100 protein-coding genes, 2 tRNA genes, 4 pseudogenes and 1 riboswitch (2 of these 107 cut by a window edge) are annotated in these 115,343 nt (G+C 45.2%); of the genes and pseudogenes, 54 read left to right on the plus strand and 52 right to left on the minus strand.

Features of this window, described 5'->3' with window-relative positions:
* Positions 1-1,758, minus strand: the 5' portion of a protein-coding gene (locus C1S74_RS15615; protein ID WP_045397861.1) for an insulinase family protein. It extends 1,020 nt beyond the left edge of the window; only the first 1,758 of its 2,778 coding nucleotides appear in the window; its start codon is at positions 1,756-1,758; its stop codon lies beyond the left edge, outside the window.
* A gap of 376 nt (positions 1,759-2,134) precedes the next feature.
* Between C1S74_RS15615 and sixA the strand changes: the two genes are divergently transcribed.
* On the plus strand, positions 2,135-2,599 hold the full coding sequence (sixA, locus tag C1S74_RS15620; protein ID WP_045397864.1) for a phosphohistidine phosphatase SixA: 465 nt from the start codon (positions 2,135-2,137) through the stop codon (positions 2,597-2,599).
* Positions 2,600-2,701: 102 nt separating this feature from the next.
* Here sixA and smrB read toward each other — a convergent pair whose 3' ends face one another.
* Positions 2,702-3,232 carry an endonuclease SmrB gene (gene smrB / locus C1S74_RS15625; RefSeq protein ID WP_038871353.1) on the minus strand — a complete coding sequence of 177 codons (531 nt, stop codon included), beginning with the start codon at positions 3,230-3,232 and terminating at the stop codon, positions 2,702-2,704.
* 61 nt (positions 3,233-3,293) lie between these two features.
* Between smrB and prmB the strand changes: the two genes are divergently transcribed.
* Both prmB and aroC read left to right on the plus strand, forming a co-directional pair.
* The gene (gene prmB, locus C1S74_RS15630) at positions 3,294-4,226 is read left to right on the plus strand and encodes a 50S ribosomal protein L3 N(5)-glutamine methyltransferase (RefSeq protein ID WP_045397867.1); all 933 of its coding nucleotides are present in this window, start codon (positions 3,294-3,296) and stop codon (positions 4,224-4,226) included.
* A gap of 224 nt (positions 4,227-4,450) precedes the next feature.
* Positions 4,451-5,536, plus strand: coding sequence for a chorismate synthase (aroC, locus tag C1S74_RS15635; protein WP_045397870.1), 1,086 nt, complete (start codon positions 4,451-4,453; stop codon positions 5,534-5,536).
* A gap of 85 nt (positions 5,537-5,621) precedes the next feature.
* On the opposite strand, the gene C1S74_RS15640 is transcribed toward aroC, so the two are convergent.
* Positions 5,622-6,245, minus strand: a complete 624-nt coding sequence (locus tag C1S74_RS15640) for a trimeric intracellular cation channel family protein (protein ID WP_009707348.1) — start codon at positions 6,243-6,245, stop codon at positions 5,622-5,624.
* Positions 6,246-6,573: 328 nt separating this feature from the next.
* Between C1S74_RS15640 and C1S74_RS15645 the strand changes: the two genes are divergently transcribed.
* The 3 genes from C1S74_RS15645 (at position 6,574) to C1S74_RS15660 (ending at position 8,349) form a co-directional block, all read left to right on the plus strand.
* Positions 6,574-7,104: an elongation factor P hydroxylase gene (locus tag C1S74_RS15645; protein ID WP_045397873.1), complete on the plus strand. Its 531-nt coding sequence runs from the start codon at positions 6,574-6,576 to the stop codon at positions 7,102-7,104.
* A gap of 280 nt (positions 7,105-7,384) precedes the next feature.
* Entirely contained in the window at positions 7,385-7,648 is a 264-nt protein-coding gene (locus C1S74_RS15650; protein WP_005433127.1) for a YfcL family protein, read from the plus strand.
* 176 nt (positions 7,649-7,824) lie between these two features.
* Positions 7,825-8,349 carry an NADPH-dependent FMN reductase gene (locus C1S74_RS15660; protein WP_045397875.1) on the plus strand — a complete coding sequence of 175 codons (525 nt, stop codon included), beginning with the start codon at positions 7,825-7,827 and terminating at the stop codon, positions 8,347-8,349.
* A 185-nt stretch (positions 8,350-8,534) separates the two neighbouring features.
* On the opposite strand, the gene mnmC is transcribed toward C1S74_RS15660, so the two are convergent.
* The gene (gene mnmC / locus C1S74_RS15665; RefSeq protein ID WP_045397877.1) at positions 8,535-10,553 is read right to left on the minus strand and encodes a bifunctional tRNA (5-methylaminomethyl-2-thiouridine)(34)-methyltransferase MnmC2/FAD-dependent 5-carboxymethylaminomethyl-2-thiouridine(34) oxidoreductase MnmC1; all 2,019 of its coding nucleotides are present in this window, start codon (positions 10,551-10,553) and stop codon (positions 8,535-8,537) included.
* A gap of 128 nt (positions 10,554-10,681) precedes the next feature.
* On the opposite strand from mnmC, the gene fabB reads away from it, so the two are divergent.
* From fabB to purF, 10 genes are all read left to right on the plus strand, one after another.
* Entirely contained in the window at positions 10,682-11,893 is a 1,212-nt protein-coding gene (gene fabB, locus C1S74_RS15670; protein WP_038878775.1) for a beta-ketoacyl-ACP synthase I, read from the plus strand.
* A gap of 317 nt (positions 11,894-12,210) precedes the next feature.
* Positions 12,211-13,344, plus strand: coding sequence for a 4-phosphoerythronate dehydrogenase (locus tag C1S74_RS15680; protein ID WP_038878786.1), 1,134 nt, complete (start codon positions 12,211-12,213; stop codon positions 13,342-13,344).
* Positions 13,341-14,354, plus strand: a complete 1,014-nt coding sequence (locus tag C1S74_RS15685) for an aspartate-semialdehyde dehydrogenase (RefSeq protein WP_042606339.1) — start codon at positions 13,341-13,343, stop codon at positions 14,352-14,354. The genes C1S74_RS15680 and C1S74_RS15685 overlap by 4 nt, the downstream gene beginning before the upstream one ends.
* A 199-nt stretch (positions 14,355-14,553) precedes the next feature.
* On the plus strand, positions 14,554-19,047 hold the full coding sequence (locus tag C1S74_RS15690) for a FimV/HubP family polar landmark protein (RefSeq protein ID WP_045397880.1): 4,494 nt from the start codon (positions 14,554-14,556) through the stop codon (positions 19,045-19,047).
* A 90-nt stretch (positions 19,048-19,137) separates the two neighbouring features.
* The gene (gene truA, locus C1S74_RS15695) at positions 19,138-19,932 is read left to right on the plus strand and encodes a tRNA pseudouridine(38-40) synthase TruA (protein ID WP_045397883.1); all 795 of its coding nucleotides are present in this window, start codon (positions 19,138-19,140) and stop codon (positions 19,930-19,932) included.
* Between the two features lie 195 nt (positions 19,933-20,127).
* Positions 20,128-21,054, plus strand: a complete 927-nt coding sequence (accD, locus tag C1S74_RS15700; RefSeq protein WP_045397886.1) for an acetyl-CoA carboxylase, carboxyltransferase subunit beta — start codon at positions 20,128-20,130, stop codon at positions 21,052-21,054.
* A 46-nt stretch (positions 21,055-21,100) separates the two neighbouring features.
* Positions 21,101-22,363 (plus strand): bifunctional tetrahydrofolate synthase/dihydrofolate synthase, encoded by a 1,263-nt coding sequence (gene folC, locus C1S74_RS15705; RefSeq protein ID WP_038871327.1) that lies wholly within the window; start codon positions 21,101-21,103, stop codon positions 22,361-22,363.
* Between the two features lie 14 nt (positions 22,364-22,377).
* Positions 22,378-22,971, plus strand: coding sequence for an SPOR domain-containing protein (locus tag C1S74_RS15710; RefSeq protein WP_038871324.1), 594 nt, complete (start codon positions 22,378-22,380; stop codon positions 22,969-22,971).
* 61 nt (positions 22,972-23,032) lie between these two features.
* Positions 23,033-23,524: a CvpA family protein gene (locus tag C1S74_RS15715; RefSeq protein WP_005432921.1), complete on the plus strand. Its 492-nt coding sequence runs from the start codon at positions 23,033-23,035 to the stop codon at positions 23,522-23,524.
* Positions 23,525-23,560: 36 nt separating this feature from the next.
* Complete coding sequence (purF, locus tag C1S74_RS15720) at positions 23,561-25,075, plus strand: amidophosphoribosyltransferase (RefSeq protein ID WP_038871321.1); 1,515 nt, start codon at positions 23,561-23,563, stop codon at positions 25,073-25,075.
* Between the two features lie 69 nt (positions 25,076-25,144).
* On the opposite strand, the gene C1S74_RS15725 is transcribed toward purF, so the two are convergent.
* Complete coding sequence (locus C1S74_RS15725; protein ID WP_045397888.1) at positions 25,145-26,020, minus strand: LysR family transcriptional regulator; 876 nt, start codon at positions 26,018-26,020, stop codon at positions 25,145-25,147.
* Positions 26,021-26,304: 284 nt separating this feature from the next.
* On the opposite strand from C1S74_RS15725, the gene C1S74_RS15730 reads away from it, so the two are divergent.
* From C1S74_RS15730 to recR, 7 genes are all read left to right on the plus strand, one after another.
* Complete coding sequence (locus tag C1S74_RS15730; RefSeq protein WP_045397891.1) at positions 26,305-27,411, plus strand: response regulator; 1,107 nt, start codon at positions 26,305-26,307, stop codon at positions 27,409-27,411.
* A gap of 253 nt (positions 27,412-27,664) precedes the next feature.
* On the plus strand, positions 27,665-27,796 hold the full coding sequence (locus tag C1S74_RS26980; RefSeq protein WP_005380608.1) for a hypothetical protein: 132 nt from the start codon (positions 27,665-27,667) through the stop codon (positions 27,794-27,796).
* Positions 27,797-27,868: 72 nt separating this feature from the next.
* Positions 27,869-28,216, plus strand: coding sequence for a YbaN family protein (locus tag C1S74_RS15740; protein ID WP_045397894.1), 348 nt, complete (start codon positions 27,869-27,871; stop codon positions 28,214-28,216).
* A gap of 166 nt (positions 28,217-28,382) precedes the next feature.
* Complete coding sequence (gene apt, locus C1S74_RS15745) at positions 28,383-28,928, plus strand: adenine phosphoribosyltransferase (RefSeq protein WP_038871311.1); 546 nt, start codon at positions 28,383-28,385, stop codon at positions 28,926-28,928.
* Positions 28,929-28,936: 8 nt separating this feature from the next.
* Positions 28,937-31,108: a DNA polymerase III subunit gamma/tau gene (dnaX, locus tag C1S74_RS15750; protein WP_045397896.1), complete on the plus strand. Its 2,172-nt coding sequence runs from the start codon at positions 28,937-28,939 to the stop codon at positions 31,106-31,108.
* Positions 31,109-31,190: 82 nt separating this feature from the next.
* A complete protein-coding gene (locus C1S74_RS15755; RefSeq protein WP_005380618.1) occupies positions 31,191-31,520 on the plus strand; it encodes a YbaB/EbfC family nucleoid-associated protein in 330 nt (109 codons plus the stop codon).
* 30 nt (positions 31,521-31,550) lie between these two features.
* The gene (recR, locus tag C1S74_RS15760) at positions 31,551-32,150 is read left to right on the plus strand and encodes a recombination mediator RecR (RefSeq protein WP_038871307.1); all 600 of its coding nucleotides are present in this window, start codon (positions 31,551-31,553) and stop codon (positions 32,148-32,150) included.
* A gap of 53 nt (positions 32,151-32,203) precedes the next feature.
* Here recR and aqpZ read toward each other — a convergent pair whose 3' ends face one another.
* Positions 32,204-32,902: an aquaporin Z gene (gene aqpZ / locus C1S74_RS15765; protein ID WP_045397899.1), complete on the minus strand. Its 699-nt coding sequence runs from the start codon at positions 32,900-32,902 to the stop codon at positions 32,204-32,206.
* A gap of 215 nt (positions 32,903-33,117) precedes the next feature.
* Positions 33,118-34,377: an amino acid permease gene (locus tag C1S74_RS15770; RefSeq protein WP_045398006.1), complete on the minus strand. Its 1,260-nt coding sequence runs from the start codon at positions 34,375-34,377 to the stop codon at positions 33,118-33,120.
* Positions 34,378-34,691: 314 nt separating this feature from the next.
* Here C1S74_RS15770 and C1S74_RS15775 point away from each other — a divergent pair, with 314 nt between their 5' ends.
* Genes C1S74_RS15775 through C1S74_RS15785 form a run of 3 tightly spaced genes read left to right on the plus strand, consistent with a single transcriptional unit; the run spans position 34,692 to position 37,053 of the window.
* Entirely contained in the window at positions 34,692-35,072 is a 381-nt protein-coding gene (locus C1S74_RS15775) for a RidA family protein (protein WP_045397902.1), read from the plus strand.
* A gap of 15 nt (positions 35,073-35,087) precedes the next feature.
* Complete coding sequence (locus C1S74_RS15780) at positions 35,088-36,365, plus strand: L-cysteine desulfidase family protein (RefSeq protein WP_045397905.1); 1,278 nt, start codon at positions 35,088-35,090, stop codon at positions 36,363-36,365.
* Positions 36,366-36,393: 28 nt separating this feature from the next.
* Positions 36,394-37,053 carry a helix-turn-helix transcriptional regulator gene (locus C1S74_RS15785; RefSeq protein WP_045397906.1) on the plus strand — a complete coding sequence of 220 codons (660 nt, stop codon included), beginning with the start codon at positions 36,394-36,396 and terminating at the stop codon, positions 37,051-37,053.
* On the opposite strand, the gene C1S74_RS15790 is transcribed toward C1S74_RS15785, so the two are convergent.
* Both C1S74_RS15790 and C1S74_RS15795 read right to left on the minus strand, forming a co-directional pair.
* A complete protein-coding gene (locus C1S74_RS15790) occupies positions 37,050-37,298 on the minus strand; it encodes a YkgJ family cysteine cluster protein (RefSeq protein WP_038871300.1) in 249 nt (82 codons plus the stop codon). The genes C1S74_RS15785 and C1S74_RS15790 overlap by 4 nt on opposite strands.
* Positions 37,299-37,415: 117 nt before the next feature.
* Positions 37,416-37,673, minus strand: coding sequence for a hypothetical protein (locus tag C1S74_RS15795; RefSeq protein WP_045397907.1), 258 nt, complete (start codon positions 37,671-37,673; stop codon positions 37,416-37,418).
* A 223-nt stretch (positions 37,674-37,896) separates the two neighbouring features.
* Between C1S74_RS15795 and C1S74_RS15800 the strand changes: the two genes are divergently transcribed.
* Positions 37,897-38,334 (plus strand): YcgN family cysteine cluster protein, encoded by a 438-nt coding sequence (locus C1S74_RS15800; RefSeq protein WP_045397909.1) that lies wholly within the window; start codon positions 37,897-37,899, stop codon positions 38,332-38,334.
* Between the two features lie 65 nt (positions 38,335-38,399).
* Here the strand turns inward: C1S74_RS15800 and C1S74_RS15805 are convergent, their stop codons facing one another.
* The 3 genes from C1S74_RS15805 to gad all read right to left on the minus strand — a co-directional run bounded on the left by C1S74_RS15805 (position 38,400) and on the right by gad (position 41,944).
* Positions 38,400-38,651 (minus strand): GlsB/YeaQ/YmgE family stress response membrane protein, encoded by a 252-nt coding sequence (locus C1S74_RS15805; protein WP_045397911.1) that lies wholly within the window; start codon positions 38,649-38,651, stop codon positions 38,400-38,402.
* A gap of 96 nt (positions 38,652-38,747) precedes the next feature.
* The gene (locus tag C1S74_RS15810; protein WP_045398008.1) at positions 38,748-40,475 is read right to left on the minus strand and encodes an aspartate:alanine exchanger family transporter; all 1,728 of its coding nucleotides are present in this window, start codon (positions 40,473-40,475) and stop codon (positions 38,748-38,750) included.
* Positions 40,476-40,549: 74 nt separating this feature from the next.
* On the minus strand, positions 40,550-41,944 hold the full coding sequence (gad, locus tag C1S74_RS15815) for a glutamate decarboxylase (RefSeq protein WP_045397914.1): 1,395 nt from the start codon (positions 41,942-41,944) through the stop codon (positions 40,550-40,552).
* A 360-nt stretch (positions 41,945-42,304) separates the two neighbouring features.
* Between gad and C1S74_RS15820 the strand changes: the two genes are divergently transcribed.
* Positions 42,305-43,984 (plus strand): mechanosensitive ion channel family protein, encoded by a 1,680-nt coding sequence (locus tag C1S74_RS15820; RefSeq protein WP_045397919.1) that lies wholly within the window; start codon positions 42,305-42,307, stop codon positions 43,982-43,984.
* Positions 43,985-44,061: 77 nt separating this feature from the next.
* Here the strand turns inward: C1S74_RS15820 and C1S74_RS15825 are convergent, their stop codons facing one another.
* From C1S74_RS15825 to C1S74_RS15865, 9 genes are all read right to left on the minus strand, one after another.
* Entirely contained in the window at positions 44,062-44,346 is a 285-nt protein-coding gene (locus C1S74_RS15825; RefSeq protein ID WP_020195700.1) for a putative quinol monooxygenase, read from the minus strand.
* 68 nt (positions 44,347-44,414) lie between these two features.
* Positions 44,415-44,810: a VOC family protein gene (locus C1S74_RS15830; protein ID WP_038871282.1), complete on the minus strand. Its 396-nt coding sequence runs from the start codon at positions 44,808-44,810 to the stop codon at positions 44,415-44,417.
* An 82-nt stretch (positions 44,811-44,892) separates the two neighbouring features.
* Complete coding sequence (locus C1S74_RS15835; protein ID WP_045397922.1) at positions 44,893-45,189, minus strand: ribbon-helix-helix domain-containing protein; 297 nt, start codon at positions 45,187-45,189, stop codon at positions 44,893-44,895.
* Positions 45,190-45,336: 147 nt separating this feature from the next.
* A complete protein-coding gene (locus C1S74_RS15840) occupies positions 45,337-46,914 on the minus strand; it encodes an alkaline phosphatase (protein ID WP_045397924.1) in 1,578 nt (525 codons plus the stop codon).
* 172 nt (positions 46,915-47,086) lie between these two features.
* Positions 47,087-48,985: a BCCT family transporter gene (locus tag C1S74_RS15845; protein ID WP_045397926.1), complete on the minus strand. Its 1,899-nt coding sequence runs from the start codon at positions 48,983-48,985 to the stop codon at positions 47,087-47,089.
* A 120-nt stretch (positions 48,986-49,105) separates the two neighbouring features.
* Complete coding sequence (locus tag C1S74_RS15850; protein ID WP_045397928.1) at positions 49,106-49,480, minus strand: hypothetical protein; 375 nt, start codon at positions 49,478-49,480, stop codon at positions 49,106-49,108.
* A gap of 195 nt (positions 49,481-49,675) precedes the next feature.
* The gene (locus tag C1S74_RS15855) at positions 49,676-50,623 is read right to left on the minus strand and encodes a ChaN family lipoprotein (RefSeq protein ID WP_045397931.1); all 948 of its coding nucleotides are present in this window, start codon (positions 50,621-50,623) and stop codon (positions 49,676-49,678) included.
* Positions 50,624-50,710: 87 nt separating this feature from the next.
* The gene (gene rlmA, locus C1S74_RS15860) at positions 50,711-51,550 is read right to left on the minus strand and encodes a 23S rRNA (guanine(745)-N(1))-methyltransferase (RefSeq protein ID WP_045397933.1); all 840 of its coding nucleotides are present in this window, start codon (positions 51,548-51,550) and stop codon (positions 50,711-50,713) included.
* A 109-nt stretch (positions 51,551-51,659) separates the two neighbouring features.
* Positions 51,660-53,696 carry a methyl-accepting chemotaxis protein gene (locus C1S74_RS15865; RefSeq protein ID WP_045397935.1) on the minus strand — a complete coding sequence of 679 codons (2,037 nt, stop codon included), beginning with the start codon at positions 53,694-53,696 and terminating at the stop codon, positions 51,660-51,662.
* A gap of 364 nt (positions 53,697-54,060) precedes the next feature.
* On the opposite strand from C1S74_RS15865, the gene C1S74_RS15870 reads away from it, so the two are divergent.
* On the plus strand, positions 54,061-55,029 hold the full coding sequence (locus tag C1S74_RS15870; RefSeq protein WP_045397938.1) for a nucleoside hydrolase: 969 nt from the start codon (positions 54,061-54,063) through the stop codon (positions 55,027-55,029).
* A gap of 10 nt (positions 55,030-55,039) precedes the next feature.
* On the opposite strand, the gene C1S74_RS15875 is transcribed toward C1S74_RS15870, so the two are convergent.
* The 3 genes from C1S74_RS15875 to gap all read right to left on the minus strand — a co-directional run bounded on the left by C1S74_RS15875 (position 55,040) and on the right by gap (position 57,561).
* Positions 55,040-55,387 carry a hypothetical protein gene (locus C1S74_RS15875; RefSeq protein WP_045397941.1) on the minus strand — a complete coding sequence of 116 codons (348 nt, stop codon included), beginning with the start codon at positions 55,385-55,387 and terminating at the stop codon, positions 55,040-55,042.
* A gap of 113 nt (positions 55,388-55,500) precedes the next feature.
* On the minus strand, positions 55,501-56,385 hold the full coding sequence (locus tag C1S74_RS15880) for a D-hexose-6-phosphate mutarotase (protein WP_045397944.1): 885 nt from the start codon (positions 56,383-56,385) through the stop codon (positions 55,501-55,503).
* Between the two features lie 180 nt (positions 56,386-56,565).
* Positions 56,566-57,561, minus strand: coding sequence for a type I glyceraldehyde-3-phosphate dehydrogenase (gene gap / locus C1S74_RS15885; RefSeq protein WP_038871258.1), 996 nt, complete (start codon positions 57,559-57,561; stop codon positions 56,566-56,568).
* Between the two features lie 334 nt (positions 57,562-57,895).
* On the opposite strand from gap, the gene msrB reads away from it, so the two are divergent.
* Positions 57,896-58,309 carry a peptide-methionine (R)-S-oxide reductase MsrB gene (msrB, locus tag C1S74_RS15890; protein ID WP_082038998.1) on the plus strand — a complete coding sequence of 138 codons (414 nt, stop codon included), beginning with the start codon at positions 57,896-57,898 and terminating at the stop codon, positions 58,307-58,309.
* A 117-nt stretch (positions 58,310-58,426) separates the two neighbouring features.
* On the opposite strand, the gene C1S74_RS15895 is transcribed toward msrB, so the two are convergent.
* Positions 58,427-59,248: a DUF2989 domain-containing protein gene (locus C1S74_RS15895; protein WP_045397949.1), complete on the minus strand. Its 822-nt coding sequence runs from the start codon at positions 59,246-59,248 to the stop codon at positions 58,427-58,429.
* A gap of 101 nt (positions 59,249-59,349) precedes the next feature.
* Between C1S74_RS15895 and C1S74_RS15900 the strand changes: the two genes are divergently transcribed.
* Complete coding sequence (locus tag C1S74_RS15900; protein ID WP_038871251.1) at positions 59,350-59,634, plus strand: YeaC family protein; 285 nt, start codon at positions 59,350-59,352, stop codon at positions 59,632-59,634.
* A 107-nt stretch (positions 59,635-59,741) separates the two neighbouring features.
* On the opposite strand, the gene ansA is transcribed toward C1S74_RS15900, so the two are convergent.
* Together ansA and sppA are read right to left on the minus strand one after the other, a co-directional pair.
* Positions 59,742-60,755, minus strand: a complete 1,014-nt coding sequence (ansA, locus tag C1S74_RS15905) for an asparaginase (RefSeq protein WP_038871249.1) — start codon at positions 60,753-60,755, stop codon at positions 59,742-59,744.
* Positions 60,756-60,868: 113 nt separating this feature from the next.
* Positions 60,869-62,718 (minus strand): annotated as a pseudogene (gene sppA, locus C1S74_RS15910) (signal peptide peptidase SppA).
* A gap of 225 nt (positions 62,719-62,943) precedes the next feature.
* On the opposite strand from sppA, the pseudogene C1S74_RS15915 reads away from it, so the two are divergent.
* The 3 genes and pseudogenes from C1S74_RS15915 (at position 62,944) to C1S74_RS15925 (ending at position 67,755) form a co-directional block, all read left to right on the plus strand.
* Positions 62,944-64,955: pseudogene (locus tag C1S74_RS15915) on the plus strand (FAD-dependent oxidoreductase).
* A 181-nt stretch (positions 64,956-65,136) separates the two neighbouring features.
* Entirely contained in the window at positions 65,137-65,685 is a 549-nt protein-coding gene (locus tag C1S74_RS15920; protein ID WP_038881888.1) for an NAD(P)H nitroreductase, read from the plus strand.
* 102 nt (positions 65,686-65,787) lie between these two features.
* The gene (locus C1S74_RS15925; RefSeq protein ID WP_045397957.1) at positions 65,788-67,755 is read left to right on the plus strand and encodes a DNA topoisomerase III; all 1,968 of its coding nucleotides are present in this window, start codon (positions 65,788-65,790) and stop codon (positions 67,753-67,755) included.
* Between the two features lie 61 nt (positions 67,756-67,816).
* On the opposite strand, the gene C1S74_RS15930 is transcribed toward C1S74_RS15925, so the two are convergent.
* Both C1S74_RS15930 and C1S74_RS15935 read right to left on the minus strand, forming a co-directional pair.
* On the minus strand, positions 67,817-68,023 hold the full coding sequence (locus C1S74_RS15930; RefSeq protein ID WP_045397960.1) for a hypothetical protein: 207 nt from the start codon (positions 68,021-68,023) through the stop codon (positions 67,817-67,819).
* Positions 68,024-68,174: 151 nt separating this feature from the next.
* Complete coding sequence (locus C1S74_RS15935) at positions 68,175-68,864, minus strand: SDR family oxidoreductase (RefSeq protein ID WP_045397962.1); 690 nt, start codon at positions 68,862-68,864, stop codon at positions 68,175-68,177.
* Between the two features lie 282 nt (positions 68,865-69,146).
* Here C1S74_RS15935 and C1S74_RS15940 point away from each other — a divergent pair, with 282 nt between their 5' ends.
* The 3 genes from C1S74_RS15940 (at position 69,147) to C1S74_RS15950 (ending at position 72,769) form a co-directional block, all read left to right on the plus strand.
* On the plus strand, positions 69,147-70,067 hold the full coding sequence (locus C1S74_RS15940) for a histone deacetylase family protein (RefSeq protein ID WP_045397963.1): 921 nt from the start codon (positions 69,147-69,149) through the stop codon (positions 70,065-70,067).
* A gap of 531 nt (positions 70,068-70,598) precedes the next feature.
* Positions 70,599-71,774, plus strand: coding sequence for a YjgN family protein (locus tag C1S74_RS15945; protein ID WP_045397965.1), 1,176 nt, complete (start codon positions 70,599-70,601; stop codon positions 71,772-71,774).
* Complete coding sequence (locus C1S74_RS15950; RefSeq protein ID WP_045397967.1) at positions 71,774-72,769, plus strand: M48 family metallopeptidase; 996 nt, start codon at positions 71,774-71,776, stop codon at positions 72,767-72,769. Before C1S74_RS15945 ends, C1S74_RS15950 begins: the two co-directional genes overlap by 1 nt.
* A gap of 363 nt (positions 72,770-73,132) precedes the next feature.
* Here the strand turns inward: C1S74_RS15950 and C1S74_RS15955 are convergent.
* From C1S74_RS15955 to C1S74_RS15965, 3 genes are all read right to left on the minus strand, one after another.
* Positions 73,133-73,223 (minus strand) — tRNA-Ser (locus C1S74_RS15955).
* Between the two features lie 138 nt (positions 73,224-73,361).
* Positions 73,362-75,170 carry a DUF3413 domain-containing protein gene (locus tag C1S74_RS15960; protein WP_045397969.1) on the minus strand — a complete coding sequence of 603 codons (1,809 nt, stop codon included), beginning with the start codon at positions 75,168-75,170 and terminating at the stop codon, positions 73,362-73,364.
* Between the two features lie 22 nt (positions 75,171-75,192).
* Positions 75,193-75,420 (minus strand): YejL family protein, encoded by a 228-nt coding sequence (locus tag C1S74_RS15965; RefSeq protein ID WP_038869203.1) that lies wholly within the window; start codon positions 75,418-75,420, stop codon positions 75,193-75,195.
* A gap of 85 nt (positions 75,421-75,505) precedes the next feature.
* Here C1S74_RS15965 and yejK point away from each other — a divergent pair, with 85 nt between their 5' ends.
* The 3 genes from yejK (at position 75,506) to C1S74_RS15980 (ending at position 79,212) form a co-directional block, all read left to right on the plus strand.
* On the plus strand, positions 75,506-76,504 hold the full coding sequence (gene yejK, locus C1S74_RS15970; protein WP_045397970.1) for a nucleoid-associated protein YejK: 999 nt from the start codon (positions 75,506-75,508) through the stop codon (positions 76,502-76,504).
* A 110-nt stretch (positions 76,505-76,614) separates the two neighbouring features.
* A complete protein-coding gene (locus tag C1S74_RS15975) occupies positions 76,615-77,937 on the plus strand; it encodes an Hpt domain-containing protein (protein WP_045397973.1) in 1,323 nt (440 codons plus the stop codon).
* Positions 77,938-78,048: 111 nt separating this feature from the next.
* Positions 78,049-79,212 carry a hypothetical protein gene (locus tag C1S74_RS15980; protein ID WP_045397976.1) on the plus strand — a complete coding sequence of 388 codons (1,164 nt, stop codon included), beginning with the start codon at positions 78,049-78,051 and terminating at the stop codon, positions 79,210-79,212.
* Between the two features lie 96 nt (positions 79,213-79,308).
* On the opposite strand, the gene nhaC is transcribed toward C1S74_RS15980, so the two are convergent.
* Complete coding sequence (gene nhaC / locus C1S74_RS15985; RefSeq protein WP_045397979.1) at positions 79,309-80,745, minus strand: Na+/H+ antiporter NhaC; 1,437 nt, start codon at positions 80,743-80,745, stop codon at positions 79,309-79,311.
* A 437-nt stretch (positions 80,746-81,182) separates the two neighbouring features.
* On the opposite strand from nhaC, the gene asd reads away from it, so the two are divergent.
* Together asd and C1S74_RS26985 are read left to right on the plus strand one after the other, a co-directional pair.
* Positions 81,183-82,298: an aspartate-semialdehyde dehydrogenase gene (gene asd, locus C1S74_RS15990; RefSeq protein ID WP_038869210.1), complete on the plus strand. Its 1,116-nt coding sequence runs from the start codon at positions 81,183-81,185 to the stop codon at positions 82,296-82,298.
* A gap of 126 nt (positions 82,299-82,424) precedes the next feature.
* Positions 82,425-82,951, plus strand: a pseudogene (locus C1S74_RS26985) (type II secretion system protein).
* A 255-nt stretch (positions 82,952-83,206) separates the two neighbouring features.
* On the opposite strand, the gene C1S74_RS16000 reads toward C1S74_RS26985, so the two are convergent.
* Both C1S74_RS16000 and C1S74_RS16005 read right to left on the minus strand, forming a co-directional pair.
* The gene (locus C1S74_RS16000) at positions 83,207-84,055 is read right to left on the minus strand and encodes an ion transporter (protein WP_045397985.1); all 849 of its coding nucleotides are present in this window, start codon (positions 84,053-84,055) and stop codon (positions 83,207-83,209) included.
* 62 nt (positions 84,056-84,117) lie between these two features.
* Positions 84,118-84,756, minus strand: a complete 639-nt coding sequence (locus C1S74_RS16005) for a YchE family NAAT transporter (RefSeq protein WP_038869216.1) — start codon at positions 84,754-84,756, stop codon at positions 84,118-84,120.
* A 651-nt stretch (positions 84,757-85,407) separates the two neighbouring features.
* Between C1S74_RS16005 and adhE the strand changes: the two genes are divergently transcribed.
* Positions 85,408-88,110: a bifunctional acetaldehyde-CoA/alcohol dehydrogenase gene (gene adhE / locus C1S74_RS16010; protein WP_045397999.1), complete on the plus strand. Its 2,703-nt coding sequence runs from the start codon at positions 85,408-85,410 to the stop codon at positions 88,108-88,110.
* Positions 88,111-88,260: 150 nt separating this feature from the next.
* Here adhE and C1S74_RS16015 read toward each other — a convergent pair whose 3' ends face one another.
* Both C1S74_RS16015 and C1S74_RS16020 read right to left on the minus strand, forming a co-directional pair.
* Entirely contained in the window at positions 88,261-89,004 is a 744-nt protein-coding gene (locus tag C1S74_RS16015) for an SDR family oxidoreductase (RefSeq protein WP_045398001.1), read from the minus strand.
* A gap of 134 nt (positions 89,005-89,138) precedes the next feature.
* Complete coding sequence (locus tag C1S74_RS16020; protein WP_045398003.1) at positions 89,139-89,642, minus strand: VC2046/SO_2500 family protein; 504 nt, start codon at positions 89,640-89,642, stop codon at positions 89,139-89,141.
* A 220-nt stretch (positions 89,643-89,862) separates the two neighbouring features.
* On the opposite strand from C1S74_RS16020, the gene C1S74_RS16025 reads away from it, so the two are divergent.
* Positions 89,863-91,242 carry an IS4 family transposase gene (locus C1S74_RS16025; RefSeq protein WP_103415246.1) on the plus strand — a complete coding sequence of 460 codons (1,380 nt, stop codon included), beginning with the start codon at positions 89,863-89,865 and terminating at the stop codon, positions 91,240-91,242.
* A gap of 71 nt (positions 91,243-91,313) precedes the next feature.
* Here the strand turns inward: C1S74_RS16025 and sodB are convergent, their stop codons facing one another.
* Positions 91,314-91,898, minus strand: coding sequence for a superoxide dismutase [Fe] (gene sodB / locus C1S74_RS16030; RefSeq protein WP_038881576.1), 585 nt, complete (start codon positions 91,896-91,898; stop codon positions 91,314-91,316).
* Positions 91,899-92,141: 243 nt separating this feature from the next.
* Between sodB and C1S74_RS16035 the strand changes: the two genes are divergently transcribed.
* Positions 92,142-92,477 (plus strand): Grx4 family monothiol glutaredoxin, encoded by a 336-nt coding sequence (locus tag C1S74_RS16035; RefSeq protein ID WP_038869223.1) that lies wholly within the window; start codon positions 92,142-92,144, stop codon positions 92,475-92,477.
* A gap of 75 nt (positions 92,478-92,552) precedes the next feature.
* A complete protein-coding gene (locus tag C1S74_RS16040; protein ID WP_039974569.1) occupies positions 92,553-93,182 on the plus strand; it encodes a DsbA family protein in 630 nt (209 codons plus the stop codon).
* 105 nt (positions 93,183-93,287) lie between these two features.
* Here the strand turns inward: C1S74_RS16040 and C1S74_RS16045 are convergent, their stop codons facing one another.
* Positions 93,288-94,613: a Na+/H+ antiporter family protein gene (locus C1S74_RS16045; protein WP_038869333.1), complete on the minus strand. Its 1,326-nt coding sequence runs from the start codon at positions 94,611-94,613 to the stop codon at positions 93,288-93,290.
* A gap of 28 nt (positions 94,614-94,641) precedes the next feature.
* Positions 94,642-95,286, minus strand: a complete 645-nt coding sequence (gene rnt / locus C1S74_RS16050; RefSeq protein ID WP_045396026.1) for a ribonuclease T — start codon at positions 95,284-95,286, stop codon at positions 94,642-94,644.
* Positions 95,287-95,593: 307 nt separating this feature from the next.
* Here rnt and motY point away from each other — a divergent pair, with 307 nt between their 5' ends.
* Positions 95,594-96,475 (plus strand): flagellar protein MotY, encoded by an 882-nt coding sequence (motY, locus tag C1S74_RS16055; protein ID WP_038881582.1) that lies wholly within the window; start codon positions 95,594-95,596, stop codon positions 96,473-96,475.
* A 112-nt stretch (positions 96,476-96,587) separates the two neighbouring features.
* Here the strand turns inward: motY and C1S74_RS16060 are convergent, their stop codons facing one another.
* The 11 genes from C1S74_RS16060 to C1S74_RS16110 form a co-directional block, all read right to left on the minus strand.
* Entirely contained in the window at positions 96,588-97,022 is a 435-nt protein-coding gene (locus C1S74_RS16060; protein ID WP_005439686.1) for a DUF2753 domain-containing protein, read from the minus strand.
* A 140-nt stretch (positions 97,023-97,162) separates the two neighbouring features.
* Positions 97,163-97,579, minus strand: a complete 417-nt coding sequence (gene gloA / locus C1S74_RS16065; protein WP_020196364.1) for a lactoylglutathione lyase — start codon at positions 97,577-97,579, stop codon at positions 97,163-97,165.
* 31 nt (positions 97,580-97,610) lie between these two features.
* Positions 97,611-98,252: an endonuclease III gene (gene nth / locus C1S74_RS16070; RefSeq protein WP_005439684.1), complete on the minus strand. Its 642-nt coding sequence runs from the start codon at positions 98,250-98,252 to the stop codon at positions 97,611-97,613.
* A 79-nt stretch (positions 98,253-98,331) separates the two neighbouring features.
* Entirely contained in the window at positions 98,332-99,024 is a 693-nt protein-coding gene (locus C1S74_RS16075; protein ID WP_045396029.1) for an electron transport complex subunit E, read from the minus strand.
* Complete coding sequence (gene rsxG, locus C1S74_RS16080) at positions 99,017-99,655, minus strand: electron transport complex subunit RsxG (RefSeq protein ID WP_005536427.1); 639 nt, start codon at positions 99,653-99,655, stop codon at positions 99,017-99,019. Before rsxG ends, C1S74_RS16075 begins: the two co-directional genes overlap by 8 nt.
* A 7-nt stretch (positions 99,656-99,662) precedes the next feature.
* Positions 99,663-100,709, minus strand: coding sequence for an electron transport complex subunit RsxD (rsxD, locus tag C1S74_RS16085; protein ID WP_009707287.1), 1,047 nt, complete (start codon positions 100,707-100,709; stop codon positions 99,663-99,665).
* The gene (rsxC, locus tag C1S74_RS16090; protein WP_045396032.1) at positions 100,709-102,982 is read right to left on the minus strand and encodes an electron transport complex subunit RsxC; all 2,274 of its coding nucleotides are present in this window, start codon (positions 102,980-102,982) and stop codon (positions 100,709-100,711) included. The genes rsxD and rsxC overlap by 1 nt, the downstream gene beginning before the upstream one ends.
* Positions 102,983-102,990: 8 nt before the next feature.
* Positions 102,991-103,584 (minus strand): electron transport complex subunit RsxB, encoded by a 594-nt coding sequence (rsxB, locus tag C1S74_RS16095; protein WP_041058009.1) that lies wholly within the window; start codon positions 103,582-103,584, stop codon positions 102,991-102,993.
* A gap of 3 nt (positions 103,585-103,587) precedes the next feature.
* Positions 103,588-104,166, minus strand: coding sequence for an electron transport complex subunit RsxA (gene rsxA / locus C1S74_RS16100; protein ID WP_005425202.1), 579 nt, complete (start codon positions 104,164-104,166; stop codon positions 103,588-103,590).
* A gap of 312 nt (positions 104,167-104,478) precedes the next feature.
* Complete coding sequence (pflB, locus tag C1S74_RS16105; RefSeq protein ID WP_045396033.1) at positions 104,479-106,776, minus strand: formate C-acetyltransferase; 2,298 nt, start codon at positions 106,774-106,776, stop codon at positions 104,479-104,481.
* Positions 106,777-107,130: 354 nt separating this feature from the next.
* A tRNA-Asn gene (locus tag C1S74_RS16110) sits at positions 107,131-107,206 on the minus strand.
* A gap of 559 nt (positions 107,207-107,765) precedes the next feature.
* Between C1S74_RS16110 and uvrB the strand changes: the two genes are divergently transcribed.
* From uvrB to luxU, 3 genes and pseudogenes are all read left to right on the plus strand, one after another.
* Positions 107,766-109,796, plus strand: a complete 2,031-nt coding sequence (gene uvrB, locus C1S74_RS16115; protein WP_045396035.1) for an excinuclease ABC subunit UvrB — start codon at positions 107,766-107,768, stop codon at positions 109,794-109,796.
* A 313-nt stretch (positions 109,797-110,109) separates the two neighbouring features.
* Positions 110,110-111,513, plus strand: coding sequence for a quorum-sensing sigma-54 dependent transcriptional regulator LuxO (luxO, locus tag C1S74_RS16120; RefSeq protein ID WP_038869346.1), 1,404 nt, complete (start codon positions 110,110-110,112; stop codon positions 111,511-111,513).
* Positions 111,510-111,853 (plus strand): annotated as a pseudogene (gene luxU / locus C1S74_RS16125) (quorum-sensing phosphorelay protein LuxU). The gene luxO and the pseudogene luxU overlap by 4 nt, the downstream one beginning before the upstream one ends.
* Before the next feature lie 98 nt (positions 111,854-111,951).
* Here the strand turns inward: luxU and C1S74_RS16130 are convergent.
* Positions 111,952-112,845 (minus strand): YvcK family protein, encoded by an 894-nt coding sequence (locus C1S74_RS16130; protein ID WP_038869348.1) that lies wholly within the window; start codon positions 112,843-112,845, stop codon positions 111,952-111,954.
* Between the two features lie 172 nt (positions 112,846-113,017).
* Positions 113,018-113,151: riboswitch (molybdenum cofactor riboswitch) on the plus strand.
* On the opposite strand from C1S74_RS16130, the gene moaA reads away from it, so the two are divergent.
* The 4 genes from moaA to moaD all read left to right on the plus strand — a co-directional run.
* Positions 113,140-114,129: a GTP 3',8-cyclase MoaA gene (moaA, locus tag C1S74_RS16135; RefSeq protein WP_038869349.1), complete on the plus strand. Its 990-nt coding sequence runs from the start codon at positions 113,140-113,142 to the stop codon at positions 114,127-114,129. Its footprint overlaps the riboswitch before it by 12 nt.
* Before the next feature lie 96 nt (positions 114,130-114,225).
* Entirely contained in the window at positions 114,226-114,738 is a 513-nt protein-coding gene (gene moaB, locus C1S74_RS16140) for a molybdenum cofactor biosynthesis protein B (RefSeq protein WP_038869350.1), read from the plus strand.
* Between the two features lie 26 nt (positions 114,739-114,764).
* Complete coding sequence (moaC, locus tag C1S74_RS16145) at positions 114,765-115,244, plus strand: cyclic pyranopterin monophosphate synthase MoaC (RefSeq protein WP_045396037.1); 480 nt, start codon at positions 114,765-114,767, stop codon at positions 115,242-115,244.
* Positions 115,241-115,343: the 5' end (the start) of a molybdopterin synthase sulfur carrier subunit gene (gene moaD / locus C1S74_RS16150; RefSeq protein WP_045396039.1), read on the plus strand. Its footprint extends 155 nt past the window's final position; 103 of the gene's 258 nt are visible here — the first part of the coding sequence; it begins with the start codon at positions 115,241-115,243; its stop codon lies off the right edge, out of view. Before moaC ends, moaD begins: the two co-directional genes overlap by 4 nt.

The raw sequence follows: 115,343 nt of genomic DNA on the forward strand, positions 1-115,343 counted from the left end.
AATCATTTCTAGCAGCTGAGGTAATTTCTCGCTAAAACCTGACAGCGTCAGAGTAACACCACCTTGGTGAGCGTACATGTTGTAACCCATACCTGCGATTTCAGCTTGATAGGTCTCTTTCGCTAAAGAATCAAGGAACATCTCAACACATAGGCGTGTTTTCACGATGTTTTTCGGTGAAGCGACGGCGTGCGAGCTGTCGATAGCGACATACACGACGCCTTTTGGCACTCGGAATTCATCATCTTGCAAATGCCACAAACGGAAGCCTTCGACATCTTCCACTAATTCTGGCAATGAGCCACCATTTTCAAACGGTTTTGGATCGAGCTCGTAGCAAATGTATGGGTTCTTTTCTGGGAGAACGAATTGCCAACTAGGGTCGATTTGCTGATATAAACGACGTTGTTCATCGTTGAATGGATGCACTGAGTAGGGCGTGAAATACCATTCTGCGGTTTGGTTGTACTCTAATCCTTTGGCAATCAGAGTCACACGAACATTTTCGATGTTGAGGTAGTGCAATAAAGAGCATTGTAGCTCTTCATCATACCCTGTCATTTTGTAGTCACCGTAAACCGTGTCTTCCGGCTGATAGTGCTGCATGTTGATCACAAGGTGGCTGACCAAATCCATCGGACGAGATGGCTCTTGAAAGCGGAAGGCAGACTCTAGCACTGCTTGTTTTTCAAGGTAACGCCATTCATCCATCCCATCTTGTTTGATCATAGATAGGTACTGGAATACGGCTTGAATGATGTTATCGACATAACCCAAGCCATCTTGGGTCAATGTGCAGCTGACTGTGAAATCTCGGTAATTGCTGCCGCTTGCACCTCCACCGGCAGATAAGGATGTAATCCAACCTTTGTTTTTCAGCTCTAGCATCAAGCTGCCTTCGCCTTCATAACCCAACAAATGCGCAAAGTAGGAGAGGGGTTTCGCGCCGTAATGCACATCCATCCCTGGCATCGGGAAGGTTAAGATCAGTTTACGAAATTCTTTAATCGGTTCGACTTGAACCAAAATGCCGGTGCTGTCTTCGTTGCCTATAGGTACATCAATCGATTTTCCGTGTAATTGATGATTTGGAATGTCAGCAAACATGGTTTCTACCCAAGCTTGCTGTTCATCAAGAGGTTGAGGACCAAACAAGGTCAATGTCATCAAATCAGCGGAATATTGCGAGTGGTGAAACTCAACAATCTCGTCGCGAATCGATCTGCCATCGCGATCGCCGAGGGTTTCCAAGTTGCCGACAGAGAACTTAGAAAACGGATGATCAGGGTTGATGACCTCTTTGTTTACTTGATACAGACGGCGAGAATCGTCGTTCAGTTTGAGCTTGTATTCGGAGTCGACAGCTTGGCGCTCTTTGTCTAACGCTTCTTCATTAAACAACGGTGCGGTGAAGAATTGGCTGAAACGGTCAAGCGCGGTTTCAAACGCTGTGGGGGTGACGTCAAAGAAGAAACAAGTATGCTCTGTTCCCGTCCAAGCGTTATTTGTGCCACCGTGTTGACTAATATAACTTTGAAACTCGCCAACTTTAGGGTATTTTTCCGTTCCCAAAAAAAGCATGTGTTCTAGGTAGTGTGCCAGACCTTGACGACCATTTGGGTCATCAAAGTGTCCAACATTTACTGCCAAGGCTGCTGCCGACTGTTGAGCGGTGTCGGAGTGGATCAGCAACACGCGCAGTGCATTACTCAAGGTAATGTAGCGGTATTGATTTGAATCGTTTGGACTTAAGTGCACGATGCGTCTCCAGATTTCGCATTACAGTAATGATGAACCCCGAATGGGGCGGCGCAAAGTTTGCGCTTCGACAAATACTGCTTGCCGTATTTTTGTTATTCGTAAGAGTACTGCATAAGCCCAATAGCCAATGCTATGGGGTTCGAGCTATTTGAAGGAATGCACTGAGTTCATAACTTCATCGTAGAATGTGATGAACTGAGTCTATTCTTTTTAATAGATTGTTAAGAAAGTCGCTATCTTTAGCAAGCGAATTGGTATAATGAACCGATAATTATATCAGTATTTTTGTTTCGACATTATTAAAGTTAGCCCGCTATCCGTATAAAGATAGCAGTCAACCTTTTGGTAGCGTTAGCTATCCCTAGGAAATAACATGAAAATATTTATCTTGCGTCACGGTGAAGCGGAACATTTCGCGGATACCGATGCAGAAAGACAACTGACCCAAAGAGGCAGAACTGAATCGGAAGCAGTTGCCCGAGCATGTAAAGAGCAAGGTTTTGCTCAATTCGATAAAGTGCTAGTCAGTCCATACATCCGAGCGCAACAAACATGGCAAGAGATCAGCGTCCATTTCTCGGCGAAAAGTATTGAGACTTGTGAAGACATCACGCCATACGGTCAATCGGACCATGTATTTGATTTTGCCAATGCATTGATTGAGGTTGAGAAGTTAGAATCACTTCTGTTTGTGTCGCACTTACCGCTGGTGGGGTATCTCACTTCTGAGTTTGTGAAAGGCATGACACCACCGATGTTCCCAACATCTGGCTTGGTGTGCATTGAATACGATCCGCAAACACAACGCGGTGAAGTGTTGTGGCATATCACGCCATAGAACACTCGCTCTCGGGATAACGACTCGAGAAAAACAAAAAGGCAGGGTTAACCTGCCTTTGTCGTTCTTGTTCGTCAGCGAAACACTTTCGAAGTCGGTGGTTTATTTCTCTGGAATAGACAGTAATACCAGTAGCGCACCGTCTCCGCCAAACTCTAAAGGCGCTTGGTGGAATGCCATCACGTCTGGGTGTTGAGCAAGCCACAGCGGTGCTTTCTGCTTCAAGATGTGCTTACCAATGCCGTGTTGAACACACGCACAGTGGATTTCGTTTTTGACACAGTACGCGATCATCGCGCCGAGCTCTCGCTTAGCTTCCAGTTGGGTCATACCATGCATGTCTAGGAAGACATCAGGTACGTACACACCACGGCGCAGACGTTTTACTTCATAAGTCGAGACATCATCACGCGCGTAGCGAGTTGGTCCATCCGCATTTAAGAGCGGGACAAACTCATCGGAAAAGTAAAACTCAGAATCACTCGCTTCACGGTTTGAGCGTGTGATTTCTTTTTGCTTAGTATTTTTTTTTGGTTGCTGGATTATGGTATCCTGTCGCAACTTTTTTACGCCCTGTACTGCATCCTTAAACAAGGCGAAATCGTCATCGTGTTCGGTGTCTTTTTTGCTCATTAGGTAAACAATTTCATTTTTACAATTTATGGCAGTATTGTAGCGCTTTTCGGAGGCAATTTTGGATAAGATTTTTGTAGAAGAGGCGGTATCGGAACTGCATACCCTTCAAGATATGATTCGTTGGACGGTCAGCCGCTTTAACGCCGCTAACTTGTTTTACGGTCATGGCACTGATAATGCGTGGGATGAAGCGGTTCAGCTTATCCTGCCGACATTATACTTGCCGATTGATGTGCCTCCGCATGTATTGAACTCTCGCCTAACGACAAGCGAGCGTCTACGTATTGTTGAGCGCGTAGTAAAACGCATCAACGAGCGTACACCAACTGCATACCTAACGAACAAAGCATGGTTCTGCAGTCTTGAGTTCTTTGTTGATGAGCGTGTACTTGTGCCACGTTCTCCAATCGGTGAATTGATTCAAGCGGAATTCCAACCTTGGTTGGTGGAAGAGCCAACTCGTATCATGGACCTATGTACGGGTTCTGGCTGTATCGCGATTGCTTGTGCACACGCTTTCCCTGAAGCAGAAGTCGACGCGATCGACATCTCTACAGACGCTCTACAAGTGGCTGAGCAAAACGTACAAGATCACGGTATGGAGCAGCAAGTGTTCCCAATCCGTTCAGATTTGTTCCGTGATCTGCCAAAAGAGAAATACAACCTGATCGTCTCTAACCCACCTTACGTGGACGAAGAAGACATGAACAGCCTACCAGACGAGTTCACGCACGAGCCTGAGCTAGGTCTAGCTGCGGGTACTGACGGTCTAAAACTGGTTCGTCGTATTCTTGCTAACGCTCCAGACTACCTAACAGAAAACGGTATTCTTATTTGTGAAGTCGGTAACTCGATGGTTCACATGATGGAACAGTACCCTCAGATCCCATTTACTTGGGTCGAGTTCGAGAACGGCGGTCACGGCGTATTCATGCTAACACGTGATCAGTTAGTTGAATGTGCAGAAGAGTTCAAACTGTACAAAGACTAAGTCTGTCTAAGCAAACCAGTCGAACAAACAATGAAAACACCGAGCCTAGCGCTCGGTGTTTTTTTATCCGCTTCGCAGTGAGCTTGAAAATTCAGGCTGATTTGTTTTTTCCGCCAAAACGGGCTTTACATCAAAACGTAATACCGCCACTATGAATTCACGAAGAATTGATAAGCAGTTGCGCTCCCACAGTTCGAGCGTGGCGACAATAATTTGAGGAAGTAATGGCAGGAAACAGTATCGGACAACATTTCCGAGTGACGACATTCGGGGAAAGTCACGGTATCGCACTAGGATGTATCGTAGACGGATGCCCTCCAGGTTTGGAAATCACTGAGGCAGATCTGCAAACGGATCTCGACCGTCGCCGTCCTGGCACATCACGTTACACCACACAGCGTCGTGAACCGGACGAAGTAAAAATTCTTTCTGGCGTATTTGAAGGTCAAACTACAGGTACTTCAATTGGTTTGATGATTGAGAACACTGACCAGCGTTCTAAAGACTACTCAGACATTAAAGACAAGTTCCGTCCAGGACACGCTGATTACACTTACCACCAAAAATACGGTGTGCGCGATTATCGAGGTGGCGGCCGTTCGTCTGCTCGTGAAACGGCAATGCGTGTGGCGGCTGGTGCAATCGCTAAGAAATACCTGAAAGACGAGTTCGGTGTAGAAATCCGTGCTTACTTGTCGCAAATGGGTGACGTTTCAATCGATAAAGTGGATTGGAATGAAATCGAAAACAACGCGTTCTTCTGCCCAGATGTAGACAAAGTCGAAGCGTTTGATCAACTTATCCGTGATCTGAAAAAAGAAGGCGACTCCATTGGCGCAAAAATTCAGGTTGTGGCAACCAACGTGCCTGTTGGTCTTGGTGAGCCTGTATTTGATCGTCTGGATGCAGACATCGCACACGCACTAATGAGCATCAATGCGGTGAAAGGCGTGGAAATCGGCGACGGTTTTGACGTGGTAAACCAAAAAGGCAGCGAGCATCGTGATACGCTTTCTCCAGAAGGCTTCGGCAGCAACCACGCAGGCGGCATTCTTGGCGGTATCTCTACTGGTCAAGAGATCGTTGCAAACATCGCGCTTAAACCAACGTCAAGCATTACGGTTCCGGGTGAAACCATCACTAAAGAAGGTGAACCAACTCAGTTGATCACCAAAGGTCGTCATGACCCATGTGTGGGGATTCGCGCCGTGCCTATCGCAGAAGCGATGCTGGCCATTGTCGTGATGGATCACTTGCTACGACACCGTGGTCAAAACCATGGCGTACAAACCGAGACTCCAAAGATTTAAGTTTGAATCTTAACTCGATAGAAACGCAAAAGGCTGCTCACTGAGCAGCCTTTTTTCATGTCTTTTCAATAGCTTTCAATTCGAATCAGTGAATAGAACCTTCGGTTTCCAAGTGGAATGAAGGCAAGCGCCATTTAAAGCGTACTGCCGCCATACGTAGCATGTAACCAGTAATCAGAGTCACAATCGTCGCGGTTACGTCTGGTACGTTGAACTCAAGCAGCGCTAGGTACAAACCTGATGCGATAAGTGCTACCGAGGCATAAAGCTCTTCATGCAACACAAGCGGTGTTTGACGACAAATCAAATCACGTAGCAACCCCCCAAATACACCAGTGACTAGTGCAGACACCATACAAATGCCAGGATGTAAGCCCATGCCAATTGCTACCTTGGTGCCGATGATGCTAAATACGATCAAGCCAAGCGCATCCAAACGGATAAATAGCCCTTTGAATTTAATCACCCATTTCGCTAAGCCAGTCGTCAGAACACCAGCTACACAAGTGATTGCCAAAAATTCTGGATTCTTTACCCAACCTAATGGGTAGTGACCTAAAAGAATGTCGCGCACCGTACCGCCGCCAATAGCCGTTGCACTAGCTACCAACATAACACCAAACCAATCCATTTTTCTTCGGCCGGCACTCAATGCACCAGTCATGGCTTCAGCCGTGATACCAATGATGTACAACACACTTAGCAGCATAAGGGGACACTCAAATAAAAGGGCTCTGTCATGATCCTTGAGATTAAGGAAAACAGCAGCAAAACTTACCAACAAGATTTAAACCTTGGGGAGAGGCTTAAACCCAAAAAGAATCTCGCTTCCAGTGGCGTTGAAGTCGCCATCGTTAAGCGTAAAAATAAGGCGTGAGTGTAGTGGGAAATGTGATCTGTGACGAATGAGAAATTGTATGGAGAAAGCGACTTTCAGATTAATTCAGCTAATAACCAAACATGTTGTGTGGCTTTACCTGTGTAAGAAAAACGGCGACAATGCGCACCGCATATCAATTTGACGTACAGAATCGATGATGAACCACGAATATCAAGACCTTATCGCTATTTTCAATGACACATTTCTTGAGCCTTTTAACACTGAGTTAGAGCTAGGCGGTGATGAGCCAATTTACTTACCAGCTGATGAAGAACATCCGCATCATCGGATTATTTTTGCTCGTGGCTTTTATGCGTCAGCTTTGCACGAGATTGCACATTGGTGCGTAGCAGGACCAGAGCGTCGTTTGCTGGAAGATTTTGGTTACTGGTACGAGCCAGATGGTCGTACAGCAGAGGTTCAAGCTGAGTTCGAAAAAGTTGAAATTCGCCCTCAAGCTTACGAGTGGATTCTAGCGAAAAGTGCTGACTTCCCTTTTAACGTCAGTTGTGACAATCTACACGGCGATTTTGAACCAGATCGTCTTGGTTTTATGCACAAAGTGCACAATGAAGTAATGGGTATTCTAGAAAACGGTCTTCCGCCTCGCGTGAAAATGCTATCGGATGCGTTGCGTGCCTTTTACCAAACCAAGCCGCTGGAAACGTCTGACTTTATACCCAAGTAATTTCAAGTTACGGGTTCAGAGCAATTTCACTGATTCGAGTTCAAGGAAAGCTTTGTCGTGTAATAGAGAGCCTATTACCAAAAAGCTTGACGTAGAAATCGTTTCAGTGAAATGTTCCCGAAGGGCGAGTTATCTTGGCTTGCAGACATTGTTAATGATTTTTGATTTAGAACCACTAGATCTTTAAATCATTGCCGCGCCTGCAAACCAAGTTATTCTCGCTGAACCCAGCCACTTGAAGTTTCTTGGGTATACCATTAAATAACCTCAGAGAAGCTCCATGATTATTGAATTTGAAGAAAAACTACTAGAACTGATTGATGCTCGTATTGAAACAGCATCGGATGACGAACTGTTTGCTGGTGGTTATTTACGTGGTCACATTTCTCTGTCTGCTGCAGCGTGTGAAGAAGAAGGCATTAACGATGTGACTGAGCTGAAATCTCGCATCGAAAACAGTCTTGAAGAAGCACGTTCAGAACTAACGCCAGCTGACCGCGTAATCGTGAGCGACCTATGGCAAGAGCTTCAAGCGCAAGCTTAAGTCTCATTCAGTTATATATGCTTCGATTGGCAGCTCTAAGCTTCTGGTTGAAGCAAAAAGAGTTGAAATAAACTCCTTCGAAATTTTCGAATCTCTCCTTAAAATTTTTGTGGTTGTAGCACATTCGTTCACCTTTTACTCTTGTTAGTACAAAACGTGAACAAAGGATTACAACCATGAAAATTGTCGCATTCGGCGCTTCTACTAGCTCTACCTCTATCAATAAAACCCTTGCAACTTACGCTGCTAACCTTGTCGAAGGTGCAGAAGTTCAAGTGTTAGACCTCAATAGTTACGATGTTCCTCTGTTCAGTGAAGACAAAGAGAAAGAAATCGGTCAGGCGGAAGGCGCAAAAGCGTTTCTTGCTGACATCGCAACGGCGGACGCTTTGGTGATTTCTTTTGCTGAGCACAACGGCTCTTACCCAGCGGCGTATAAGAATCTATTCGATTGGGCGACACGCATCGATCGCAACGTATTCCAAAATAAACCCGCGGTGTACTTAGCAACTTCACCTGGCCCTGGTGGCGCACAAACGGTACTCGCTGCGGCGACAGGCTCTGCGCCTTACTTTGGTGCGGAAGTGAAAGCATCGCAATCTATTCCAAGCTTTTACGATAACTTTGATTTGGAAACGGGCGAATTCCGTAATGCGGAAATTGCAGAACAAGTGAAAGCGGCCGTGGCGGCCTTGAACTAAAAACTTGTAACCCCCTCTAACTCCCCCTTCGAAAAGGGGAGGACGAATGCGGAGCTCATAACTTACTCCTTCTGAAAAGATGGATGGACTAAAGCGGGTTAAGAACTTGTTCCTCCCCTTTTTAAGGGGAGGCTAGGAGGGGTTCTTTGCGCCAATGGTAGGACGGAAAGAGTAATTGAGTCGAGTTACAGCTCAGTAATCGCCTTACCTTTACGTAGCTTTCTTACCCACATACGGCTTGGGTGCAGCTCAGCTAGCACATCAACAGGCAGTGGTAACGGGTCGCCACAGATTTGTGATGCCAACACTTCTGCCATTAGAGGCGCTGAGCTCAAACCACGAGAACCTAGACCAAGGAAGCAGAATAGGTTAGGGAACTGGTGAATCACTTCAACGTCTTGTTCTTGTTGATTTTGCAGATCCGCATATTGCGTTTTGATGGTTTCAAAGTCGCCTACGTTACCTACAAACGGCAGGTGGTCACGGCTAACACAGCGAATACCTTGGCGTGATAAATTACCAGAGGTATCCACTTCTTTCGTCCACGCTTGATTCGGTAGGCACTTCACCAATTTCTCTGCATTATCTTTTTGTGCTTCTTCGTCAAACTCGTAATCGAGGTGGCTGCGGTCGTAGCTTGCACCGATACATAGGTGCTGATTATTCGGGTTAACAGGCGTCATGTAACCGTCATAGCAAAGTACCGTTTTCAGCTTAGACAGTGTTTCTGTCGCTGGGGCGTGGCTAACTTGACCTTTTACCTGACCCATTGGTAGATCAGCGGTTTGGCTTAGTGTTTGGAATTCACTGCCGTTAGCAACCACTACAGTGGAGTGTTCAAAGCTTTGACCGTTTGCTTTCAATGTCCATAGTTGGCGCGCTTCATCCCAAGTTAGCGACTCGACTTGATGCTCGAACTTCACTTCAAAAAGTTCTGTTTTCTCCAGTTGAGCAATCAAACCTCGGGTTAGTTCAGCAGGGCATAACCAACCGCCAAGAGGGTAATGAACCGATGCCATATCAATCGGCACGCCAATCTTCTCTGCCGTCTCTTCAGCAGATAGCTTGTGAATCAACTCTGGCGTGAAATTGCCAGCGAGCATTTTCTCTAACTTGTCTGCGGATTTGTCATCCCACATCAGCTGAGTAATGCCACACCAATCGTGATCAAATTGGATATCTTGTGCTGCTTGGTCAACAAACTGACGGGCAAACAAAAAGCCCGGAGCGAATACACGAGAAACGCCTTTGTGTGGACCATTTAATAATGGGTACACTGCGCCTTGGCGGTTGCCCGACGCGCCTTCTGCAGGTTGATCGTCTTTGCAGTAAAGCGTGACATTTTGACCGCGGCGAGCCAGCGTTTTAGCCAGAGCCGCACTGGCAATGCCGCCACCAATAATCGCAATGGAATCATGATTGGTCGATGTTGTGCGGTTGAACCAAGGTAGGTGGTTTGAATGCGCTTCACGTTGCGCCATTGAACCTGCGATCATTTCACGCTTGGTGCCGAAGCCTTTGACTTTCTTCATTGCAAAGCCCGCTTCGTTTAAGCCGCGACGCACAAAGCCCGCTGCCGTGAAGGTTGCGACCGTACAATCCTGTTTCGCCAATTTTGCCATGCCGTTGAATAGGTTTTGGTTCCACATTTCTGGGTTTTTGCTTGGTGCAAACCCGTCTAAGAACCAAGCATCAATCAAGCCTTGCTCAGCATAAGGAACAAGCGGCATGCAGTCTTTGATATCGCCAAACCAAAGATCGAGTGTGATAGCGCCGTCTTCTAAAACAATGCGATGACACTCAGGCACTGCGGCTGGATAGTGCTGTTGCAGTTTTTCGGCAAACTCTGCCAATTCTGGCCATGATTGATGCGCTTTTTCTAAATCAGCTTTGCATAGTGGGTACTTCTCAAAGCTAACAAAATGCAATTCTTTTAGGGCTGCCTCTGGATATTCGCGACGAAATTCGGTAAACCATTGCCACACGGCTAAGAAGTTCAACCCCGTGCCAAATCCGGTTTCGCCAATAACAAAGCGTCTTTGGTCAAATTCCTGCCATCTTTCTGGTAGATGATTTTGTTTGAGGAACACGTAACGCGTCTCTTCGAGACCGTTTACGTTGGAGAAATAAACATCATCAAATTGGTCAGAAACCGGTGTACCAGCTTCGTTCCAACCAAGTTCTGCGTTTTTAATCGAAGTCATAATGGTGCAAATATGTGATTTGGCGCGGTTAGAATTCGGCAATTGTACGAATTTCTGGGAAAGCTGACCACTTTTGTTGACTATCTTAGTTATTATCTAGCGGATTTTTGAATTATAGGAATGTCATAATGAAACGAGTCGTAATCACCGGTATGGGTATTGTTTCAAGTATCGGTAACAACGTCGAAGAAGTTCTAGCGTCTCTTAAAGCGGGCAAATCTGGCATCACTGCGTCTGAGCAGTTTAAAGAAAACGGTCTGCGTTCGCAGGTATGGGGTGATCTGAAAATCAACCCAGCAGAATTTATTGACCGTAAGCAGATGCGCTTTATGGGTGATGCGGCTGCTTATGCATACCTATCAATGCAGCAGGCGATTGAAGACGCTGGTCTATCTGAAGAACAAGTTTCAAACGATCGTACAGGTATCGTTGCTGGTTCTGGTGGTGCTTCTGCATTAAACCAAACAGTGGCAACTGATACGATGCGTGCAAAAGGCGTAAAACGCGTAGGTCCATACATGGTGCCGCGTACTATGTCTTCAACAGTATCAGCGTGTCTTGCAACACCATTTAAGATTCGTGGTGTGAACTACTCAATGAGCTCAGCTTGTGCAACATCTGCACACTGTATCGGTCACGCGATGGAGCTTATTCAACTTGGCAAACAAGACATCGTATTTGCAGGTGGTGGTGAAGAGCTAGATTGGTCTCAAACGATGATGTTTGATGCAATGGGCGCACTATCTACCAAGTACAACGAAACACCAGAAAAAGCATCTCGTACTTACGATGCTGATCGTGATGGTTTCGTTATCTCTGGTGGCGGCGGCATGCTAGTTATCGAAGAACTAGAGCACGCACTAGCTCGTGGCGCGAAAATCTACGGTGAGATCGTAGGTTACGGTGCGACTTCTGATGGCTACGACATGGTAGCACCATCAGGCGAAGGCGCAATCCGTTGTATGAAGATGGCAATGCAAGACGTTGATAGCATCGATTACATCAACACGCACGGTACTTCTACTCCAGTAGGTGACGTGAAAGAGCTAGGCGCTATCCAAGAGCTATTCGGCAACAACAGCCCAGCAATCTCTGCGACAAAAGCGATGACTGGCCACGCACTAGGTGCAGCTGGTGTTCACGAAGCAATTTACTCAACGCTAATGCTAGACAATGGCTTCATTGCTCCAAGTGTGAATATCTCTAACTTGGATGAAGCAGCACAAGGTCTAGACATCGTGATGGAAGCTCGTGACGCTGAACTGACGACAGTTATGTCAAACAGCTTTGGTTTTGGTGGTACAAACGCGACATTGGTAATCAAAAAGTACCAAGCATAAGCGACCCAAAGCTAACTGAATTTGTTGGGCTGTGATTCTCTTCGTGGAGTGAACCGACCAACAAACCAGTTTCCAGAGCTTGATCAGGTTAACTGATCGAACAGACGCAGACTTTATCCCAAGGAGAGCGGGATAGGATCCTTTTGTTCTGGAACTTTGCCCGGCTAATTTAGCCGGGCTTTTTCTTTTCTGAAACCTGCTTTTGAAAGTCACTTAGGTATAGTTGTTGAGATTTTTCAAGAAAAGGGCACAATCGCTTTAGCTTCGCATCTTGCGAATAAACGAACTCATACAAATGGATGTTAAACGCTGGCGCTATGAAAATTATTGTTGATGAAAATATGCCGTACGCTGAAGAGCTATTCAGCCAACTCGGTGAAGTGATTCTAAAACCCGGTCGTACACTGACAGCCGATGATTTAGTGGATGTAGATGCGCTAATGATTCGCTCAGTCACCAAAGTAAACGCAGAACTGATCAGCAAAGCAAATAAGCTGAAGTTCGTTGGCACGGCGACGGCGGGCATGGATCATGTTGACCAAGCGCTTCTAAAAGAGAAAGGTATTTTCTTCACCGCAGCACCAGGCTGTAACAAAGTCGGCGTTGCTGAGTATGCGTTCAGCGTCATGATGGTACTTTCCCAACAGCAAGGCTTCTCTGTTTTCGATAAAACTGTTGGCATCATCGGTGCGGGTCAAGTGGGTAGCTACCTTGAGAAATGTTTGAAAGGTATGGGCATTAACGTGCTCATCAACGACCCATTCAAGCAAGAAGAGGGAGATTCTCGCAGTTTTACTCCGCTAGCAGAGTTGATCGAACGTTCTGACGTCATCACGCTGCACACACCTATTACCAAAGATGGCCTACACCCAACGCATCATTTGATTGATGATAAGGTGTTAAATGGTCTTCGTTGCGATCAAATTCTTATCAATGCGGCACGCGGTCCTGTTGTGGACAACCAAGCATTGAAGCAACGTTTAATGAAAAACGATGGCTTCACGGCGGCATTAGATGTATTTGAATTTGAACCAGAGGTTGATATGGAGCTTCTGCCTCTGCTAGCATTCGCAACCCCTCACGTTGCAGGCTATGGTCTGGAGGGGAAAGCTCGCGGTACGACGATGATTTTCAACAGCTACTGTGAGTTCTTAAATAACGAATTACGTGCGCATGCCAGCGATTTACTGCCGACCGCGCCTGTTCCTACAATGGTATTGGACAGAGCATGGGATGAAGCAACGCTGCACAACATCACGCAGTTAATCTATGATGTGCGTAAAGATGACGCTCTTTTCCGCCGCGAAATCAGTAAGCCAGGCTCTTTTGACCTGATGCGTAAAAACTACTGGGATCGCCGCGAATACAGCGCTGTCACGCTAGTGGGTAACGAAACATGCAATCTTGCACCATTAGCAGAACTAGGTTTTCAGGTTGAGGTAAGTCAATGAGCCAGCAATACAATGTTGCCGTATTAGGTGCGACCGGCGCGGTCGGTGAAACAATTTTGGAAGTGCTTCAAGAGCGCAAATTCCCAGTAGGCGAAATCTTCCTGTTGGCAAGTGAACGCAGTGAAGGTAAGACTTACCGCTTCAACGGTAAAACAATCCGCGTTCAAAACGTAGAAGAGTTTGATTGGTCTCAAGCGCATATTGCGTTGTTTTCAGCTGGTGGCGAGTTGTCTGCTAAATGGGCGTCAGTTGCCGCAGACGAAGGCGTTATCGTGATCGACAACACGTCTCATTTCCGCTACGAATACGACATTCCTTTGGTGGTGCCAGAAGTTAACCCAGAAGCAATTGCTGAGTTCCGTAACCGTAACATCATTGCGAACCCGAACTGTTCAACCATCCAGATGCTAGTGGCACTAAAGCCTATTCACGATGCTGTTGGTATTGAGCGTATCAACGTTTCAACTTACCAATCAGTGTCTGGTGCAGGTAAAGCTGGTATTGATGAGCTTGCAGGTCAGACTGCGAAACTACTGAATGGTCTTCCTGCGGACAAGAAAGAATTTTCTCAACAGATCGCGTTTAACTGTATTCCACAAATCGACCAGATGATGGAAAACGGCTACACCAAAGAAGAAATGAAAATGGTGTGGGAGACGCAAAAGATCTTTAACGACCCATCAATCACTGTAAACCCAACGTGTGTACGCGTTCCGGTATTTTACGGTCATGCAGAAGCATTACATGTTGAAACTCGTTCACCAATCGATGCACAAGAAGTGGTTAACCTGCTTGAGCAAACGGATGGCATCGAAGTGTTCCACGGTGAAGATTTCCCAACACAAGTGCGTGATGCAGGCGGCAAAGACCACGTAATGGTTGGTCGTATTCGCAATGATATTAGTCATCACAGTGGTGTAAACCTATGGGTAGTTGCTGATAACGTACGCAAAGGTGCAGCGACAAACGCCGTACAAATTGCTGAAGTTTTGATTCGCGATTACTACTAAGCCACGCTGACGAATGAATCCAAAGCCTCGCACACTGCGAGGCTTTTTTGTTCGAACGGCGTAAATTTGTGTGAGATTAGTACGAATATGGTGAGAGCCACACATTTTTTGCCCTCAAAGCTATAGTTTTGCGTGTGTTATCCGATATATTTAACCGATCACCATTTCAAATTGTTTCTAGCACCAAACTGAGCCTTCTATGCGTCAAAATTATAAGCGTTTGTTAGCAGCCCTTGTGTTGATGAGCGCGACTCAGACATCGTCAGTGGTTCAAGCCGAAGGAATTCGACTTGTAGGACCCTCTGGTGAAGTGCAAACGTCTCCTAGCTACGCTGAGGAGATTGAGCGAGCGTTACCTGCTCCGCCTGAAAATAACCAACCGTCGCGCTTTTATGGTCCGACGAATAAAAACGAGACTTTGTGGTCGATTGCTTCTCAATTGCGACCTTCTCGTAATGTTTCTGTTCAACAGACGCTTCTCGCCATTTACCGAATCAACCCTCAAGCGTTTGATAACCAGAATATTCATGAATTGATCCCGGGCAGCCGACTTCGCGTGCCTTCATTAGAGCAAGTTCAGAGTGCTACCACGCCTCAGGCGATTGCCGTGATGAATGCTCATGAAGTTCGATTAGCTCAACAAAAACCAGCAAAAACATCGCCTGTTAAGCCAAAACCGGAAACACCAAAGCCTACGGCTGAAGTTACGAAACCTCAACCTAAGCCAGAAGTTGCTCGAATTGAACCGTCTAAACCGGAATTGGCAAAGCCAGAACCAATCAAGCCGGTTGAGTCTACGACCCCCGTACCTGAAGTCGTGACTTCACCGGAAGGTGAGAAACAAGTAACAGCACTTAAAGATAAACTGCAAGGCTCACAAAGTGAGTTGGACTCTCTCGAAGAGAAGAACCATCGTTTACGTTTGATGCTGTCTGAAGTGCAGAGCGAGGTCGCAACGCTTAAAACTTCGCTCAACGATGAAGAACGAATTCGCTCTGAAGTTGAAAAACTGCTAGCGGAAGAACGTCAGCGTCTTGCAGAGCAGCAACGAATGCAGCCAAGTACGATGGACAAAGTTCTGTCTAACGGTTGGCTAGTAGGCCTTGCAGCACTTATTCCAGGTGCATTGATTGCCATGTTAATCGTCATGTTGCTTGGTCGTCGCTCTAAAGTGAAAGAGGAAGAAGCTGCTGCGCAAGAACAGCAAAGTGTTGATCCACTTGCTGCGCCAATCGGATTGGCAGCGGCAGATGAGTTGGATGAAGAATTAAGTCTAGACGACGATTTGTTTGGTGACGATGACGACACGGAACAACTATTCGGCCAAGAAGAAGCGCAGCCAGAAGAAGAGGATGTCTTTGCTAATCTGGATGACGACGATCTCGACTTCAACCTCGAAGGGGATGATGGCGAAGACCCATTCGCGGGGATTGGGGATGATGGCGATCTCGACGTTGGCTTCGATGAATTTGACTCTTCAAGCAATGGCATAAAAGTAAACGGCGAAGAAAAAGCGCTCGGTCTTGAAGAGATGGAGCGTGCACTTGATGAAGTCTCTCCAGAGCTTGAAGTTTTGGATGATGACGATGAAGTCGGTTTCGATCTTTCTGATGAAGATAACGCTGATGTGATGTCGGATGATGCGTTTGCCGAGTTACTCTCGGCTGACGACCCATCTGAAGAGTTACAAAGTGACGCGGTTGATCAAGCCATGCTTGATGACCTATTTGCTGACTTTGATGGTGACGACCTCAATCTTGATGTTGAGGACGAGAAGCCATCTCAAGTGTCAGAGAGTGCTTTCTCCGCTGGTGAAGCAACCGACGATGACATCGATAAACTGCTTGCTCAGTATGAACAGCCAGCAAGTGCGGATGCCGATGACTCACTACTTGATGAACTAGAATCATTGTCTGGTCTGTCTGATTCAGATTTAGAGCAGGATGATGCATCAGAACTCCTCGATGAGTTGATGGGTGACGACGAAGGTGAATCAATCAATGAGCGAGATCCTCTTGACGATCTAGAAGACATTGCAGGCTTGAGTGAAGAACCTCCCATTGATGAAGACAGCACAGATTTGCTTGACGAGTTGATTGGTTTTGATGATGAGGATGCATCTGACGATGATTTTGATCCACTTGATGAACTAGAGAAACTGTCTGGTTTTGAGGGCGATGACGCATTAGAAGATCTCGATGAAAACAGCGTCGATTTGTTGGATGAGCTACTTGATGACAGCGACGATGAAACAATAGACGAACAAGAGCCTGCGGACGTTGACCCGTTCGATGATTTGATTCGTGAAGATGATGAGCCAGAAATCGCGAGTGCACAGCAGAGTGACGATGACTTATTGGCCTCGTTAGGTTTTGATGATCTTGAGCCAGAAGCGACTCAACCTGCTGAAACTCAACAACAGGTTAAATCTGCTTCTGAATTAGAAGATGAAAAGGCGCTTGGTCTGGATTCAGGCTTAGATATCGATGCATTACTGAATGAGAACCAACCAGAGGTTGAGCCGAAAGTAGATGCGTTGAGCCGCGAATCAGAGGCTGAATCAGCACTAGAACAAACCGTTGAAGATTTTGACAGAGAGGATTTCTTTGGTGATTTAGAAGATTCAATCCCAGAGCATGATCCTTTGATGTCGGAATTGGATGAGTTGTTTGAATCTAATGAAGACGATCTGAAACAAGCAGAGCAAGAGCGCGCCGATTTCGCTGCGGAACTGGATGCGCTTATTAGTGAGCAAGCGACAGAAGAAGATGAGTTAGATTTTGAACCTGAGTTGATTCAAGAACCTTCTATCGAATCAGAACCGCAAGATGCGATCTTAGAAAAAGCGGACTCAGACGTTGAAACACCACTCAGCAAAGCAGAAGAAGAGCCCGCGTTCACTCCGACGCCAAACACCGTCGAAAATGAATTTGGTATTCCGCAAGAAGAAGACTGGCTTGTTGATGACATAGAGCCTGAGACGAAGACGGAACAAGAACCTGTAGCGGCAAGTTCAACTAAGACAGCTACCGAAGACGAAGAGTTCAACTTCGATGATCTGGATCTTCCGGAGTTCAACGAAGAAGATGCACTAACATCAATGGCACAAGAGCCAGAGTTAGCTGAATCTGAAACCGCTGACCCAGAAACTGCGGCGAATGAGCCAACGGCTGAAGAAGAAGAGTTCAATTTTGATGATTTAGAGCTTCCGGAGTTCAGTGAAGAAGATGCACTAACGTCAATGGCGCAAGAGCCAGAGTTAGCTGAATCTGAAACCGCTGAATCAGAAACTGCGGCGATTGAGCCGACGGCCGAAGACGAAGAATTCAACTTCGATGATCTAGACCTTCCGGAGTTCGACGAAGAAGATGCACTAGCGTCAATGGCGCAAGAGCCAGAGTTAGCTGAATCTGAAACTGCTGAACCAGAAACTGCGGCGAATGAGCCAACGGCTAAAGAGGAAGAGTTCAACTTCGATGATCTAGAGCTTCCTGAGTTCAGCGAAGAAGATGCACTAACGTCAATGGCGCAAGAGCCAGAGTTAGCTGAATCTGAAACTACTGACCCAGAAACTGCGGCGAATGAGCCAACGGCTGAAGAGGAAGAGTTCAATTTTGATGATTTAGAGCTTCCGGAGTTCAACGAAGAAGATGCACTAACGTCAATGGTGCAAGAGCCAGAGTTAGCTGAATCTGAAACCGCTGAACCAGAAACTGCGGCGATTGAGCCAGCGGCTGAAGATGAAGAGTTCGACTTTCCGGAGTTCAGCGAAGAAGATGCTCTTGCATCAATGGCTGACGAGCCAAGATTGTCAGAAGCAGAAACTTCACAGCCAGCCGCCGGCATGGCGAGCGATGAGGAGTTCAACTTTGATGATCTGGACTTGCCAGAGTTCAATGAAGAAGATGCATTGGCTTCAATGGGCGATGCAGAACTAGAAACGCCTGTAAAGCACCCTGAAGCGTCTCAAACTGTTATTCAATCAGATAATGACCATGATGCTTTGTTTGATGTATTCGCGCAGCCAGAGGCTTTCAGTGTCGAGCCCGAGCCTGAGCCCGAAGCACAAGCAGACTTAGAGTCTGAACTCAATGATTTTGAAGAATCTGCAATGGCGAACCTGTTGTCAGAAAACGCAGACTCAGAAGTGTTTGATGGAAAATTGGACAATGACACCATCGCAAGTGCGGGTATGGATTTCGAAACCATGCTGGATGTGGGTGATGACTGGGATGGTTTTAAACTGTCACCAGACAGCGCGGCGTCAACAACGGAAGTCCCAGAAGATCAAAGAGACGTTTGGAGCTCGACAGAAGCACTTGCGCAACCAGAAATCGCTCAGGAAAACTGGGGTGAGCAGGATGATCTGACCGATTTCGACCCGAAGAAAAATCAATTCATGACGATTGATGAGTTGATGGCTCAAGTGGATAAAAATGGCGGTGACTTCGAAGAGCAAGAATTAAAGCTCGATGTTGGTTTGAATGAGTTCCCTGATGTGATTGGTGACATCGGTGATGTGGATGTAGATACCAACGCAGAAGCCGCAGGTAAGCTTGATTTAGCAAAAATCTATCTAGAAATGAACGATCCTCAAGGGGCGATCAAATTGCTAGAAGAGGCCATCGTCTACGGTGAAGATGATATTCGCCGTGAAGCGAAAGGGCTTATCGACGCCATTAACGGTCGATAAAGAAAAATGGGTAGCAAATGCTGCCCATTTTTGTATCTGGAAGGACTTACGTATATACTTCCCGCCCCATTTTAGAGTTCGAAGGTTAAAATGAGAATCGCATTAGGTATCGAGTATAACGGTACAAATTACTTTGGTTGGCAACGCCAAAGAGAAGTGAAAAGTGTCCAAGAAGCGCTGGAAAAAGCACTTTCTGTAGTAGCAAATCACCCTGTAGAAGTTCAGTGCGCTGGTCGTACCGATGCTGGTGTACACGGCACAGGACAAGTTGTTCACTTCGACACCAACGTAAATCGAAAAATGGTTGCTTGGACAATGGGCGCAAATGCGAACATGCCAAGTGATATCGCTGTCCGCTGGGCGGTAGAAGTACCTGATGACTTCCATGCACGATTCTCAGCGACGGCGCGTCGTTACCGCTACATTATCTTCAATCACGCATTGCGTCCAGGCATCTTAAATTCCGGTGTGAGCCATTATCACGGTGACTTGGATGAAAAGAAAATGCACGAAGCAGGGCAATACTTGCTTGGTGAGAATGACTTCAGTTCATTTCGTGCAGCACATTGCCAATCGTTGAGCCCATGTCGAAATATGATGCACTTGAACGTGACTCGACATGGTGATTACGTCATTATCGATATTAAAGCGAACGCTTTTGTTCACCACATGGTGCGTAACATTACAGGCAGTTTGATTAAAGTGGGTCGTGGCGAAGAAACGCCTGAATGGATCAAGTCACTTTTAGAAGCAAAAGACCGTAAATTAGCGGGTGCAACGGCCAAGGCTGAAGGTTTGTATTTGGTTGATGTGGACTACCCAGAAGCGTTTGGATTACCACAAGTGCCGATCGGCCCGCTATTTTTACCGGATAATTTGAACTAAATTTGCGAATTTGTTTCAAATTATCGGTAGTTTAGACTGGAAATGCGCAGAAACTATGCGTTATTAATGATATCAAAAATAGGTACAACCAGTTTTTTATCTACAGTCGCGGCAAGATATGTTTTAATCCATCCGCAATATTCCGAATTTATATCTTTCGCAATGAAGCGGAAGAATTGAGAGAAAAGGTCTTCCATGAGTTGGCTTGAAAAGATTTTAGAAAAAAGCAACCTAGTAAGTTCACGCAAAGCTTCTATCCCTGAAGGCGTGTGGACGAAATGTACCTCTTGTGAGCAGGTTCTTTACCATGCTGAACTTGAGCGTAACCTAGAAGTTTGTCCTAAGTGTAATCACCACATGCGCATGAAAGCGCGTCGTCGTCTAGAAACATTCTTAGATGAAGGTGAGCGCGTAGAGCTAGGCACAGAGCTTGAGCCACAGGACAAACTGAAATTTAAAGATTCTAAGCGCTACAAAGAGCGTATCTCTGCTGCTCAAAAGAACAGTGGCGAGAAAGACGCATTGGTGGTTATGCAGGGTGAACTGCTTGGTATGCCATTGGTAGCGTGTGCGTTTGAATTCTCTTTCATGGGTGGTTCAATGGGTTCCGTTGTTGGTGCTCGTTTCGTGAAAGCAGTTGACGCCGCAATTGAAAACAATTGTGCACTGGTGTGTTTCTCTGCAAGTGGTGGTGCGCGTATGCAAGAGGCGTTAATGTCTCTAATGCAAATGGCGAAAACCAGTGCAGCGCTTGAGCGTTTGTCAGAAAAAGGTCTACCATTCATTTCGGTACTGACTGACCCAACAATGGGTGGTGTATCGGCAAGTTTGGCGATGCTAGGTGACATCAACATTGGTGAACCTAAAGCATTGATCGGTTTCGCTGGCCGTCGTGTAATCGAGCAAACAGTACGCGAAGATCTTCCTGAAGGCTTCCAGCGTAGTGAGTTCCTGCTAGAGCACGGTGCGATTGACATGATCGTTGACCGTCGTGAAATGCGTCAACGTGTGGGTGGTCTGATCGCTAAGATGACTAACCACAAGTCTCCGATGGTGGTTTCCGTTAACGAATCTCCAAATGAAGAGCCATATTCTGTACCAGAAGTGGACGAAAAAGGGTAAAGTATCAACTAACATAAAAACCAAAGAAATTAATGGTTAAAGTTAGATGACACAAAACGCAATTCCTCAAGCCACATCCACTCTAACGATGTGGCTTGATTATTTAACAAATCTCCACACATCAGCTATCGACCTCGGCTTAGACCGCGTTCAAGCGGTAGCGAAAAAAGCCAACCTCACCAAACCAGCCCCTACTGTGATTACTGTTGCCGGCACCAATGGCAAGGGTTCGACGTGCGCGTTGATGGAAGCGATTCTATTAGATGCCGGCTACTCAGTCGGAGTTTACAGTTCACCTCACCTTATTCGCTACAACGAGCGTGTTCGTATTAACGGCGTAGATGCAGAAGATCGTACACACTGCGAAGCATTCGATTATATCGAGCAACAACGTGGTGATATTAGCCTAAGCTTGTTTGAATTCGGTACGTTGGCTGCACTTCGTATTTTCCAAGTTGAAAAAGTGGACGTGGTGTTGTTAGAAGTTGGCCTTGGTGGTCGATTAGATGCAACAAATGTCGTAGATCATGATGTCTCTGTTATTACCAGCTTGGCTATCGACCATGTGGATTGGCTAGGTGATGACATCAATGTAATTGGCTTTGAGAAAGCGGGTATCTACCGTACTGGTAAACCTGCGATTTGTGGCCAACCGACGCCGCCAGCAACCGTTGCTGCGCACGCTGATGACATTCAAGCTGAGTTCTTCCAAGTTGGCATCCAGTTCGATTACCAATTGACTGAGAAAGGTTGGAAGTGGACCAGTGGAGCGTTTGGCCTAGACGACCTTCCATTGCCTTCTCTGCCCTTACCGAATGCAGCAACTGCTCTGATGGCACTTGGCGCTTCAGAATTGCAAATCACTGACATTAATATCGTTAATGGCTTGAATAATGCTCGCCTAGCTGGCCGAATGCAGGTTTTGCAAACGGAACCAGACATTGTGCTTGATGTGGCGCACAATCCTCACTCTGCAGAATACTTGGTAGAGAAGGTGAAGCACCAATACGTGAATAAAAACATCCATGTCGTGGTGGCAATGCTGCACGATAAAGACATCAAGGCAACAATTGAAGTATTAGCGCCAATTGCAACCCAATGGTACCCAGCATCACTGACTGGCCCTCGCGCGGCAACTGCCGACGAGTTATGTCAATATTTACCCGAAGGGCAGATTCAGTTCCAAACTCCAGTAGAGGCATTTGAGAGCGCGAAAACTCATGCGGCTCATGATGATGTCATTTTGGTGGTGGGTTCATTCCACACAGTGGGTGAAGTGTTGGAGTATTGGCAATCAAATAATGAGTAATCAAAGGTAATTTGATGGCAAGTAAATTTCAAAGTCGTTTAGTCGGCACCATCATTCTAGTGGCGGTGGGGGTCATCGTACTTCCAGACGTACTGGATGGTAAGAAACTGCACTATAAAGAAGAGTTTGCCAGTATTCCTATCAAACCTGAACTTGATAGCGATGTGGAGAACTTCGAAATACTAGAGCCTGTTGAAGACGACGTTTCATTACCGGAATCTCCGGTAACTGCAACAGTGAATGAATCTCAAGAGCCTCAAGTCGCGGTTTCTCAGCCAGAACCAGAGTCAGTTTCTCAGCCAGAAGAAGTCAAACAACCTGAACAGGTTGAAGTTGCCGTTCGTCCGGTTGAAGAAAAAAATCAATATGAAGATTCAGCCTGGATCATTCAGTTGATGGCACTAAAAAATCATGAAAATGCGGTTGCACTTGTAGAGGATCTTCAGAAGCGTGGCTACCAAGCTCATGTAAAAAAAGAGACAGCCTTTACTCGAGTGATTGTTGGCCCTGATGTGTCAAAAAGTAAACTTGAACGACAGGTCAAGGAATTACAAAAAATTACAGGCTCAAAAGGTCAATTGCTTAAATTTAAGCCATTAAATCCATAAGAAAACGTTTGCGTCAGCATTTTTTCTGTTAAAATGCGCGCCAACTTAAGATGAAGAAAACATGAATTGGTTAGATTTTGTCATTTTAGGTGTGATCGGATTTTCAGCTCTGATCAGTTTAGTTCGCGGTTTTGCTAAAGAAGCTTTGTCTTTGGTGATTTGGTTTGGAGCATTTTTTATCTCCAGTAATTACTACGCCAAATTGGCGGTGTATTTCACCAACATCGAAGATGAAATGTTTCGTAACGGAGCCGCAATAGCGGCGTTATTCGTCGCTACCTTAGTGGTTGGTGCAGTGGTGAATTACGTCATTGGTCAACTGGTACAAAAAACAGGGCTATCAGGAACCGATCGAATTCTCGGTGTGGTGTTTGGTGGTTTACGCGGAGTACTGATTGTTTCTGCGGTGCTGTTTTTTATGGATGCGTTTACTGCATTCCCAAGCTCGGATTGGTGGAAAGAGTCACAGTTGGTCCCAGAGTTCAGCCGTATCATCGCCCCATTCTTCGAGCACTTAAAAGCAACATCAAGTTTTCTGTCTGGCACTATCTAGTAGTGCCAGCTACTGTCGCAAATCGAGGATTAGGACATGTGTGGTATTGTTGGAATCGTGGGCACAACGCCTGTAAACCAGTCTATTTATGACGCGTTAACGGTGTTACAGCATCGTGGCCAAGATGCCGCTGGTATTTGTACCATAGAAAGCAATCGTTTTCGTCTGCGTAAGGCGAACGGTTTAGTGAAGGATGTGTTCGAAGCAAGACACATGCAACGCTTACAAGGTGAGGTTGGTATCGGTCATGTTCGTTACCCAACCGCAGGCAGTTCAAGTGCCTCTGAAGCTCAACCTTTCTACGTAAACTCTCCTTTCGGTATTACACTTGCCCACAATGGTAATTTGACTAACGCTCATGAAGTTCGTCAAAAACTGTTTGAAAAAGACCGCCGTCATATCAATACGACTTCAGATTCTGAAGTGCTTCTGAATGTACTCGCTCACGAAATCGATACAGTAAAAGGCAATGTGACAGCTGACGATGTCTTCCGTGCGGTTACGAATGTTCACCGTACGATCCGTGGTGCTTATGCTGTTGCTGCGATGATTATTGGCCACGGTATGATTGCATTTCGCGATCCACATGGTATCCGCCCTTTATGCTTAGGTAAGCGTGAAGTGAACGGAAGAACAGAATACATGGTGGCGTCAGAGTCAGTGGCGTTAGATGCCGTTGGTTTTGATTTTGTTCGCGATGTAGCGCCTGGTGAAGCGATTTACGCAACGTTTGATGGTGAACTATTTACCAAACAATGTGGCGACAATCCAAAACTGAATCCGTGTATCTTTGAATTCGTTTACTTTGCACGTCCGGACTCTTTCATCGACAAGATTTCTGTTTACAGTGCTCGTGTTGAGATGGGTAAAAAGCTTGGTGAGCGTATTCGTGAAGATTACGCAGAATTGGATATCGACGTGGTTATTCCAATTCCTGAAACGTCTTGCGATATTGCTCTACAAATTGCCCAAGCTATTGATAAACCTTACCGTCAAGGCTTTGTGAAAAACCGTTACGTAGGTCGTACTTTCATTATGCCGGGTCAACAACAGCGTAAGAAATCGGTGCGCCGCAAACTAAACGCGATTCGTTCTGAGTTCAAAGGTAAGAATGTTCTGCTTGTGGATGACTCTATTGTTCGCGGTACAACATCAGAGCAGATCATTGAGATGGCTCGTGACTCGGGTGCGAACAAGGTGTTCATGGTTTCAGCTGCACCAGAGGTACGTTTCCCGAACGTTTACGGTATCGATATGCCAAGTGCAACAGAGCTGATTGCTCATGGCCGTGATAACGAAACCATCTGTAAGCAAATTGGTGCTGACGCGCTTATTTACCAACGCTTGGATGATTTGGTTGAAGCAGTTGGTTTAGGCAATCAAGACATCACTCAGTTCGATACATCAGTATTTAACGGTGAATATGTGACGGGTGATATCGACCAACAATACCTCGATTTCCTTGATGGTTTACGCAACGATGATGCGAAGACACAAGCAGAAATTCAGCAAGATCTTGCTAATCTAGAACTGCATAACGAAGGCGCTTAATCTGCCCGGAAATCCAAGACATAAAAAAACCAGAGCTCACGCTCTGGTTTTTTGTATCTGCTATCGAGTTTAGTGAATGTTGTAAGCGATCACGAAGTCGATAAAAAGGCGCACTTTCTCAGGGAGATGGTCTTTGTGGTTGTAAAGCATGTAGATGTCGCGCGGGTTAGCACTCCAATCTGGCAGTACGCGCAGTAAATCGCCACTTTCAATATATTCTTTGATCATCACGTCAGGCATTAAAGTAATCCCCAAACCTTCCGAGCAAGAGCTACGCACTACGTTCAGTGCATTTGCTTGAAAACGACCGCGGTCTACGTTCACAACAGACTCACCTTTGCTGTTAATTAGCGTCCACTTGATCAGTGGGTAGCCCTTTAGCAGAGAGTGGTTAGAAAGCTCTTCAGCGTGGTTTGGTGCTGGGTTAGCCGCTAGATAGTCAGGGCTTGCGACCAGAATATCTTTTACTTCACCAATTTTACGTGCGATTAAACTTGAATCACGCTGTGGTCCAACACGGAAGATGACATCCCACTCGGTAGGATCAAGTTGATCGGCGTTGCTTTCCGTCGTTAGCTCGATGTTAATGTCAGGGTACTGTTTCATGAACCCATTGAACATTGGCATCATCATGCGCTTTGTCAGGTTGTACGGTGCAGAGATTTTGATCTTGCCCGATGCGCCGCGACAGTCATCTGTAATCTCCTCAGCTGTCGATGTTAGGCGTTGCAGAAGAGGTGAGCACTCATGGTAAAAACGTTCTCCGGCCTCGGTCAGAGAAAGCTTACGCGCGTGACGGTTCAGCAATCGAAGATTGACAGAGTCTTCTAGCGCTTGAATGCGTCGGGTGATGGTTGCCACCGGAATCATGGTTTTTCGCGAAGTTGCGGTATAGCTCCCATTTTCGACAACCAATCGAAACAGGTTTAGATCATCTAATTTCATATTTCCAGACACATTAAACTACCGTTTATGGCTAATTTATAATTAACTTTGTGATCAAAGCTTGCTTTAAGTCAACATGTTGCGTCATTTGAACACAGCAAGGCTCCCCGAGTAAATACTGATAGACCATGGAATATTTGTATAAACGTCAATTTCAGGCTACGGTTTATAACAAGGTGAAAGGGCCTGATGTCTTGCTGCATAACGTTTCGTAAGATGTGAATACAACAAAAATAATAACTTATAAATTTGTTTTTTGACTGAGCTTTGTGAGGTGCAAAGGTATGTTTAAGACTCACAGTCAAACGGCAATGGTCTCGGCGCAGGAAGTGGTCAATCAAAAACTCATCATGTTGGTGGACGATGACCCAATATTTCGTCGAATAACTAATGCCTATTTGGAAAGTCAGGGTTTTAAGGTAGTCGAAGCTGAAAATGGTCTAGAGGCGCTTCAACAACTGAGGGAATCCCAACCTGACTTGGTCTTATGTGATTTATCCATGCCCGTGTTAGACGGGATAGAATTTGTCGAGGAAGTCAGTTTAGAGTATCCGTCGATGCCATTGATTGTTGTGTCTGGAACGGATGAAATGTCGGACGTCGCGAAGGCGCTTCGTTTTGGGATTAAAGACTTCCTACCTAAACCGATAGGAAATTATCAACATCTATCTCAAGCAATTGATAACACGCTTGAGGAATCAGACTGCCATTATTCCGACAATAGAGACTTTACGAGCCAATGGTTTAGGGTTGATGACGGAGGGGAAATGCCAGACGACCAAGAGTTGCATTGGCATTTGGAGTACCTGCAAAAACATCCAAGTGCAGCAAGAGACTTGCTTCACGCCTTATTACCAGAAAAAGACGCATCACAAGGCGATTGGAAATGTTCTTATCGTTTATTGCAATCGACCGATGTTATGCCTTTGGTATTTGATTACCGATGGTTAATGAATGGACAATTTGCATTTTACTTGGTCGATTCGGCGTCGTTAGAGCATGACGGTGTAGCAACAACGCTGCTTGTACGCGCATTGTTTGATGATTACTTACGTAACTTAAAGAGCTTTAGCGCAGATCTTAAGGATATGATCGAAATTATTGAGAAAGGTATTCAATGCTCTGATAGCACGGGAGCAGTAAACGCTGTCTTTGGTGTCGCTGATCTTGCTTCGTCTTGTGTCTCTATATTACCAGCAGGTCTAGATAGCCAGTGGTCAGATGGACACTCAAATCAACACATAGCTGCGGGTAACTCGTTGGGTGATGGTAGTATGAAAAACTTCATCACTCGAGATTTACCTATCAGTACTAACGGGCAGCTTTCAATTGCCTGTCTTGGTACATCTAGCTTCAGTCTAAATATGGTTCGTTTGAATCGATTGATATAACGACTGGCAGATATAAACGTAAACACATCAACAAAAGCAGCGTCCGTTACGCTACTTTTTTATTTCTAGCTGCCTGCTTGGTTTCGAACTAATGATACTTCGCTTTATAACCCTACTTTTTGTTGGTGTTTAGCACTAATTGTTTAAGGTATAGTCATCGCTTAAAACAATAATGACCCATTTATGCAACGATAATTTAACGATGTAAGGTGGGGGAAGCGAAGTCAACTCAACTCTAGTGAGAAGAAACATCATGGCAGACAAAGATTTTAAAGAGCCTTATAATATTTTTTACTTTTTAGGTTTCATTGCAGTCCTTTTGATCCCAACTTTACCTGCAACGTTAACCTGGCTTCGTGTAATGAATGGTTACGCGGGCTTTTAATTTAGCGTTAGTTTATTGGAGTCCACCATTCGTATTAAGCGTTACCTTTTCAATATAGCTGGTGGACTCTGCATGCTGCTTGGCATTGCCGGCATCGTTCTTCCTCTTCTTCCTACCACGCCTTTTATTCTTTTAGCGAGTGCCTGTTTCATGCGAGGCAGCCCTGCGTTTCATCGTTGGCTACATGAACATAAAACGTTTGGACCTTTACTCGAAAACTGGCATAAACACCGAGCAGTCACACGCAAAGTGAAACAACGTGGCGCGGTCTTCATCGTACTCAGTTTTACTTTCTCCATCATTGTCGCTCCAATGGTTTGGGTAAAAATTGCGCTTTTAGTGATGCTAATCATTTTACTGAGTTGGTTTATGCGTCTCCCTGTGACTGAGTTGGTTGCTGACCGAGAAGAAAATCACTAAGATTGTAGAGAATAGTGTGCCCGCTCTTCGAGTGGGCGTTTGTATTTTCAGCGCTTGTGACTTTTACGAAAGTAAGCACATAGTGATGAAAACCTATTGTTTGTTGCCCTCATATATACTGCGATTAGAACAGAGGGTGATGAGCCAATCTAAGTAAATCGGTATTATGACTACAGAAACAATCTCACTGATCAAATCTAGCATCAAAAGCATCGAAGATTACCCGAAACCAGGCATTCTTTTCCGCGACGTAACCAGCCTTCTTGAAGACGCGAAAGCGTATCAAGCGACAATCAATCTTTTGGTTGAGCGCTACAAAGATATGGGTTTCACGAAAGTTGTGGGTACAGAAGCTCGTGGTTTCTTGTTTGGTGCACCACTAGCACTAGAACTGGGTGTTGGTTTTGTCCCTGTGCGTAAGCCAGGTAAACTGCCTCGTCCTACTGTGGCTCAATCATACGAGCTTGAATATGGTGTTGATACGCTAGAAATTCATACTGATGCGATCGTAGAAGGCGATAAAGTATTGGTTGTAGATGATCTACTTGCGACGGGCGGTACGATCGAAGCAACAACAAAGCTTATCCGTCAACTAGGCGGTGAAGTAGAGCACGCTGCATTCGTTATCAACCTACCAGAAATTGGTGGTGATAAGCGCCTAGAAGGTCTAGGTCTGAACGTATACAGCATTTGCGAGTTTGAAGGACACTAATACATTCAATGAGTTATTTAGCTTTAGCGCGAAAATGGCGTCCGAATAAGTTTGACCAAGTCGTAGGGCAAAGCCATGTCCTTACGGCTCTGGAAAACGCGTTGGCGCAAAATCGCTTACACCATGCGTACCTCTTCAGCGGCACGCGAGGCGTTGGTAAAACATCGATTGGCCGACTGTTTGCTAAGGGCCTGAACTGTGAAACAGGTATTACCGCTAACCCTTGTGGTGAGTGTGATACTTGTCGTGAGATTGATGAAGGTCGCTTTGTTGACCTACTAGAGATCGACGCGGCTTCTCGTACTAAAGTTGAAGACACTCGTGAACTATTAGACAACGTTCAATACAAGCCCGCTCGCGGGCGTTTTAAAGTGTACCTCATTGATGAGGTACACATGCTTTCGCGTCACTCTTTCAATGCGCTGTTAAAAACGCTGGAAGAGCCGCCAGAGTATGTGAAGTTCTTGTTGGCTACGACGGATCCACAAAAACTGCCAGTGACGATTCTGTCGCGCTGTTTACAGTTCCACCTTAAGCCAATCAGTGTTGATGACATTCATCAGCAACTTGACCATATTCTGGAAAAAGAACAAGTCTCCGCAGAAGCAAGAGCACTTGGCATGATCTCGCACGCTGCAGATGGCAGTATGCGTGATGCACTGAGCTTAACTGACCAAGCTATCGCCCTAGGCAGCGGCACGATTCAAACCGATATCGTTAGCCACATGCTTGGAACGATTGATACTGACCAAGCGATTCATTTGCTGGAATCAGTCAGCAGTAAGCAGCCGCAACAGGCGATGGACAAAATCCAACAACTTGCATCAAACGGTGTAGAGTGGGATGGATTGCTACAGCAATTGGCATCGCAGCTTCATCGTGTTGCGATGTACCAAGCTCTGCCATCGACCTTGGATCAGACTCAACCTGATGCTGAAAAAATCGAATTATTGAGTAAAGCGCTTACGCCTCAAGACGTGCAGCTTTATTATCAAATTGCTTTAAAAGGCCGTGAGGACCTAACGCTGTCACCAAACGGACGCGTTGGGATGGAAATGATTGTTTTGCGCATGATGGCATTTCGTCCATCGGCAAGTAATAGCGCAAGCGTGATTTCAACCTCATCGCAGCCACAAGGCTTGCCAGCGCAAAGTGCAATGCAAACACAAGCAGCATCGGTGGCAAAACCGCAAGCGCCAGTTCAGCAAGCACCTGTACAGCAAACGCAAAGTCAGCCTAGACCAAGCCAGTTAGCGCCGAATATGGCGTCACAACCGCTGTCTCAGGCAGCGCAGCAGCCGACAAATGAAGCACCATCATACCAACCTGAGTATCAAGGTGGTTATGATATGGCTCCGCCACAGTATGACATGGCACCACCAATGAGTGAGAATCCTGCGCCTACACAGCAGGTTCCTCAACAAGCTCAACCTATGCCAGAGAACGCGCCAGCGCCTGCTCGAGGTAATTTGAGTGGTCTTCGTCATCAATTGCGTTCGCAACGCCAGGGTCAGCAACAGGCGACGACGCAAAATGGTGGCCCAAAAAAGCCTAACGCGACATCTGCTCAAAAAGAGTCGGTCATTGACCGTCTAGCGCAATTGCATGGCAATTCCGCGCAGGTGTCGCTACCATCCTCTTCTCAAGCGGAACAAGCTGCCGTTGAGGATGAAGCATATCGTTGGCGTCCAACCAAGCAACCGGTTGAAACAAAAACGAATACGCAACTGACACCTACGCAGCTCAAGAAAGCACTTGAGCACGAAAAGACGCCAGAAATGGCGCAAAAGCTTGTCGATGAATCATTGGAAAGCAGTGAGTGGGCAAAGCTGATCAGCTTAATGAATACGCCAAAGCTGGTGGAGCAACTTGCACTAAATTCGCATTACAGCAAAGAAGGCTCGACAGTTTCGCTACAATTAAGAGGCAGTCAGGCACACTTGAATACCGACAGAGCGCAAAGCGAGCTGTTGAACGCTTTAAATGGCGTGTTAGAACAAGAGTGCCATCTTAGTATTGATGTGGGCGAAAACGGTGAGACACCCCTTGAGCTTAGAGACAGGCTGTATCAAGAAAAATTGCAACAAGCTCTGAACAGTTTAGAAAACGATCCGCATGTTCAGTTCATCGAACGTCGATTCGCTGCAGAGCTCGATAAAGATAGTGTAAGACCTATCTAAATTTTGAACGGAATGGGGTTGAAAACGTTCAGTGAAAACCCCATTAACAGATGCAACACCTAATTAAACCAGAGAGATAAACATGTTTGGTAAAGGCGGTATGGGCAACCTAATGAAGCAAGCCCAGCAAATGCAAGATCGCATGCAAAAGCTTCAAGAAGAAATCGCGAATATGGAAGTAACTGGCGAGTCTGGTGCTGGTCTAGTTAAAGTTACAATCACTGGTAGTCACAGTGTGCGTCGTGTTGATATTGACGAGAGTCTAATGGAAGACGACAAAGAGATGCTAGAAGATCTTATCGCTGCGGCATTCAACGATGCAGCACGTCGCGTTGAAGAAACTCAAAAAGAGAAAATGGCTTCAGTAACTGGCGGTATGCAACTACCACCAGGTATGAAAATGCCATTCTAATCTGCTGAATTCTAACTAAGCGGATTTTCAATGCGTACCAGTCATATGCTGGAACAATTGATGGAGGCCTTACGTTGTCTACCTGGGGTTGGCCCCAAGTCGGCGCAGCGTATGGCCTTTCATTTGTTACAGCGTGATAGAAAAGGCGGTCTGCAACTGGCAGATGCGCTGAGTCAGTCAATGACAGAAATTGGTCATTGCACCGAGTGCCGTACCTTCACTGAAGAAGATGTTTGCCACATTTGTACGAACCCAAAGCGCCAAGAAAATGGCCAAATTTGTGTAGTAGAAAGTCCAGCAGACATCGCGGCAGTGGAAGCGACAGGTCAATACTCGGGTCGATACTTTGTACTAATGGGGCACTTATCACCATTGGACGGAATTGGTCCAAGTGATATTGGTCTTGATGTACTGGACTACCGCCTGCGTCGCGGTGATGTTTCTGAAGTGATTCTTGCAACCAATCCAACGGTTGAAGGGGAAGCAACAGCGCATTACATCGCGGAGCTGTGTAAAGAACACCAAGTGGATGCAAGCCGTATCGCGCACGGTGTACCAGTGGGTGGCGAGCTTGAGCTCGTCGATGGGACAACTTTGTCACACTCGCTTTTAGGTCGACACAAGATTTAATAAAAAAGCCGCTAAAATTAGCGGCTTTTTTGATCTTGAGGTTCGAGAAACGATTAATCGTTTGATTCTTTACCAAGAAGATTCTTGTAGATAAGTGCACCTAGAATACCACCAACGATTGGTGCTACCCAGAATAGCCAAAGCTGAGAAACCGCCCAGTCGCCAACAAATACCGCAACACCAGTACTACGCGCTGGGTTAACCGATGTGTTTGTCACAGGGATGCTGATTAGGTGGATAAGAGTCAAACATAGACCGATCGCGATAGGTGCAAAACCTTGTGGTGCGCGTTTGTCTGTCGCACCCATGATCACGATTAGGAACATCATTGTCATCACAACTTCAGTCACTAAAGCAGCAACCATAGAGTATTGGCCTGGAGAATGCGCGCCGTAACCGTTCGCGGCAAAGCCAGAACCAACAACGTCAAATCCTGCCTGACCTGTTGCGATTACGTAAAGTACACCACCCGCAATCACACCACCGATAACTTGCGCGATGATGTAAGGCACAACGTCTTTAGTCTCGAAACGACCACCGGCCCATAGACCGATAGTTACTGCTGGGTTTAGGTGACAACCTGAGATATGGCCAATAGCAAATGCCATTGTAAGTACGGTAAGACCGAACGCCAAAGAAACGCCCAACAAGCCAATGCCGACATCAGGGAAGCCAGCCGCTAACACTGCACTACCACAGCCACCAAGCACTAACCAAAAAGTACCAAAAACCTCTGCCATGTATTTATTCATATTGTTTCCTATTGCGGATTTAGATTACCCGCTGAACATAGTAGAGAATTGTCAGAAAAGTGTGAGCTTAAGCACGGAAATTAACCAAAATGCCAGATATGCGCGTTTCTGTCTCATATATGAAACGAAATGGGTAGGGAGAGGGTAGGTGGATGAGTTCAAAGGAAAACCTCGGCTATCGTTATAGATATTGATAACCGAGGCGAGAAGAAGCGTTAGCTAAAAGCAATAAATGGTGAGATACACAACAAGATACCTGTAGCGATGATTAGGTATAGTGAAGCACCTTTATATTTATGTAGAGAAGGCACTTGATACACCAAGTAGGCAGGAATCAAACAGCCAATCAAACCAAAGATAGGGCTACAAACCGAAGTGAAGCTCAGAACCGGTAGATTGAGTACGATAGCGCCCCACGCCATCAAAACCGCGAATAGAATGATGCCCTTCGTCACGAGATCTTTGTTGATTTGCTCTTCAGGCATCACTTTTTTCAATGCCAACATCGCAAGACCTTGGCAAGAATCACGGAAGCCAAGGTAAACACCAAAGAAGGCTGTCATTACAGAAAAGATGTTCAACATCAGGCTAAGCAGTTTAAGCGTCGTGCCGTCCATGCCTTGTGCTACCATCGCAAGCGCAGATATGTTCTCGTTTGCTGCACGGACTGCTTGTTCATGAGACATCGCCAACGTGAAAGAAATCGCGTAGAAAAACACGGTCACAAATAAAATGCCAAAAGCGATATTCATGGCGCGCATCGCTTTAAAACGGGCAACTTCAATAGACTTCTCTTTCGAACGGTAAGAGATCACCATCGGACTCAAGCTTTGAATAAACAAAATAGAAGTGAGGGTGAACGGCAGCAGCTCAATCGCGTCTTTTAGGCCAGCACCCGCTGTTGGGACGCTACCTACATTCGCCAGATCCCATTTTTCAATCATCATGAAGCCTAGCAGTGCTACGGTACAAAGTTTTACCAATACTAATCCGGTGCTGACCTTAAATAGGACCTTCTCACCACGCGAAGCGATTGCCACCAAAGCGCAAACCAATGCTAGACCATACAACGGGTTTTCCGACAACAGCCCCTCAGTGATACCAAAGCTGTGTAGGAAAGAGGCTGAGTCATTATTGATTGCTGTCGAGTATACGAATACCCAAATTACCAACATGATGAAGTAGAGCACTCCTAACAATGCGCCCCATTTATTGCCAAGGTAGCCAGAAATAACCCCCGCATAGTCTTGACACTTCGGAGAGGTGGAAAGCGTGTTAATAAATAGGCGTTGGAACAAGTACATCGCTGGGTAGCCAATCACCGCGGAGGCAAGAAATACCCATATGCCAAGTACGCCCACCTTTACTGGAAGAAAAACAATACCAGCACCGATTGCCATGCCGATGCTCATGATTACCCAGCCCCAGTCAGTGCTATCAAATTTAGTCGCCGCTTTCCATTCTGTGGCTGTCATTCCGGCTTTAACGTGAGGTGGTTCTTTAGTTATTGGAAGAGTTTGTGTAGGTACAGTAACGCTCATTGTCGTTTTCTCTTTGTTGGTATGAATTTTTCTCAAATCTATTTGAGAAAAAGATTAACAACAATTTTTTTGTGGAATATTCAGATAAATTTGAGATCTCGACAAAAATACTCAATAAAATCTGAAAAAAGATCGATTTGTGTGATCTGGTGTGGTTGTTTTGCTCATATTTTGTTGAAAGAATAGCTTTGAAACGAAATCTCAAGTTGAGTTTTCTGATTAAAACTAAAGATTATGTGAGGATTAACATGAAAGAATTGATCGCTTCAGAGCACGCACCAGCCGCAATTGGTCCATATTCACACGGTACGACTTACGGGGATTTGATTTTTACTTCGGGCCAACTGCCCGTTGACAGTTCGACAGGTAAAGTTGTTGAGGGCGGTATTACGGCTCAAAGTCATCAATCTTTGACAAACTTAAAGCATGTTCTGGAGGCTGGCCACGGGAGTCTAGACACGGTTCTGAAAACGACATGCTATTTAGCAAACATCAGTGACTTTGCGGAGTTTAACAAAGTCTATGCAGAGTTTTTCCAGAAAGATTGTCCTGCACGTAGCTGCTTCGCGGTAAAAGATCTTCCGCTCGGTGTTTTGATTGAAGTTGAAGCGATTGCTAGTAAGAAGTAACTTGGAGAAAAAAGTATGAAACAGCAATGGAACCAATATATCCAAATTATTAAGCAAGTGGTGAAACCTGCACTTGGATGTACCGAACCCATTGCTGCTGCATATGCGGCAGCAGTTGCACAGCGTGAACTAGGAAACCAAACTCCGGAGATGATAGAAGTACGCGTGTCGGACAACCTATTCAAAAATTCCATGGGTGTTTTTGTTCCTGGAACGGGGAAAATTGGCCTCAAGATTGCCGCGTCTGTTGGTGCCTTGGCGGGTGACCCTAATGCGGAGCTCGAAGTATTAGCTAAGATTAATTACGACGATGTCACTGCTGCCCAGCAACTTATTGATGAAGAGCGAGTCAGTGTTGCTCGTATTGATACACAAGAATTTATCTTCTGTAGCGTCATGATGACGGCAGGGCAAGATACCGTGTCTGTTACGATCAGTGGTGGACATACCAACATTATTCAGATTACCCGCAATGGTGAAGTGACCTTTGATGCTCCGCCACAGCAGCGTGTTGCAACCGGTTCGGTTTGCGAAGGGGTTGATATCTCCATCAAGCAAATTTATGACTTTGCACTTCAAGCGCCATTTGATGATATCAAATTTATCCTACAAGCTGCGGAGCTCAACAGTTCATTAGCGCAAGAGGGTATCGACCGAGGCTATGGATTAGAAATCGGTCGAACCTTAAAAGGCAATATCGAACAAGGTTTATTGGGTAATGATCTGATGAGTCGAATCCAAATGATGACCTCTGCAGCATCCGATGCTCGAATGGGCGGTGCGACGCTGCCAGCGATGAGTAACTTTGGCAGCGGTAACCAAGGTATTGCCGCGACGATTCCGGTTGTTATCGCCGCAGAAGCGTTTCAAAGTAACGAAGAACAACTCGCTCGCGCACTAATCATGAGTCACTTGGGGGCGATCTACATTAAGTCATACTACCCACCTTTATCTGCATTCTGTGGTAACACTGTCACTAGTGCAGCCGCATCCATGGCACTAGTGTATTTATCAGGTGGCTCGTTTGAGCAATCTTGCTCCGCAATTCAAAACGTCATTAGTGACAGTTCAGGCATGGTGTGTGATGGTGCGAAGTCATCTTGTGCAATGAAAGTTTGCACCTCATCAACGACGGCAGTGCGCTCATATTTGATGGCGATGGGTAACCACAGTGTGAAGAATCAAGGTATAGTAGGCGATGAAGTCGAACAAACAATAAGAAACGTAGGCTCAATGGTTCGACTTGGAATGCCATATACTGATAAATCTATTATCGATATCATGTCCGCCTAGCCTCAAGTTTTTGCTAAGGGAAGTAACATTGCAGCTTAAAAAACTCACCAAAAGTGATTTAGATATTTTGAATTCAATGAAGAACGTCGTCGATGGCATCGCGCGCATGTACGGCAAGCATACCGAGGTCGTTCTTCACAGTCTTGATGCAGAAGCGCCGGAAATCATCAAAATTGCCAATGGCCATGTAACTGAACGTGGAGAAGGTGCTCCGATTACCAACTTAGCAAGAATGAAGCTGCTTGAAGGCAACGACGTTTCAGATTCGTATGTGACGAAAACCGTAAGCGGTAAAACCTTGCATTCCATTACGACCATTGTCCGTAATCCAAAGAACAAACCTATTGGGTTATTGTGTATCAACGTCGACATGGATGTACCGATGCAGGATTTTTTGAGATCGATTATGCCAACTCAGCAAAATGACTGCTGTGCGGGCGCACGTTCACCAGAAACCTTCGCTCGTAACATCGATGAAACCATCATCAGTACCATTGAGACCGTACAAGCAGAAGTGTGGGCGAACGAGGCGATTTCCCCTTCAAAACGCAACCGTGAACTGGTCACACGTTTACAAGGTTTGGGGATTTTTAAATACAAAGATGCGGTATTGATGGTGGCAAATCATCTCGGTATTTCACGTGATACTATTTACCTTTACTTAAGAGAATTAGGTAGCAACGACTAGGTCAGTTGTTCAAGTTCGGTGATGTTATTTATCGCTTCTTGATTCGTTTTGCCACACACAACTGGGCAAGGTTTGAAGTCGTGGCAAACTTTTGGGCGTTCAGGCATTCCGAAAAGCTTACATAAGTTGTCGTCATTTAATTGAATGCAACGCTCTCCGGCAGGTTTGCCTTTTGGCATGCCCGGAATCGGAGAAGAGATACTTGGTGAGATACAACACGCCCCACAACCTAATCGGCAATCCATCTAAAAGCCCTCGTAAAAATGAAGGGGGCATTATGGACATTTCTCGTCAGATTGGAAGAGGCGTGCGTGAATTCACACCAACAAAGTTAGCCCTTTCTACTCGTCATTAAGTCCTTTTTACTCATCATTAAGTAAAGCAGCGACTTCAAAATTCTGGTCGCGTTTAGCCTGTTGGATATAACGGTTGCACTCTTGCATGCTTAAACCCCAGGTTCCAGCCTCGGTGCGAGAGGACATTTCCGTTAGGAACGTTGCTTGACCTTCTTGAACATTAGACGCCAGATCCTTTCCGTATTGCTGACAGAGTTCAGCATCGCTGCTTGCCACCGCCCCAAATGAAACAAGAGAGATAATTGTGATCATTGCGAGCTTCATAATATCGATTCCTTATTCATACCATGAGCTAAAACCATAGGATAGGAATCGGTATTAGTAAAAATATCAATGAGGGGGAGTTTCCACTGGTGGAGTAGGATAAAAGAGATGTTGATAATAGTTCGTATTACGATGCGGAATTCGGCAAAACTTGAACTTTTGCTGCCAGAGGGGTATAAAACGCACCCAATTCATTCCCATTCGAGAAATAAGTAGTAAGCGTATGAGCACTCCATTTTGGCAAAGTAAATCGTTAGAGAACATGACAGAAGAAGAATGGGAATCTCTCTGTGATGGGTGTGGCAAATGTTGTCTACACAAGCTAATGGATGAAGATACGGATGAAATTTACTACACCAACGTTGCGTGTAGTTGGCTGAACAGCAAAACTTGTTCGTGCAAAGACTACCCGAACCGTTTTACTTCAGGCGAAGAGTGCACCAAGCTAACGCGCGAAGATATTGATGACTTCACATGGTTACCACATACCTGCGCGTACCGTTTGTTGGCAGAGAACCAACCACTGCCTGAGTGGCACCCATTGATCACTGGATCGAAGTCTGCAATGCATGCAGCAGGAGAAAGTGTACGAAACAAAGTGGTGTATGAGATCGATGTGGTGGACTGGGAAGACCATATTTTGAATCACCCAAATCGTTAATCACCGAATTTATACAAGCCTTTCATTATGAAAGGCTTGTTTGTTTTTGGGTGAGGCAAAAGAGCCTAACCTTTTAAGAAACGGTTATAGACAAACAATATAACGAAAGCACCTAAAGTCGCAGTGACGATACTGCCGATGTTTACGCCGTCTGCACCGCCTAGGCCGACAAAGCTTCCTAAAAAACCGCCAACGAAAGCGCCTACGATACCTAGCACCATAGTGGCTATCCAGCCGCCGCCATCGTTACCAGGCATCAGCCACTTAGCCAATGCTCCTGCGATTAGACCAAGAATAATCCAAGATATAAACCCCATAATTTCTCCTTACTCATTATTGTGTTAGGTACGTGTCGTTACGCATTCATGGTTACGTTTCAATCATAGACCATTCACCCAAAAGCGCAGATTTAACTAACTGATGACCATTGCGATGTAACCTAATATCAGGACTAAAACTGAAGTTAATGCGTATGGCACGGGGTAGCCAATAGCCGGCATATCACTGTGGCTTGCATCTTGGGCCCCTTTCATTGCTGGGGTACTATTTCTCCCTCCGGCACAGGCTCCCGCTAAAATCGCAGGGTTCATCTTGCGGAAGTACAATCCGTATAACCAAGCTAGCAGAGGTGGTACGAGTGCTGCAGTCACACCCAGTAACGCTATCTTGATGACAATGATGCCTTGGAAAGATGCCAATATTTTGGGGCCGACCGTTGCGGCTAATACAGCAACAAACAGGTTTAGACCGATGTCTTGTAGAAAGCTTCTTGCCCCTTCACTCATGGGGCCGCCAAAGCTTGGGTTACGAGTTCGTAGGAATGAGAAAACGATCCCGGTTAACATGCAACCCGCCGATGTGCCTAGGGCAAAAGGGATACCTGCAACGGTGACACTCAAATGTCCAAAGACATAGCCAATAAGAAGGGAGAGGGCGAGGTAGAAGGTTTCGGTGACCGTGCTCTCTACAATCGGAACACTATTGAGTTTGGATGCGGTTTGCTCTACGCACCATTGGGAGCCTGCAATACGCACAACATCGCCCACTTCGACCTTAGTTTGTGGCAATAAAGGTTGCTGGTGGCCTTGCCTGAAAATTGCTTTGAAGTAGACACCAAAGCCGACTTCTGCATGCAATTGTGCCATGGTTTTCCCTGCATGCTCAGATTTACCAACGTGAATATCAGCCACTTCAATGTCGACATTTCTTGCGCGTGGCTCATCGACTTCATTGCCGATATCGGCTTCACCTTCCGCAATCAAGACGCGATATTCTCCGCGAATGCCAATAACGTCATTTAACTCAAGCGTTGGGTTATCAGAAGCATCAATGACTTGCTCACCTCGAACCACTTTAAGCACGGCCGCATCAGGGAACTTCTGATACAACTCTTGCACTGAACGGCCAACTAACTCTTGGTGTGTGACTTTATAGGCACGAACATCAATCGGTAGGACACCCACATCTGAAAACCCAAAGGTGCTTGGGAGTTTTTCATTATCGTCCCCTGTGGAGAATTCCGCCTCTGCCTCTTTACCTGCTTTGACGGGGTCAATACCAAAGAGAGAAGGGAGGTACTTAATGAACAAGATGATGAGGACGGTCGAAAGGACATAACTTATCGCGTAGCCCGCCGCAATATTGGCACTGACGTGATCAATGCTCATCCCTTCAGGTGGTGTAAATGCGCCTGAGCTAATTGCTGACTGCGCTACGCCCATTACTGCGGTCACTGTGTAACTGCCAGAAATGATGCCAGCGGCGTAGCCGGGCTCAAGACCCATTAGCTTGGCGCCGATGACAACAATCGCAAAATTGCTGAACACGACAATCAAACCAATGACGACGAAGTCGATCCCTCCTCTGGCAAGGCCGGAGAAAAATTGTGGCCCCACTTTCATCCCAATCGCGTACATGAACATCATTAAGAAGATATCTGAGACCAGACCCGGCTCTTCAATTTTTAGCCCATAAACCGAAAAGGAGGTAAGAGCTAAAGCAACACCAACAACTAAAGTGCCAGCTGTTGTTCCTAGGCTCACTCCTTTGAATGTGAGTCGACCAAGCGGGTACCCAATAGCGAGAGATAGAAAGAGAAAAACGAACGGGTTTTCTGACAAGTAACTAAATAGAAAGGACATAGTGTCACCTGTGAATTTGTTGATATAAGAGCAAGGAACCATGAGAGTTCCTTACTTTAAGTGGAAGGGGACAATTAGCCGTGGTTAAAGTTACTCGACTCATCAGCGTTGCTACCGTTGACGACAGGATGCTTGTCGAAGAAGTCCACGCAGTGTTGTAAATCGGAAATCAAAAGATCCGCCATGTCTCGGCTAAATCCATGTCGAACTAAAATACGCATGATCACTAGATCTTCGCGTTCGGCAGGCATAGCATAAGCCGCGATTTGCCAGCCACGAGATCGAATGCGATCAGAAAGATCGTAGAGATTGAAGCCTGGGTTTGCGCCGTCTTTTATTGACCAACTCAGTGCAGGGATACCACCATGTCCATCGTAGATGATGTGGAACATACCCATCTTTTCGACTTCTTTGGCAAGGTAACGAGCTGTGTCATAACAAGCATCGTGGATCTTACGATAGCCCTCTTTGCCAAGACGCAAGAAGTTATAATATTGAGCAACGATTTGACCACCAGGGCGAGAGAAATTGAGTGCAAAGGTGGGCATGTTGCCACCGAGATAGTTGACGTTGAAAATCAAGTCTTCGTGGAGAGCATCGGCATCGCGCCAAACGACCCAACCAACGCCAAGTGGGGAAAGGCCAAACTTATGTCCAGAGGCATTGATGGACTTTACTCTTGGTAAACGGAAATCCCACACTAAATCTGGATCGCAGAATGGGGCAAGAAAGGCACCACTCGCGCCGTCGACATGGATTGGGATGTCCAACCCCGTCTCCGCTTGGAGTCGATCTAGAGCCTCATGCACGGCTTTCACAGGTTCGTACTGGCATGTAAAAGTCACCCCAAGAGTTGGAACGACACCAATGGTGTTTTCATCACAACGTTTAATCACTTCTTCTGGCGTCATGATAAGGCGATCACCTTGCATCGGAATTTCACGAAGTTCAATGTCCCAATAACGCGCAAACTTATGCCAACAAACTTGAACTGGGCCACAGATAAGATTCGGGCGATCAGTTGGTTTGCCTTGCTTCTTCATTTTTTCGCGCCAAGTCCATTTGAGTGCCATACCACCGAGCATTGCTGCTTCACTAGAGCCTGTTGTTGAACACCCCATTGGATTTTCAGCGTCTGGAGCATGCCAGAGGTCTGCAAGCATATGTACACATCGAGATTCGATTTCCGCCGTTTGTGGATATTCATCCTTATCGATCATGTTCTTGTCGATACATTCGTCCATTAGCTTGTGTACTTCGTCCTCAACCCATGTTTGGCAGAATGTCGCGAGGTTCTGACGTGAATTTCCATCTAGCATGAGTTCATCATGTACAACTTGGTATGCATGATCGGGCGCGTGCTCTTGCTCAGGAATTCGATACTTTGGCATAACAACAGAGAGATCTTTAGATGAATAAACATCATCTAAGATTGATCCACGGACAGTCGATTTTTTATGAAGAGCCATATGAAATCCTTTATCTTATTGAATTTGTTTTATTTATTACCATTTAGATGGGCGTAAATGGCAATCGCAGCAGCCAAATAAACATAGCAGGATTTTATAGAACTTCAGGTTTAATGGGTGTGTAGTTGCTTATTTCATGTTGTTTTATCTTGTTTTGTGCTCGGTAAAGCAAATATTAGAAAAGTACACTGTATGGTGTATAACCTGAGTTGCCATAGTAAGTTAATATGAACTTAGGTGCTCATTTATTATTAGTGAGTGTTTTTTATTTCGTGTTGTAAACTTAGGACATATAATTTCAAAGCTTTATATTCCTGTTCTTGATCGTTCCGATCGGGATTTGTCTCTTACGAGGTAATAATGACGTTACTATCCCCCCTTAAAGTGCGTTTTGCTCCATTAACTGCATTATTGACGGTGTTTGCACTGACAATGAGTTCTTTCATTGTTCATGCGACAGAAAATAATGAAGTGCCAACCATCTCTCCAGCAGCTCAAGCTATAGAGAACATAAATACAGATATTCTTGATTTGTCTGAAACCTTAAAGCTGGCAAGTGGTGATGAGCGTGATGCGCTTCAGCTACAGCTTTTCCAAAAGAATGAAGAACTTAGAAGCCGTCTAGCTACGGCTGTTAATAACAAGTCGATCTCACATGAGAAACTGATTCAGCTAGTTCAAACTCAAGAAAAATATTCAGAAGGCGCGATTGTTTATCTTGATGACAAAATCAAAGTTTTGAATGAAGAAATCAACAAAGCAAAAGATGCCGATAAACTGTCGTTAGTGAATGAGTATCGTGAACTGCAGCAATACTTAGACGTTAGCTATGAATCAAGCTGGCAAAACCTTAACTGGCTGAAAACGCTAGATGTGCAAGATGAAGATGCAGAAGCGGCATTCAAAGACAACGTCGATAAGCGCATGCGTTTGCTGTCTGCGTCGATTGAATACTTGAACCAACAAAGCGAAATCATCGGCTCGCAAATTTCTTCTAGCCCAGAGTCAGAAAAAGCGTCTCTACAGTTAAGCCAACTGATTCTGAAGCAAAGACTTAACATCGCGACAGAGAGCCTACGTAATCTGATCACCATCGGTGATAAAGTCGGCCTAGAAACGTCTGAATACAAACGTCAGATCTTTGAGGTAACTGGCAGCATCACGCATGATTTGCTGAACACCAAAGTGATTCTGTCTATCCTGAGCCATTGGTCAAACTCAATGGTGGATTGGTTTGCTGAAAACGCACCACAGCATATCTTCCAGCTGTTCGTGTTTGCTCTTATCTTATTGATTGCCCGTGCACTGGCCAAGGTGACGCGTAAAGTGGTGAGTAAGACGGTTGCGTCGAAAAACCTCAAACTGTCACACTTGATGCAAGATTTCTTTATCTCGATGTCAGGCAAAGCGGTTTGGATCATCGGTATCATGGTGGGCCTTTCTCAAATTGGTCTTAACCTCGCGCCAATCCTAACCGGTTTCGGTATTGCCGGTGTGATCATCGGTTTTGCATTGCAAGATACGCTATCAAACTTCGCCGCGGGTATGATGCTACTTATCTACCGTCCGTTTGATGTGGGTGATTTCGTTTACGCAGGTGGTGTAGACGGTAAAGTAAGCCACATGAGCTTGGTGAATACCACAATCCGTACTTTCGATAACCAAATCATCATCGTGCCAAACAGCAAGATATGGGGTGATGTGATTAAGAACGTGACACACGAGCGTATTCGTCGTGTCGATATGGTCTTTGGTATTGGTTACTCAGATGACGTGTTAAAAGCAGAAGAAGTATTGGCAGATATCGTGACGTCTCACCCTTCAGTACTTCGTTCTCCAGAGCCAATGATCAAGCTTCATACACTGAACACTTCTTCAGTTGACTTCATTGTTCGTCCTTGGGTTAAAACGGATGACTACTGGGATGTTTACTGGGATGTAACCCGAGAAGTGAAACTGCGCTTCGACCGTGAAGGCATTTCGATTCCATTCCCACAACAAGATGTGCATTTGCACATGGTGGAAAAGAAAGAAGCATAAATTTCTTTTACTTGAATCCAAAATCAACAAAAAGGCGCTCAATTAGAGCGCCTTTTTTATCGGTTTAGCAGTAAAGATTACAGCTCATCCAAGAACGTGATTTTTGGCTCACTGGCAAGTAAACCATCAATCTCACTCAGTAGAGTCTGGAAATGCGTTGTTTTGCAGTGTTCGTCAAACGCGGCTTGGTCTGCAAACTGCTCTTGGAATAAGAATTGGCTTGGGTCATTTTTGTCTTGGAACAAGTGATAACGCACGCAGCCCGTCTCATTTCGAGTCGGCTCTAGCATCGCTTCTAATGCTTGTTTTAGTTGAGATACGCAGTCAGGTTTTGCGTGAAATGCAGCAGTTAAATGAATCATAGTTGTGTTTGCTTCTTTGTTTTTATTAAAGGGGATAGTGGCAGTTTCTGTTAGGACAGAACTTACTATCAGAGATAGCGACCTTGGCGCTGCAAGAATTCGATCTTGTAGCCATCTGGGTCGGTAATGAAGAAAAATGTCGCTAAGTGTTTTTCCTGATGGTCAAAGACTTTGATGTCGCTCGCTTCGATATCCAGCGAGTTTAAGCGTCGATAAGTCGCCGCAATGTCTTCTACGCTTACCGCAAGGTGCCCGTAAGCCGTACCATGTGTGTATGGCTCACTTTGGTCGTGATTGTGAGTGAGTTCTAACTCGAATCCCGTTTCAGGGTTTGCTAAGTAGGTAAGAGAAAAGCCGTCGAATACGTATTGGTCTTTGATTTCTAGCTCAAGTGCGTCGCGATAAAACTTAAGAGAACGCTCCAGATCGCTTACGCGGATCATGGTATGAATCATTTTTGTCATGAGTACTCCTTAATACTGCGCCTAGACTAGTCAGTTTTAGCGCGAGTTTGGTAGTACTCAGGTACGACAATAATGTGAGTGGTTAGTTTTGCTCACTCAGTGCTTGAGCTAGCGTCGCTTGTGGTTGTCTGGCGTAGGTAAGGCAGGCGCAGCGAAGCAGAGAGGCGAAGTTATTGACCTCCCCGTTGTGTTCTAACGCTTCTTGGTAAACGGTCGTGATGAACTTAGGTACGGTCATGTCTTGGGCAGAGGCAATTTCTTCTAGAATCAACCAAAAACTCGATTCCAACTTTACGCTGGTGGCATGGCCATCAATGCGGATGGAGCGGGTAACAAACTGATAGTTTTCTTGTGGTTGTTTAGCAAATATTTCGCACATAAGGTTATTCGTTTTTATAAAAGAGCCGCAATTATTGAAGGGAGGGAGTAAGCCGTCAACCGTTTCTATCACAAAAAAAACGCTCCCAGAAGAGAGCGTTTGAGTATCACCACGAAAGTGGCGTGAGTGTGGTTATGCGTTGACGAGTTAGTTAATTTGCTTGATGAGGTATTGACCTAGCTCAGAGTGATGCATGATCTTGGAGATAGGCAAAATCGTGCCAGCAGGCCCCCAAGCAAATACGTTTACAGGGGTGTGCGTGTGTGTGCCAGTTCCCCAGACTGTATTCTGTTTCGTCCCTTGTTCGCGAGCGAGTAGGTTACCTCTATCGTTGTAAGGAAAAAACGCATCAAAATCGTTAATTGCTGGGACGTTTTCTTCACTTAAATATTTGTGGCTTGCTAAGCGATAAGAGTTTGGTTTACTTGCTAAGACGCGCTCTGCCTGTTCTGGTGTGATAGAAAAGTCACTATTTGCGTTTACGATTTCGGCCAACTTGGCTGGTGTTTGTTTTGTTTTATCAAGCTTTTGAAACTCGCTGATCATGCCGTAGTAGCTTTGTTTTTGATTATAAAGTCCATCAAGAATATCGAACTTGCCAAAGTTAAAGTTGGGAGCATAATCGCGATTCGTAAAAGCCTCACCATTGCGCTTTTGTGGTTTGGGTAAATCAGCGGAAGAATAACTGAAGCCAAATGAACCGGTTTCATGATCGGCAGTGACTATCACCAACGTGTCTTCACGGCCTTTTGCCCATTCGTATACAGAGTTCACTGCTTCATCAAACTTAATCAGCTCGTGCAACATGGTTCCGGCGTCATTGCTGTGACCCGCCCAGTCGATTTGACCTCCTTCGACCATTAAGAAGAAGCCATCTTTATCCTTAGATAGGATATCGAGCGCTTTTACGGTCATTTCTTCAAGTGACGGTTGCGTGCGTTTTGGATCATTTTTACTTTTGCTGTAAGCGATGCCATCGTCCATGCCTGAATAGGCAAATAAACCCAGTAGCTTATCGCCTTTGGAGGCTTCAAGCATATCGCGGTTAAACGCCAAACTGTAACCTTGCTGCTGTGCTTCTGTCAGTAAGTTACGCTCGTCTTTGCGTTTCGATTTTAGGTAAACGTCACCTTGGGTCAGCTTCTCAAGTTGTTTGTATGTGTCGCCTTTCTCGTTGGTTGATTTAGGAATCCAGTGGCGTAAACCGCCAGACAGTAGAACATCGACTCCCGTCTCTAGCATATCAACCGCGATACTGTTTTCGAGAGAACGATGCGGTTGATGAGAAGCAAAAGCCGCTGGTGTGGCGTGTGTCATTCGCGTATCCGACACCAAGCCCGTTGCTTTGCCCTTTGCTTTGGCTTTTTCCAGAATGGTTTCCACGTGATTACCTTGGCTATCAATACCGATCACTTCTGATGCCGTCGGGGTGCCAGTAGCGAGCATTGTGGCAGAGCAAGCAGAATCGACGACAATCGCATCCTCAGGGTTGGTCAAGGATGAACCAATAACGCCTTCTTGTGCGAGCTTGTAAATGGCGGTCGTTTCGCCTTTGTAAATCGAGTTTGGTGCGTGATTCGCGTAAGTCTCTAACAAGCCAACTTGCTGAGGACCCATGCCATCACCAATCATTAGGATAACGTTTTTGATTTCTGCTGATAGCGCATTGAAAGAGAGCGTGGATGCCGCTACTGCGGTCACAATTGGGGTCAATAAGTGCTTCATTGTATATTCCTTATTTATAAAAGCGTGCAAATTAAAACAAGGATTTATGACAAAATTGCTACCGTCACAAAAGGTTCATGTGTACTTCATTTCTTTTTACTAGGGCAGAAATAAGAAAGCCCACAGAAGTGGGCTTGAATTAGGTTTAGGAGTGGAAAGTCATGAGCTAAAGCTACACCGCGTAAGCAGGGCTTTGGGCCACGATTTGATTAAACTCGACTCTTGATTGCTGGGCCGCATCAGATAGCTCGAGTTTTCTCTCTTTTGCTTTCATTACATTATCCAATAGGGTCTGCAACTCATCCTGCATCTCCTGAGGTAAGTGATGATCAGCAAAATCATTGTCGTCGCTGTGCTCCAGAGCAAAAGCGCGAATTCGTTTACGTAGTTTCATGAGCTCGGCTAACGCTTCACGTTCTTCTTCTGCCGCATCTTGAGCTGCATCACGCGCACGCTCAAACTTCGCCATTGCCATGCCTTCTGTTGACCACGGATCAAATTCTGGTAGCTCTTCAATGTTGATGGTTGGCTCGATGTAATCTTCTTGATGACGAATATCCAGCGTGGTTGCACGCACCGCAGAGACCATCAGCATGATTGAGATACCCAACAAAGGTAAACCACCCACGATAGCCGCGGTCTGTAGTGTGCTTAACCCACCCATAAACATCAGAACCGTTGGAAGGAAGGATAAGGTGAATGCCCAGAACATTCGGTTCCAACGCATTGGCTCTTCCGTGACGTTGTTTTGTACAACAGACGCAAGAATGTAGGAAATCGAGTCAAAGGTCGTGGCAGTGAAAATAATACAAAGCACAGTAAACACGGCGATGACTAACGTACTCATTGGCAGTGCACCTAACATCGAGAAGATCGCCGCGGTTGCGCCTTCTGCATTTAGGATAGCAACAACGTCTAGTTCTCCTGATAACTGTAGTGACAAGCCGTAGTTACCTAGAATCATAAAGAATAAGAAGCAGCCTAGAGAACCAAAGAAAATCGAGCCAGATACCATTTGTTTGATAGTGCGACCGCGCGAGATACGCGCCACAAACAGACCCATACTTGGCGCGAACACTAGCCACCATGCCCAGTAGAAAATGGTCCAATCCTGTGGGAAGTGGGTGTTGTCGAACGTACCGTATCCGCCGAACGGTTCAGCCCATGTTGCCATCACAAAGAAATTAGACAGCATTCGGCCAATCGAGTCTAAGCCCGTTTCCAGCATGAAGATGGTTGGTCCAACCGCTAAGATGAAGGCCAGTAAGCCCATCGCTCCCCAGAAGTTAATGTTGCTTAAAACTTTAATGCCTTTCTCCATACCTGCGTAAGAAGAGTAAGCAAAAATGGCCGTACAGATCAGCAGTACTAACACTTGGCTATATGTGTTTTTAGGCATACCGAAAAGATAATGCAGACCTTCGCCGATCAACGGAGCGGCTAAACCTAAGCTCGTTGCTGCACCGCCAAGCAGGCCGAAGATAAACAGTACATCAACGATTTTACCGGCAGCGCCTTTACTACGTTCTTCGCCAAGCACTGGCATCAATGCACTGGATACTTTCAAAACGGGTTGTTTACGTACGTAGAAGAAGTACGCAATTGGTAGGGCAGGGATAAGGTAGATAGACCATGCGATTGGGCCCCAGTGGAAGAGGCCATAGGTCGCCGCCCAACGCACCGCTTCTTCACTGCCTGGTTCTAGTTGAAAAGGTGGTGATTGGTAGTAATATGCCCATTCGATACAGCCCCAGTAAAGAATGCTGGCACCGATACCGCCACAGAACAGCATCGCCGCCCATGACGCGGTGGTAAATTCTGGTTTCTCGTCAGGATCACCAAGTTTGATTTGTCCCATGTCACTGAAGACAACGTAAATCATGAAAATAAAGGCCGCAAGACCAAGGGCAAGGTACAAGAACCCCAATTTATCCGTCATGAAGGTTTTTGCGATCGCAATCCATTCTGCGCCCTCAGTCGGGAACATAATTAATGGAAAGACAATAGAAAGTAACAGCGCGATAGCGCCAAAGAAGGTAGGTTTGTCTATGAGAGAAAATGCATTTTTCACAGTTCATCGTCCGTTAATGAATAGTTATCCATTATGGACTTGGGTAAAAACAGTGTTCAAATGAGGATGGTTGTCGTAACGGAAAAAACTCTTTTTTAACCAATAATTTAAGGCGATATTTTAAACAAGAGCGAGAATAATACCACCAACGGTCAATGCCGCAGACAAATATTGACCAGCAGAGTATGAGCCATCATCCTCTTCTTCAATCGTATCTGGGTGATCCATCCCGAGTGCGCCATGAGCGAAAGATTCGATTTTGTCACCAACGGTCTTATTTTCGGCTTCCACCTTTTTGCTCTCGTGATCAATCTGTTGTAATGCGACGAGTAAGGCTTTCCCTTCAGAGGACAGCGTGACTGTATTTTGGTCGACCTTTAATGGTGCGGCATTGGCACTTTGTTCAGCCACTTTCGCTTGGTCTCGGTTATTTTGCTGTGCTGCATTGCTATAAACCGATTGACGGTTGACTGAATTGCTTCCTACTGGATTCATCTGTTACCCCTTCGAACAACGACACTCCTTCATGAGTGCTGGTAAAAAGCAGTTATCCCTATATCGACGGCAAAGGCTATTTCTTGAATCAATCAAATACAAAAATAGGTCTGTTTTTGCCGCTTTCTATGTATATCTAGAATAGCTAGCAAAAAGCAGACCTATTTATCTTAAGTCGTGGTCGGATTTTTCCGATTACTTACATTGAAGATCGCTGTTGCGCTTAGCTAGATGCTTGTACGCGGCCATGCGGTTTGCGTCTTGTACATAACGCACAGGTGGCGCAAGGACTTCTAATTGGTAATCCGAGCCGTCAGAAGTGACTTCCGCAGTTGGTGTAATCACAACGACGTTTAAATCTGGGTTTCTGTTCAAAATAGAAGCCGCCGTTCCCAAACCACCTTCAGTGTGGAACTTACCTGCCACGTGAACCACTTGAGTGCCTGGGTGTTGCTCTAGGTATTTGACGATTGACTCTGCCATGGTTTCATCCCAAGTGACTTGAGCGGCAAACTGCTTCTCAGTTTGTTCTGGCTTGCCGTGGTGCATAGACGCCATGAACTTTTCTTTATAAGGGCTATCCCCTGTGTTTACATCGGCCGCGACAAAAGCACGCTCATCACTGTCTAGTTTCTCTAGGTAATCTGCGCCTTGGCGACCGATGCAACGCACAATGTTCTTTGGTGCGTTTGCTGCAATAACAGGGATATCTGCTTGCTTAGCGAACTCAACCAATGGACGGTAATCACTTTCGTAATTTGGCCATGAGTTGCTTTGTTTCATAAAGTATTGTTCGCCAATTTCACCTTTAAGGTAAGCATCAAGAACGGCTTGTTTGTCGCGAGTGACTTGTTCCATTGAAAGAGCAAGAGGACGGCTAGCAGAAGAAAGCTGTTTCAGCATGTCAGTCTGGAAACGGTGAATACCTGCGTGCGTGTGCCATTCGCCAATCAAAATTACATCGGCTTGTTGCAGCTCTGGCGTAAGAAGATTAACGGCAATGGCCTCACCAGAAGGTGCGTGCAGTTGGTAATCGTAAAAACTCGTTACGTCGGAAGAAGTGACGTCTGTGGTGGTTGGTGCGTTAGAAGCACAACCTGTAAGCAAGCCGGCAAATACCAGACTTAGGGTAGAAAAGCGCATTGAAAAGCCTCCAAAAATGTCCGAATGATATTAATGGAGGCTGATAAATGAATCAATGATAATGAGAATAATTAGCGTTATATTCTGTTATTCATTGTCAGATTGTTCAGTTTTTTTACGGTAAACGCGTAGCATAAAGTCAGCCTCACATTGGAAAAGTGTAGATGACTTTAGTTCTTCACGAAGTTCGTCAGTGGCTTTCCATGCAAATGGTGTCATTTGGAGCAAATCGAATGCAACCCCATCTTTTAAATCCATGGTGTAGTTAAGCTTTTGTTGATGCTCTAACTCGAAGCCTTCAATGTTTTCTGGCTCTTCATTATGCAAGCGCACTTCTTGGTAGATACGCTCGCGGAATTGGTATAGGTGGCGACCTGCTGGCGTCACAGTAATAACAACACCATTGTCTTTAATCACACGTTGTAGCTCTTCTGCTTTACACGGAGCGTAGATACGTAAGATCGCGTCTAGAGATTGTTCTGCAAACGGCAAGCGATGGCTTGATGCCACGCTGAAATCACAATTTGGGTAGCGCTTAGACGCGAAACGAATGGCGACTTTAGAAATATCTAGACCATACACCGTCGTGTCTTCATTTTGTGAGTGCAGAGACTGCTGAACTTGGTCTGTGTAGTAGCCTTCGCCGCAACCAATATCCAACAATTGATGGCTTGTGCCTTCTGTGTATTTGGCACATAGGCTTGCGACTTCTTGGCGCATCGGATCGTAATGATTCCCTTCTAAAAAGCGACGACGTGCTTGCATCATCTCTTTGTTATCACCTGGATCTTTTGAGCGTTTGTGGTGCGCTGGCATCAAGTTGACGTAGCCTTCTTTTGCTAAATCAAACTGATGGTTGTTTTCACACTTAAACGTCTTTGCTGTTAGCTCAAGAGGTTGGTGACATAGAGGACATTGATAGTTCATGACGATCTCTGGACAGGAAGTAGGGCGGCAAATTCTATCAAAAAGGGATGCTGCAAGCGAAACAAAAAAGAGCCGAATTATCGGCTCTTTCATCGGTTTTATTGGAGGGTTAGTGGAAGAAATCCACTTGCTGTTTCAAGTTTTGTGCTTGGTGCTGTAGCTCGGTTGCGCTTTGCGATGTTTTAGCGCTGGTATCGCGGCTTTCGCGGTTAAGTTCGCTAATAGAGTGCGCGTTTGCGGCAATCTCTTGAGAAACTTGCGCTTGTTCTTCGGATGTTGCAGCAATGGCATCGGCTTGAGACGCAATGGACTGAACTTGTCCTGCGATGGCTTCCAGCGCTGTGCCTGCCTCCTGCGCCTTATCAAGTACCTTGTTTGCGTTCTGCTGGCTTTCCGTCATCATGCTTACGGCATTGCTGGTGGAGCCTTTAAGTTTCTCGATGATCTCTACGACATCTTTCACTGAGGTCTGAGTACGATGAGCAAGCGTTCGAACTTCGTCTGCCACTACGGCAAAGCCACGGCCTTGTTCACCCGCTCGCGCAGCCTCAATTGCCGCGTTAAGCGCAAGTAGGTTGGTTTGCTCTGCGATCTCATCAATCATTTTCGTCACGGTTTGGATGCTTTCGCTATCACGGTTCACTTGTTCGATGGCCGCAGCCGATTGGTCGATCTGGTCGTTTAGCTGAGCCACATCAATACAAACGCCTTCAACGACTTCGAGACCTGATTGGCTATCAGTGTTTGCAGAGCGAACATTTTCGGCAATTTGCTCAACTTGCTGAGCGACAGATTGAGCAGACGAAGCCATCTCCTCAATTGCAGTCACCACTTGCTCTACCTGCTCTTGCTGGAGAGCGGATTGCGTTAGGTTGCGGTTTGCATCATCCACAACACTGGTCGAGTTGCTTTCAACTTGGTCGCTGGTCGCGCGAATTTGACCAACTAACTCGTTCAGTTGTCCCGCCATATTGGCAACGCCGTTGTTCAAGTTAATGATTTCGTTTTTCGATGCTTTACCTGAAGCAGGAATATCGATACTCACTTCACCTTTTGCCAAACGGTTCATGTAGCCATTCAAAATGGTGAGTGGATTTAACGTTCGGTTAAGAACAAGCGTAAGCACCACAAAAGTGGCCGCTGCCACAATTAGAGAAATCGTCGCAATCAGTTGAAGCAAAGCTTGGCTGCCTTTGGTGACTTCATTGATGAAAGTGCCACCTAAGAGTTTCCAATTCCAACCTGGTACTTGAGTGTAAACTAAGTACTTTTCACCCACGGTGCCTTGGTATTCAAATGGGTAGCGAATCAAACCACTGTTTTGCTTAAATAGCTGATAGAAAGGTTTGTTGCCGTTGTAGTCAGACACTTCTTGAATCGGTGGATCGCTCTCTTCGTGTTTTGGGTGAAGAAGGTAGTGACCTTGGTTGTCTTTTTCGTTATCCAGAATGATGGTGTAACCAGTTTCGCCCCATTTTACGCTTTGTAGCGAGCTGAATAGATCTTGGGTCGCGCGCTCAACAGGTAAACCAATGAATGAGATACCGTTGACCTTACCATTTGCGTCTTTTAAAGGTGCGTAGTAGGTGATGTAGCGCTCACCATAAAGTTTGATTTGCGCATAGTAAGGTTGCCCGTTCTTAAGCTTTTGGTAACCCGGGTGGTTAAGCCCCAATGTAGTGCCAAGTGCTCTTTTACCTTGAGGATCTTTTAGTGAAGTAGCGACGCGAATGAAGTCGTTGCCCATTGGAGCAAACAGGGTTGCAACAGCGCCAGTGTCACGAGTGAAGCTATCAACTAACTTAGTGTCACCAATCAAGCTTTCGCTGTATTGGGTGATGTTTGGTACTTGGTGACCTTGAAAGTCGACGTTGTAACTCTCTACATAGACGCCCGCCAAATAACCATTGCGGAAGGTTGATTCCAAAACTTCTGCCGTGTGCAGATAAGCATTGAACTGGCCTGCAATGGTTTTTGCCATCGATTCCACTTTAGATTGATGTTCTTTCAACGTGTTTTCTAAAAGTACGTTTGAAGCGTTTTGATAAACAAGCGCAGCAATGCTTGAAAATGCAATAAGCAGACACAGTGTGATGACCAGCTTGAGCTGAAAACCGACACTTTGATTCCGATATTTGTCTAGCATGTAGTGTCTTTCCTGATTATTGATAGATGTTATAAATGTTGTATCGGCATGCTAGCGATTTATATGACGAGTTTTTTTGATATTTATTAAGTTAATTGTCAAAAAATAAGAGCAACCAATAGCTTAGATAGCAAATGACCGCTGACTGGGTGATTTTATTGCAGAAATGGAATGATCAAATAAGGTTGAGTGAGTAGAGCCACCAATGAATTGGATGCTAGTGGGCGAAAGTTTCATTTGTTTGGTTGAAGCAATAGTAAGGAGCTGCGACTAAAAGAAAGCTCATACCTTCGGCTTTGGTCACGTTTATCCTTGTTTTTTATAGGTATTGTTGGGGCTTTCCAAGCGTTTAATAGAAGCTGTTATGACAAAGAAAATCATCCTAGACACAGATCCTGGCATCGATGATGCGATGGCCATTCTTTTTGCGGAAGCGCATCCTGATATCGACCTTATGGCTATTACAACCGTTTATGGTAATGCGACGATAGACAACGCGACGCAAAACGCTCTTTACCTAAAACAGAAGTTTGGTATGAAAGCGGTGGTTGCGAAAGGCGCGGATAAGCCTTTAGTAAAAGCGCCGGTTGGAGCAACAGTTGTCGTGCATGGTGAAGCTGGCTTTGGTGATGTGAAAGCGCCGAGTGCACTGGATGTGAGTGCCATTGATACGCCTGCCTATCAGTTCATCATTGACAGTGTTAGAGCGGAGCCTGGAGAAATCACCTTGGTGGCCGTGGGGCCTTTAACTAACCTTGCGCTTGCTTTGGAAGCAGACCCGGAAATCGTTAACTTGGTTAAAGAAGTGGTTGTGATGGGCGGTGCTTTTGGTGAGAACGACCATCGAGGCAATGTCACGCCATTTGCGGAAGCAAACATCCATGATGACCCTCATGCTGCCGACAAAGTATTCACGGCTTCGTGGCCGGTCGTCATCATCGGTTTAGATGTTACGGAAGAGAGTTTCTTTACGGGGCAATACCTAGACCAACTTCGAAAAGATGCAGGAGAAGTAGGGCAGTTTATTTGGGATGTGAGTCGCTACTATTTGAAGTTTTACTCCGAGAAGGTTGGAATGGATGGTTGCCATGTTCATGATCCTTCCGCGATTGCGTATGTCATTGATCCTGAGCTGTTTACTTTGCGCAGTGGTGCCGTCAGGGTAGTTACAGATGGACCTGCAGAAGGGATGACGATTCAGAAAACGGATCAACGCAAATACATGCACGATGAGTGGGGGACTTTCTCCGCGCAATACGTTGGTGTCGGTGTGAAAAGCGATAGAGTGCTTTCACTTTATCGAGAGTCGATTATTCGTTATTCCGAACGATAACAGAGTGGGGTTATCTGTAATAGTCGATGACTTGTACAGATATTCTCTCGTTGTCTGACGCTACGGGAAGAGTAAAAACATTCGACGTCGGATATTGATTTTGATTGTCGTAGGCCAACCCCTCAATCTTCTTGAACGGTTTATTCTCGGCATAGAACATCTCAATGCTTACTGCCGTTTTTTGGTTCGCTGAAACTTGGAAGCGGCAGATTCCGGTGGGGCAATAGACTTGATATCGTGTTGGAGACAATTGCTTGTATTCGGCGACGTTCTTTTCGGCTTGTAACGAGACCTCAGTGTTGGCACAGCCAAACAATAAGCCCGTAAGAAGCGATATTGAATAAATGCGGTATTTCATCGTTACACCATCATCTCAACTCGTTTAGGTTGTCCTTAGTATGGCATGAGTGGCAAGTGTGTTGTGCTTTGGAAATGTAAAAAAAGGCCGGGTGAACCGGCCTTTAAACTGGATTACTGCGCTGAAATCACAGTGATAAGTTCATGTGTCTCGCCTGGCTGTAGTGTTTTGCCTTGCTCGATACTCGGCGCATGAACGGTCGATTCCACACACATCATGGTTTCGTAGCCATTGTCCGCCATGTCACCCATGCCTTGTGCGCCTTGTGCCCAAGGATTCCACAACACTGCTGAGTTATGGCCTTGGTTTTCAACGCTCAATGTGCGATCTAACACAGGGTCTTTCACCAAAATTTGCGCTTCTGGTTGGGTGTAAACACGGTCGATAGTATCGGTCAGCTGAAGAACTTCGCCACCCTGGCAGACTTCGCCTGCTTTTAGACTGTCGATGTATTCAGGGCCCATGCCCGTTGTTTGTGCTTGTTTGATGTCGCCTACGTATAGATACGTGTGCAGTGCACCTGAGAATATCCACTCTGCATCATCAATGTTCGTGACTTTCAATGTCACTTTTAGCTCGTCGCTGATTTCAACAACAAGACGAGCATCAAACATATGTGGCCAGATGTCGTGAGTTTCTTCGGTTGGGAAGAGAGCAAGTTCGACGATCACACCGTTGTCGTTCTCACGGTGTTCAACTAGTTCCCATTCTGCTGTGCGCGCAAAACCATGAGCTGGCGCTGCGATGCGGCCAAACCAAGGCCAACAAACAGGAATACCACCACGAAGTGCCGCTTTGCCATCAAAGATTGCTTTCTCGCTCATCCAGATTAGGTCTTCTTGGCCTGCTGGTGTGAACGACACGACATGACCACCGTGTAGCGCGATACCTGCCGTTGCTTTCTCATGAATAACGCGAACGACTTTAACCTGATCAACTTCGACGATAGTGACGTTATCAGATAGCACGGTTAGAGCTGGGAGAGTTTTTAAATCCATGTGTTGCTTCCTATCGCTGGGAGGGAGAGCTTTTTAGACGCGCTTCGCACATTGAGTGCAACTCCGAGTCTTTATTCTCTCAAATTCCAGATACAAAAAAGGCGACTCTAGAGCCGCCTTTTATTCAAATCTTATGTTTCAAACACAAGCTTCGCTAATTGCTTTTCAGCTAAGTAATAATTACTTAGAGATGTGAGCGATTAGGTCTAGAACTTTGTTTGAGTAACCGATTTCGTTGTCGTACCAAGATACAACTTTAACGAAGTTATCAGTTAGAGCGATACCAGCTTTAGCATCGAATACTGAAGTTTGAACTTCACCGATGAAGTCTTGAGAAACAACTTGGTCTTCAGTGTAGCCTAGAACGCCTTTTAGTTCGCCTTCAGAAGCTTCTTTCATTGCTGCACAGATAGCTTCGTAAGATGCGCCTTTCTCTAGGTTAACTGTTAGGTCAACTACAGAAACGTTAGCTGTTGGTACGCGGAAAGCCATACCAGTTAGTTTGCCGTTTAGTTCTGGAAGAACAACGCCTACAGCTTTAGCAGCACCAGTTGAAGATGGGATGATGTTCTGAGAAGCACCACGACCACCGCGCCAGTCTTTAGCAGAAGGACCGTCTACAGTTTTTTGAGTAGCTGTAGTAGCGTGAACTGTAGTCATAAGACCAGATACGATACCGAACTTGTCGTTAAGAACTTTAGCGATAGGCGCTAGACAGTTAGTAGTACAAGAAGCGTTAGAAACGATGTCTTGACCTGCGTAAGTTGAATCGTTTACGCCCATAACGAACATTGGAGTTGCGTCTTTAGAAGGACCAGTTAGAACAACTTTCTTCGCACCAGCAGTGATGTGCTTACGTGCAGTCTCGTCAGTTAGGAAAAGACCAGTTGCTTCAGCTACTACGTCAACGTCGATAGCATCCCATTTTAGATCTTCAGGGTTGCGCTCTGCAGTTACACGTACAGTTTTACCGTTAACGATTAGGTTACCGCCTTCAACTTCAACAGTACCGTTGAAACGGCCGTGAGTTGAGTCGTACTTAAGCATGTATGCCATGTAATCTACGTCGATAAGGTCGTTAATACCTACAACTTCGATGTCGTTGCGCTCTTGCGCTGCACGGAATACGAAACGACCGATACGGCCAAAACCGTTAATACCTACTTTGATAGTCATTATAGTTGCTCCACAACTTAATTTCTGATTAAAGATAACTGGTAGTAAAATTACAGAATCCAGTAAACATCTGCAACAGATAATCGGACTTAACTTGTTTAAAGTCAAAAAAAAGCGACGCTTTTTTTAACAATTCTTCGCAAATGCTCGTTTTTTAAACTTTTAACTGGTTATTCTACATCCCAGTTGGCGTAATATAACTTCCGAGATAAGTACTCGTATCAAATTAATTACACATGGTGTTCTGGTGAGAAAGTATGTGCTACAACTGTTACGAGAAGCAAGTTTTTTGCTAAAAAAGTCATTGCCAAAAATAAGAAATAAGGAACAGGAATTGGTGGAACAAAGCGGAAGAAAAGTAACGAAGTCCGATGAACAGTGGCGTGAGCAGCTCTCTGAGGAAGAGTTTCGCGTCTGTCGCGAGCAAGGAACAGAAGCTCCGTTCTCCGGTAAACTGCTTCACAATAAAGATACAGGCGTCTATGCCTGTACTTGTTGTGATGCCCCTCTATTTGTCTCTGATAATAAGTACGACTCAGGGTGTGGCTGGCCAAGTTTTGATGCGCCAATTAATGACACCGCGGTCCGTTATTTAGAAGATCTGAGTCACGGAATGGTTCGCACAGAGATTCGATGTGGCGCTTGTGACAGTCATTTAGGTCATGTTTTTGAAGATGGGCCGCAAACAACAGGCGAACGCTATTGTGTAAACTCGGTGTCGTTAATTTTCAACAAATCTGACCAATAAGCCGGATAATGGTTGAAAGAATGTTTCATCCTTTCAATTAATAAAATAGTAATTGTCCACTCAAGATAAGCCGAGAGACAAATAAAAAACTCCCAATATGAATGGGAGTTTTTTATTTTATAAATTGCTTGGGATCATCCTTGGCGAATAATTCCCTTTCTCTATCGACTTCGAAATAGATTTAGCCAAATCGTCTAGTTGTTCATATTTCTCTGTCTTTGAAAAATTGAACATACGCTTTAATTGTTGCTCATTGGCGAGCGGAACATCAAAGCGTTTGGCTACCATCGCCCATAAATAGGCCTGCTCTTTGTTACCTAACCCTTGATTGATGCTCGCGAGCGACTTGAGGATGGCTGGATTGAGGTTGTTCTTGTCAGACATTGAAAGCGAATTATGAAGCAATGTTAACGTTTTTTGCTGGTCTCTATTGGTATAGAAGGTCGCTAAGGCATATTGCATCTCAGAATTGTTAAGTTGAGGGGAGCCTTCCATTTGCAAGAATTGACGCCTCGCTTGATCGTCTCCCGTTTGAGACCATAAAAAGTATAGGGTCGCAGGATCGTCAGAACCTTTTAGTGTCGCGACGATACGTTCTAATTCGTCAATGCTATGCACTAAGGCATCGAAACGTTTTCTTTTTAACGCGCTTTGATCGATAGGGGTAATTTGAGAGGCAAGCTCAAGGCATTTCCTGTACTCAGCAACCAAAGCGTATTCGGTGATTTGGTTCGCTTCTGTTGGGCTTTTGAGTAACTCAAATCGATGCCAGACTAAATTCGTTCTAGGAATCCGGCACTGTCCATCGTCCATGTTGAGTTGCTCGCAACGCAGTTTGGGATTGTTTTGGCACAATTCTTCCGTTGTTACGTTGCCTTCAAAGCAGCCTGTTAAAGTCAAAGAGGCAAGGCTTGCTAGTAGCCAGTATGTTCGTTTCATGGTTTTGCTTGTGATCCGTTACACCAATTCATTTTTGGATTCTTGACTCTGTTTACTAACCCGTTATGTTCTGTGAATAGAATGTAATAAGAAGGTACATTATGGACGCAGAACAATTATTAAATGCGATAACGCCAGAAGTCTATGATCGATTGGTTTACGCAGTAGAAACAGGAAGATGGCCTGAGGGTACAACACTTTCTAAAGAGCAGCGAGACTCATGTATGCAAGCTGTGATGTTGTATCAATCAAAACACAACACTGACGCGCAGCATATGACCGTGGCTGCTGGTGGAGAAATCAGTTTTAAATCGAAGCAAGAATTGAAGAAACAGTTCAACGAAGAAGAGCAAGATATTGTCCGAGTAAACCCGAATCACAGCTGATAGTCCTTATTCTTACTCTCCTTGCAGTCGGCAGAACAGTAAATATTGAAAAGCCCAATTTTGAATTGGGCTTTGTTGTTTAAGATACGAACAGTAGGTTTACCGAACTACAGGCTCATTTCACCACGCAGTACTTCTTGCATCTTCGTTTTGATCTCTTCATAAGACAGGTTCTGGCTTAGAAGGTAGTGCAGTTTTGCTAGCGCTGCTTCTGGCGTCATATCAAAACCGCTGATTACGCCAGAATCTGCTAGTGCACAACCAGTTGCGTAGCCGCCCATGTTAACTTTACCCGCCAAACATTGCGTTAAGTTCACGACAATGACGCCACGCTCAGATGCTTCTTTTAGGTGACCAAGTAACTCAGGATTTTGCGGGGCATTGCCCACACCAAATGTCAGCAAGATCATCGCATTGACTGGTTGACGAAGTGTATTGCGGATTACTTCGTGTGAAATGCCAGGGTACATGGTGATCACTCCGATAGGTTGTGGCGTGATGTTGTGTACTTTGAAGTCACCCTCTGGCTTTGTGCCTACTGCAACATTGTTACTGATTTGGATATTTATACCTGCCTCCAACAGAGGTGGTAAGTTTGGCGATGTAAACGCGTTAAAGCCATCAGCATGAGACTTTGTGCTGCGGTTACCGCGCATCAACTGATTGTTGAAGAACAATGTTACTTCGTTGATAGGGTAGTTTGCCGCAATATGCAGAGCATTCAGTAGGTTTGCTTGGCCGTCTGAGCGTAGTTCTGCCAGAGGAATTTGTGAGCCGGTCACGATGACAGGTTTACCTAGGTTCTCCAACATGAAAGACAATGCAGAAGCGGTGTACGCCATGGTGTCGGTACCATGCAAAATCACAAATCCATCGTATTTATCGTAGTTGTCACGGATATCGTCAGCGATTTGTTGCCAGTCAGCAGGAGTCATATCCGAAGAGTCGATCAGTGGCTCGTATTCGTGGATAGTGTATTCCGGCATTTCTGGACGGTGAAACTCGGGCATGCTGGCGAGTTGTTTTTCCATAAAGCCAGCGACAGGGACGTAGCCGTGATCGGATTTTTGCATACCGATGGTGCCACCGGTGTAAGCGATGTAGATGTGTTTTCTAGTCATCGTTCTACTTTACTTTCATGTAGGGGAACAGTGGCGGGGATTATAGCGAAATGAAACCTAATAAAAAGGGGCATCTCGCACAGAGACGCCCCTTTTTGGCTAAGCTAGGATAGCTATTGCACTTGGCAATTTAAGCAGAACGCGTATTGACCTTTTGGATCATTAAAACTTTGTAGCATGCTAGCGTCTTGTTCAAATTGCTGAGCCACTGGTTGAAGGCTCTTAGGTAAGAAGCTCGTTGCGTCAATACCGAGTGATACTTTGACTTGGTTCATGAACTCTTGAACAAACTGCTCTGTCGGTGAAAGTGGTTCTTCAACCCAGTAGATTTCGTAGTTCTCTACCTCAGCCAGTTTCGCTGCCAGTTTAACGGCATCATCGAAATCACCCATTTGATCGACTAGACCGAATGACAACGCGTCTTGACCCGTCCACACGCGACCTTGCGCTACTTTATCCACTTCTTCAAGTGACATATCTCGGTTTGAGCCAACCAAAGAAATAAAACGTTTGTAACCGTGTTCAATACCAAGTTGGAAGGCTTCAGAAGCGCCTGTCGAGAGACCGGTTGTGATGCCGTCCCCGAGAATGGAGAAGTCCCCACACCATCCGTGCTAATACCAAGTTTGTTAAAGCCCTTCTCAAAGGTCGTAATTACGCTGAAGATACCGATTGAGCCTGTCAGTGTCGTTGGCTGAGCAACGATTTTGTCTGCGCTCATTGAAATCCAGTAACCACCTGAAGCCGCAAGGCTAGACATCGAAACCACAACGGGCTTACCTACTTCTTTTAAGGCTTCTACTTCATTACGAATCACCTCAGAGGCAAAAGCACTGCCGCCAGGGCTGTCCACGCGCAGCACGACGGCTTTCACTTTATCGTCGTTGCGAGCTTGACGAAGTAGGCTTGCGACTGTGTCACCACCGACCGTACCACGTGGTTGTTGACCATCCATAATGGCACCGCTTGCAACAACAACAGCAATGTCGTTTTCAGCAAGGTTTAGTTTAGGACGCATGGTAGCAAGGTAGTCGTAATATCCAATTGCGTTGTAGCTGTCTTTACCGTCACTGCCAAACTCTTTAGCGAACAGCTTACGCACGTCTTGGCGAGTAGCCAGTTCATCAACCAATCCCATTTTTACTGCAAGCTGAGCGATGTCGCCATCAACCGATTTCATCTCTGCTAGCAACTCTTCCATGGTTGGATTTAACGCTTTTGCATCAATGTTACGGTTCGTTGCTACGTCATCAACAAACGCGCTCCATAGTTGTGTGATCCAACGAGTCGCTGATTCTTTTGCTGCGTCTGACATGTCATCGCGGATGAATGGTTCAATCGCAGATTTGTAAGTACCTACTCGGAATACGTGCGTTGAAACATCAAGTTTCTCTAGCAAGGTTTTGTAGTACATGGAGTAAGAGCTATAACCCTTAATCAATACGCCACCATCAGGTGCTAGAAAAACTTTGTCAGCGTAACTTGCAAGGTAGTATTGGCTTTGATTGTAGAAATCACCCACCGCGTATACTGGTTTGCCTGATGCTTTAAACTCGTTCAGTGCTTTTGCAATGTAACGAAGCTTAGTTAGGTTGGTTTCTGGCATATCACGCAGAGCAAGTACGAGGCCAGAGACTTTAGGGTCGTCTTTTGCATATCGGATGGTATCGACAATGTCGAATAGCACGTTTTCTTTCGGAATCTCGTTACCTAAAACCGAGCCAGCAATGGAATCCATTGGGTTAACGTAACGACGCTGTTCAACGATCGGCCCCGACAAGTTCATAATCAACGCCGATTCTTTATCAATGACAGGTTGACCTTCTCCGGTGTATGTAAAGGCAAAGTAGAAGACAGCAATCATCACTAAAAAGATCAGGTTCACTAGCGCAAGTCTGACAAAGGTGATGGCTTTCCATATCCCCTTGAATATCAGACCAATAAATTTGAAGAGTTTTTTCATCTTGTCTCCATAACGAGATAGTCTTTCCCTAATCTTACAAAGTATGGGTTCTTATCTCTAAGATCTCAAAAGATAACAATTTTTTTAGCTTATCACGCTCATTCACAATTGGCATAGTTTAACGTGAGATTGACGCGTGTTGCAAAATTGTAAACGCTTGTTTGATTTTTTGGTTTTTGCGGCGTACTGTGGTCAGACCACAACAATAAAAATGGATGTTTAGTGATGTCTGCCATGTACCCAAATTTGTTAAAGCCATTGGACCTAGGTTTTACACAGCTACGAAACCGCGTCCTGATGGGATCAATGCATACTGGTTTAGAAGAGCATAAAGAAGGTCTTCAAAAGCTGGCTGCGTTTTATGAAGAGCGTGCCAAAGGCGGTGTTGGCTTAATCGTAACTGGTGGTTTTTCTCCAAATTTACGTGGTCGATTGCATCCGCTAAGCGCTGAATTTAGTAAGCCTAAGCACGCCAAAGCACACAAGGTTGTGACGGAAGCGGTTCACAAGCACGGCAGTAAAATTGCCCTACAAATTCTCCATGCAGGGCGTTATGCGATGCATCCATTCGCGCAGAGTGCATCGGGTATGAAAGCACCCATCGCTAAATTCGCACCAAGTGAAATGAGTGAGCGCCAAATTAAGAAAACCATCGATGCTTTTGCGAACAGCGCAGAACTGGCGCAACTGGCTGGTTATGATGGTGTCGAGCTAATGGGCTCTGAAGGTTATTTGATTAACCAATTTCTGTGTAAACGAACCAACATGCGTTACGACGACTGGGGCGGTAGCTACAAAAAACGCATGCGTTTCCCTATCGAAATCGTTAAAGCAGTACGTAAAGCCGTGGGCGAAAAGTTTATTATTATCTTCCGTCTCTCGATGTTGGACTTGGTCGAGCAAGGCAGCACGTTTGAAGATGTTATTGAATTGGCAAAAGCACTTGAAGAAGCCGGTGTGACGATAATTAATACGGGTATCGGCTGGCACGAAGCGCGTATTCCGACCATTGCCACTCAAGTACCCCGCGGAGCATTTACGTGGGTGACTGAAAAAGTGAAGCCGCACGTTTCTGTTCCAATCATCACCTGTAACCGAATAAATACCCCAGATGAGGCCGAACGAATTCTTTCTTCTGGACACGCTGACATGGTTTCTATGGCGCGCCCTTTCCTCGCTGACCCATATTTTGTTGCAAAAGCCGAGCAAGAAAAGTCACAGCTCATCAATACGTGTATTGGTTGTAACCAAGCGTGCTTGGACAATGTATTTAAAGGCAAGCGAGCAAGTTGTTTGGTTAACCCATTAGCTTGTTACGAAACTGAAATCGTGGTCGAAGATGCGTTTAAGAAGAAAAATATTGCAGTCGTCGGCGCCGGACCTGCTGGCCTCGCTTGTGCGACAACGCTGGCAGAACGTGGCCACAAAGTAGATTTGTTTGAGAAGAACGATCGCATTGGTGGTCAGTTCCGTTTAGCCATGCAGATTCCTGGTAAAGAAGAGTTTCGTGAGACCATCCGTTACTTTGCGAACCGCATTGAAGAAACTGGCGTTAACTTACATCTAGAAACTGAGGCGAATTACGATCTGCTGACTGAATATGATGAAGTGGTCATGGCATCTGGCGTTGAGCCGCGTAAAGTGAAAATTGATGGGATAGAAAACCCCGAAAAAGTGATCGACTATCAAACGCTGATCCGTGATAAAACACCAGTAGGTGAAAAGGTAGCTATTGTTGGCGCAGGCGGGATTGGTGTTGATGTGGCAACGATGCTTACTGAGCCTGCGGGACAAACACTTGATGATTGGCTGCATGAATGGGGAATCGACAAAGAAATGTCTCAACCGGGGGATTGTACCCTTATCCTGACGCCGTTGCTGATAAAGAAGTGTGGGTACTTCAACGTCGTAAAGGTCGCGTTGGAAAAGGACCGGGTAAAACCACAGGTTGGATTCATAAACGTACGCTTGAAAAGCGCGGTGTTCACTTAGTCGGTGGTGTGTCATACGACAAGATTGATGATGGTGGCCTACATATTCAAGTGAGCGGCAAGGCGCAATTGTTAGAAGCTGACAAAGTGGTTATTTGTGCGGGGCAAGAGTCGGTTCGTCCGTTTGAAGACAAATGGCATGAGCTGGGCGAGAAATTACATATCATTGGTGGTGCAGACCATGCTGGGGAATTGGATGCGGTTCGCGCCATCCGCCAGGGTGTGAAACTGGCTGTCAAACTGTAAATATCATTCTTTCTTAACTATTTTGCTGCGCCAAGTGCGCAGCTTTTTTTTGCTTACTTAACGCCTAGAACTCTAAAATTGGCTATCTAAACCCCCAGAAAACAGGTTGTTATTCGAAAGTTTGGATTATGCTAAAGTGAGCTGCGTAAAAATAATAATTCAATCAAATAAGGACTTGTTCATGGAAGCTCTCGATCTCTTGCTCAACCGTCGTTCTATCGCCAAATTGTCAGCGCCAGCGCCAGAAGGGAAAGCTCTGGAGAATATTATTCGTGCGGGTTTACGTGCTCCAGACCATGCAGGTTTAACTCCTTGGCGTTTTGTGATTGCTCAAGGCGATGGCCTTAAAAAGCTCTCTGATATTTTAGTACGAGCAGCGGAAGCGGAAAATAGCGACGAGGCGGTCATTGAAAAAGTGAAAAATGCACCTTTCCGCGCGCCTATGGTGATTACCGTTATTGCAAATGTGACGGAGCATGAAAAAGTGCCAGCAATGGAACAATACCTCTCAGCGGGCTGTGCTGTTCAAGCAATGCAAATGGCGGCGGTAGCACAAGGTTTTCAAGGGTTTTGGCGTTCAGGTAAATGGATGTTCCACCCAGAGGTTCACCAAGCTTTTGGCCTGAAAGGCGAAGATCAAATTGTCGGTTTCCTTTACTTAGGTACCCCAGGTTGTACACCGATGAAAGTGCCAGAGCGTGACTTATCTCAGTTTGTTGAGTTTCAGTAACCTATAAAGTGACGCTATAACTGTTCATCTGTACAGTTTTCCTTGATTTGTTAGGGCTACATTAGATAATGTGGCCCTAATTATTATGATTACCAAAACCTTATGTCTCGTCTGTTTATTGCTGAAAAACCAAGTCTAGGCCGTGCGATAGCGGCTGCCCTGCCAAACCCTCAAAAGAAAGACCAAGGCTTTATCCGCTGTGGTAATGGTGACGTAGTCACTTGGTGTATCGGTCACTTGTTAGAGCAAGTCGAACCTGATGCCTACGACGAACGTTATAAAAAGTGGAATATGGCTGACTTGCCAATTATTCCCCAGCAATGGCAACTAAGACCGAGAAAAACGGCCAGCAAACAACTGACGGTGATTCGTAAACTTCTCAAAGACGCTACAGAAGTGATTCACGCAGGAGACCCTGATCGTGAAGGTCAATTGCTGGTGGATGAAGTACTGGATTACTGCAAGCTCTCCAAAACTAAGAAAGAAGCAACGCAACGTCTTCTTATCTCTGATTTGAACTTACCAGCGGTTAAGCGGGCTTTGAGTTCGATGCGCAGTAACCGCGACTTCATTCCTCTTTCTGTATCCGCCCTTGCACGTTCCCGAGCCGATTGGCTCTATGGGATGAACATGTCTCGCGCTTATACGCTACTCGGACAAAAGGCGGGGTATCAAGGTGTGCTGTCGGTGGGACGAGTACAAACTCCGGTACTTGGGTTAGTGGTACGCCGTGATGAAGAAATCGAAAACTTTGTGCCGAAAGATTACTTTACTCTTCATGCGTTGATTCCGTATCAAGATCAAAATGGCTCTTTTGACATTCGAGCAAGGTGGAAGCCGAGCGAGGCGTGTAAGCCTTGGCAAGATGAAGAAGGGCGCGTTCTCAGCAGAAAACTGGTTGAAAACGTGGCGAACCGAATTGCCAATCAACCTGCAAAGGTCGTTGAATCAGAGCAAAAGCAAACCAAGCAATCTGCACCGCTTCCTTATTCATTATCAGCTTTGCAAATTGATGCCGCCAAGCGTTACGGCATGAGTGCACAACAAGTCTTAGATACCTGTCAGGCGCTTTATGAAAAGCATAAGTTGATTACTTATCCTCGTTCTGATTGTCGTTACCTTCCTTTAGAACATTATGGACAAGCGGGGTCGGTTACTACGGCGATTTCGAACAACGCCAAAGAACTGCAAAGTGCGGTGCAAGGCGCGGACCTCTCGATTAAGTCTAAGGCGTGGAACGACAAAAAAGTTGATGCTCACCATGCGATCATCCCGACACCAAAGCAAGCCAACGTAAATGCACTATCTGGCAACGAAATGAAAGTGTATCAGTTGATTGCTCGCCAGTATTTAATGCAATTCTACCCACCCGCGGTGTATGCCGAAGCAAAGCTCGTCTTTGATATTGCTGGTGGTACGTTTATCGCTAAAGGTCGCCAACTTGTTTCTCCGGGCTGGAAAGCGTTGATGGGGAAAACAGACAAAGAAGATGAGGGTATTGATGCTGTGCCACCTTTAACAGAAGGCACCGTGCTGACATGCCGTGAAGGGGAAATTAAAGATCGCAAGACAGAGCCGCCAAAGCATTTTACCGAAGCGACGTTATTACAAGCAATGACGGGTATTGCTCGTTATGTTGCCGATAAAGAATTGAAAAAGATTTTGCGAGATACAGATGGTCTTGGTACTGAAGCGACTCGAGCAGGCATCTTAGATACCCTATTCAAACGGCAGTTATTGACTCGTCAAGGAAAATCGATTCTTAGCTCTCAAGCAGGCAGGGGATTGATTCATGCTTTGCCACTGGATTCGACGTATCCTGACATGACCGCGAATTGGGAACATCAACTCCAAGGTATGGCAGAAAGAAATCAAGCTTACTTGCCGTTTATGCAAGCGCTAGAGCAGCGTATTGATGGTTTGATGGGGGAAGTAAAGTCTGGGCCTATTCCTGATTCGCTACGCCACCTTCCTAAAGTAGAGCGACCAGCATTCAAGCGTAAAAAGCGCAATTACAATAAAACAGGTTCATCAAAAACGACGGCCACAAAACGTAAATCCTCCAAGTAATTCATGCCTTCCGGCTACTAAGCGGCACCACCTAGTGCCGCTTTTGATATCAATATGATGACTAGTCGAACAAGTTATCGTTCTTGTCGATTGCGCCTCTGACGTCATCTTGCGTTAATACGCGTTTACCTAAATCCTGCTTTACTTGTTTACCCAAGTCGATCAATGCATCTCGATTTGCTTGAGTTTGACGCTTACCTGCACTTCTTAAGCAGTAATTGAGCTCATGATCTTCACTAAAATTCACCAGATCTTTATCTGCGGCCATTGTTACTCTCCTTAGTGGGTCAATATTCTCACTAAGTCTGGATTGGTATTGGTGAAATTCAAGTTAGCTGATGAGATTTAGGAAGGAAGAAAATCGCGACAAAAGGGTCTTGTTTTTTGCCGCATCGCGTTAACTTATTGAAAGAAGAACATTACCAAGGAAGTTCGCAACCATCGTAGTTAATAAACTGGCCAGAATTTTCCTGCGTGCTTTGCTCAATAACTTTTGCTAATCCTGCAGCAGACGTTTGAGTGTCGATAAGAGCATTAGGCCCGCCCATCGCAGTGCGTACCCAGCCCGGATGAAGCGCTAATACAGTAAAACCTTCATCGGTTAGGTCATTACTTAAACTTTTAACAACAGAGTTGAGTGCCGCTTTGGAAGAGCGATAGATGTAGCCACTACCTGAGGTGTTTTCGGTCATGCTGCCGACTTTAGAGGAAATACAAGCGATTTTCTTCGCTTTGCCTTGTTGTAGCAGCGGATAAAAGCTTTCCACTAACTTCAATGGAGCGATGGTATTTATCTCGAAGACTTGTCGCCACTCTTCGATGTCGGTGTTACCAAAACCATAGCCTTTAGGCCCGTAGTAACCTGCATTGTTGATCAGCAGATCGATTGCTGGGAGTTCGCTTGCTAGTTGGGCGACTCGTTGGTAATCCGTCACGTCCAATTCATGTAGTACCAAGGTATTATAACGCGATGCTAATGCGTGTAGTTCTTTACTGTCTGTTAGGTTACGGCTTGTCGCGTGAACTTGATCGCCTTGTTGCAAATAGAGCTCGGTTAAACTCAAACCGATACCGCGATTCGCACCAGTAATAAAGACTGTCTGACTCATGAGTACACCTATCTGTCTGATTCAATAAGGTTAAGTGGAAACAGAACCATTGTGTTAGCTAAGGGCGATAAAATCAACTAACCACCATGCACCTAACATCATCGACATGAACAGAGACATCGCGCAGAAAGAACCAAAGAAAGCGCCGAGTATCGTATATAAGGTTTTATTCATAACAGGTAGAAATTTAATTGATATTGAAAATCATTATCAATTAAATTTCTTTTTAATCAACTCTGGGAGTTGGTACTATTTCACAACGTTTTATGAAAAGAATGTCTCATGCTGCCACTGATTTATCACCCTATTTACTCGCAACTCGATCTACCAGATGGTCACCGTTATCCGATCATGAAATATCGCTACCTTTATCAAGTTGTGATGGAGAAACTCGCGAGTGAGGATTGGGGAGGGCAAATTGAATTCTTCCAACCAAGCCCTCTAAGTACGGATGATATTAAACAGGTGCATGATGGGGAGTATGTCGACTTGTTGGTGACGGGAGCTATGCCTGCGGCCAAAATGCGTCGAATTGGGTTTCCTTGGAGCGAGGCCCTGATAACACGGACACTGACATCCACCGCCGGAACAGTGCTGACCGCAGAAAAGGCATTAGAGCATGGTGTCGCGATTCACCTAAGCGGTGGCTATCATCATGCGCACAAAAACTTTGGCAGTGGTTTTTGTCTATTCAACGATCTGGCGATTGCTGCTAAGCACATGCTTGATCATGAACACGTCGATAAAGTGATGATCATCGATAGTGATGTCCACCATGGCGATGGCACGGCAACGATTTGTGAAAGTGAACCCGACATTGTCACCTTGTCTTTCCACTGCGATAAAAACTTCCCGGCGAGAAAGCCAGATTCAGATCTTGATGTTCCATTAAGTCGTGGAACCAGTGATGAAGCTTTTTTGATGACGTTTAAAGAAGTGGTCGAAATGGCAATGAATCTGCATCGCCCTGATATGGTGATTTACGATGCAGGGGTGGATATTCATGTCGACGACGAACTGGGGTATTTCAACGTGTCGACGGAAGGCATATTTGAACGTGACCGCTTTTTAATGCAGCTAATGAAAGATAAAGGGATTCCTGTTGCGGCTGTCGTCGGTGGTGGTTATCGAAGTGAGCATGAAGATTTAGTGCCAATTCATATGCAACTGTTAAACGCTGCTGCTCAGGTGTTTAATGAGTGAGTATTGCGCAGTTCCAAAGTGAGGGGGCGAGGAATTGGATTCATTTGAGTATTAGGGCTGGGACTCCTTTCCCAATTTTATTTTCCTAGCCTTTGACGTTGTCTAAAACAACAAATGGATGGATTTAGCTCATACAGTAAGATGCCACTGCAATATGCCGAGGCGAATATTAGGGGGCTTAGAGGCATTTAAATAGTTATAAACACCTTATAATTCACCTGACAGAAAATGTAATCAGCAACTAACCTGTTGATTGGCAAACCCGCATCTCTGATTGTGGGCTTTTTAGTGATAATGAACCATTGTCGATTAAATTCACTGAGAGAGTAGTTTCTATCACTTTAAGTGGTTTTATTTGAGCGGAATTGGCTATTTTGGGCATTTCTTTGGTGAATCGGATGTTGTGGTTAATATGCATTTTATAAATAAATGATGTTTAGTTTGCCTATGGCAGTCAAGTTTATCCATTTATGAATGAGATAGGATTACGCCTTTAAATTCATAATATTAAACAAACTATTCGGACTGTATATGAACCATCAACGCATTTCCAATACCATCTCTTTTAAAGGGCGAGGAGGAGAATTCTTTGGCATCTGGATTGTCAATGTTCTACTTTCTATCGTTACGCTTGGAATTTACTCTGCTTGGGCCAAAGTAAGAACAAAACGCTACTTCTACGGTAATACGTACGTCGACGGTGATAACTTTGAGTATCATGCCGAGCCAATGCAAATCTTAAAGGGGCGTTTAGTCGCGTTGGCGATTGTATTGGTATGGGGTATCGCAAACTCATTCATTCCCCAACTGGCGCTTGTGCTCTTACTTCTGTTTTATGTCGCTCTGCCATGGTTGTTATGGAGCAACGCACGATTTGATTCTGCAATGACGAGTTACCGCAATGTTCACTTCTCTTTTAATTCGTCACTGAAAGATGCATACATCACCATACTTGGCCGAGGCTTTGGTGCTGCGCTGGCAGTCATGGTTTTCATTGGTATCTGTGTGGCGGTTGCAAGCGTTTCGCAAGCTGCGTCGGTTATTTTAGGGCTTTGCTCAGTCGTCGTTATGGCTGCACTTTATGGTTGGGTTGTGGTTGGCGTTCAACGCTACTTTGTTAATGGCTACCGTTATGGTGATTGGCAGTTTAGTGGCGAACTTGAAACCAGTTTCTTTGTAAAAACCTATCTGAAAGCCGTAGCCATCGGTCTTAGCACAACTGTCGCGATTGCGATTGTGGCGGTCATTGTGATGGTTGGGAGCTCAGGGCTAATGGAAGCGGCAACGGGCGACTTAGCTTCACTGAATGAATCTAGCCCTGTAATTACAATGGTTGTCATGTACCTTGGTATGATTGGCTTAACCATCGGCTTGACTGCATACACAGCAACAAGAACTCGTAACTACTTGTTCTCCCAAATGAAGCTAGAAAAAGAAGGGCAAGAAGAAAACAACTTTACCTTTAAGTCTACCTATACAGTTGATGGCTACATGTGGCTGATTATCTCAAACTTCCTATTACAAGTTGTGACCTTGAGTATTGCGAGACCATGGGTAATGGTTCGTACTTCTCGCTATGTTGCTGACAAGACGGTCGTCGTTGGAGACATGAGCCAACTGAAAGCAGCAGACCAAGACTCAAAAGTGAAATCAGCGATTTCTGATGAAGTTGCACAAGCCTTCGATCTCGGTGTTGGAATCGGTTAATGCAGTTTGAAGGAACCGCGTTTCCACCAAAAAGCTCTGAGCGACATCAAGCCAAATTGGATGTCGCTCAGGCCAACTCGCTGAGTTTGGTTGTTGCTGACAATATTTTCAGCTGTGACCAGCAGCACGCGGACATTACTGCTCCAGTCGGCAATTTACCCGTCAGATTTAAGCTGCCCAATGGTTGGGTTTTCGTTACCGAACGGACTGAAGAAGTGTCTCGGTGGCTGGAGGCAAATAAAAGGTCGAGCTTTGTTGATAAAATTGAATCGAACTGGCTTGCTTGGGTCGTGTCTGCGATGGCATGCATTGCCGTTGTGCTCGGGGGATATTATTACGCGTTACCTTGGGTGAGCGACAAAGTCGCATACGCTATTCCTGACAGTGTCTCAGTTGTACTTGGCGAAAAGGTACTTGAAAGCTTGGATTCCCGTTGGGAACCGAGCGAGCTGAGTAAAGCCGAACAAGAAGCCATTCGAAGCAGGGTAGAGCAGCACTTGGCGCAGTTAGAGGCACTGCCTTACCAAGTAGAGGTTGTTTTCCGATCTTCTGAGTTAGGAGCGAATGCGTTTGCCTTACCTGGTGGAAAGATTGTGCTGCTTGATGAATTAGTTGCGCTGTCTAAAAAACAGCAACAGCTGGACAGTATTATTCTTCACGAGCTTGGTCATATTCATCATCGCCACATGCTAAAGAGGCTGGTGTATTCGAGTGTCCTTTCTGTTGGTGTCGCTCTTTTAACCGGCGAAAGCTCTGGTATCGTGGACAATCTTGCTGGTGCAAGTGTGTTTGTGTTGTCCAGTGGTTACTCCAGAGAAGCCGAAATACAAGCCGATGCATTTGCAAAAGAGGCGATGCTCAAGATTTATGGCGACACAAAGCCGATGGCTGAAATGTTTGAGTTGTTCCGTAACCAAGGTTATGAAGAGTTGCCTGAGTGGTTGAGCACTCATCCAGATCTCGAGAAAAGGATTGAAGCAGCAAAAGGAAACTAACCTTTCCATTTGAATACTTAACGATGAAAGCTCACTAAATATTAGTGGGCTTTTTTCTTGCGTATTGAAAAGTGCTGAGAGGAGTAGACAGGCTTTTTCTGGATGTGGCTGAGTGCGGTGACGCTTGGTCTAAACTTGGCTGAGTGCGGGGACGCCTAGTTCGGGGTTGCGTTCAACTAGGGATTTAGAAATCCCGCAATTTTTTAAGCGCTAAAACGACGAAAGCCCATTGATTTCTCAACGAGCTTTCTGAATGTGGCGTGAGTGCTGGGCTTGCATTCAAGGAGGGATTTGGCTAAATCCCTCTTTAAGCCTTCAGATATGAAAAAGCCCGCTAATTGCTAAGCGGGCTTTTTCTAAATGTGGCGGAGAGATAGGGATTTGAACCCTAGATACGCTATTAACGTATGCCGGTTTTCAAGACCGGTGCTTTCAACCACTCAGCCATCTCTCCGTTGTTGAGGCGCATAATATAAGGCTTTGAAAACCTTGTAAACCCCAAAATGAACTGTTTGGATGTTTACTGTTCAATTTTGTGTTGTTTGCGGATAAAAGAATCAAAAAAGCTCTCCGAGTGGAGAGCTTTTTTCAATTAATTGCTTTTCGAATAGAAGCGCTGAAGTTCTGTCAGCCCTTGCATCAGGACAGGCAGTTTAGGCGTTGTTTCTCTTAAGCGTTTGTAGTTGTCATCATACAGCTTGTAGTTACCAAATTTATCGATAACTGTCGTTTGGGAGCTGGTGATCAGCGCGATTTCACGAGTGTCGCCCGCTAAAATCCAGCGGCGACGACTTTCGTCAAATAGGTTACGACCACTGCTGTAATCATAAGGGTTCGATGAGACGCCTAACATGTCTTGTAACAGCGTCACCGACAAATCCAGATGGCTTGTACTGTGCGTAAATTCACCTGGCAGCATTCCTGGCCAATGAATAACCATAGGGACCTGAAGCTGGTAGCGGCTGTAATTGCTGTTCGCTCCCCAACTGTTGGTGTTGGTCTCATTAAACTCGCTACCGTGATTAGAGGTGATGACCACAATTGTATTGGTAAGTAATTGTTTTTCATCGAGATCGGAAATGATTTCAGCGACTGTCTTATCGGCAGATTTTACCGCTTTCTCATATGCTTTCTTGAATCGCTCGCTGGCTGGCATTTCTTCATTTGCCGCTTCTGGTTCAGATTCAAAGTTGTCGACAGTGGTGACTTCGATGTAGCTGAACCAAGGTTGGCTTGCTTGCTCGGTTAGCCATGTATTCCATGCCGCAATGGATTGTTTGTCGGTGTGTGCTTGCGTACCGTCTAACGTGTTAGCAAGATTAACTCCGCGGAAGATTACTTCTGAGTAAAGGTCATCTTCAAAACCATTTCCGCTGAACAAACCAAAGCTATAGCCTTGATCTTTTAATACATCCAAAAGAACCGGTGCGGAGCCTTGTGCTTTGATGCTACTTGCGTAGCTACTTGGTAGACCATAAAACAGACCGAATGCACCGTACGTGTCATTGCTAGAACTGTAGTGGTTTACAAAGTTTTGGTTGTCTTGCGCAAACTGGTACATGTTTGGCATTTCGTCTTGGCTTAGTGCATCTGCACGCAAGTTGTTCACACTGATCATCAGTACGTTCAATTTGTTACCACGACGATTAAATTCGAGTTTTTCGAGCGGGTAGCTCACCAGGTCAATATTGCCTTGGCTCTCTGCTAAGCGTTTTAGGTATTCTTCACGATCCAAAAGACCATGCTTTTCCATAAAGCTTTTTGCTGTCATCGGGTAGGACAACGGGAAGTTTGAACGCTGGCTAGTGATCGGGTTATAGAAATAAGCATCGGCCCAGATGTAAACCAAGTGACTGGTGATAAAGCTCAAGAAGAACACTGCGGCCAAAGGGCGGCCAACGTGTTTATGGGAAAGCTTGCGTTGTTTACGCCAAACCCATTCTGATAAACCGAGTTGAACAAGGAAGATAAGCGGCATGACAACAAACAGGTGCTGTAAGTCCGAGCTAATCGCGCTTTTATCTTCGCTAAACAACAGTTCCCAAACCACGGGGTTTAAGTGCAAGTTGATGGATTGGTAAGCTTGGGTATCGATCAGTAAGACCGTTTGACCGACGGTTGCGAATATCACTGCCACCAACCGGAAAAGCTTCCTAGATGGCAGGACAAACGTCAGCGGGAATAGAACCAACAAGTAGAGCGCGAAAACAAGAAAGCCAAAATGGCCAACCCAGGATATCGCCAGATAGAATTGCCCCATTAGGGTCTCTGGCCAAGGCGACTGAACGATATAGCGCGTACCTATCAACATCGATGCAACGATGTTGAAGAATGCAAACCAGTGACCCCAACCTACCAGTCGAGATACACGTTCGCCGTATGAGTTTCCGCTGTCTACCATGTACTTGTTCTATTATCCGTTATTAGTGTGATTTTGGCACTTCAAGAGAAGATACGAGCGCCTGAGCAAATTTTTCAGCAATAACTTTGCGTTGTGAAGCAGCAACTTGTTGATTTAAGACATTGGTTGCGATATTTCCGGCAATCATTAGCGTCAACTCAGGAGAGGCGGCGTGTTTTTCTAGTACAGCGCCCACTTCAGCAAGAATTTTCTCTACTTGTTCGTCAGTATATTTAGATGTAATCGGCATAAAGACTCTAATAATGATAGTAAAAGCGGCTTATGATAACCTACAATGCCCAACAACTTAAACCTTGTAGCAAGATAAAATCACTATGAGCCTTCATCTTTCAAACGTTATTCTGCATCAATTGTGCAAAAACGATCAGGACGAACTGGTTGTTAAACTTCGCCCGGCATCGTTAGAGAACGATACCGCTACAGAAAACCTCGTCGCGGAACTGCATCGCGTATTCCATTCTAAAGCAGGTAAAGGTTTTGGCTCTTTCCAGTCAGACAGCGAATTTCAATTTTGGCTTCAAGAAATGCGCAAAGGAGAGCGAGATTTTTACGACTTCTCACAAATTAGTGCAAATCGCTTGAAAGAAGAGTTGATTAAGTACCCATTTGCTGACGAAGGTATTTTAGTGTTTGCGGAATACCAAAGTTTAGCAACGGATTACTTGTTTATAGGCATTTTGCCTATGAACCAGAGCCTAAAGGTGACTGAAGGCTTGGATATTGATGCAACAGATTACCTAGACATCACTAAAATGGACATTGCTGCGCGCATTGACCTATCAAGCTACGATACTGACCGTGAATCAAATCGTTACCTTTCTTACATCAAAGGACGTGTTGGCCGTAAAGTGGCAGACTTCTTCTTGGATTTCTTACAAGCCGATGTTGGCTTAGATACCAAACAGCAAAACCAAGTGTTGATGCAGGCGGTTGAAGACTTTTGTGCAGACTCAAAGCTTGAGAAGCAAGAAGCGAATGAGTACAAAAAGCAAGTTTACAACTACTGTAACGAACAAATTAAAACCGGTGATGAAGTGCAAATTTCTGAGCTATCAGGTGAGTTACCTCCTAGCCAAGATGGCACCAGCTTCATTGATTTCACTAAAGAACAAGGCTATGAGCTGGAAGAGTCTTTCCCAGGTGATCGCTCAACAGTACGTAAACTGACGAAGTACGTTGGCGCAGGTGGCGGTTTGAACATCAGCTTTGACAGCCTGTTGCTTGGCGAGCGTATTTTCTACGATCCAGAGACAGACACACTAACGATCAAAGGTACGCCACCGAACCTAAAAGATCAGTTGAGCCGCAACTAATACAAGAAAGAGAGAGCCATGCGCTCTCTTTTTTTATGTGAGGTGTGCACAGTTTGAGCGCAAATCATGGTATATGCTTGTTATTAATAGAAATAGTCGAGGGATGAGTGTTGCAGCAATTAAAAGAGGGAATAAGACGAGTCGTCTGGATTTTATTTGTTGTGTGGTTCGGGTTTGCCGTGGGTGTATGGCTTCAAGCGCAACAGACCATGAGAACGATGTCTACCGTGGACGAACTTGGTAGTAAAGTGGATGAAGTGAGGAATATTTTTCACTTTGAATTGCCTTACCGTGCCCAGAATGTTGATCAAGTCTCTCTTAAACTTCAGTTGGTATATGCCGTTCGCTTACAGCTCGAAAGTGATTACGGAGAAGGACTAGATTCCCCCGATTTAACGCAGTTGATTTATTCTACCGATCGATTTTTAGAAGGCGCGAAGAGCTTTATTGGTAGTGATAGTGAACTCGTCGCTCTCGCGGATCAATTACGCAACAGTCGAGAATCGGCAAGCAACTCTCAACCACTACAGACGATGTACTTTCGGCTCGGCGCATTAGTGCTAGAAGCGATGTTTAGTGACTCTGCGACGAGTGCAGACACTTATCAAGAATTAGATTTGTTGTTTACAGAATCGAAAACTTTAGCGCTTGAAGAACAGTCCTCTTTCCAACGTCGCCTTGCTCAAACATCCAGCGTGCTTGCTGCTCACGCAAAAGGCAGTCATCTTTCGAGCCAATTGCTCAACCCTGAATTCCCGAACCAGCTGGCTGCGATTAGTGCTTCGCTAGAACAAAAACTGTTGGTTTACCTCTCACTGTTGATAATGGTAAGTGCTTCCTTACTTGTATGTGTTTGTTGGGCTTTGTCTTCTAAAGAGTCAGTTCTAACCGAAGGAAATCAATCCGATTCAGAAAACATAAATTCGCCAATACAACCACTCTCTCACCAACTTGATAGAGTTGAACGGGGGAGTGAGCAGACGGAGCTTGAACCAGCAAATTCAACTGAGGTGACGAACGGACCTGAGAGAAGCGATTCCGAGTCCCACCAACAGTTGTTAAATGAAAGTCCCGAACCTTACATTGATATAGAAAGAATGCTTGATTCTTTGTCCGACGATGAAGAGTCCGTGCGCATGCTGTTAGACGTGTTTATTCAAGATCATACCGATGACGGCAGTAAGCTAAGAAGGTTGTTACTGGAAGATAAAGAACATGCTCAGCGAGTTGCGCACAGCTTAAAAGGGGTATCCGGCAGTATTGGTGCAATGCCTCTACACTATATTTCTGGGGATATTGAATCATTGATAAAACAGGGCAATCAGGTCGCCGATGACAAGCTTGAACAACTAGAAGAGACATTGCAGAAAACGACACTTTTTGCTGAAAGAGTTCTCAATAGTGAAAAGATACGAGAAGTGCTAACAGATTGATATTCCTCTGACTTAAAATATGGGGGACTGAGGTATTAAGGGGGCGTTCACGAACCTGATGCCTTGGTTCGTTCTGTTCCTATTCTACACATTTTGACCATAGGTAATTTCATGTCCATCCGCCGACTGTCCTCTTTGATGGTAGCTTGCTTGGTTTTGAGTCTTTCAGGGTGTTCCCTGCTAGAGGTGAAAATCGACAGCCAAACTGTACCGCTCACCAAACAAGAATTAAACATGCGTATAATGACGCGTGAATACGCACAAAAGTTTTTTGCTCAAGTCGAACAAGCTGCTGATGTGCTCCAAAAAAACTATGAGCCGAGCGACAAAGTAAACCAATCTTACATTCTACTGTGGAAGATCAATGCTGAAGAAGGTCTTCAAGCGGCGGCTTACCAAGTTTCCCCAATGGCTGCGCTCATAGATACGTGGGTGTTTACTCACCAGATGAACCAGTTTTACAGCGAAGGGACGGGCAAAGATTTGTTTGCGACGGGTGAAGCTAAACAAGTCTCCGCACATCTAGCCAAAGAAGTCGATAAACTCGCTCAGTCTCTTTTGAAAAAAGACGTTTACGAAAACACCAAAGTGTTTGTCGCTGACTTTGTAGAGAAATACCCATTCGCGGATCTAAGCATGATTCGTACACCCGCTTACCGTGCTTGGCTTGAGGCTAACCAAATCAGTGAAGAAGAAGCTGTCACAACATTGGGCACGATGCCAGAAGCCATCGGTGATGTTTCTGACCGTTTAAGTTTGGTGTCTGAGCAAACGCCTAAGATCATGACGTGGAAAGCGCAACTATTGGCGTTAAATAGTTCTGCAAGTATTGAACAAGTAAACGCAGCACTAAATAGCTTGAAGGTTACTTCTGAGTCGTTAAAAGACTTTATCGATAACAACCCTGAGTACATGCGTAACTTAGCTGAGCAAATGGCGGTACAGTTACAGCCTTTGGTTGAAGACATTGACCAGAAAACGGAAGAGCGTTTGTCTCAGTTGAGTGAAGAGCGTCAGGCTCTAGAATTGATGGTGGCAAGAGAGCGCCAAGAAATTGCTCAAATTATTACGAATGAGCGTGAGAAGTTTGCACAAGACCTAGACCATGTTTCACAAGAAGTCGTGAATCTAGCGATGGACAAATTGATTCAATTGGTTAAGAGCACCATTATTTACTTCATTCTATTTATTTTGGTTATCTTCTTTGCTCCGTTGGTACTGGGTTATGCATTAGGTAAACGTTCAGCAGTAAGAGCAGGGTCTAAATCGGCTTGATTACCTGTACGTAAATGCTAAATGACAAACACAAAAAAGGACCGAATCATCGGTCCTTTTTTAGTTACAGAAAGTTTCTATCTATGGAAAGCTGATCTAAGCCGTTTGCTGCTTGAGTTCACTTTCTGTTTGTTCTTCCGTTGCTGGTGCTGTTGGTTCGCATTTATCAACAAACCAGCCCATGTAAGAAGTAAAGATGGTAACGATAATGCATACGAAGCTCAGCCACATGAACGGCGCGTATGATAATGTCGCCACACCCAAGATGCTTGCCATGTAGATTCCGTTGTCACTCCACGGCACCATACCTGATGTCAGTGTGCCACCGAACTCTGCGTTACGAGATAAGTTTTTGCGTTTGTAGCCAAGGCGGTCGTAGTTCTTAGCACAGATCTTAGGCGTAAGAATCAGTGATACGTACATCGCAGAGCCAAATACGTTACCCATGAAGGCCGTACCAATCGTGCTCGTCGCAAGTGAACCCGCACTCTGAACACGTCGTTCGAACAGCTTTGCAATAGTCTCAAGCACGCCTACTTTGTCGAGCAGGCCACCGAAACCAAGACCAAACACGATTACCGCTACAGAGCCCAACATAGAAGACATGCCGCCACGGTTGAGAATCGAATCAATGAAGTCGACTCCTGAAGAAATCGCAAATGGTGCCCAAGCCGTGTTAAACGCCGTCAGGAAGTCCACATCCTGAATCATAACCGCCCAGATAATACCTAGCAGAGAGCCAAAGCTAATCACAGGGAAAGAAGGCATACGCATCGCAAGTAGAGCCAATACGATGACCACTGGGACAAAGGAATAAGGCGTGATGAAAAATTGTTGCTCCATTGCCTGAATAACAGAATCCACTTGGCTCATGTCCACTTTACCAGCGAAGTGGAAGCCAAATGCGGTAAACATGATACCAGTGATAATGTAGCTGATCAGCGCGATAGGTAGCATACCTTTGATGTGCTCAACGACTTCTACATTCGACATAGAAGAAGCAAGGATCACCGAGTCTGAAAGTGGAGACATCTTGTCACCAAAGTAACAACCCGATAGCACCGCGCCTGCGGTGATTGGAGCTGGAACTCCAAGACCTTGACCAATACCCATCATGGCAATACCGGCTGTACCCGCAGCACCCCAAGAAGTCCCCGTTGCTAGCGCAGTCAAAGAACAGATGATCATGGTAGCAAGCAAGAAGATAGAAGGGTGGATTGCTTTCAAACCGTAATAGATGATGGTCGGAACAATACCGCCTGAGATCCAAGTACCGACTAAGGCTCCTACAGCAAGAAGAATTAGCACGGCACCTAGGCCATTAGAAATGCCATTTAATGCGGCTTTTTCTAGGTCTTTGTATTGATGGCCGAGCCTTAAACCCAACAGTATGATAATGAACCAACCAATGTACAGCGCTAGCTGAATAGGAAGGTCTAATTTGGCAGTAAATGAAAATGCCAAAAGTAGAAACAAACCTAGTGAGATAAATACCTGTATCAGACTAGGTAAGCGTGTTGTAACTTGCTTCATATGTGCCTCTGTCGTTCTTGGAGCAATAGAGGAAGGCCGCTCCCTGTTTTAATCGGCGCCTAACATACATTAACAAAAATTATATTTCGAACATTTGGTGCTTTATCTTGATGTTCGTCGGCAAAAACGTTTGCTTGTGAAATTAATCACCATTAATTATTAATGTTAATGGTTTGAAATGTTTTGTGATGTAAAAATTATGTGCTTCAAATGTTGTTTTCTCATTGGGTGGTAGGACCATCGGTGTTGATTTCACACTTTTCTTTCGTCATCTATCCAGTTGAGCGTAAAGAAAAAGGAAGAAAATGGACTTGATTATAAAATTTCGCCGCAAACGTTAAAAAAGTTGCGTTTATTTGCAAATTAGGGCTTGAGATTTTGTGTCGAAAATTGAACTATGGAGAAAGTTTCAGAAATATACATGGAGAGTTAATGCGATGAGAGTAGGTTTAGTTGGTTGGCGTGGCATGGTTGGTTCAGTCCTTATGCAGCGCATGGTCGAAGAGAAAGACTTCGATTTGATCGAGCCAGTTTTCTACAGCACGTCTCAAATAGGTATTCCTGCACCAAACCTAGGTAAAGATGCTGGTCTACTTCAAGATGCGTTCGATATTGAAAGTTTAAAACAGCTTGATGCGGTCGTTACGTGTCAAGGTGGTAGTTACACTGAAAAAGTTTACCCAGCATTACGCCAAGCGGGTTGGAAAGGTTACTGGATTGATGCTGCTTCTACGTTACGTATGGCACAAGATTCTATTATTACCCTAGACCCAGTAAACCTTGCGCAAATTCAGCAAGGTATTCATGGTGGCACTAATACATTTGTTGGTGGTAACTGCACAGTAAGCCTAATGCTAATGGGGCTTGGTGGTCTATTCGAGAAGGGTTTGGTTGAGTGGACAAGCGCAATGACGTACCAAGCTGCCTCAGGTGCTGGTGCTCAAAACATGCGTGAGTTGATCTCTCAAATGGGTGTTATTAATGACTCAGTAAGCTCTGAGTTAGCAAATCCAGCAAGTTCGATTCTCGATATCGACAAGAAAGTTGCAGACACAATGCGCAGCTCTTCTTTCCCTTCAGAAAAGTTTGGTGTGCCACTAGCTGGCTCTCTTATCCCTTGGATTGATGTTAAGCGTGATAACGGCCAAAGCAAAGAAGAGTGGAAAGCGGGCGTAGAAGCGAACAAGATTTTGGGCTTCCAAAATGCGCCAGTGCCAATCGATGGTACATGTGTCCGCATTGGTGCGATGCGCTGTCACTCTCAAGCTCTGACAATCAAGCTGAAGCAAAATGTACCAATGGATGAGATCGAAGAGATCATCGCAACGCACAACGATTGGGTGAAAGTCGTTCCTAACGATCGTGACATTACGGCTCAAGAACTTACACCAGCGAAAGTGACAGGTACGTTGTCTATTCCAGTAGGCCGTCTACGCAAGATGGCAATGGGTGATGACTTCCTAAATGCCTTTACAGTAGGTGACCAACTATTGTGGGGGGCTGCTGAGCCACTACGCCGCACTCTACGAATCATCCTTGCTGAGAAAGCTTAATTTGTCTCAATGTTGAGATGGTCATTTTGAAAGCGCCCAATTGGGCGCTTTTTTGATATTACAATGACAGTAAGCTGACTTTTGTTGCATACCGTTGCCGCGAAATTAATCCATTGGAGTGCGGTAATGAAACAAAATACAAAAGGTTTTACTCTCATAGAGTTAGTGGTTGTCATCGTTATACTCGGCATTCTAGCCGTCGTTGCCGCACCTAAGTTTTTAAATCTTCAACATGATGCAAGAGAAGCGGTTATTAAGGGATTCGGTGGTTCTGTTCATAATGCAGCAGAGATGGCTTTCGGCAAAACTGCTGTAAAAGGAATGGAACATGAAGAGTTATATAGTGTTGAAGGCTACGGTTCCGTTCAATATGGTTACCCAGCTGTTCAAAAAGGTGGGATGGAAAACTTCCTAGCTATCGAATCTGGTTACCATGACCTGACAAAAGAGTGGGTATGGGGTGCACATAACAATGGGTCAGTAAGCAATCCTGACACTTGGATTGTTACTCGCTCTGAATATATTGACGCTGCTCCTGGTGAAGAAAGTGCGTACAACAAAGCAATTGAGGATACGCAATGCTATGTGAAGTACACAGCTGCCATGGAACCGGGGCGGAGTACAAAGTAGAAGTGTTCACTGACGGTTGTTAAATCGAGAATAGACTTTTCCATAGGGATTGTTTATTTCCTGAGAGACTACAGCTATGCAAAAGCCGATGTAAGTTCATCGGCTTTTTTGATCGTAGAGTTGGAGTACAGGGTCGTTGGGAACAAAGTGCTTCGATGTTCGCACTCCGTTTTACGAATCGATAAGTGTTCGTTGGAAGGCAAGTGAAAGAAACTACGTTCTAAATGGAGTTGACAGAATTTGTCTCTAAAAAGACAAACTACAGCCGATTCCCGATTCTAATCTTCCTCATCCGCTCTGACGACGCGATTATCAGGATCTGCCAACTCACTTCCACAATGCTTACAGTGTATGGCATCCGAATCATGACCAGAACGATTGCAGTTGGGGCATTTCACAAGCTCTTTGTGAGCATTCATCTCATTGCTCAGTTCTGCGGTAATAATCCCGGTTGGAACTGCCAATATCGAATAACCAAGCAACATAGTTAATGACGCGATTGCTTTACCGAGATGCGTTTGCGGCACCATGTCGCCATAGCCTACCGTAGTAATCGTCACAATCGCCCAATAGATGCTTTTTGGGATGCTCGTAAAACCGTTGTGTGGCCCTTCAATCACAAAGATCAACGCACCAAAGATGGTGACGAGAATTCCCACCGTACTAAAGAAGATAATAATCTTGCGTCGCGCCATTAAAAGGGAGCGCAATAAGATATTCGAGTCTTGCAAATAGCGAACTAACTTTAAAATACGGAAGATGCGCATAACACGCAGCAGTCTGACGACCCCCATAAAGGAAGCGCCAGGGAAGATGATAGCTAAGTAGGTTGGCAGTATCGCTAAGAGATCGACAACACCATAAAAGCTGGTGGCGTAAGACTTAGGTTTGGGCGAACAATACAGTCGCAGCAGATACTCAATGGTGAATAAAGCGGTGAAAGTGTATTCCACGTAGCGCAACTCTTGCGACCATTCTGTCATTACAGTCGGTAGAGATTCCAGAATAAGAACCACGAGAGATGCGATGATCGCGACGATCAGCGCGATATCAAAGATGCGTCCGGCACGAGTATGAGTACCGAAAATAATCACATATAAATGATGCTTTAGAGACTTGCGAGGCATGATGTTGCACTATCGACGTTAAAATGAAACGGATTGCAACATCATACCAGAAGTTAAGAAACTTAGGCTAAACCAGGAAACAGGTTTCTTAGACCGTTCGCGATAAACTCAATACCAAGCGCACCAAGGATTAGGCCCATAATACGAGTGATTACGTTGATGCCAGTTTGTCCAAGGAAACGCACAATTAAAGGTGCGGAGCGGAACAGTAACCAAGAGCAGAAACAAAACAAAACGATTGTTAAGCTGATGCCGACTGTATCCAGCGCGCTAGGGTAGCGTGCACCGTAAACGATAGTTGAGCTAATTGCACCTGGACCTGCCATTAACGGCATGGCAAGTGGTACAACACCTATTTGCTCACGGCTTACGTATTCCGTCTTTTCTTGCTTGTTTTGCTTATCTTCACCCAACTTACCACTCATCATCGAGAATGCGATGCTTAGAAGCAGTAAACCGCCAGCTACGCGAAATGAGTCGAGCGAAATACTGAACATGTCCAACAACAACTGACCAGCAAACAAAGAAATAATCAGAATACTCGCGACAGCAATATTGGCCGTTGTAGCGGTTTTGCTTTTCTCTTCTGGCGTCATGTGCCCAGTCAAAGACACAAAAACAGGCATGATGCCTACCGGGTTAACTGCGGCGACCAAACCGAGGAAAAACTGTAGGAAAATAGCTAACTCTAAAGTCTGCATGTTGCTTACTCGTAAACGTTCACAATAGTGAAAAAGAGAGGGGGTAATTTTAGGCGGTAATGTAAGGCAAAAGTGCGTTGGGAAGAAATGAAAAAAACTAACGTATTTGGGCTAGTATTTGTGAGAAAAACTAATTATTGAAAGAAATGTATGCATTCTGGAAACGAATTGTTACGTAGAAGACTGGTGAGAACCTGAACTGATTTACACAAACGTTAACATTCGCACATTTTTCACAAAAAGAAAGGCGGTTTGTAGAGAGATATGACGCATTCGATATACTCTCAGTAGCACAAAAATTAGGGTCCACATGTAATTTTGTTGGCTAAAAATGAAACTTTTTTACAGATTGTTGTTGTTTCTTTTATTTTTTAGTTCGTTTGCTTCTTTTTTGTGCAATTAAAAATTAAGCTTAATTTGTATGTTTATCAATTATTTAACTGGTTTTGTTGTGGTAAACCACTACTTTGGGGGTATTTCAGTTGTGAGAACTGATCCAAGTCAATTTTTTTCACACTCTGAAATATTATACTCAGCCCTGAAAGCAATTTACTAAGATGGTTGTTAGTTAAAACGCTGATAAACAGTCAAAACGAAAGACAATAGGCTTACTAAAAAGTTTTTAATATTTATTATTTTAGGAGATCCACCATGCCTGTAACTAACTTAGCTGAACTAGATGCTCTAGTAGCACGCGTTAAAGCAGCACAAGAAGAATTCGCAACGTTCTCACAAGAGAAAGTAGACGCAATCTTCCGCGCAGCTTCTCTTGCAGCTAACCATGCTCGTATCCCACTAGCACAACAAGCAGTTGCTGAATCTGGAATGGGTATTGTTGAAGATAAGGTAATCAAAAACCACTTCGCTTCAGAATTTATCTACAACAAATACAAAGATGAAAAAACATGTGGCATCTTGGAAGAAGATGACAACCTAGGCACGATGACTATCGCAGAGCCTGTAGGTATCATCTGTGGTATCGTTCCAACAACGAACCCAACTTCTACAGCAATCTTCAAATCTCTAATCTCTCTAAAAACTCGTAACGGCATTATCTTCTCACCACACCCACGTGCGAAGAACTCAACTAACGATGCTGCGAAACTAGTTCTAGATGCAGCAGTAGCAGCTGGTGCACCAAAAGACATTATCGGTTGGATCGACCAACCATCTGTAGAGCTTTCTAACGCTCTTATGAAGCACGACGGTATTGCACTTATCCTTGCAACTGGTGGTCCAGGCATGGTTAAAGCAGCATACTCTTCTGGTAAGCCAGCAATCGGTGTAGGTGCAGGTAACGTTCCTGTAGTTATCGATGAAACAGCTGACATCAAACGTGCTGTTGCTTCTATCCTTATGTCTAAAACTTTCGATAACGGCGTAGTATGTGCTTCTGAGCAAGCTGCAATCGTAGTTAGCGAAGTATACGACGAAGTGAAAGAGCGTTTCGCTTCTCATAAAGCTCACGTTCTATCTAAAGCTGACGCTGATAAAGTACGTAAAGTGCTTCTTATCGACGGCGCACTAAACGCGAAAATCGTAGGTCAACCTGCTCCAGCAATCGCTGAAATGGCTGGTGTTAAAGTTCCTGCTGACACTAAAGTGCTTGTAGGTGAAGGTCTAGGCAAAGTTTCTTACGATGATGAGTTCGCTCACGAGAAACTATCTCCAACTCTAGGTCTATTCCGTGCTGACGACTTCGAAGACGCAGTTGCTCAAGCGGTAACAATGGTTGAAATCGGTGGTATCGGTCACACATCTGGTCTTTACACTAACCAAGACGTTAACGCAGACCGCATCCGTTACTTCGGTGACAAGATGAAGACTGCACGTATCCTTGTAAACATCCCAACTACTCACGGTGGTATCGGTGACCTTTACAACTTCAACGTAGCTCCTTCTTTAACTCTAGGTTGTGGTTCATGGGGTGGTAACTCTATCTCTGAAAACGTTGGTCCTAAGCACCTTATCAACAAGAAAACTGTAGCTAAGCGAGCTGAAAACATGTTGTGGCACAAACTACCTAAGTCTATCTACTTCCGTCGTGGTAGCCTTCCAATCGCAATGAGCGACCTAGAAGGTAAGAAACGCGCATTCCTAGTAACTGACCGTTTCCTATTCAACAACGGTTACGCTGACGAAGTAGTTAAACTTCTTAAAGAGCAAGGCATCGAAGTTCAAACATTCTTCGACGTAGAAGCGGATCCAACACTATCTGTTGTTGAGAAAGGTGCAGAAGCAATGAAGAGCTTCCAACCTGACGTAATCCTAGCTCTAGGAGGTGGTTCACCAATGGATGCTGCGAAGATCATGTGGGTAATGTACGAGCACCCAGAAACTCACTTCGAAGAACTAGCAATGCGCTTTATGGACATCCGTAAACGTATCTACAAGTTCCCTAAAATGGGTCAAAAAGCTGAGCTTGTATGTATCACTACAACTTCAGGTACGGGTTCTGAAGTTACTCCATTCGCGGTTGTTACAGACGACAAGACTGGTGCTAAGTACCCCCTAGCTGACTACGAAATCACGCCAAACATGGCTATCGTTGATGCTAACCTAGTAATGAACATGCCTAAGTCTCTGACAGCATTCGGTGGTTACGATGCAGTAACTCACGCTCTAGAAGCTTACGTATCTGTTCTTGCGAACGAGTACTCAGACGGTCAGGCTCTACAAGCACTTAAGATGCTTAAAGAATACCTACCTTCAAGCTACGCAAACGGTGCTAACGACCCAATCGCTCGTGAGAAAGTACACAACGCGGCAACTATCGCTGGTATCGCGTTTGCGAACGCATTCCTAGGTGTTTGTCACTCAATGGCGCACAAGATTGGTGCTGAGTTCCACCTACCACACGGTCTTGCTAACGCACTACTTATCTCAAACGTTGTACGTTACAACGCGAACGATAACCCAACTAAGCAGACTGCATTCTCTCAGTACGACCGTCCACAAGCACGTCGTCGTTACGCTGAAGTTGCTGACCACCTAGGCCTAAGCCAAGCTGGTGACCGTACTGCTCAGAAGATTGAACGTCTACTAGCATGGCTAGAAGAGCTGAAAGGTGACCTAGACATCCCACTGTCTATTCAAGCAGCTGGTGTTGCAGAGTCTGATTTCGTTGCGAAACTAGATGAGCTAGCGGTTGAAGCGTTCGATGACCAATGTACTGGTGCGAACCCACGTTACCCTCTAATCACAGAGCTAAAAGAAGTGCTAATGGCTTCTTACTACGGTAAAGCATTCGTTGAAGGCGAAACTTTCGAAGGTACAACTGTTATCAAGAAGAAAGCAGACCAAGTAGCGAAAGAAGCGGCACCAAAAGCTAAGAAAGAAAAAGCTAACGCATAGGCAAGACGTTAGTTATGGAATAGGTTTTCGCTAGCACGAAATCTACCATCGGGAAAAAGCAAAGCCCCAGTCGAGAGACTGGGGCTTTTTTTATGCTTTTCAAATTATGAGAAGTTCTGTTTGAAGAGGGATTTTTGTTAGAAGGTTTGCTCAGACTTCGGTCGTTACGACTCGACCACTAAAGTACTCGTTAGCAACGATGTAAGCCGTATTCCTCACTAGCTCGTCTTGAATTTGCGCCCAATGTCGTTCATCCACATCTTCACTCGTATGATTGACGGAAGGAATGACTCCACCCACCCGGATGTTGAAAGGGGTCAGTTCTTTTGCCCAGCTGTGGGTAAAACCAGAGACTAATGCCGCCATGCTTTCCACACCCGTGAGATCTTCATGATTATCATGAGAAATGACATTGACGATCACGCCTTTCTTTTCTCTGGAGCGAAAGCGCTCTGCGCTCACTTGACCATAGGTATAAAGAAAGCGAGCCGCAGATGAAAGATGATCGATATAAGTACTCATTGGTTCTGGATCCATCAAACTTGGCATTGGTGAACTGGTCCAACAATTGACGATGACATCCGGTGTCGCACCAAGCTGAGATTCTATTTGGTCAAACAATAAGTTGATGGACGTGGTGTTGTCACTGCACACATTGATGGCGTACACCTTATCGGAAAAGGCGCTAATTTGCTCATAACTGGCTCTCAAGGCCGTTGGATTCTGGTCGCAAAGAACAATCGTTGCCCCTAAGTGGGCAAAGTGACTAGAGCATGTTCTGCCGAGGATAGTTCCTGCGGAAGTGACGAGAATGATTGATTCTTTAATATCCATAGCACCTACACTGTCATTTCTTGTGTTAAACAATACATCAGTGGTTTGTGCTAACAGCATGGATGAATTTTTATGAGCTCAGTGTGAAAAGCTTCAAACTAACGCTTTTGAGCAGCAACTATTGTTTGGGAATTTGTAAGGCGTCACATTTCTGACGTGTGCAGAATGCAATCTGTTGGGGTGAACGTGGAGCGTTAAGCTTGCGCTTGGATTTGATACTGACGCTGTGCCGTTACTAATTGATTGTAAAGCCCTGCGTCAGGAATCAGTGTTTTGTTACGTTCGCCTAAACTACGGCGCTCATGGCCGGAAAGGTTGTGATAAACGTTTTCCGGTAGGTTGAACGTGTCTTGAGGCAAATAGGTTAGCGCATCAGGTTTAAGGTAGTGGCTTAGCTTAGCAGACGGTAAACCCGCATCATGAAACTGCTTTGCTTGCTCTGCAGCTAGATCGTAACTGCTGCTGTCTGAGCGAAGCGCTTGTGGTTGTGATAAACCAAACTGTTTACGAAGGAGGTCATCACTTGTAATGACTTCTTGTACTTCTTCAACCGGGACTACATCGCAAACATCATTAGAGAACATAGACAGAATCAGCGAGAAATCAGCGCGACGACCTTCGTGTACAGCATGGTTAATACCATTGCCGAACTGAAGTTCGTTGATGATTGCTGCTTTGTCTAAAGTATGGATTTGCATGATGTTCCTCGCTTAATGCACTTTTAACGGCAACGACGGGAAGAACTTTAGGAAAAAGAGGGGATTAATTGAAAAAGTAGGTCGGAGAAGCAATAAAAAAGCCCGCAGAGATGCCTGTCTCTTATACACAAATCCCCAAGCTTGTAGCTTGGGGATTTTTTTTGAACTCTTTCACGTGTGTGTGATCTGATCACTTAGTAATCCTTACTGAAACACTAAGATGACACACTCAGACGCTAAACTTTGGGCACAAGAACAATTTGGACAAGCACAACTTAAAGACCCTCGAAGAACACAACGCCTCATCAGTTTAGCGACTTCCATTGCTAATCAACCAGGAGTCTCCGTGGCTAAACTTCCTTTTTCTCCCGCCGATATGGAAGGTGCATATCGCTTTATCCGCAATGAAAACATCGATGCAAAAGACATCGCAGAAGCAGGCTTTCAATCAACTGTATCCCGAGCTAACGAGCATGAGGAATTACTCGCGCTTGAAGATACAACAACGCTCAGTTTTCCGCATCGAAGTATAAAAGATGAACTCGGGCACACGAATCAAGGCGATAGAATTCGAGCTCTCCACGTACATTCGACGTTACTTTTTGCACCACAAAGTCAGACCATTGTTGGCCTGATAGAGCAGCAACGATGGAGCCGAGATATTACTAAGCGTGGGCAAAAGCACCAACACGCGACTCGTCCTTATAAGGAGAAAGAGAGTTACAAATGGGAGCAAGCTTCTCGCCGTGTCGTTGAACGCCTAGGGGATAAAATGTTAGATGTTATCTCGGTCTGTGACCGAGAAGCTGACCTATTCGAATACTTGACTTATAAACGTCAACATCAGCAGCGCTTTGTCGTTCGCTCAATGCAAAGTCGCTGCCTAGAAGCTCATCATCAAAAGCTTTACGACTATGCGCAAGCGTTACCAAGCGTCGAGACAAAAGAGCTTACCATCCCCCAAAAAGGAGGGAGAAAAGCGAGAGATGTAAAGCTTGATGTTAAATATGGTCAGGTGACATTAAAGGCTCCGGCAAACAAAAAAGAGCACGCAGGCATACCTGTTTATTATGTTGGTTGCCTTGAGCAAGGGACATCAAAAGACAAGTTAGCATGGCACCTCTTGACGTCGGAGCCAATAAACAACGTTGAAGACGCTATGAGAATTATCGGTTATTACGAGCGCCGATGGCTGATTGAAGATTTCCATAAAGTCTGGAAAAGTGAAGGGACAGATGTGGAGTCACTCAGGCTACAAAGTAAAGATAACTTAGAGAGATTAAGTGTCATCTATGCCTTTGTTGCTACGCGTTTATTGGCGTTACGCTTCATTAAAGAAGTTGATGAGCTAACGAAAGAAAGTTGTGAAAAGGTATTGGGCAAAAAAGCTTGGAAGCTACTGTGGTTGAAACTAGAAAGTAAGACATTACCTAAAGAAGTGCCCGATATGAGCTGGGCGTACAAAAATCTCGCTAAATTAGGCGGTTGGAAAGATACCAAGAGGACGGGTAGAGCTTCAATAAAGGTGCTTTGGGAAGGATGGTTTAAACTACAAACCATCCTTGAAGGCTACGAACTCGCAATGTCTCTTGATCACTAGACTTGTGATCAAGAGACAGGCAGAGATGCGAGCTTTTAAATATGACTAAATTGAACTTAGGGGGAAGTAAATTACTTCGCTAGGTTCTCTGCTACGAAGTCCCAGTTTACAAGAGCCCAGAAGCCGTTCATGTAATCAGGACGTACGTTGCGGTAATCGATGTAGTACGCGTGTTCCCAAAGGTCAACAGTTAGAAGTGGAGTAGTACCTTCTTCTGTTAGAGGCGTTGCTGCGTTAGAAGTGTTAACGATCTCTAGAGAACCGTCAGCTTTCTTAACTAGCCAAGTCCATGAAGAACCGAAGTTGTTGATTGCTGAATCAGTGAACTTCGCTTTGAATTCTTCGAAAGAGCCGAATGCTGCGTTGATTGCTTCAGCAACTGCGCCAGTTGGTTCGCCGCCTGCGTTTGGAGCTAGACAGTGCCAGTAGAACGTGTGGTTCCAGATCTGTGCTGCGTTGTTGAATACGCCACCAGTAGAAGTCTTGATGATTTCTTCTAGTGTTTTGCCTTCGAACTCAGTACCAGGGATAAGACCGTTTAGCTTAACTACGTAAGTGTTGTGGTGTTTACCGTGGTGGAAATCTAGAGTTTCAGCAGAGATGTGTGGTTCTAGTGCGTCTTTCGCGTAAGGTAGAGCTGGTAGTTCAAATGCCATTGCTCAATTCTCCATAGATATGAAAGGGTTACCTTTCGATTGCTTCCAGTGTTTTTATTTATATGTAGTCTTTACGACTGACTTGAAAAGTATTTTAGCAAGTTTTTACTTTATTAAAACCCCGATATGAAAATATTTTTAAGATAAAACCCACAAAGACTTACTAATTATATGGTTTTTATTCTGTGGTTATTGAGTAAAATGTGGCAATAATTAAAGTTCACATCCATGAATGAGGAAGCGATGGAAACTATCGATAAAATCAAACAGCAGATCTCAGAAAATACAATCTTGCTGTACATGAAAGGATCACCGAAACTGCCTAGCTGTGGTTTCTCTTCTCAAGCTGCACAGGCGCTAATGGCTTGTGGCGAGAAGTTCGCTTACGTAGACATTCTACAAAACCCAGACATCCGTGCTGAGCTACCAAAATACGCTCAATGGCCAACATTCCCACAACTATGGATTGAAGGCGAACTGATCGGTGGTTGTGACATCATTTTGGAAATGTTCCAGAAAGGTGAGCTTCAGCCTCTTATCAAAGAAGCGGCAGCACGCGTTGAAGGTGACGCTGAGTAATTCGTAAATACTCAAATTTGGCGATAGAATACAAAGGAGCCGCATTGGCTCCTTTTTCTTTTTTAGGTTAGTGGAATGAACATAAAGCTTTACTACGTACATGACCCAATGTGCAGTTGGTGTTGGGGTTACAAACCAACCATTGAAAAATTGAAACAACAGCTGCCGGGTGTCATTCAGTTTGAGTATGTGGTGGGTGGCCTTGCGCCAGATACTAATCTGCCGATGCCTCCAGAAATGCAGCAAAAGATCGAACAAATTTGGAAGCAGATCGAGCGTCAGCTTGGTACCAAGTTCAATTATGATTTCTGGACCTTGTGTACGCCAGTAAGAAGTACATACCAATCATGCCGTGCGGTTATCGCAGCTGGTTTCCAAGATTCTTATGAGCAAATGTTAGAAGCAATTCAGCATGCGTACTACCTGCGAGCTCTTCCTCCTCACGAAGAAGCAACGCACCTGCAATTGGCAAAAGAGATTGGTTTGAACGTTCAACAGTTCAAAAACGATATGGATGGCGCTTTGTTAGAAGGCGTGTTCCAAGATCAGTTGAGTCTTGCAAAAAGCCTTGGTGTGAACGGGTACCCAAGCTTGGTACTGCAAATCAACGATGCTTACTTCCCGATTGAAGTTGATTACCTATCGACTGAGGCGACGCTAAAGCTTATTCGTGAGCGCATCGTTGATAATATGCCTGCTCAATAATTGAATTGAAGCCTCTAAAGCGTTATTCGTAGGTATTCAAATTAACAAAAAGCCGCTCACTCGAGCGGCTTTTTCGTAACGAATTGTATCCATTAAATGATGCGATTACAGCACCATTGCGGCAATCCAACCGAATATGATCAGAGGAATGTTGTAGTGGATAAATGTCGGTACAACGGTTTCCCAAATGTGTTCGTGTTGGCCATCCGCATTTAGCCCCGATGTTGGACCTAACGTTGAGTCAGAAGCTGGAGAGCCTGCATCACCTAGCGCAGCAGCAGTACCGACTAATGCGATAGTTGCCATTGGCGAGAAGCCGAACGCTAGTGATAGCGGGACATAGATAGTTGCAAGGATTGGAATCGTAGAGAACGATGAACCAATGCCCATAGTGACCAATAGACCAACGATCAGCATAAGCAGAGCAGCTAGAGGTTTGTTATCACCGATGCTTGTTGATAGCGATTGTACTAGTGTTTCAACGCCGCCAGTTTGCTTCATTACTGCCGCAAAACCTGCCGCTGCAATCATGATGAAGCCGATCATTGCCATCATGTGTACACCTTTAGTGAACACATCGTGCGTCTCTTTCCATGCGATAACACCACCGAAGGTGAATACCATGAAGCCAGCTAGTGCGCCGATGATCATTGAGCCCGTGTATAGCTGTACGCTTAGCGCAGCAAGAATACCCAAGCCAGCAACCAGAATGTGTTTCTTATTTAGCTTCTCTTCAGATTCTTGAACAACGGTCAGTTCAGTTTCTTTGTATTCACGAGGTTTACGGTAGCTAAAGAAGATTGCCGTCAGAAGGCCAAATAGCATACCTGCCCCCGGCAATAGCATTGCGGTAGGTACTTGGCTTGCCACCACATCGGTTAGACCGTTGTCATGCAAGTTCTTTAGTAGGATATTGTTCAGGAAGATGCCACCAAAGCCGATAGGTAGAATCATATAAGGCGTGATCAAACCGAAGGTAAGCACACAAGCGACCAAACGACGGTCCAGCTTCAGCTTAGCGAAAACGCCCAAAAGAGGTGGAATCAAAATTGGAATAAAGGCGATGTGTACCGGAATCACGTTTTGAGATGACATGGTGACAAGGACAAGCGCAACCAATACTGCGTATTTAAGACCAGTAGTCGACGCAGAGCTTTCTTTGCCATTTAGGCGCTTGATAACGCTTTTAGCAAGTAGGTCAGTAATCCCAGAGCGAGAAATAGCAACGGCAAATGTACCGAGCATTGCATAGCTTAATGCGATGGTTGCACCGCCACCGAGTCCGCTTTCAAAGGCAGAAACAGTATCGGTAAGACTCATTCCAGCAACAAGGCCACCAACGATGGCACTAAACGTGAGGGCAACCACCACGTTTACGCGCATCAATGCTAACACGAGCATGACGCACACAGATATAACGACAGGATTCATACTTTTCCTAATATGTTGTGTTTATTTATTATTCTTCGCTAACAAGCGGCCAACCGCCTAGGGCCTTCCATTTGTTCACGATGCCGCAGAATAGCTCTGCAGTTTTTTGTGTATCGTAAAGCGCAGAGTGTGCTTCACGATTGTCAAAGTCCATCCCTGCTGTTTTGCATGCTTTAGCCAGAACAGTTTGGCCATAAGCAAGTCCACTTAATGTTGCGGTATCAAAAGTGGCAAATGGATGGAAAGGGACTCTTTTTAGTTTGCAGCGTTCGTTGGCTGCATTAACAAAACTTAAGTCGAAAGCCGCGTTATGCGCCACCATGATTGCACGCGAGCAATCTTCTGCTTTTTGCTCTTTACGGATCAACTTATAAATTTCTTTCAGCGCTTCTTGCTCAGAGACAGCACCACGGAGTGGGCTAAAAGGGTCACGAATGCCGTTGAATTCTAGCGCATCTTTTTCTAAATTCGCGCCTTCAAAAGGTTCGATATGAAAATGAATGGTGGAGGCAGGATGCAAATCGCCGTTTTCATCCATGCTCAACGTTACGGCACAGATTTCTAAAAGTGCATCAGTTTGAGCATTGAAACCTGCGGTCTCAACGTCAACTACCACTGGAAAATAACCACGAAAACGCTTTTTCAGGGTTAGAGCTTCATTTTCTATTGTCATGTTGGCTTATTTTTGTGTGACGAAGGCTGCATTATTGCAGATTCTATCGATGAGAAAAACCGCAATTTGGATAAATGTAGAATTCTGTTTCGTCCGTATTGGGAGAGACTTATAACTAAAAATAAGGGGGAAGGTCACCTGTTATTCTCGTGATGTTATTTCCCATTTTATGCGCTTGCCAAATTATCCCTTAAGTCCTTATATCAAGTTACTATTTTTATGTTGGCGGGATTTTTGCATTCTTTCACGTGTTTTTAATTCAGGCGGATAAGCGGCAATAGAGTGCCGTTTGAGAGATAGTACCTAGATGAATAAATGGCTTGTAACCAGTGGTGTCGCGTTATCTTTACTCAGTGCACATAGTTTTGCATCAATGGGTAAACGCTACGTCGCCACTCCGCAACAGTCACAATGGGAAATGGTGATGAATACGCCATTGGAATGCCAACTTGTGCATCCTATTCCTGGATTTGGTGACGCGGTATTTTCGTCTCGTGCGAGCAAAAAGATCAATTTGGATTTCGAACTGAAAATGCGCCGCCCAATGGGTGAAACACGCAACGTGAGTTTGATTTCAATGCCGCCTCCTTGGCGTCCGGGAGAGCATGCGGACCGAATCACTAATCTTAGGTTCTTTAAGCAGTTCGATGGTTACGTGGGTGGTCAAACGGCATGGGGCATTTTGTCTGAGCTAGAAAAAGGGCGCTATCCGACATTTAGCTACCAAGATTGGCAAAGTCGTGACCAACGTATTGAAGTTGCCTTGTCTTCGGTGCTTTTTCAGAGCAAATACAATGCCTTCAGTAACTGCATTGCCAACTTGTTGAAATACAGCTTTGAAGATATTGCCTTTACGATTCTTCATTACGAGCGGCAGGGCGATCAGCTAACAAAAGCGTCGAAGAAGCGTTTGGCTCAAATTGCTGATTATGTTCGTCACAACCAAGATATTGATTTAGTCCTTGTTGCAACCTACACAGATTCAACGGATGGCAAGAGTGCGAGTCAAAGTCTTTCTGAAAGAAGGGCAGAGTCACTTAGAGCGTATTTCGAATCTCTGGGTTTATCGGGTGATCGTATTCAAGTGCAGGGCTACGGCAAGCGTCGACCAATTGCTGATAATGGCTCACCAATTGGCAAAGATAAGAACCGCCGTGTGGTGATTTCGCTAGGACGAACTCAGGTTTAATTGAAATGCTAACCAAATAAAAACGCCAGAGTCAGACTCTGGCGTTTTTGTATCACTGTGTTCTTGTTGAAAGTACTTATGCGCTTGTGTTGCAACCTTCATGTCACTTCAGTTAGTTTAAGCGAAACTTAGCAATGATTTCGCAATTCGTAGCCGTATCGATCTTTTCGACTTGTTTTGCAATCGCTGGATTCGGATGTCGCTTCATAAAATCAATCAGTGCTTTTGTACAGCAGCCAATCGAATCAATAAAGCTCGCGCAATCTTTGTTTGGGCACTGAGGAATCAGTGTGAGTACTTTTTCAGAAGCGAGTTGCAGATATTTGAGTTCATACTCGGTATCGCCAGCCCAGCGCCAAAATTGAGCGAGGTTATGGCATGAAATCACTGAAATTAGTAAGCGTTCATCAGCTTCTATTTCCACGCATTCGCTAATATCTTCACTCAGGCTTAGGGCTTGCTGGTAATGAAGAATGCTGCGAACAGGGTCATCTAGTTGAAGAGCAGTATCGGCTAGAAGTGTGTGTTTTTCCCATTCACTGATCATTATCGTTTGTCCCACATATCGATGTTGCGAACAAATATAAACGATAATTATTATCAAGTAAAGATATTTGTTTATAAATGAGCAGGCAGCTCTCAGATCTGCCTGTCATCTTTTACAGCATTTCAGAATGGGTGCTGGGTTTAGCCCTCTAAACCTGCTGATGCTTGCTTGTTTTGGATCAGCTCGATCATGTAACCATCAGGGTCTTTCACAAAAGCGATGTGCGTTGTGCCGCCTTTTACTGGGCCAGCTTCTCGAGTCACGTTACCACCTGCTGCTTTGATTGCGTCGCAAGTTGAGTAGATATCGTCTACGCCAATGGCGATATGGCCAAATGCAGAGCCTAAGTCGTACTCGGTTGTACCCCAGTTGTAAGTCAGCTCGATGACGGCACCTTGAGACTCATCACCGTAACCTAAGAATGCTAGCGTGTATTCGTACTCTTTATTTTCATTGGTACGAAGTAGCTGCATGCCCATTACTTCAGTGTAAAACTTGATAGATTTGTCTAGATCACCCACGCGTAGCATGGTGTGAAGAATTCGACCGTTTGACATTATTTGCTCCTAGCGATTGTTTCAGACGGGTTTATTCGTCTGGGTACACTTTTTCTTTGTATTCACAGAGATCTTCAATGATGCAGCTACCACAGCGCGGCTTTCTTGCCACACATGTGTAACGACCATGAAGGATCAACCAGTGGTGTACATCAAGCTTAAACTCTTTTGGCACCACTTTTAGCAGTTTTTCTTCTACGTCATCGACGGTTTTACCCATCGCAAACTTTGTACGGTTAGAAACACGATAGATGTGCGTGTCCACTGCGATAGTTGGCCAACCGAAGGCGGTATTCAGTACCACGTTTGCGGTTTTACGACCGACACCTGGCAAAGCCTCTAGTGCTGCACGATCTTCAGGTACTTCGCCGTTGTGCTTCTCTAGCAATATCTTACAAGTCTTGATGGTGTTTTCGGCTTTTGAATTAAACAGACCGATGGTTTTGATGTATTCCTTTAAACCATCGACACCCAAATCAAGAATGCCTTGTGGCGTGTTCGCAACAGGGTAGAGCTTGTCTGTTGCTTTGTTTACGCTTACGTCCGTCGCCTGCGCAGAAAGCAGTACGGCGATAAGGAGTTCAAACGGTGTGCTCCAATTGAGCTCCGTCTGAGGATTGGGATTGTTTTCTCGGAGTCGTTCGAGAATTTCAATTCTTTTGACTTTGTTCATTGCTGACTTCCAAACCCGTCTTTGCGGTTTATGAAAAAGGCCCTACGAGTGGTAGAGCCTTGATTTTAGAATTCTTGTATTATGCGTTAGTTACGCGGGCGCGCTCAATGGCTGGTTTTTCTTCTTTCGGCTGACGTTCCTGAATTGAGCTGTCGATAACGTTTTTCAACGCAATCAAAAGTCCTACGCCAATAAATGCCCCTGGTGGCAATAATGCTAGTAAGAAGCTGCTATCGAAGTGGAAAACTTGAATACGCAGTGCCGCAGCCCAGTCGCCCAATAATAGGTCTGCACCATCGAATAAGGTGCCGTTACCGATAAGTTCACGCATAGCACCAAGTATAACCAATACCGTTGTCATACCGAGACCCATCCAGAAACCATCCAATGCTGCTGGCAATGGATCATTCTTCGAGGCGTAAGCTTCCGCACGGCCGATGATAATACAGTTGGTTACGATCAGTGGGATGAAGATGCCCAGAGATAGATACAATCCGTAGGCATAAGCGTTCATCAAGAGTTGAACACAAGTTACCAAGGCTGCGATGATCATAACGAAGACCGGAATACGGATTTCCTTTGGTACGTAGTTACGAATCAGTGAAACTGTCAGGTTAGAACCGACAAGTACCAACAAAGTCGCAATACCCAAACCAAGGGCGTTGGTAATGGTAGAAGAAACCGCAAGTAGAGGACACAAACCCAGAAGTTGTACTAGGGCAGGGTTGTTGCTCCACATGCCGTTTCTCATTAGCAGTTTATTTTCACTCATGGTTGCCTCCTGCGCAGTCTAGGGGCTGATTCAGAATCTCATCACGAGACTTATTTACGTAGTTTACTGTGTTTCTCACCGCTTTCACTACCGCACGAGGGGTAATAGTTGCGCCAGTAAACTGATCGAAATCGCCACCATCTTTACGAACTCGCCAAGAATTCCAGTTACTTTCTGTCACTTGCTTACCAGTGAAGCTCAAGATCCAATCCGTAACGCGTAAATCAATTTTATCACCCAATCCAGGCGTTTCTTGATGGCTTAGGATACGAGTACCAAGGATCTTGCCTTGGTTATCAATGCCGGTGATGATTTTGATTTCACCGTTGTAGCCATCTGGTGCGATGGACTCAATTGCCATTGCCGTTGGTTGACCATCTTTGGTAGCAATGTAAGTTGGCATCGAGCGAACCGTACCTAGATCGGGCGCAGATACCATAGTACATGCCGCAACAAGGTTGTTGTCATGCATTTCTTCCGGAATCACTTGGTTGAGAACCGACAGCAATTGCTTTTGTTCCTGAAGCTTAATTTGATCTTTTGTTAGGTACTGAGTCAGTGCCACAAGACCGGTTGTTGCACAGGCGAAGATCGCCAATGTCAGACCATTTTTTCTAATAGCGGTTAACATGTTTACCTCAGTGACCGTAAGTTCTTGGTTTGGTGTAGTAGTCGATCAACGGTACACACATATTGGCAAGCAGAACGGCGAACGCAACGCCATCTGGGAAGCCACCCCAACTACGAATAATGAATACCAACGCGCCGATCAGAGCACCGAAAATCAAGCGACCCTTCACGGTCGTTGATGCTGAAACAGGATCAGTTGCGATAAAGAACGCACCTAACATCGTTGCACCTGAAAGTAGGTGGAAGATTGGTGACGCGGTTTCTCCCGGCATGATCAAGCTAAACACGGTACTAAACAGTGCCAAGCTACCTAGGAAACCAACAGGAATGTACCATTGGATGATGCGCTTTTTGATCATCACTAGGCCACCAACCAAGTAAGCTAGGTTTACCCATTGCCAACCGATACCCGCAAGCCCACCAAACATTGGCTGTGATAGTACCTCACTTGGCGTAGCACCAGTATGAATACCAGTTTTGAATGCATCTAATGGGGTTGCCATTGTTACGCCATCCACACCAGCGCGAACTTGTTGCAGTGACAAACCATCAAAATCATAGCCAGTGAAGATCAGAGACAACGCGTCTGCAAAAGTCACATGCTCAGACATCAATGAAACAGGCGCGCTCCAACTTGTCATTTGGACAGGGAAGGAGATAAGCAATACAACGTAAGCGACCATCGCTGGGTTAAATAGGTTTTGGCCAATACCACCGTATAAGTGCTTCGCAATAACGATGGCAAAAATCAAACCGATAACCATGATCCACCAAGGAGACCATGGTGGGATTGCTACGGCTAATAGCCATGCTGTCACAATGGCACTGTTATCACGCAGCGCACGCATTGGAGAACGCTTACGCACAAGCATGACTAATGCTTCAAGTGACACTGCGACCGCGATAGCGAACACGAGTTGAATGATGGTGCCCCAACCAAAGAAGTAGGTTTGAGCTACTAAGCCAGGAATAGCGCACAGAGCTACCCATTTCATCAAATCAGGCGTGCTGCGACGGCTGTGAGCGTGTGGTGAACTGGCAATAAAAAACGACATTACTCGTTCTCCTCAGTATTGTTCTTATTCGCTTCTTGCTGAGCTTTACGTGCTTTGGCGCGCGCAATGGCTGCGGCAACAGCTGCTTTCTTTGGATCCACTTCCGGCTCTTCAGAAGGCGTTTCTTCAACAGACTCTGTTTGTGCTTCTTGTTGGGCTTTACGCGCTTTAGCACGAGCAATGGCTGCGGCAACCGCGGCTTTCTTAGGATCCACTTCTGGTTCTTCAGAAGGAGCTTCCGCTTCAACAGATTCTGCTTGTGCTTCTTGCTGAGCTTTGCGTGCTTTGGCACGAGCAATGGCTGCGGCAACAGCGGCTTTTTTCGGATCTTCAGCTTGTTTAACAGGTGCTTCCGTTTCTACAGATTCGGTCGAATCTTCTTGTTGTGCTTTTTTCGCTTTAGCTCTGGCGATAGCTGCCGCGACGGCTGCTTTCTTGTCACCGGCTTCAGCAGGTGTTGATGCGTCTTCTTGTTGAGCTTTCTTCGCCTTAGCACGGGCGATCGCTGCTGCAACCGCTGACTTCTTGTCGTCAGCATTATCCGTAGATGCGTCGCCTTGTTCTTTTTGCGCTTTGCGTTCGCGAGCAAGACGTTTGCGTTCTTCGCGTAGCTTCGCCATTTCTGAGTTATCAGGCTCGGCTGCGCCAGATTGAGCCGCTGCAGCTTGTTTCGCTTTTGCTTTGGCAATCGCGGCTGCAACCGCTGGTTTCACTGCTGGCTCGGCTTTCGCTTCGGTATTCTCTTTTTGTGCTTTCACGCGAGCGATGGCTGCGGCAATCGCATCGTCACCGCCAGATGCTTTCATGTCTTTACGACGATCATCCGCGGCTTTCTTAAAGCGATTTTCACGTTCTGCTTTTTCGCGTTCCATACGCGCTTTCTTCTCTTCAAAGCGCAGCTTAGCTCGTTCAGCTGCTGCGGCTTCTTGAGCGCGTGTACGGATTTCAGCTTTCGCTTGGCGATAGTATTGAACCAATGGAATTTCACTAGGGCACACAAATGCACACGCGCCACATTCAATACAATCTTTAAGGTTCAGTTCTTCCAGCTTTTCGTATTCTTGGCTTTTTGCATACCACTGAAGCTGCTGTGGCAATAGCGAGGCAGGGCACGCTTCCGCACATTGGCTACAACGGATACATTCCATTTCGTATTGGTCAGAAGCGATCTCACGACGCTTCGGTGCCAGAATACAGTTTGCCGTTTTAGTGATAGGAACCTGAGCGTGGGGTAGGGTAAAGCCCATCATTGGACCACCCATGATCAGGCGCTGCAGTTTCTTATCTGCTTTGTAGCCAAACTCGTCTAACAGTGCTTGTACTGGCGTACCAAGTAGCGTCCAAACGTTACGTGGTTGCTTGAAGGTTTTACCCGTCAGAGTCACGATGCGATTTACCACAGGTTCGCCATCGATCACTGCACGTTTAATTGAGTAGAGAGAACCAACGTTTTGAACCAGGATGCCAATATCTGCAGGGATAGCGCCGCTAGGAACTTCTTTGTTGGTCAAAATCTTGATGAGCTGCTTCTCACCACCAGAAGGGTATTTGGTTGGGATAACGCGGATCACGATGTCTTTGTTCATCGCCGCTTGTTCCAGCGCTTTGATTGCTGCTGGCTTGTTATCTTCAATACCAATGATGGTCAGTTTTGGCTTAAGGATATGCTCGACGATCTCGATACCTTGGACCAGCTCGTCTGCATGTTCCTGCATGAGTTTGTCATCGGCGGTGATGTAAGGCTCACATTCTGCCGCGTTAACGATAAGAATTTCGGTACGCGCTATACCCGATTGGATCTTCTTCGCCGTTGGGAACCCTGCGCCACCCATGCCAGAGATACCTGCAAGGCGAATCACATCGATCAACGCATCTGCAGATTCTTGGGTGTAATCGGCTACTGGCGTTTTCTCACACCAAGTATCGTTACCATCTGGCGTAATCACTGCGCACAGTTCGCTTAAACCTGATGGGTGAGCTACGGTTCGTGGCTCAATAGCTGTTACTTGCCCAGAAGTTGGAGCATGAACAGGAACGGTGAAACCACTGTCTGACGCCGTTAGCTGTTGACCTTTCAACACTGTGTCACCAACAGCAATCAATAGATTACCTGCTTTACCGATGTGCTGTTTCAGAGGTAGGACGATTTCCGACGGAATGGCTGCATGAACCAATTCAGTTTTGTTGGATTGCTTTTTGTTTTCTGCCGGATGCACGCCGCCTGGGAAATCCCATAGCGAACCAGTACGAATTTGTTCAATCAAAGACAACATACGAAACCTTATTTAATTGAATCAGTCACGTTCGCTGCATTGGCAGCATCCGTAATGTTAACTACTGGAATAGCGTTAAGCTTCCACTTCCAGCTCTCTGTGGTAGTTTCCACAGGAATCATTTCAATACAGTCAGTTGGACAAGGCGCAACGCACAAGTCACAACCGGTACACTCGTCTTTGATAACGGTATGAAGGGCTTTAGTACCACCAACAATCGCATCGACAGGACACGCTTGAATACACTTGGTACAACCGATACACATGTCTTCATGAATGAAAGCAACGGTTTTGACTTTGTTGTCGAGATCGTGTGCCGACTCTTCCGCTTCAACGCCCATTAGGTCCGCCAGTTTTTCAATGGTCGCTTGACCACCTGGAGGGCACTTATTGATTTTGTCGCCGTTAGCGATCGCTTCAGCGTATGGGCGACAACCCGGGTAGCCACATTGGCCACACTGAGTTTGAGGAAGAATAGAATCGATTTGATCGACAATTGGATCCGCTTCGACTTTGAAGCGAATCGATGCAAAACCGAGTATCGCCCCGAAGACAGCGGCGAGGGCAGCAAGAGCGATGATCGCAATTAAAATCGTACTCATCGTTTACTTCACCAAACCTGTAAAGCCCATAAAGGCAAGAGACATAAGGCCTGCGGTGATCATCGCAATCGATGCGCCTTTAAATGGCACAGGTACATCAGCTGCAGCAATACGTTCACGCATTGACGCAAATAGGATCAGTACCAAAGAGAAACCAACCGCTGCGCCAAAACCGTAAATGATCGATTCGATAAAGTTGTGATTCTCGTTGATGTTAAGCAGAGCAACACCTAGAACCGCACAGTTCGTTGTGATCAGAGGTAGGAAGATACCCAACAGACGATACAGCGTTGGGCTGGTTTTGTGCACGACCATTTCGGTGAACTGTACAACAACAGCGATCACCAAAATAAAGCTCATGGTTCGTAGATATTCGATGCCCAGTGGACGCAAAACATAGCTTTCCACCAAGTATGCACACACAGACGCGAGCGTTAGTACAAAAGTTGTAGCTAAGCCCATGCCAATTGCTGTTTCCAGTTTTTTAGACACGCCCATAAAAGGACACAAGCCTAAAAACTTCACCAGTACAAAGTTGTTCACCAGCACAGTGCCGACCAACAACAAAATATATTCGGTCATAGTTATTACGTTCTTAAAATCCGATCCCAATATTATCGTGTTTTGTGACACCAATAACAACCAGAGAACGGTGTGGTTTTATGCACCCGATGGAAAATTATACGTGTATGTGATGTGAGCGGATGAATTAATAAGAAATTGAAAAGTTTGGTGAATGGTTGTTAACAAAGAAAAACGCAATTACCGCCACCGATTTAACGCGCGTATTGTTGATGGTTTTGGTATCACTTCGTATGGTTGACCAGAAACGACAAAAGCTCATCCCCCTAATGAGTTAGAGGCATGAGCTTCGATTATTTTACAATCTCGCGATTACAGTTTTTCTGTAAAAGTTCGGCTGATCACGTCTTGTTGTTGCTCTCGAGTTAGCGAGTTAAAACGTACCGCATAACCGGACACTCGAATCGTCAACTGAGGGTATTTCTCTGGATGTTCAACCGCATCCAATAACATCTCTCGGTTCAGAACGTTGACGTTAAGGTGTTGACCACCTTCAATCGCAATGCCCTCGTTGCTTGCTTCGTGATGGAAGTAACCATCCATTAGCGCGGCTAGGTTTTTCTTCTGACTCAAGTCATCTTTACCCAGCGCGTTAGGCACAATTGAGAAGGTGTAAGAAATACCATCTTTCGCGTAAGCAAACGGCAGTTTAGATACCGATGCCAAAGACGCAACCGCCCCTTTTTCATCGCGACCGTGCATTGGGTTTGCACCCGGGCCAAAAGGCATACCTGCGCGACGGCCATCTGGTGTATTACCCGTTTTTTTGCCGTAAACCACGTTAGATGTGATTGTTAGGATCGATTGAGTTGGTACTGCTTCGCGGTAGGTGTGCATCTTCTGAATTTTCTTCATGAAGCGCTCAACCAGATCACAAGCGATGTCATCAACACGGGCATCGTTGTTACCAAATTTTGGATAATCACCTTCGATTTCAAAATCAACAGCGATGCCATCCTCATCACGAACAGGTTTCACGGTCGCGTATTTAATGGCCGCCAAAGAGTCAGCGACAACAGACAGGCCTGCAATACCACACGCCATAGTGCGGTGCACGTCGCGATCCATCAATGCCATCAGTGATGCTTCGTAGCTGTAACGGTCATGCGAGTAGTGGATGATGTTCAACGCTGTGACGTATTGTGTTGCTAGCCATTCCAACATGTTGTCGAAGCGTGGCATCAAAGCGTCAAAGTCGAGAATTTCATCTTGAACTTTGTCCACTACCGGACCAACTTGCGCTTTCGATTTTTCATCGATACCACCATTGATGGTGTAAAGCAGGGCTTTTGCAAGGTTGGCACGTGCACCAAAGAACTGCATGTGCTGACCAACAATCTGCGGGCTCACACAACATGCAATCGCGTAGTCGTCATTATCGAAATCAGGACGCATTAGATCGTCGTTTTCATATTGAACAGAAGAGGTATCAATCGACACTTTTGCAGCGTATTGCTTGAACGCTTCAGGTAATTGCTCTGACCAAAGAATCGTCATGTTTGGTTCAGGAGCAGGGCCCATAGTGTGGAGCGTATGTAAGTATCGGAATGTCGTTTTAGATACTAGCGTACGGCCATCAACACCCATACCTGCCATCGCTTCTGTTGCCCAGATTGGATCGCCAGAGAACAATGAATCGTATTCTGGTGTACGAAGGAAGCGAACCATGCGCAGTTTCATGATGAAGTGGTCGATCATCTCTTGCGCTTGCGATTCATCAATCAAGCCATTTGCGATATCACGTTCTAGGTAAACATCTAGGAAAGTTGATGTACGACCCAATGACATTGCTGCGCCATTTTGAGACTTAACTGCCGCCAAGTAACCAAAGTAGGTAAATTGAATCGCTTCTTGCGCTGTTTTTGCAGGTAGCGACATATCAATTCCGTATTTCAAACCCATTTGACGAATGTCTTCAAGTGCTTGAACTTGGTCTGCAATTTCTTCACGTAGACGAAGCGTTTTCTCAAGATCGCCACCGCGCTCTAGGAACGTTTGTGTCGAGTTGTATTGCTCTTTTTTGTCCGCTTTTAAGAAGTCGATACCGTAAAGGGCGATACGACGGTAGTCACCAATGATACGACCACGGCCATAGGCATCAGGAAGGCCAGTGATGATGCCTGATTTACGACACGCTAGGATTTCTTTGGTGTAAAGGTCGAAACACGCTTTGTTGTGAGTTTTACGGTACTCAGTGAAGATCTTTTCGACTGTTGGATCCAATTCGCGGCCATAAACTTCGCACGAGTTTTTCACCATGCGAATACCACCATTAGCGATGATTGCACGTTTTAGAGGCTGATCGGTTTGTAAGCCAACGATCTTTTCCAGATCTTTGTTGATGTAACCCGCATCGTGAGAAGTAATCGTTGATGGCAGATCGGTATCGAAATCAACAGGAGCGTGTGTGCGGCTTTCTTGTTTAATGCCTTCAAGCACTTGGTTCCATAATGCTGAAGTGGATGCGCTAACCTCGGCTAAGAAGGACTCGTCTCCCTCATATGGTGTGTAGTTTTTTTGGATGAAGTCACGAGTGTTGACAGAGTTTTGCCACTCACCAGCAGCGAATCCAGCCCATGCGTCTAGCATATCAGTCGTCGGAATAGTCATAAGTAAATCCCTAAGTTATTGATAAATAGAATGGAGGCGACGAGTAGGACGGAACCATTCTTAACCCTGTCAATCGTATGGATTTAATCTGTATGAGTAAAATGAATGCTTTTCATTTTGTTAATGATTTTTTTGCATTTATTTAAAAATCAATGGATTAATTGTGTTTTAAGGCCAAAAAGAAGAAATAAATCTCTAAGAATAGAAAATAAGGCGGAATTTAAAAAGGGACGTTGCGCTAGAGTTAGTGAAGACGGTACTGGCAACGAGATGCTCTGAGGCGCTTATTGGTGCTGAGCCGTTGAATTTAGATACGAAAAAAGCCCAGTTTTTCAACTGGGCTTTTCGGGAATTTGGCTCCTCCTGCTGGGCTCGAACCAGCGACCTGCGGATTAACAGTCCGTCGCTCTACCAACTGAGCTAAGGAGGAATTGCTTTGCTTGAAAGCGGGACGAATCTTACCGAGCACCCACAAAGCTGTCAACACCCAAAAAACACATTTTGAGCAAAAAAGTTAGTTTTTACATCTTTACTTTTTTGTACTCCTTGCCAGTAAAGGGCTGGAGTTAGTTATCCACCAAAATTGTGGATAACTATGTTGATGAGATCTGAGTAAAGATCATTGTTATGCAACTGGGTGTGCTTTGTGTGAATTTTTACGCGAGAATATTCACTGATTAGTCAAGTAAAACAGTGATTTATTAAATTTGCTATGAAATCAATCAAAGTGGATAAAATTTACACTTTTGGGGATAAAGGATGATTTTTGTGTTTTTTGGGGAAAACTTGTGGAAATTATATCGTGATGAGTGCAGACGCTTCATCGACTAGGGCGAAAGACTATATCAGAACGTGTTAAATAAGGCTAGATCAAAGTAGAGAAAGCACAAAATTTAATAGTAATGAGCTATAAATCATAGATAGACGTAGATTTCATCTTTGAAGGTGTATATATATACAGCCAAAGTGCAGTAATTTTGAGGAAGGGTATGAGTAAAGTTTATGAACTGGTCTCTGATTATCAACCATCTGGTGATCAACCAACAGCCATCAAGCAGTTGCTAGAAGGGTTAGATTCCGGTCTTGCCCACCAAACACTCTTAGGTGTAACGGGGTCTGGTAAAACATTTACATTAGCGAATGTTATTGCAGAAGCGCAACGACCAGCGATTCTACTCGCACCCAATAAAACACTTGCTGCTCAGTTGTATGGTGAAATGAAGTCTTTCTTCCCCAATAACGCGGTGGAATATTTTGTTTCGTACTATGACTACTACCAACCGGAAGCGTATGTTCCGACCACGGATACCTTCATAGAGAAAGACGCGTCAGTTAACGCGCACATTGAACAAATGCGTTTGTCCGCTACAAAAGCACTACTAGAACGTAAAGATGCCATTATTGTCGCGTCGGTATCGGCTATCTATGGTTTGGGTGACCCTGAATCGTATCTACAAATGATGTTGCACCTGCGTCGCGGTGATGTGATTGATCAGCGCGATATGCTACGCCGCCTTGCAGAGCTGCAATACTCACGCAATGACGTCGCATTTGAACGCGGTCAGTTCCGTGTTCGTGGTGAGGTGATTGACATCTTCCCGGCCGAGTCAGACCAAGATGCTGTGCGCGTAGAGATGTTTGACGATGAAGTTGATTGCATCAGCGTATTTGATCCATTGACTGGGGTCGTAAAGCAACGCGATTTACCTCGTTACACCATTTATCCTAAAACGCACTATGTTACGCCACGCGAGCGTATTTTAGATGCAATTGAAAGCATTAAAGTTGAGTTAGAAGTTCGTAAGAAACAACTACTAGACAATAACAAGTTGTTGGAAAAACAGCGTATCAGCCAACGTACTCAATTCGATATTGAGATGATGAACGAATTGGGTTTCTGTTCAGGTATCGAAAACTACTCTCGTTACTTGAGTGGTCGTGCTGAGGGTGAGCCGCCACCGACACTATTTGATTACTTGCCTCACGATGGTTTGTTGATCATCGATGAGTCGCACGTGACGGTTCCGCAAATCGGTGCCATGTATAAAGGCGACCGTTCGCGTAAAGAAACGCTGGTGGAATTTGGCTTCCGTTTACCTTCTGCTTTAGACAATCGTCCGATGAAATTTGAGGAATTTGAGTCGATCTCACCACAAACTATTTTCGTGTCGGCAACTCCAGGCAATTACGAATTAGAAAAATCTGCAGATGAAATTGCCGATCAAGTCGTGCGCCCAACGGGTCTGCTTGATCCTGAATTAGAAGTTCGCCCAGTGGCAACTCAGGTTGATGACTTGTTGTCTGAGATTCGAATTAGAGCGGCGAAAGACGAGCGTGTTTTGGTAACTACACTAACCAAACGTATGGCAGAAGACTTAACGGAATACCTGCATGAGCATGATGTTCGAGTGCGTTACCTTCACTCAGACATCGATACTGTCGAGCGAGTCGAGATCATTCGAGATCTGCGTTTGGGTGAGTTTGATGTGCTGGTTGGGATCAACTTGTTACGAGAAGGTCTTGATATGCCAGAGGTATCACTGGTGGCGATTCTTGATGCGGATAAAGAGGGCTTCTTACGTTCAGAGCGTTCTTTGATTCAGACTATTGGCCGTGCGGCACGAAATATCGAAGGTCGAGCGATTTTGTATGCAGACTCGATTACAAAATCGATGAAAAAAGCAATGGATGAAACGGATCGTCGTCGTGAGAAACAGAAAGCTTACAACGCAGAGATGGGTATTGAGCCTCAGCCTCTGAAACGCAATATCAAAGACATCATGGAATTGGGTGATATTACTAAATCTAAGCGCCAGCGTAATACCAAGCAGGTACCATTATCTAAGGTGGCAGAACCTTCGCAGTCTTACGACGTGATGTCACCACAGCAATTGGAAAAAGAAATCAGTCGTTTAGAAGCTGCGATGTACCAACATGCTCAAGATCTTGAGTTTGAATTGGCCGCACAAAAACGCGATGAGATAGAGAAACTAAGAGCGCAGTTTATTGCCAATAGTTAACTCTTTAGGCCTACCAAAACCCGAGTGCATTTGTATTTGGGTTTTATATTTCCCCCAAAAAACAGACAAAAAAGAAGCCAATAGGCAGTCGGGTCTATTGGCTTGTTTTGTGAACATATCGTTCACTAACAACGTCAGTTGGCTAGGTGACCCGAGGGGTCATTAAACAAACAGCATGGTTTGTGCCATATTTTAACCTGTTGATATTCGGTTTAATTTGTTTAGAATACCCACAATCTAACGAATGTTTATTTGCAAAATGCAAAGCGTAATGCGATTATTATTTAAAACACAACAAAAAATCGGCTAGGCTATGCAACAAATAACAGAAGGTCAAAAGTCACGTTACCTATTAATGGTCGAAGATACCGCTTCCGTTGCGGCATTGTACCGTTCTTACCTAACGCCACTCGGCATTGATATCAATATTGTTGGAACAGGCAGAGATGCAATCGAAAGCCTGAATCACCGTATTCCGGATCTTATTCTTCTCGATCTTCGTCTGCCAGATATGACGGGGATGGACGTATTGCACGCGGTGAAGAAAAGTCACCCTGATGTGCCAATTATTTTCATGACTGCTCACGGTTCTATCGATACCGCGGTAGAGGCGATGCGTCATGGCTCTCAAGATTTCTTAATCAAACCCTGTGAGGCTGATCGGCTGCGCGTAACGGTAAATAACGCGATTCGCAAGGCAACGAAATTAAAGAATGAAGCCGACAACCCAGGCAATCAAAACTACCAAGGTTTCATCGGCAGTAGCCAGACCATGCAGCAGGTTTACCGCACAATTGACTCGGCAGCGAGTAGTAAAGCCAGTATCTTCATTACTGGTGAAAGTGGTACTGGTAAAGAGGTGTGTGCCGAGGCGATTCACGCAGCAAGTAAACGTGGCGATAAGCCGTTTATTGCGATCAACTGTGCTGCTATCCCGAAAGATCTGATCGAAAGTGAGTTGTTTGGCCACGTTAAAGGTGCGTTTACCGGAGCGGCAAATGACCGTCAAGGTGCAGCTGAACTGGCTGACGGCGGGACGTTGTTCCTTGATGAACTATGTGAAATGGACTTGGATTTACAAACCAAGTTATTGCGTTTCATCCAGACGGGTACGTTCCAAAAAGTAGGCTCTTCTAAGATGAAGAGTGTGGATGTTCGCTTTGTGTGTGCGACTAACCGCGACCCGTGGAAAGAAGTACAAGAAGGCCGTTTTCGTGAAGACTTGTATTACCGCCTTTACGTGATTCCTTTACATTTGCCGCCACTACGCGAACGTGGTGAAGACGTGATCGAAATTGCGTATTCTTTGCTGGGTTATATGTCTCACGAGGAAGGCAAGAGTTTTATTCGTTTTGCACAAGATGTGATTGAACGTTTCAACAGTTACGAATGGCCGGGTAACGTTCGTCAGTTGCAAAACGTGTTGCGTAATATCGTGGTACTGAACAACGGCAAAGAAATTACTCTGGACATGCTGCCACCACCACTGAATCAACCGGTGGTTCGTCAATCGATTTCAAAATTTATTGAACCTGAAATCATGACGGTGTCAGACATTATGCCGCTTTGGATGACTGAAAAAATGGCCATCGAGCAGGCGATTCAGGCGTGTGATGGCAATATTCCACGCGCTGCGGGTTACTTAGATGTCAGCCCTTCAACCATATATCGCAAGTTGCAAGCTTGGAATAATAGGGAAGAAAAACAAAACGTATGAGCATGGATGTATTGAATCAGCAAAAAATCGACGAATTGGCCGCGGAAATTGGCCTAGATAACGTTCCTATTTTGCTGGATATTTTCCTCGGAGAAATGGATGTCTATATCACCAACTTGTCGCAATACCAAGGCAGTGAGCAACTGATCTATCTAAAGGAAATCAGTCATGCTTTAAAAAGCAGTGCCGCCAGTTTTGGGGCTGATCGCTTGTGTGATTTGGCCGTAGCGATTGATAAGAAAGCCAAATCGGGTGAGTTAGTAGAAGGGGGGGAGACATTACTTCGATGTTAGACTTGCTTCACATTACTCGTGATGAGTATCGTTTATGGACGCAGTAGCCCTGTATTAAACCTTATAAAAACAAAGCCCTTCACGTCGGTGAAGGGCTTTGTCATTTTATACGCTCAGGTGCCTCAATTGTAGGCCACTTCTTGTGTTATTTTGCAACCAGTTGGTTTTCAATCGCTAACTTAAGTTTGTCACGATCATGACGCCAGTCGCGGTTGGTAGACGCTAATGACTCGGTGACCACATTCCAGTTATCCAGAACCTCTTGATCGGTTTCCTCTGCAAGTACGACATCAATCTGTCTGCCTTGGCATGCTCGCTCACACCATTCCAGCTTTTGTTTCATCGTCATGCGACCCGCTGGACCATATTCTGGACTAAGGTTAGCCACAAAAATGACTTTTGCTTTTTGGTTCGCTGCGATTGCTTTCCCCAATTCAGGTAAGAGTAGCGGTGGCATGATACTCGTTAGGAAGCTACCAGGGCCGAGGATGATGGCGTCAGCTTCTGCAAGAGCGGTTACCGCCTCTTTTGTTGCTGGCACTTCTGGTGAAAGGTCTAATCGGCGAAGATCTTTATCCATTTCATCCACATTAGTTTCACCTGTCACCCATTGCCCATCTACAGACAAAGCGGTGAGGTCGGAAGGATGTTCAGACATAGGAAGAATGTTGACATCGACTTTCAACATATTGCGAATCAGATTGATCGCGTCTAAAGGGCGGACGGAGAGGTTATCCAATGCCGTGAGCATCAGGTTCCCCAAGTTGTGGCCATCTAATTCACCAGTCCCTTTAAAGCGGTACTCAAACATCATCGAGCTGATCGATGGCTCCGTGATCAACTGGTTGATACAGTTTCGTGTATCGCCCCAAGCTATTCCGCCTTGACAATGGCGGATACGGCCAGTTGATCCGCCGTTGTCAGTGGTTGCCACAATGCCCGTTGCATTGCTGCCAAAATCATTAAGTGCGGCCAGCATTCGACCTAAACCGTGACCACCGCCAACTGCGACCACTTTCTTATTGGTGTAGATATTCATTACGTTCTTCTAATAATCTTGTAAAAAGCGACTACAATTTATCTTAATGAGTGTCTTAACAGTACTCACTTAGCGGTAAATTGTGTTTCTAGAGAGTTTTTTATCACTCTGCTCTGGATTCCATTACAAATTTTAAGTATTTTACACGGCAAAGCTATCAGGGGCTTTCCTCTGGTTGCCATAACTCCGAGCTCACTATGCTAAGTCTAAGGATAGGCGTTTTGAGCCAGTGACATACTGTCACAAGGGCATAATTGGAAATGATTATGCCTCCCGTGTTTGGAAAGGTGTTCCGTGGCGCAACAATTCGAAGACAAATTTCATCGTAAGTTCTATTACTTGCGTCTGTCTGTGACCGACGTTTGTAATTTTAAATGTACCTATTGCCTTCCTGACGGCTACAAGCCATCGGGCAATAAAAACTCGTCTTTTTTATCTCTTCCAGAGATCAATCGTGTCGTAAGAGCGTTTGCAGATTGTGGTACCTCAAAGGTACGCATCACTGGTGGTGAGCCGAGTTTACGCAAAGACTTTACTGACATTATCCACTCTGTCGCAACCACGCCGGGTATCAAAAAAGTCGCAACAACGACAAACGGTTACCGCATGGCGAAGCACGTTGCTGACTGGCGTGAAGCTGGCTTGACCAACATCAACGTAAGCGTGGATAGTTTAGACCCTCGTATGTTCCATCAAATCACGGGTGAAAATAAGTTCACTGAAGTGATGAATGGTATCGAACGTGCGTTTGAAGTGGGTTATGAGCAAGTCAAAGTTAACGTGGTACTGATGAAAGACCTCAACCACAACGAACTGCCTGCATTCCTTAACTGGATTAAAGATCGTCCAATTCAACTGCGTTTTATCGAATTAATGCAGACAGGTGAAATGGATGATTTGTTTGCGAAACACCATGTTTCTGGTGTTGCTATTCGAAATCAATTAATTGCTAACGGTTGGTTACTCAAAGTTCGTTCTCATAATGATGGCCCTGCGCAAGTGTTTGTTCATCCAGACTACAAGGGCGAAATCGGCCTTATCATGCCTTATGAAAAAGACTTCTGTGAGAGCTGTAACCGACTTCGCGTCTCTGCTAAAGGTAAACTGCATCTGTGTCTGTTCGGCGATCATGGCGTAGAGTTACGGGACCTATTAGAACGTGATGACCAAGAAAATGAATTGATTGAGCGTATTCAAGCCCAGCTGCAAACAAAATCGGTCAGTCACTTCTTGCATGACGGCAACACGGGTATGACACCGCATCTTGCGTCTATCGGCGGTTAAATTCAGATTTTACATTGGGAGCTGACGTGGCTTCCGATGACTTTTCCAGAATCGATACTTTGCGTATCAAAATCAAATTAAAGAATAGGTGAACAAATGGGTCACGCTGAAAGCAAATTTCAACCTGCAAACATTGCCGTTCTAACGGTATCTGACACGCGTACAGAAGAAAACGATACTTCAGGCGGCTATCTAGTTGAGCACGCAAAGGAAGCGGGTCATAACGTTGTTGATAAACAAATTGTTATCGATGATATGTACAAGATCCGTGCGATCGTTTCTCAATGGATTGCTGACGAAAACGTACAAGCAATTATGATCACTGGCGGTACAGGTTTTACTTCACGTGATAGTACTCCAGAAGCGCTTAAGCCACTATTTGACAAAGAAGTGGAAGGCTTTGGTGAACTGTTCCGTCAGGTGTCTTACGAAGAGATTGGTACATCAACCATTCAATCTCGCGCTATTGCGGGCTTTGCTAACCACACCGTTATCTTTGCAATGCCTGGTTCTACAGGTGCATGTCGCACGGGTTGGACGAAGATCATCAAGCAGCAGTTGGACGCAAGTCACCGCCCTTGTAACTTTATGCCACACCTATCTGTATAACCTTTCCTAAAAGCGAAGGAACAACAATGACCCAATTTACACATATCAATGCGTCTGGCGAAGCGAACATGGTCGACGTGTCTGCAAAAGCGGAAACCGTTCGTGAAGCACGTGCTGAAGGATTTGTACACATGGCGCCAGAAACACTACAACTTATCGTTTCAGGCCAACACCATAAAGGTGATGTGTTTGCAACCGCGCGTATTGCTGGTATTCAAGCGGCAAAGAAAACATGGGACCTGATCCCACTTTGCCACCCTTTATTGCTTTCTAAAGTTGAAGTCCAGCTAGAAGCGATTGAAGCGGAGAATAAAGTACGTATCGAATCAGTATGTAAGCTGGCGGGTAAGACAGGCGTGGAAATGGAAGCGCTTACTGCCGCTTCTGTTGCCGCACTGACAATTTATGATATGTGTAAAGCGGTGCAGAAAGACATGGTTATCGAGCAAGTCCGTTTATTAGAGAAAACGGGTGGCAAATCTGGGCATTTCAAGGCGGAATCATGATTAAAGTACTTTTCTTTGCTCAAACACGAGAGTTAGTTGGTATCGATGGTCTTGAGCTCGAAGACGCGTTTGATAACGTTGAAGCGATTCGTGCACATT

This window comes from Vibrio hyugaensis (assembly GCF_002906655.1).
Lineage (GTDB): Bacteria > Pseudomonadota > Gammaproteobacteria > Enterobacterales > Vibrionaceae > Vibrio > Vibrio hyugaensis.

Excerpts from the sequence above, each read along its gene's own strand:
- sixA (WP_045397864.1), top strand. The coding sequence starts at position 2,135 with ATGAAAATATTTATCTTGCGTCACGGTGAAGCGGAACATTTCGCGGAT.
- smrB (WP_038871353.1), bottom strand. The coding sequence starts at position 3,232 with ATGAGCAAAAAAGACACCGAACACGATGACGATTTCGCCTTGTTTAAG.
- aroC (WP_045397870.1), top strand. The coding sequence starts at position 4,451 with ATGGCAGGAAACAGTATCGGACAACATTTCCGAGTGACGACATTCGGG.
- C1S74_RS15640 (WP_009707348.1), bottom strand. The coding sequence starts at position 6,245 with ATGCTGCTAAGTGTGTTGTACATCATTGGTATCACGGCTGAAGCCATG.
- C1S74_RS15645 (WP_045397873.1), top strand. The coding sequence starts at position 6,574 with ATGAACCACGAATATCAAGACCTTATCGCTATTTTCAATGACACATTT.
- C1S74_RS15650 (WP_005433127.1), top strand. The coding sequence starts at position 7,385 with ATGATTATTGAATTTGAAGAAAAACTACTAGAACTGATTGATGCTCGT.
- C1S74_RS15660 (WP_045397875.1), top strand. The coding sequence starts at position 7,825 with ATGAAAATTGTCGCATTCGGCGCTTCTACTAGCTCTACCTCTATCAAT.
- mnmC (WP_045397877.1), bottom strand. The coding sequence starts at position 10,553 with ATGACTTCGATTAAAAACGCAGAACTTGGTTGGAACGAAGCTGGTACA.
- fabB (WP_038878775.1), top strand. The coding sequence starts at position 10,682 with ATGAAACGAGTCGTAATCACCGGTATGGGTATTGTTTCAAGTATCGGT.
- C1S74_RS15680 (WP_038878786.1), top strand. The coding sequence starts at position 12,211 with ATGAAAATTATTGTTGATGAAAATATGCCGTACGCTGAAGAGCTATTC.
- C1S74_RS15685 (WP_042606339.1), top strand. The coding sequence starts at position 13,341 with ATGAGCCAGCAATACAATGTTGCCGTATTAGGTGCGACCGGCGCGGTC.
- C1S74_RS15690 (WP_045397880.1), top strand. The coding sequence starts at position 14,554 with ATGCGTCAAAATTATAAGCGTTTGTTAGCAGCCCTTGTGTTGATGAGC.
- truA (WP_045397883.1), top strand. The coding sequence starts at position 19,138 with ATGAGAATCGCATTAGGTATCGAGTATAACGGTACAAATTACTTTGGT.
- accD (WP_045397886.1), top strand. The coding sequence starts at position 20,128 with ATGAGTTGGCTTGAAAAGATTTTAGAAAAAAGCAACCTAGTAAGTTCA.
- folC (WP_038871327.1), top strand. The coding sequence starts at position 21,101 with ATGACACAAAACGCAATTCCTCAAGCCACATCCACTCTAACGATGTGG.
- C1S74_RS15710 (WP_038871324.1), top strand. The coding sequence starts at position 22,378 with ATGGCAAGTAAATTTCAAAGTCGTTTAGTCGGCACCATCATTCTAGTG.
- C1S74_RS15715 (WP_005432921.1), top strand. The coding sequence starts at position 23,033 with ATGAATTGGTTAGATTTTGTCATTTTAGGTGTGATCGGATTTTCAGCT.
- purF (WP_038871321.1), top strand. The coding sequence starts at position 23,561 with ATGTGTGGTATTGTTGGAATCGTGGGCACAACGCCTGTAAACCAGTCT.
- C1S74_RS15725 (WP_045397888.1), bottom strand. The coding sequence starts at position 26,020 with ATGAAATTAGATGATCTAAACCTGTTTCGATTGGTTGTCGAAAATGGG.
- C1S74_RS15730 (WP_045397891.1), top strand. The coding sequence starts at position 26,305 with ATGTTTAAGACTCACAGTCAAACGGCAATGGTCTCGGCGCAGGAAGTG.
- C1S74_RS26980 (WP_005380608.1), top strand. The coding sequence starts at position 27,665 with ATGGCAGACAAAGATTTTAAAGAGCCTTATAATATTTTTTACTTTTTA.
- C1S74_RS15740 (WP_045397894.1), top strand. The coding sequence starts at position 27,869 with ATGCTGCTTGGCATTGCCGGCATCGTTCTTCCTCTTCTTCCTACCACG.
- apt (WP_038871311.1), top strand. The coding sequence starts at position 28,383 with ATGACTACAGAAACAATCTCACTGATCAAATCTAGCATCAAAAGCATC.
- dnaX (WP_045397896.1), top strand. The coding sequence starts at position 28,937 with ATGAGTTATTTAGCTTTAGCGCGAAAATGGCGTCCGAATAAGTTTGAC.
- C1S74_RS15755 (WP_005380618.1), top strand. The coding sequence starts at position 31,191 with ATGTTTGGTAAAGGCGGTATGGGCAACCTAATGAAGCAAGCCCAGCAA.
- recR (WP_038871307.1), top strand. The coding sequence starts at position 31,551 with ATGCGTACCAGTCATATGCTGGAACAATTGATGGAGGCCTTACGTTGT.
- aqpZ (WP_045397899.1), bottom strand. The coding sequence starts at position 32,902 with ATGAATAAATACATGGCAGAGGTTTTTGGTACTTTTTGGTTAGTGCTT.
- C1S74_RS15770 (WP_045398006.1), bottom strand. The coding sequence starts at position 34,377 with ATGACAGCCACAGAATGGAAAGCGGCGACTAAATTTGATAGCACTGAC.
- C1S74_RS15775 (WP_045397902.1), top strand. The coding sequence starts at position 34,692 with ATGAAAGAATTGATCGCTTCAGAGCACGCACCAGCCGCAATTGGTCCA.
- C1S74_RS15780 (WP_045397905.1), top strand. The coding sequence starts at position 35,088 with ATGAAACAGCAATGGAACCAATATATCCAAATTATTAAGCAAGTGGTG.
- C1S74_RS15790 (WP_038871300.1), bottom strand. The coding sequence starts at position 37,298 with ATGGATTGCCGATTAGGTTGTGGGGCGTGTTGTATCTCACCAAGTATC.
- C1S74_RS15795 (WP_045397907.1), bottom strand. The coding sequence starts at position 37,673 with ATGAAGCTCGCAATGATCACAATTATCTCTCTTGTTTCATTTGGGGCG.
- C1S74_RS15800 (WP_045397909.1), top strand. The coding sequence starts at position 37,897 with ATGAGCACTCCATTTTGGCAAAGTAAATCGTTAGAGAACATGACAGAA.
- C1S74_RS15805 (WP_045397911.1), bottom strand. The coding sequence starts at position 38,651 with ATGGGGTTTATATCTTGGATTATTCTTGGTCTAATCGCAGGAGCATTG.
- C1S74_RS15810 (WP_045398008.1), bottom strand. The coding sequence starts at position 40,475 with ATGTCCTTTCTATTTAGTTACTTGTCAGAAAACCCGTTCGTTTTTCTC.
- gad (WP_045397914.1), bottom strand. The coding sequence starts at position 41,944 with ATGGCTCTTCATAAAAAATCGACTGTCCGTGGATCAATCTTAGATGAT.
- C1S74_RS15820 (WP_045397919.1), top strand. The coding sequence starts at position 42,305 with ATGACGTTACTATCCCCCCTTAAAGTGCGTTTTGCTCCATTAACTGCA.
- C1S74_RS15825 (WP_020195700.1), bottom strand. The coding sequence starts at position 44,346 with ATGATTCATTTAACTGCTGCATTTCACGCAAAACCTGACTGCGTATCT.
- C1S74_RS15830 (WP_038871282.1), bottom strand. The coding sequence starts at position 44,810 with ATGACAAAAATGATTCATACCATGATCCGCGTAAGCGATCTGGAGCGT.
- C1S74_RS15835 (WP_045397922.1), bottom strand. The coding sequence starts at position 45,189 with ATGTGCGAAATATTTGCTAAACAACCACAAGAAAACTATCAGTTTGTT.
- C1S74_RS15840 (WP_045397924.1), bottom strand. The coding sequence starts at position 46,914 with ATGAAGCACTTATTGACCCCAATTGTGACCGCAGTAGCGGCATCCACG.
- C1S74_RS15850 (WP_045397928.1), bottom strand. The coding sequence starts at position 49,480 with ATGAATCCAGTAGGAAGCAATTCAGTCAACCGTCAATCGGTTTATAGC.
- C1S74_RS15855 (WP_045397931.1), bottom strand. The coding sequence starts at position 50,623 with ATGCGCTTTTCTACCCTAAGTCTGGTATTTGCCGGCTTGCTTACAGGT.
- rlmA (WP_045397933.1), bottom strand. The coding sequence starts at position 51,550 with ATGAACTATCAATGTCCTCTATGTCACCAACCTCTTGAGCTAACAGCA.
- C1S74_RS15865 (WP_045397935.1), bottom strand. The coding sequence starts at position 53,696 with ATGCTAGACAAATATCGGAATCAAAGTGTCGGTTTTCAGCTCAAGCTG.
- C1S74_RS15870 (WP_045397938.1), top strand. The coding sequence starts at position 54,061 with ATGACAAAGAAAATCATCCTAGACACAGATCCTGGCATCGATGATGCG.
- C1S74_RS15875 (WP_045397941.1), bottom strand. The coding sequence starts at position 55,387 with ATGAAATACCGCATTTATTCAATATCGCTTCTTACGGGCTTATTGTTT.
- C1S74_RS15880 (WP_045397944.1), bottom strand. The coding sequence starts at position 56,385 with ATGGATTTAAAAACTCTCCCAGCTCTAACCGTGCTATCTGATAACGTC.
- gap (WP_038871258.1), bottom strand. The coding sequence starts at position 57,561 with ATGACTATCAAAGTAGGTATTAACGGTTTTGGCCGTATCGGTCGTTTC.
- C1S74_RS15895 (WP_045397949.1), bottom strand. The coding sequence starts at position 59,248 with ATGAAACGAACATACTGGCTACTAGCAAGCCTTGCCTCTTTGACTTTA.
- C1S74_RS15900 (WP_038871251.1), top strand. The coding sequence starts at position 59,350 with ATGGACGCAGAACAATTATTAAATGCGATAACGCCAGAAGTCTATGAT.
- ansA (WP_038871249.1), bottom strand. The coding sequence starts at position 60,755 with ATGACTAGAAAACACATCTACATCGCTTACACCGGTGGCACCATCGGT.
- C1S74_RS15920 (WP_038881888.1), top strand. The coding sequence starts at position 65,137 with ATGGAAGCTCTCGATCTCTTGCTCAACCGTCGTTCTATCGCCAAATTG.
- C1S74_RS15925 (WP_045397957.1), top strand. The coding sequence starts at position 65,788 with ATGTCTCGTCTGTTTATTGCTGAAAAACCAAGTCTAGGCCGTGCGATA.
- C1S74_RS15930 (WP_045397960.1), bottom strand. The coding sequence starts at position 68,023 with ATGGCCGCAGATAAAGATCTGGTGAATTTTAGTGAAGATCATGAGCTC.
- C1S74_RS15935 (WP_045397962.1), bottom strand. The coding sequence starts at position 68,864 with ATGAGTCAGACAGTCTTTATTACTGGTGCGAATCGCGGTATCGGTTTG.
- C1S74_RS15940 (WP_045397963.1), top strand. The coding sequence starts at position 69,147 with ATGCTGCCACTGATTTATCACCCTATTTACTCGCAACTCGATCTACCA.
- C1S74_RS15945 (WP_045397965.1), top strand. The coding sequence starts at position 70,599 with ATGAACCATCAACGCATTTCCAATACCATCTCTTTTAAAGGGCGAGGA.
- C1S74_RS15950 (WP_045397967.1), top strand. The coding sequence starts at position 71,774 with ATGCAGTTTGAAGGAACCGCGTTTCCACCAAAAAGCTCTGAGCGACAT.
- C1S74_RS15960 (WP_045397969.1), bottom strand. The coding sequence starts at position 75,170 with ATGGTAGACAGCGGAAACTCATACGGCGAACGTGTATCTCGACTGGTA.
- C1S74_RS15965 (WP_038869203.1), bottom strand. The coding sequence starts at position 75,420 with ATGCCGATTACATCTAAATATACTGACGAACAAGTAGAGAAAATTCTT.
- yejK (WP_045397970.1), top strand. The coding sequence starts at position 75,506 with ATGAGCCTTCATCTTTCAAACGTTATTCTGCATCAATTGTGCAAAAAC.
- C1S74_RS15980 (WP_045397976.1), top strand. The coding sequence starts at position 78,049 with ATGTCCATCCGCCGACTGTCCTCTTTGATGGTAGCTTGCTTGGTTTTG.
- nhaC (WP_045397979.1), bottom strand. The coding sequence starts at position 80,745 with ATGAAGCAAGTTACAACACGCTTACCTAGTCTGATACAGGTATTTATC.
- asd (WP_038869210.1), top strand. The coding sequence starts at position 81,183 with ATGAGAGTAGGTTTAGTTGGTTGGCGTGGCATGGTTGGTTCAGTCCTT.
- C1S74_RS16000 (WP_045397985.1), bottom strand. The coding sequence starts at position 84,055 with ATGCCTCGCAAGTCTCTAAAGCATCATTTATATGTGATTATTTTCGGT.
- C1S74_RS16005 (WP_038869216.1), bottom strand. The coding sequence starts at position 84,756 with ATGCAGACTTTAGAGTTAGCTATTTTCCTACAGTTTTTCCTCGGTTTG.
- adhE (WP_045397999.1), top strand. The coding sequence starts at position 85,408 with ATGCCTGTAACTAACTTAGCTGAACTAGATGCTCTAGTAGCACGCGTT.
- C1S74_RS16015 (WP_045398001.1), bottom strand. The coding sequence starts at position 89,004 with ATGCTGTTAGCACAAACCACTGATGTATTGTTTAACACAAGAAATGAC.
- C1S74_RS16020 (WP_045398003.1), bottom strand. The coding sequence starts at position 89,642 with ATGCAAATCCATACTTTAGACAAAGCAGCAATCATCAACGAACTTCAG.
- C1S74_RS16025 (WP_103415246.1), top strand. The coding sequence starts at position 89,863 with ATGACACACTCAGACGCTAAACTTTGGGCACAAGAACAATTTGGACAA.
- sodB (WP_038881576.1), bottom strand. The coding sequence starts at position 91,898 with ATGGCATTTGAACTACCAGCTCTACCTTACGCGAAAGACGCACTAGAA.
- C1S74_RS16035 (WP_038869223.1), top strand. The coding sequence starts at position 92,142 with ATGGAAACTATCGATAAAATCAAACAGCAGATCTCAGAAAATACAATC.
- C1S74_RS16040 (WP_039974569.1), top strand. The coding sequence starts at position 92,553 with ATGAACATAAAGCTTTACTACGTACATGACCCAATGTGCAGTTGGTGT.
- C1S74_RS16045 (WP_038869333.1), bottom strand. The coding sequence starts at position 94,613 with ATGAATCCTGTCGTTATATCTGTGTGCGTCATGCTCGTGTTAGCATTG.
- rnt (WP_045396026.1), bottom strand. The coding sequence starts at position 95,286 with ATGACAATAGAAAATGAAGCTCTAACCCTGAAAAAGCGTTTTCGTGGT.
- motY (WP_038881582.1), top strand. The coding sequence starts at position 95,594 with ATGAATAAATGGCTTGTAACCAGTGGTGTCGCGTTATCTTTACTCAGT.
- C1S74_RS16060 (WP_005439686.1), bottom strand. The coding sequence starts at position 97,022 with ATGATCAGTGAATGGGAAAAACACACACTTCTAGCCGATACTGCTCTT.
- gloA (WP_020196364.1), bottom strand. The coding sequence starts at position 97,579 with ATGTCAAACGGTCGAATTCTTCACACCATGCTACGCGTGGGTGATCTA.
- nth (WP_005439684.1), bottom strand. The coding sequence starts at position 98,252 with ATGAACAAAGTCAAAAGAATTGAAATTCTCGAACGACTCCGAGAAAAC.
- C1S74_RS16075 (WP_045396029.1), bottom strand. The coding sequence starts at position 99,024 with ATGAGTGAAAATAAACTGCTAATGAGAAACGGCATGTGGAGCAACAAC.
- rsxG (WP_005536427.1), bottom strand. The coding sequence starts at position 99,655 with ATGTTAACCGCTATTAGAAAAAATGGTCTGACATTGGCGATCTTCGCC.
- rsxD (WP_009707287.1), bottom strand. The coding sequence starts at position 100,709 with ATGTCGTTTTTTATTGCCAGTTCACCACACGCTCACAGCCGTCGCAGC.
- rsxC (WP_045396032.1), bottom strand. The coding sequence starts at position 102,982 with ATGTTGTCTTTGATTGAACAAATTCGTACTGGTTCGCTATGGGATTTC.
- rsxB (WP_041058009.1), bottom strand. The coding sequence starts at position 103,584 with ATGAGTACGATTTTAATTGCGATCATCGCTCTTGCTGCCCTCGCCGCT.
- rsxA (WP_005425202.1), bottom strand. The coding sequence starts at position 104,166 with ATGACCGAATATATTTTGTTGTTGGTCGGCACTGTGCTGGTGAACAAC.
- pflB (WP_045396033.1), bottom strand. The coding sequence starts at position 106,776 with ATGACTATTCCGACGACTGATATGCTAGACGCATGGGCTGGATTCGCT.
- uvrB (WP_045396035.1), top strand. The coding sequence starts at position 107,766 with ATGAGTAAAGTTTATGAACTGGTCTCTGATTATCAACCATCTGGTGAT.
- luxO (WP_038869346.1), top strand. The coding sequence starts at position 110,110 with ATGCAACAAATAACAGAAGGTCAAAAGTCACGTTACCTATTAATGGTC.
- C1S74_RS16130 (WP_038869348.1), bottom strand. The coding sequence starts at position 112,845 with ATGAATATCTACACCAATAAGAAAGTGGTCGCAGTTGGCGGTGGTCAC.
- moaB (WP_038869350.1), top strand. The coding sequence starts at position 114,226 with ATGGGTCACGCTGAAAGCAAATTTCAACCTGCAAACATTGCCGTTCTA.
- moaC (WP_045396037.1), top strand. The coding sequence starts at position 114,765 with ATGACCCAATTTACACATATCAATGCGTCTGGCGAAGCGAACATGGTC.